At 32.4% G+C, this 115,343-nt stretch carries 116 protein-coding genes and 1 other RNA gene (2 of these 117 running past the window's edge); 68 read left to right on the top strand and 49 right to left on the bottom strand.

Translation table 11 applies throughout. The features are described from left to right. Window positions 1-136 carry the final stretch of a 3-oxoacyl-ACP synthase III family protein gene (locus Q0876_RS05725; protein ID WP_299225019.1) on the top strand. The gene continues 875 nt to the left of window position 1, outside the view, so 136 of the gene's 1,011 nt are visible here — the last part of the coding sequence; its start codon lies beyond the left edge, outside the window; the stop codon is at window positions 134-136. 629 nt (window positions 137-765) lie between these two features. Here the strand turns inward: Q0876_RS05725 and Q0876_RS05720 are convergent. Further along, complete coding sequence (locus Q0876_RS05720; protein ID WP_299225017.1) at window positions 766-3,252, bottom strand: outer membrane beta-barrel family protein; 2,487 nt, start codon at window positions 3,250-3,252, stop codon at window positions 766-768. Between the two features lie 183 nt (window positions 3,253-3,435). Between Q0876_RS05720 and Q0876_RS05715 the strand changes: the two genes are divergently transcribed. Continuing rightward, on the top strand, window positions 3,436-3,798 hold the full coding sequence (locus Q0876_RS05715) for a CoA-binding protein (RefSeq protein ID WP_299225015.1): 363 nt from the start codon (window positions 3,436-3,438) through the stop codon (window positions 3,796-3,798). Here the strand turns inward: Q0876_RS05715 and Q0876_RS05710 are convergent. Beyond that, window positions 3,785-5,257, bottom strand: coding sequence for a sodium:solute symporter (locus tag Q0876_RS05710; protein WP_299225013.1), 1,473 nt, complete (start codon window positions 5,255-5,257; stop codon window positions 3,785-3,787). The two genes, Q0876_RS05715 and Q0876_RS05710, sit on opposite strands and share 14 nt — an antisense overlap. 170 nt (window positions 5,258-5,427) lie before the next feature. Between Q0876_RS05710 and Q0876_RS05705 the strand changes: the two genes are divergently transcribed. The 14 genes from Q0876_RS05705 to Q0876_RS05640 all read left to right on the top strand — a co-directional run bounded on the left by Q0876_RS05705 (window position 5,428) and on the right by Q0876_RS05640 (window position 18,756). Beyond that, window positions 5,428-8,409: a T9SS type A sorting domain-containing protein gene (locus tag Q0876_RS05705; RefSeq protein ID WP_299225011.1), complete on the top strand. Its 2,982-nt coding sequence runs from the start codon at window positions 5,428-5,430 to the stop codon at window positions 8,407-8,409. 109 nt (window positions 8,410-8,518) lie between these two features. Next, a complete protein-coding gene (recR, locus tag Q0876_RS05700; protein WP_299225009.1) occupies window positions 8,519-9,136 on the top strand; it encodes a recombination mediator RecR in 618 nt (205 codons plus the stop codon). A 6-nt stretch (window positions 9,137-9,142) separates the two neighbouring features. Beyond that, on the top strand, window positions 9,143-10,243 hold the full coding sequence (locus Q0876_RS05695) for a glycosyltransferase family 2 protein (protein WP_299225007.1): 1,101 nt from the start codon (window positions 9,143-9,145) through the stop codon (window positions 10,241-10,243). Between the two features lie 90 nt (window positions 10,244-10,333). Further along, window positions 10,334-11,671 carry a dihydrolipoamide acetyltransferase family protein gene (locus Q0876_RS05690; RefSeq protein ID WP_299225006.1) on the top strand — a complete coding sequence of 446 codons (1,338 nt, stop codon included), beginning with the start codon at window positions 10,334-10,336 and terminating at the stop codon, window positions 11,669-11,671. Between the two features lie 229 nt (window positions 11,672-11,900). Beyond that, a complete protein-coding gene (locus Q0876_RS05685) occupies window positions 11,901-12,677 on the top strand; it encodes a 3'-5' exonuclease (RefSeq protein ID WP_299225004.1) in 777 nt (258 codons plus the stop codon). Between the two features lie 15 nt (window positions 12,678-12,692). Next, the gene (locus Q0876_RS05680; RefSeq protein WP_299225002.1) at window positions 12,693-13,304 is read left to right on the top strand and encodes a fumarylacetoacetate hydrolase family protein; all 612 of its coding nucleotides are present in this window, start codon (window positions 12,693-12,695) and stop codon (window positions 13,302-13,304) included. Beyond that, the gene (locus tag Q0876_RS05675) at window positions 13,305-13,646 is read left to right on the top strand and encodes an Hpt domain-containing protein (RefSeq protein WP_299225000.1); all 342 of its coding nucleotides are present in this window, start codon (window positions 13,305-13,307) and stop codon (window positions 13,644-13,646) included. Beyond that, the gene (locus tag Q0876_RS05670; protein ID WP_299224998.1) at window positions 13,646-14,893 is read left to right on the top strand and encodes a CinA family nicotinamide mononucleotide deamidase-related protein; all 1,248 of its coding nucleotides are present in this window, start codon (window positions 13,646-13,648) and stop codon (window positions 14,891-14,893) included. Before Q0876_RS05675 ends, Q0876_RS05670 begins: the two co-directional genes overlap by 1 nt. Before the next feature lie 80 nt (window positions 14,894-14,973). Next, window positions 14,974-15,210, top strand: a complete 237-nt coding sequence (gene rpmB, locus Q0876_RS05665) for a 50S ribosomal protein L28 (protein ID WP_299224996.1) — start codon at window positions 14,974-14,976, stop codon at window positions 15,208-15,210. 27 nt (window positions 15,211-15,237) lie between these two features. Further along, entirely contained in the window at window positions 15,238-15,420 is a 183-nt protein-coding gene (rpmG, locus tag Q0876_RS05660; RefSeq protein ID WP_031444791.1) for a 50S ribosomal protein L33, read from the top strand. A gap of 14 nt (window positions 15,421-15,434) precedes the next feature. Next, complete coding sequence (locus Q0876_RS05655; protein WP_008271041.1) at window positions 15,435-15,587, top strand: DUF4295 domain-containing protein; 153 nt, start codon at window positions 15,435-15,437, stop codon at window positions 15,585-15,587. A 146-nt stretch (window positions 15,588-15,733) separates the two neighbouring features. Then, window positions 15,734-16,708 (top strand): signal recognition particle-docking protein FtsY, encoded by a 975-nt coding sequence (gene ftsY / locus Q0876_RS05650; protein WP_299224993.1) that lies wholly within the window; start codon window positions 15,734-15,736, stop codon window positions 16,706-16,708. 110 nt (window positions 16,709-16,818) lie between these two features. Next, window positions 16,819-17,055, top strand: coding sequence for a hypothetical protein (locus tag Q0876_RS05645; protein ID WP_299224991.1), 237 nt, complete (start codon window positions 16,819-16,821; stop codon window positions 17,053-17,055). Window positions 17,056-17,115: 60 nt separating this feature from the next. Then, window positions 17,116-18,756, top strand: coding sequence for an amidase family protein (locus Q0876_RS05640; protein ID WP_299224989.1), 1,641 nt, complete (start codon window positions 17,116-17,118; stop codon window positions 18,754-18,756). Here the strand turns inward: Q0876_RS05640 and Q0876_RS05635 are convergent. Then, entirely contained in the window at window positions 18,753-19,883 is a 1,131-nt protein-coding gene (locus Q0876_RS05635) for a serine hydrolase (protein WP_299224987.1), read from the bottom strand. The genes Q0876_RS05640 and Q0876_RS05635 overlap by 4 nt on opposite strands. 74 nt (window positions 19,884-19,957) lie before the next feature. On the opposite strand from Q0876_RS05635, the gene rimO reads away from it, so the two are divergent. After that, on the top strand, window positions 19,958-21,262 hold the full coding sequence (rimO, locus tag Q0876_RS05630) for a 30S ribosomal protein S12 methylthiotransferase RimO (RefSeq protein WP_299224985.1): 1,305 nt from the start codon (window positions 19,958-19,960) through the stop codon (window positions 21,260-21,262). A 14-nt stretch (window positions 21,263-21,276) separates the two neighbouring features. Here the strand turns inward: rimO and Q0876_RS05625 are convergent, their stop codons facing one another. Continuing rightward, complete coding sequence (locus tag Q0876_RS05625) at window positions 21,277-24,051, bottom strand: putative LPS assembly protein LptD (RefSeq protein ID WP_299224984.1); 2,775 nt, start codon at window positions 24,049-24,051, stop codon at window positions 21,277-21,279. Between the two features lie 126 nt (window positions 24,052-24,177). Here Q0876_RS05625 and Q0876_RS05620 point away from each other — a divergent pair, with 126 nt between their 5' ends. From Q0876_RS05620 to bshA, 11 genes are all read left to right on the top strand, one after another. Beyond that, window positions 24,178-25,296 carry an N-acetylmuramoyl-L-alanine amidase gene (locus Q0876_RS05620; protein ID WP_299224981.1) on the top strand — a complete coding sequence of 373 codons (1,119 nt, stop codon included), beginning with the start codon at window positions 24,178-24,180 and terminating at the stop codon, window positions 25,294-25,296. A 54-nt stretch (window positions 25,297-25,350) separates the two neighbouring features. Beyond that, window positions 25,351-26,292: an MlaD family protein gene (locus tag Q0876_RS05615; RefSeq protein WP_299224979.1), complete on the top strand. Its 942-nt coding sequence runs from the start codon at window positions 25,351-25,353 to the stop codon at window positions 26,290-26,292. Between the two features lie 8 nt (window positions 26,293-26,300). Beyond that, window positions 26,301-27,608, top strand: a complete 1,308-nt coding sequence (locus Q0876_RS05610) for a 4Fe-4S dicluster domain-containing protein (protein WP_299224977.1) — start codon at window positions 26,301-26,303, stop codon at window positions 27,606-27,608. Window positions 27,609-27,638: 30 nt separating this feature from the next. Then, a complete protein-coding gene (locus Q0876_RS05605; protein WP_299224975.1) occupies window positions 27,639-28,430 on the top strand; it encodes a (Fe-S)-binding protein in 792 nt (263 codons plus the stop codon). Window positions 28,431-28,659: 229 nt separating this feature from the next. Then, window positions 28,660-28,854, top strand: a complete 195-nt coding sequence (locus tag Q0876_RS05600; protein WP_299224973.1) for a hypothetical protein — start codon at window positions 28,660-28,662, stop codon at window positions 28,852-28,854. Between the two features lie 37 nt (window positions 28,855-28,891). Further along, complete coding sequence (locus Q0876_RS05595; protein WP_299224971.1) at window positions 28,892-29,407, top strand: PH domain-containing protein; 516 nt, start codon at window positions 28,892-28,894, stop codon at window positions 29,405-29,407. Continuing rightward, window positions 29,394-30,866 (top strand): PH domain-containing protein, encoded by a 1,473-nt coding sequence (locus tag Q0876_RS05590; RefSeq protein WP_299224969.1) that lies wholly within the window; start codon window positions 29,394-29,396, stop codon window positions 30,864-30,866. The genes Q0876_RS05595 and Q0876_RS05590 overlap by 14 nt, the downstream gene beginning before the upstream one ends. Window positions 30,867-30,899: 33 nt before the next feature. Beyond that, a complete protein-coding gene (locus Q0876_RS05585) occupies window positions 30,900-31,385 on the top strand; it encodes an ABC transporter ATPase (protein WP_299224967.1) in 486 nt (161 codons plus the stop codon). Between the two features lie 16 nt (window positions 31,386-31,401). Next, on the top strand, window positions 31,402-32,625 hold the full coding sequence (serB, locus tag Q0876_RS05580; RefSeq protein WP_299224965.1) for a phosphoserine phosphatase SerB: 1,224 nt from the start codon (window positions 31,402-31,404) through the stop codon (window positions 32,623-32,625). 132 nt (window positions 32,626-32,757) lie between these two features. Beyond that, entirely contained in the window at window positions 32,758-35,679 is a 2,922-nt protein-coding gene (locus Q0876_RS05575; protein ID WP_299224963.1) for a glycoside hydrolase family 3 N-terminal domain-containing protein, read from the top strand. 15 nt (window positions 35,680-35,694) lie between these two features. Further along, complete coding sequence (gene bshA / locus Q0876_RS05570) at window positions 35,695-36,831, top strand: N-acetyl-alpha-D-glucosaminyl L-malate synthase BshA (RefSeq protein ID WP_299224961.1); 1,137 nt, start codon at window positions 35,695-35,697, stop codon at window positions 36,829-36,831. A 13-nt stretch (window positions 36,832-36,844) separates the two neighbouring features. Here the strand turns inward: bshA and Q0876_RS05565 are convergent, their stop codons facing one another. Both Q0876_RS05565 and Q0876_RS05560 read right to left on the bottom strand, forming a co-directional pair. Beyond that, window positions 36,845-37,360 carry a hypothetical protein gene (locus tag Q0876_RS05565; RefSeq protein ID WP_299224959.1) on the bottom strand — a complete coding sequence of 172 codons (516 nt, stop codon included), beginning with the start codon at window positions 37,358-37,360 and terminating at the stop codon, window positions 36,845-36,847. After that, on the bottom strand, window positions 37,357-38,202 hold the full coding sequence (locus Q0876_RS05560; protein WP_299224957.1) for a GNAT family N-acetyltransferase: 846 nt from the start codon (window positions 38,200-38,202) through the stop codon (window positions 37,357-37,359). Before Q0876_RS05560 ends, Q0876_RS05565 begins: the two co-directional genes overlap by 4 nt. A gap of 81 nt (window positions 38,203-38,283) precedes the next feature. Here Q0876_RS05560 and Q0876_RS05555 point away from each other — a divergent pair, with 81 nt between their 5' ends. The 4 genes from Q0876_RS05555 to Q0876_RS05540 all read left to right on the top strand — a co-directional run bounded on the left by Q0876_RS05555 (window position 38,284) and on the right by Q0876_RS05540 (window position 40,896). Continuing rightward, window positions 38,284-39,078: a tryptophan-rich sensory protein gene (locus Q0876_RS05555; RefSeq protein ID WP_299224955.1), complete on the top strand. Its 795-nt coding sequence runs from the start codon at window positions 38,284-38,286 to the stop codon at window positions 39,076-39,078. A 121-nt stretch (window positions 39,079-39,199) separates the two neighbouring features. After that, window positions 39,200-40,459, top strand: a complete 1,260-nt coding sequence (locus Q0876_RS05550; RefSeq protein WP_299224953.1) for a DEAD/DEAH box helicase — start codon at window positions 39,200-39,202, stop codon at window positions 40,457-40,459. Window positions 40,460-40,533: 74 nt separating this feature from the next. Further along, window positions 40,534-40,647 (top strand): DUF6500 family protein, encoded by a 114-nt coding sequence (locus Q0876_RS05545; RefSeq protein WP_299225177.1) that lies wholly within the window; start codon window positions 40,534-40,536, stop codon window positions 40,645-40,647. A 27-nt stretch (window positions 40,648-40,674) separates the two neighbouring features. Beyond that, window positions 40,675-40,896, top strand: a complete 222-nt coding sequence (locus Q0876_RS05540) for a VF530 family protein (protein ID WP_299224951.1) — start codon at window positions 40,675-40,677, stop codon at window positions 40,894-40,896. A 3-nt stretch (window positions 40,897-40,899) separates the two neighbouring features. Here Q0876_RS05540 and Q0876_RS05535 read toward each other — a convergent pair whose 3' ends face one another. The 12 genes from Q0876_RS05535 to Q0876_RS05480 all read right to left on the bottom strand — a co-directional run bounded on the left by Q0876_RS05535 (window position 40,900) and on the right by Q0876_RS05480 (window position 50,852). Then, the gene (locus Q0876_RS05535; RefSeq protein WP_299224949.1) at window positions 40,900-41,814 is read right to left on the bottom strand and encodes a YitT family protein; all 915 of its coding nucleotides are present in this window, start codon (window positions 41,812-41,814) and stop codon (window positions 40,900-40,902) included. A 7-nt stretch (window positions 41,815-41,821) separates the two neighbouring features. Beyond that, complete coding sequence (locus Q0876_RS05530; RefSeq protein WP_299224947.1) at window positions 41,822-42,700, bottom strand: alpha/beta hydrolase-fold protein; 879 nt, start codon at window positions 42,698-42,700, stop codon at window positions 41,822-41,824. A gap of 83 nt (window positions 42,701-42,783) precedes the next feature. Next, complete coding sequence (locus tag Q0876_RS05525) at window positions 42,784-43,236, bottom strand: tRNA (cytidine(34)-2'-O)-methyltransferase (RefSeq protein ID WP_299224945.1); 453 nt, start codon at window positions 43,234-43,236, stop codon at window positions 42,784-42,786. Next, window positions 43,236-44,000, bottom strand: coding sequence for a tryptophan synthase subunit alpha (gene trpA / locus Q0876_RS05520; protein ID WP_299224943.1), 765 nt, complete (start codon window positions 43,998-44,000; stop codon window positions 43,236-43,238). Before trpA ends, Q0876_RS05525 begins: the two co-directional genes overlap by 1 nt. 1 nt (window position 44,001) lies before the next feature. Then, the gene (gene trpB / locus Q0876_RS05515) at window positions 44,002-45,183 is read right to left on the bottom strand and encodes a tryptophan synthase subunit beta (RefSeq protein ID WP_299224941.1); all 1,182 of its coding nucleotides are present in this window, start codon (window positions 45,181-45,183) and stop codon (window positions 44,002-44,004) included. Beyond that, on the bottom strand, window positions 45,173-45,790 hold the full coding sequence (locus tag Q0876_RS05510) for a phosphoribosylanthranilate isomerase (RefSeq protein ID WP_299224939.1): 618 nt from the start codon (window positions 45,788-45,790) through the stop codon (window positions 45,173-45,175). The genes trpB and Q0876_RS05510 overlap by 11 nt, the downstream gene beginning before the upstream one ends. Continuing rightward, window positions 45,787-46,572 (bottom strand): indole-3-glycerol phosphate synthase TrpC, encoded by a 786-nt coding sequence (gene trpC, locus Q0876_RS05505; RefSeq protein WP_299224937.1) that lies wholly within the window; start codon window positions 46,570-46,572, stop codon window positions 45,787-45,789. Before trpC ends, Q0876_RS05510 begins: the two co-directional genes overlap by 4 nt. Then, window positions 46,572-47,564 carry an anthranilate phosphoribosyltransferase gene (gene trpD, locus Q0876_RS05500; protein ID WP_299224935.1) on the bottom strand — a complete coding sequence of 331 codons (993 nt, stop codon included), beginning with the start codon at window positions 47,562-47,564 and terminating at the stop codon, window positions 46,572-46,574. The genes trpC and trpD overlap by 1 nt, the downstream gene beginning before the upstream one ends. A gap of 1 nt (window position 47,565) precedes the next feature. Further along, the gene (locus Q0876_RS05495; protein WP_299224933.1) at window positions 47,566-48,129 is read right to left on the bottom strand and encodes an aminodeoxychorismate/anthranilate synthase component II; all 564 of its coding nucleotides are present in this window, start codon (window positions 48,127-48,129) and stop codon (window positions 47,566-47,568) included. Beyond that, entirely contained in the window at window positions 48,126-49,526 is a 1,401-nt protein-coding gene (locus tag Q0876_RS05490; protein ID WP_299224931.1) for an anthranilate synthase component I family protein, read from the bottom strand. The genes Q0876_RS05495 and Q0876_RS05490 overlap by 4 nt, the downstream gene beginning before the upstream one ends. A 265-nt stretch (window positions 49,527-49,791) precedes the next feature. After that, window positions 49,792-50,364 (bottom strand): YceI family protein, encoded by a 573-nt coding sequence (locus tag Q0876_RS05485; protein ID WP_299224929.1) that lies wholly within the window; start codon window positions 50,362-50,364, stop codon window positions 49,792-49,794. 29 nt (window positions 50,365-50,393) lie between these two features. Continuing rightward, window positions 50,394-50,852, bottom strand: coding sequence for a MarR family transcriptional regulator (locus Q0876_RS05480; protein ID WP_299224927.1), 459 nt, complete (start codon window positions 50,850-50,852; stop codon window positions 50,394-50,396). 102 nt (window positions 50,853-50,954) lie between these two features. On the opposite strand from Q0876_RS05480, the gene Q0876_RS05475 reads away from it, so the two are divergent. From Q0876_RS05475 to Q0876_RS05455, 5 genes are all read left to right on the top strand, one after another. Continuing rightward, window positions 50,955-51,488, top strand: a complete 534-nt coding sequence (locus Q0876_RS05475) for a TlpA disulfide reductase family protein (protein ID WP_299224925.1) — start codon at window positions 50,955-50,957, stop codon at window positions 51,486-51,488. A gap of 9 nt (window positions 51,489-51,497) precedes the next feature. Continuing rightward, entirely contained in the window at window positions 51,498-52,112 is a 615-nt protein-coding gene (locus Q0876_RS05470; RefSeq protein ID WP_299224923.1) for a thioredoxin family protein, read from the top strand. A gap of 123 nt (window positions 52,113-52,235) precedes the next feature. Continuing rightward, window positions 52,236-52,550 (top strand): rhodanese-like domain-containing protein, encoded by a 315-nt coding sequence (locus tag Q0876_RS05465; RefSeq protein ID WP_299224921.1) that lies wholly within the window; start codon window positions 52,236-52,238, stop codon window positions 52,548-52,550. Between the two features lie 12 nt (window positions 52,551-52,562). Beyond that, window positions 52,563-52,961, top strand: a complete 399-nt coding sequence (locus Q0876_RS05460) for a rhodanese-like domain-containing protein (protein ID WP_299224920.1) — start codon at window positions 52,563-52,565, stop codon at window positions 52,959-52,961. Window positions 52,962-53,087: 126 nt separating this feature from the next. Then, window positions 53,088-55,508, top strand: coding sequence for a protein-disulfide reductase DsbD (locus Q0876_RS05455; protein ID WP_299224918.1), 2,421 nt, complete (start codon window positions 53,088-53,090; stop codon window positions 55,506-55,508). Here Q0876_RS05455 and Q0876_RS05450 read toward each other — a convergent pair whose 3' ends face one another. Beyond that, entirely contained in the window at window positions 55,509-56,237 is a 729-nt protein-coding gene (locus Q0876_RS05450) for a nitroreductase family protein (RefSeq protein ID WP_299224916.1), read from the bottom strand. It lies immediately after the preceding gene. A gap of 24 nt (window positions 56,238-56,261) precedes the next feature. Further along, entirely contained in the window at window positions 56,262-56,504 is a 243-nt protein-coding gene (locus tag Q0876_RS05445) for a hypothetical protein (RefSeq protein WP_299224914.1), read from the bottom strand. Between the two features lie 115 nt (window positions 56,505-56,619). Between Q0876_RS05445 and Q0876_RS05440 the strand changes: the two genes are divergently transcribed. Together Q0876_RS05440 and Q0876_RS05435 are read left to right on the top strand one after the other, a co-directional pair. Continuing rightward, window positions 56,620-58,929 carry a transglycosylase domain-containing protein gene (locus tag Q0876_RS05440; protein ID WP_299224912.1) on the top strand — a complete coding sequence of 770 codons (2,310 nt, stop codon included), beginning with the start codon at window positions 56,620-56,622 and terminating at the stop codon, window positions 58,927-58,929. Between the two features lie 272 nt (window positions 58,930-59,201). After that, window positions 59,202-59,969, top strand: a complete 768-nt coding sequence (locus Q0876_RS05435) for a hypothetical protein (protein ID WP_299224910.1) — start codon at window positions 59,202-59,204, stop codon at window positions 59,967-59,969. 79 nt (window positions 59,970-60,048) lie between these two features. Here Q0876_RS05435 and Q0876_RS05430 read toward each other — a convergent pair whose 3' ends face one another. The 5 genes from Q0876_RS05430 to Q0876_RS05410 all read right to left on the bottom strand — a co-directional run bounded on the left by Q0876_RS05430 (window position 60,049) and on the right by Q0876_RS05410 (window position 67,371). Then, window positions 60,049-61,695, bottom strand: a complete 1,647-nt coding sequence (locus Q0876_RS05430) for a hypothetical protein (protein WP_299224908.1) — start codon at window positions 61,693-61,695, stop codon at window positions 60,049-60,051. Between the two features lie 72 nt (window positions 61,696-61,767). After that, complete coding sequence (locus tag Q0876_RS05425; RefSeq protein WP_299224906.1) at window positions 61,768-63,726, bottom strand: hypothetical protein; 1,959 nt, start codon at window positions 63,724-63,726, stop codon at window positions 61,768-61,770. Between the two features lie 11 nt (window positions 63,727-63,737). Then, on the bottom strand, window positions 63,738-65,237 hold the full coding sequence (locus Q0876_RS05420) for a hypothetical protein (protein WP_299224904.1): 1,500 nt from the start codon (window positions 65,235-65,237) through the stop codon (window positions 63,738-63,740). A gap of 320 nt (window positions 65,238-65,557) precedes the next feature. Further along, the gene (locus Q0876_RS05415) at window positions 65,558-66,325 is read right to left on the bottom strand and encodes a LytTR family DNA-binding domain-containing protein (RefSeq protein ID WP_299224902.1); all 768 of its coding nucleotides are present in this window, start codon (window positions 66,323-66,325) and stop codon (window positions 65,558-65,560) included. Window positions 66,326-66,327: 2 nt separating this feature from the next. Continuing rightward, a complete protein-coding gene (locus tag Q0876_RS05410; RefSeq protein ID WP_299224900.1) occupies window positions 66,328-67,371 on the bottom strand; it encodes a sensor histidine kinase in 1,044 nt (347 codons plus the stop codon). Window positions 67,372-67,526: 155 nt separating this feature from the next. Between Q0876_RS05410 and Q0876_RS05405 the strand changes: the two genes are divergently transcribed. From Q0876_RS05405 to Q0876_RS05370, 8 genes are all read left to right on the top strand, one after another. Continuing rightward, window positions 67,527-68,000, top strand: a complete 474-nt coding sequence (locus Q0876_RS05405) for a hypothetical protein (RefSeq protein WP_299224898.1) — start codon at window positions 67,527-67,529, stop codon at window positions 67,998-68,000. Window positions 68,001-68,221: 221 nt separating this feature from the next. Further along, window positions 68,222-69,067: a hypothetical protein gene (locus Q0876_RS05400; protein WP_299224896.1), complete on the top strand. Its 846-nt coding sequence runs from the start codon at window positions 68,222-68,224 to the stop codon at window positions 69,065-69,067. 6 nt (window positions 69,068-69,073) lie between these two features. Further along, window positions 69,074-69,973, top strand: coding sequence for a DUF5050 domain-containing protein (locus Q0876_RS05395; RefSeq protein WP_299224894.1), 900 nt, complete (start codon window positions 69,074-69,076; stop codon window positions 69,971-69,973). Window positions 69,974-70,171: 198 nt separating this feature from the next. Beyond that, complete coding sequence (locus tag Q0876_RS05390) at window positions 70,172-70,993, top strand: DUF5050 domain-containing protein (protein WP_299224892.1); 822 nt, start codon at window positions 70,172-70,174, stop codon at window positions 70,991-70,993. Between the two features lie 168 nt (window positions 70,994-71,161). Beyond that, window positions 71,162-71,317 carry a YqaE/Pmp3 family membrane protein gene (locus Q0876_RS05385; protein WP_299224890.1) on the top strand — a complete coding sequence of 52 codons (156 nt, stop codon included), beginning with the start codon at window positions 71,162-71,164 and terminating at the stop codon, window positions 71,315-71,317. A gap of 9 nt (window positions 71,318-71,326) precedes the next feature. Beyond that, the gene (locus Q0876_RS05380; RefSeq protein ID WP_299224888.1) at window positions 71,327-71,968 is read left to right on the top strand and encodes an SDR family oxidoreductase; all 642 of its coding nucleotides are present in this window, start codon (window positions 71,327-71,329) and stop codon (window positions 71,966-71,968) included. A gap of 66 nt (window positions 71,969-72,034) precedes the next feature. Beyond that, window positions 72,035-72,595, top strand: coding sequence for a type 1 glutamine amidotransferase domain-containing protein (locus Q0876_RS05375; protein WP_299224886.1), 561 nt, complete (start codon window positions 72,035-72,037; stop codon window positions 72,593-72,595). Window positions 72,596-72,945: 350 nt separating this feature from the next. After that, window positions 72,946-73,719, top strand: a complete 774-nt coding sequence (locus tag Q0876_RS05370) for a hypothetical protein (protein ID WP_299224884.1) — start codon at window positions 72,946-72,948, stop codon at window positions 73,717-73,719. 152 nt (window positions 73,720-73,871) lie between these two features. Here Q0876_RS05370 and Q0876_RS05365 read toward each other — a convergent pair whose 3' ends face one another. Both Q0876_RS05365 and Q0876_RS05360 read right to left on the bottom strand, forming a co-directional pair. Then, window positions 73,872-74,501 carry an NADPH-dependent F420 reductase gene (locus tag Q0876_RS05365; protein ID WP_299224882.1) on the bottom strand — a complete coding sequence of 210 codons (630 nt, stop codon included), beginning with the start codon at window positions 74,499-74,501 and terminating at the stop codon, window positions 73,872-73,874. Window positions 74,502-74,508: 7 nt separating this feature from the next. Further along, window positions 74,509-75,276 (bottom strand): type 1 glutamine amidotransferase domain-containing protein, encoded by a 768-nt coding sequence (locus tag Q0876_RS05360; RefSeq protein ID WP_299224880.1) that lies wholly within the window; start codon window positions 75,274-75,276, stop codon window positions 74,509-74,511. A 196-nt stretch (window positions 75,277-75,472) separates the two neighbouring features. Between Q0876_RS05360 and Q0876_RS05355 the strand changes: the two genes are divergently transcribed. Continuing rightward, on the top strand, window positions 75,473-75,847 hold the full coding sequence (locus tag Q0876_RS05355; RefSeq protein WP_299224878.1) for a helix-turn-helix domain-containing protein: 375 nt from the start codon (window positions 75,473-75,475) through the stop codon (window positions 75,845-75,847). Window positions 75,848-75,987: 140 nt separating this feature from the next. Then, on the top strand, window positions 75,988-76,356 hold the full coding sequence (locus tag Q0876_RS05350) for a hypothetical protein (protein ID WP_299224876.1): 369 nt from the start codon (window positions 75,988-75,990) through the stop codon (window positions 76,354-76,356). Between the two features lie 201 nt (window positions 76,357-76,557). Here the strand turns inward: Q0876_RS05350 and ssrA are convergent. Further along, window positions 76,558-76,953, bottom strand: a transfer-messenger RNA (tmRNA) gene (gene ssrA / locus Q0876_RS05345). A 284-nt stretch (window positions 76,954-77,237) separates the two neighbouring features. Between ssrA and Q0876_RS05340 the strand changes: the two genes are divergently transcribed. Continuing rightward, on the top strand, window positions 77,238-77,450 hold the full coding sequence (locus Q0876_RS05340) for a DUF2945 domain-containing protein (RefSeq protein ID WP_299224874.1): 213 nt from the start codon (window positions 77,238-77,240) through the stop codon (window positions 77,448-77,450). A 65-nt stretch (window positions 77,451-77,515) separates the two neighbouring features. Beyond that, window positions 77,516-78,727, top strand: coding sequence for an NAD(P)-dependent oxidoreductase (locus Q0876_RS05335; protein ID WP_299224872.1), 1,212 nt, complete (start codon window positions 77,516-77,518; stop codon window positions 78,725-78,727). Window positions 78,728-78,776: 49 nt separating this feature from the next. Here Q0876_RS05335 and Q0876_RS05330 read toward each other — a convergent pair whose 3' ends face one another. The 8 genes from Q0876_RS05330 to Q0876_RS05295 form a co-directional block, all read right to left on the bottom strand. Next, window positions 78,777-79,433 carry a DUF1361 domain-containing protein gene (locus Q0876_RS05330; RefSeq protein WP_299224870.1) on the bottom strand — a complete coding sequence of 219 codons (657 nt, stop codon included), beginning with the start codon at window positions 79,431-79,433 and terminating at the stop codon, window positions 78,777-78,779. Next, window positions 79,430-79,801, bottom strand: a complete 372-nt coding sequence (locus Q0876_RS05325; RefSeq protein WP_299224869.1) for a DUF2809 domain-containing protein — start codon at window positions 79,799-79,801, stop codon at window positions 79,430-79,432. Before Q0876_RS05325 ends, Q0876_RS05330 begins: the two co-directional genes overlap by 4 nt. Beyond that, window positions 79,798-80,427, bottom strand: a complete 630-nt coding sequence (locus Q0876_RS05320) for an ElyC/SanA/YdcF family protein (RefSeq protein ID WP_299224867.1) — start codon at window positions 80,425-80,427, stop codon at window positions 79,798-79,800. Before Q0876_RS05320 ends, Q0876_RS05325 begins: the two co-directional genes overlap by 4 nt. Then, window positions 80,424-80,918, bottom strand: a complete 495-nt coding sequence (locus Q0876_RS05315) for a Coq4 family protein (protein WP_299224865.1) — start codon at window positions 80,916-80,918, stop codon at window positions 80,424-80,426. Before Q0876_RS05315 ends, Q0876_RS05320 begins: the two co-directional genes overlap by 4 nt. Beyond that, window positions 80,915-81,289 carry a hypothetical protein gene (locus tag Q0876_RS05310; protein WP_299224863.1) on the bottom strand — a complete coding sequence of 125 codons (375 nt, stop codon included), beginning with the start codon at window positions 81,287-81,289 and terminating at the stop codon, window positions 80,915-80,917. The genes Q0876_RS05315 and Q0876_RS05310 overlap by 4 nt, the downstream gene beginning before the upstream one ends. A gap of 5 nt (window positions 81,290-81,294) precedes the next feature. Further along, window positions 81,295-82,680 (bottom strand): DUF4173 domain-containing protein, encoded by a 1,386-nt coding sequence (locus Q0876_RS05305; protein WP_299224861.1) that lies wholly within the window; start codon window positions 82,678-82,680, stop codon window positions 81,295-81,297. Window positions 82,681-82,734: 54 nt separating this feature from the next. Next, a complete protein-coding gene (locus Q0876_RS05300; RefSeq protein ID WP_299224859.1) occupies window positions 82,735-83,028 on the bottom strand; it encodes a transcriptional regulator in 294 nt (97 codons plus the stop codon). A gap of 61 nt (window positions 83,029-83,089) precedes the next feature. Beyond that, window positions 83,090-83,707: a hypothetical protein gene (locus Q0876_RS05295; RefSeq protein ID WP_299224857.1), complete on the bottom strand. Its 618-nt coding sequence runs from the start codon at window positions 83,705-83,707 to the stop codon at window positions 83,090-83,092. A gap of 260 nt (window positions 83,708-83,967) precedes the next feature. Between Q0876_RS05295 and Q0876_RS05290 the strand changes: the two genes are divergently transcribed. Beyond that, on the top strand, window positions 83,968-84,327 hold the full coding sequence (locus Q0876_RS05290) for a DUF1801 domain-containing protein (RefSeq protein WP_299224855.1): 360 nt from the start codon (window positions 83,968-83,970) through the stop codon (window positions 84,325-84,327). 3 nt (window positions 84,328-84,330) lie between these two features. Here Q0876_RS05290 and Q0876_RS05285 read toward each other — a convergent pair whose 3' ends face one another. From Q0876_RS05285 to Q0876_RS05275, 3 genes are all read right to left on the bottom strand, one after another. Next, on the bottom strand, window positions 84,331-84,804 hold the full coding sequence (locus Q0876_RS05285; RefSeq protein WP_299224853.1) for a GNAT family N-acetyltransferase: 474 nt from the start codon (window positions 84,802-84,804) through the stop codon (window positions 84,331-84,333). Between the two features lie 3 nt (window positions 84,805-84,807). Then, complete coding sequence (kdsA, locus tag Q0876_RS05280; protein ID WP_299224851.1) at window positions 84,808-85,626, bottom strand: 3-deoxy-8-phosphooctulonate synthase; 819 nt, start codon at window positions 85,624-85,626, stop codon at window positions 84,808-84,810. Window positions 85,627-85,719: 93 nt separating this feature from the next. After that, a complete protein-coding gene (locus Q0876_RS05275; protein WP_299224849.1) occupies window positions 85,720-86,079 on the bottom strand; it encodes a hypothetical protein in 360 nt (119 codons plus the stop codon). 371 nt (window positions 86,080-86,450) lie between these two features. Between Q0876_RS05275 and typA the strand changes: the two genes are divergently transcribed. Both typA and Q0876_RS05265 read left to right on the top strand, forming a co-directional pair. Continuing rightward, complete coding sequence (gene typA / locus Q0876_RS05270) at window positions 86,451-88,250, top strand: translational GTPase TypA (protein ID WP_299224847.1); 1,800 nt, start codon at window positions 86,451-86,453, stop codon at window positions 88,248-88,250. Window positions 88,251-88,335: 85 nt separating this feature from the next. Further along, complete coding sequence (locus tag Q0876_RS05265; RefSeq protein WP_299224846.1) at window positions 88,336-88,890, top strand: methyltransferase domain-containing protein; 555 nt, start codon at window positions 88,336-88,338, stop codon at window positions 88,888-88,890. Between the two features lie 8 nt (window positions 88,891-88,898). Here the strand turns inward: Q0876_RS05265 and Q0876_RS05260 are convergent, their stop codons facing one another. Further along, the gene (locus tag Q0876_RS05260; RefSeq protein WP_299224844.1) at window positions 88,899-90,065 is read right to left on the bottom strand and encodes a glycosyltransferase; all 1,167 of its coding nucleotides are present in this window, start codon (window positions 90,063-90,065) and stop codon (window positions 88,899-88,901) included. After that, entirely contained in the window at window positions 90,049-91,356 is a 1,308-nt protein-coding gene (locus Q0876_RS05255; RefSeq protein ID WP_299224842.1) for a hypothetical protein, read from the bottom strand. The genes Q0876_RS05260 and Q0876_RS05255 overlap by 17 nt, the downstream gene beginning before the upstream one ends. Window positions 91,357-91,475: 119 nt before the next feature. On the opposite strand from Q0876_RS05255, the gene Q0876_RS05250 reads away from it, so the two are divergent. From Q0876_RS05250 to Q0876_RS05240, 3 genes are read left to right on the top strand one after another with little or no spacing between them, the layout of a single operon-like run. Continuing rightward, window positions 91,476-92,456 (top strand): GNAT family N-acetyltransferase, encoded by a 981-nt coding sequence (locus Q0876_RS05250; RefSeq protein ID WP_299224840.1) that lies wholly within the window; start codon window positions 91,476-91,478, stop codon window positions 92,454-92,456. After that, entirely contained in the window at window positions 92,453-93,556 is a 1,104-nt protein-coding gene (locus Q0876_RS05245) for a DegT/DnrJ/EryC1/StrS aminotransferase family protein (protein WP_299224838.1), read from the top strand. The genes Q0876_RS05250 and Q0876_RS05245 overlap by 4 nt, the downstream gene beginning before the upstream one ends. Further along, a complete protein-coding gene (locus Q0876_RS05240; protein WP_299224836.1) occupies window positions 93,557-94,852 on the top strand; it encodes an O-antigen translocase in 1,296 nt (431 codons plus the stop codon). Between the two features lie 9 nt (window positions 94,853-94,861). On the opposite strand, the gene Q0876_RS05235 is transcribed toward Q0876_RS05240, so the two are convergent. Beyond that, window positions 94,862-96,112: an O-antigen translocase gene (locus tag Q0876_RS05235; RefSeq protein WP_299224834.1), complete on the bottom strand. Its 1,251-nt coding sequence runs from the start codon at window positions 96,110-96,112 to the stop codon at window positions 94,862-94,864. A gap of 5 nt (window positions 96,113-96,117) precedes the next feature. Continuing rightward, window positions 96,118-97,038, bottom strand: coding sequence for a sulfotransferase domain-containing protein (locus Q0876_RS05230; RefSeq protein WP_299224832.1), 921 nt, complete (start codon window positions 97,036-97,038; stop codon window positions 96,118-96,120). Between the two features lie 152 nt (window positions 97,039-97,190). Here Q0876_RS05230 and Q0876_RS05225 point away from each other — a divergent pair, with 152 nt between their 5' ends. Then, the gene (locus Q0876_RS05225; protein ID WP_299224831.1) at window positions 97,191-98,027 is read left to right on the top strand and encodes a phytanoyl-CoA dioxygenase family protein; all 837 of its coding nucleotides are present in this window, start codon (window positions 97,191-97,193) and stop codon (window positions 98,025-98,027) included. Here Q0876_RS05225 and Q0876_RS05220 read toward each other — a convergent pair. After that, window positions 98,024-99,163 (bottom strand): glycosyltransferase, encoded by a 1,140-nt coding sequence (locus Q0876_RS05220; protein WP_299224830.1) that lies wholly within the window; start codon window positions 99,161-99,163, stop codon window positions 98,024-98,026. The two genes, Q0876_RS05225 and Q0876_RS05220, sit on opposite strands and share 4 nt — an antisense overlap. A gap of 35 nt (window positions 99,164-99,198) precedes the next feature. Between Q0876_RS05220 and Q0876_RS05215 the strand changes: the two genes are divergently transcribed. Both Q0876_RS05215 and Q0876_RS05210 read left to right on the top strand, forming a co-directional pair. Next, window positions 99,199-100,029 (top strand): glycosyltransferase family 2 protein, encoded by an 831-nt coding sequence (locus tag Q0876_RS05215; RefSeq protein WP_299224828.1) that lies wholly within the window; start codon window positions 99,199-99,201, stop codon window positions 100,027-100,029. Next, window positions 100,029-100,439 (top strand): FdtA/QdtA family cupin domain-containing protein, encoded by a 411-nt coding sequence (locus Q0876_RS05210; RefSeq protein ID WP_299224826.1) that lies wholly within the window; start codon window positions 100,029-100,031, stop codon window positions 100,437-100,439. The genes Q0876_RS05215 and Q0876_RS05210 overlap by 1 nt, the downstream gene beginning before the upstream one ends. Here Q0876_RS05210 and Q0876_RS05205 read toward each other — a convergent pair. Both Q0876_RS05205 and Q0876_RS05200 read right to left on the bottom strand, forming a co-directional pair. Then, window positions 100,419-101,366 (bottom strand): glycosyltransferase, encoded by a 948-nt coding sequence (locus Q0876_RS05205; protein ID WP_299224824.1) that lies wholly within the window; start codon window positions 101,364-101,366, stop codon window positions 100,419-100,421. The two genes, Q0876_RS05210 and Q0876_RS05205, sit on opposite strands and share 21 nt — an antisense overlap. Then, window positions 101,363-102,256, bottom strand: a complete 894-nt coding sequence (locus Q0876_RS05200; protein WP_299224823.1) for a glycosyltransferase family 2 protein — start codon at window positions 102,254-102,256, stop codon at window positions 101,363-101,365. Before Q0876_RS05200 ends, Q0876_RS05205 begins: the two co-directional genes overlap by 4 nt. 102 nt (window positions 102,257-102,358) lie before the next feature. Here Q0876_RS05200 and Q0876_RS05195 point away from each other — a divergent pair, with 102 nt between their 5' ends. Beyond that, window positions 102,359-103,987: a right-handed parallel beta-helix repeat-containing protein gene (locus tag Q0876_RS05195; protein WP_299224821.1), complete on the top strand. Its 1,629-nt coding sequence runs from the start codon at window positions 102,359-102,361 to the stop codon at window positions 103,985-103,987. Here Q0876_RS05195 and Q0876_RS05190 read toward each other — a convergent pair. Beyond that, window positions 103,984-104,667, bottom strand: coding sequence for a cell division ATP-binding protein FtsE (locus tag Q0876_RS05190; RefSeq protein WP_299224819.1), 684 nt, complete (start codon window positions 104,665-104,667; stop codon window positions 103,984-103,986). The genes Q0876_RS05195 and Q0876_RS05190 overlap by 4 nt on opposite strands. 178 nt (window positions 104,668-104,845) lie before the next feature. Here Q0876_RS05190 and Q0876_RS05185 point away from each other — a divergent pair, with 178 nt between their 5' ends. From Q0876_RS05185 to Q0876_RS05175, 3 genes are all read left to right on the top strand, one after another. Further along, entirely contained in the window at window positions 104,846-107,869 is a 3,024-nt protein-coding gene (locus Q0876_RS05185; protein WP_299224817.1) for a tetratricopeptide repeat protein, read from the top strand. Between the two features lie 91 nt (window positions 107,870-107,960). Continuing rightward, window positions 107,961-109,673, top strand: a complete 1,713-nt coding sequence (locus tag Q0876_RS05180) for a TonB-dependent receptor (protein WP_299224815.1) — start codon at window positions 107,961-107,963, stop codon at window positions 109,671-109,673. Window positions 109,674-109,774: 101 nt separating this feature from the next. Then, entirely contained in the window at window positions 109,775-111,391 is a 1,617-nt protein-coding gene (locus tag Q0876_RS05175) for an amidohydrolase (protein WP_299224813.1), read from the top strand. Window positions 111,392-111,408: 17 nt separating this feature from the next. On the opposite strand, the gene Q0876_RS05170 is transcribed toward Q0876_RS05175, so the two are convergent. Next, on the bottom strand, window positions 111,409-112,104 hold the full coding sequence (locus Q0876_RS05170; RefSeq protein ID WP_299224811.1) for a bifunctional 2-polyprenyl-6-hydroxyphenol methylase/3-demethylubiquinol 3-O-methyltransferase UbiG: 696 nt from the start codon (window positions 112,102-112,104) through the stop codon (window positions 111,409-111,411). A 20-nt stretch (window positions 112,105-112,124) separates the two neighbouring features. Between Q0876_RS05170 and Q0876_RS05165 the strand changes: the two genes are divergently transcribed. The 4 genes from Q0876_RS05165 to Q0876_RS05150 all read left to right on the top strand — a co-directional run bounded on the left by Q0876_RS05165 (window position 112,125) and on the right by Q0876_RS05150 (window position 114,901). Next, complete coding sequence (locus Q0876_RS05165) at window positions 112,125-112,616, top strand: YkgJ family cysteine cluster protein (protein WP_299224809.1); 492 nt, start codon at window positions 112,125-112,127, stop codon at window positions 112,614-112,616. Window positions 112,617-112,625: 9 nt separating this feature from the next. Beyond that, a complete protein-coding gene (locus Q0876_RS05160) occupies window positions 112,626-113,525 on the top strand; it encodes a hypothetical protein (RefSeq protein WP_299224807.1) in 900 nt (299 codons plus the stop codon). 5 nt (window positions 113,526-113,530) lie between these two features. Then, complete coding sequence (locus Q0876_RS05155; protein ID WP_299224805.1) at window positions 113,531-114,370, top strand: sterol desaturase family protein; 840 nt, start codon at window positions 113,531-113,533, stop codon at window positions 114,368-114,370. 132 nt (window positions 114,371-114,502) lie between these two features. Then, window positions 114,503-114,901: a hypothetical protein gene (locus Q0876_RS05150; RefSeq protein ID WP_299224803.1), complete on the top strand. Its 399-nt coding sequence runs from the start codon at window positions 114,503-114,505 to the stop codon at window positions 114,899-114,901. 7 nt (window positions 114,902-114,908) lie between these two features. Here the strand turns inward: Q0876_RS05150 and Q0876_RS05145 are convergent, their stop codons facing one another. Further along, window positions 114,909-115,343, bottom strand: the 3' portion of a protein-coding gene (locus Q0876_RS05145; RefSeq protein ID WP_299224800.1) for a DUF1343 domain-containing protein. Its footprint extends 828 nt past the window's final position; the window shows 435 of its 1,263 coding nt (coding positions 829-1,263); its start codon lies beyond the right edge, outside the window; it ends in the stop codon at window positions 114,909-114,911.

The following is a 115,343-nucleotide window of genomic DNA, read 5'->3' as shown; positions in this document are numbered from 1 at the left end:
AAATACTACAGCAGCTTCAATACCTATCGCTTTAACTGAAGCATGGGAGCAAGGTCGAATCAACGAAGGAGATACAGTTGTATTAGCAGCTTTCGGGAGTGGCTTTACTTGGGGAAGTGTGATTATCAAATGGTAAAAAAAATCCGAAATTTTTCAATTTCGGATTTCCTAGCTATTAATCAATCATAAATAACACTAAAACTATAAAACAGTGATATGTTAACTGATTAATTTTAAAACTTATCACATTGTATAGACGTAAAAATTATTGTTTTATTATATGTCATTTTATTTTTAACTATCTATTAACACTAGTTATACTTATCTAAAAAAAAATCCGTAGTGTTCACCACGGATTTTTCTGCTATTAATCACTTAAAAACTTTGTATTACTTAAGGGGTCTAAATAATCAAATTATTAACTATTAAGTCGAAGTAATTACATAAAGATTACAGATCGTATTCAACTTTAACAAATTTTGGCAAACAAAAACCCTCAATAAATTGAGGGCTTTATATAATAAGAGTAATTTTACTTAAATCAGAGAATATTTTAAAGGCTAATTCAAATTAATTCAGTAAGATCAAGTAGTTATAGTTAAGACGAGTTCAAACACAATTCATTACAGTAATTATAAAACTTTAACATTTGTAAGCGTTAATAATAAAAAACCCGAAACCTTTCGGCTTCGGGCGTATCATTTAATAACCAAACTTAACACTAACCATCAACTATTATGTAGGCTATTAAATGCAAATAAATTTTTATATAAATCCACCACTACCAGATTTTTCTCTACTATCTCTTCGCTTACGTTGTAAAGCTCTATATTTTCCTCCACCAAATCGGTATGAAAGTCCAACATTCCATGTGTTGCTTTCCCAGTTGAATTCACCAACTTGTGGATAAGGTCTATCGCCTTCAAATTCAAACTTCATCGTATTGAAGATGTCACTGTAGTTGAAACTGAATGTAGCTCTATTATCTTCAAGGAAGCTATAGCGAATACCAGTATTTACCATAAACATTGGCTTTCTAGTAAATTGTAATCCCTTTTCTTCGCCTCTGTACATTGTGAAAACGGAGAGGTTCAAACGTTTTGTAGCTTTAAAGTTGTTAAATAGCCTAAAATTGTAAACAATATTATCTACTTCTATAGTAGTACGTACAATATTTTCAGGTGTTGCTATTGCTATAGGTGCATTTAAACTTTCAGCAATCCCTTTCTGTTCTCTTGCATAGAGATCAAAACTTGCATTGAAACTCCACCATTTGGTAGGTCTGTAGTTACTGCTTAGCTCTATACCATAGGCTGTAGTGTTTTCAAAATTATCAAACGTAAGAATGTTCTTGTTTAGATCGAGTGGGTCAATAAAAACAGCTCTGTTAATTTCGTCTTCAACGAGTCTAAAAAATACACCACCTGTAATCGAACCTTTCTTTAATTTTCTTGTATAGTTAAATTCTACTGAGTTAGTAAATTGTGGTTGTAAATTGGTGTTTCCAAAAGAGGAAATCAATGGTGTACTCCACTCTCTAATTGGATTTACTTGTTGTAAGCCAGGCCTGTCAACACGTCTGCTATAACTCATTTGATAAGAATTCTTTTCAGTTGGGTTGTAGGTTATAAATGCTGAAGGATAGACCTGAATATAATCATTTTCAAAAGGTGTGTTTTCTGAGGTGTTTTGTAATTGTCTTATTGCTGAAGCATCTTCAGTCACACTCTCAGCTCGCACACCAACTTGATAACTCCATTTTTCAAATGTTTTTCCGTAAGTTGCATAAAGGGAGTAGATGTCTCTTTTGTACGTAAAATCTGTACTTGGTGTTTGGATGAATTCATCGCCATTATTTGGAATATTGTCTTGAAGTTCGTTAATAGAAAGTCCTGTTGAATTGTAATCAATATTGGTCTCGAAAAGACGAATTTCACCACCAACTTCTAATTTTGTATTGTCAGTTAATGGATTTGTGTAGTCTAAGTTAATAACTGTTTGATCTCTTTCGGTATCAACAAAATCTACATAGTTAGGCGGAAATGAGATGTTTACAAAATCGAAATTTGCAATTTCATCTTGATTAAAAATGCTATAATCTACTTCTAGATCAAGTTTTTCACCTTCCTTTTTAAATTTATGATTAAATACACCATTATATTGAGAGACCGTATTATCTATATCATTATTAAAGATTTGTAATTGAAGCGGCTGGTTTACAAATTGAACACCTGTTGATCCATCACCTATACCGTTATAAAGGTTTTGGTTGGTAAAGAATGAAATGGTATTGTTGTCATTCATATAAAAATCTAGACCTACTTTATATAAATGCGATTTGTTATTATTTCCAAAATCGAATTCTTGAAGTGAATTATCATCTAAGCGCTCAATTTCTCCATAGTTAGCATTATTGCCAATATTATTGCCATAATTTCCATAGAGATTAAATTTCCCATTACGGTAATTCATATCTATCGAACTATTAAACTTTGCAAAGATCTCTTTTGTTATTCCAACATTTATATTACCATTGAAGCCTATATTTACATTCTTGTGTAGGATTATATTAATAATACCACTCATACCTTCTGGGTTGTATTTAGCGGAAGGGTTTGTGATTAGTTCTATTTGTTTGATTGAGGTAGAAGGTATTTGTCTTAGTAGTTGTGCAATAGGAACATTTGAAAGCTTACCATCTACCATAACGCGCACATTTTGATTACCTCGAAGACTAATATTTCCTGTTTGTTGATCGACATTTACAGATGGTATATTATTCATAATATCACTAGCCGTGGGTCCAGAGGTAGTAAGATCCTTACCAACATTAATAACTTTTCTATCAACTTTTTGTTGAATAGTAGTAACTTCAGCTACTACAGTAACTTCGTCTAAGCTCTCTATATCTTCTTCTAATAAAATATCACCTGTATTTATTTTATAATTACCATCACCAATAGTAATTGTTTTTATTGTAGTTTTAAAACCAATGTATTGTATACTTAAAGTTAGTTTTCCTTCAGGGACATTGTCTATAAAAAAAGTACCGTCATCTTTGGTGATTCCACCAGTGAGTGTTTTGTCGGCAGCATCTTTGATTACGATTGTAACATAAGGTAGTGGTTGGTTAAGCGACGCATCCATAACGCGACCAGATACAGAACCATTTCTGAACTTAACCTCTTTGGGTGGTTGTGCAATAGCAATTATTGAAAATAAAAGCATACACAACAGTGTAATTCTCTTCATTTTTTGATTGATTAGATTGATGAATTATTCCTCTCGGAATAGGTTGTACCTCATAGACGTGAGATTTGAATTTATGTTACCAATTTTAACACTACTTAACATGCCTTTAACATTTCAGGGTGTTTTGAAGCTAGCTTTATTAAATTTGATAAAAAATTAAAATAAATCCTTTTATTGAAATTTATGCATAAAAAAACTTTAGTTATTGGCGCCTCATTGAAACCTAATCGTTATTCGAATATAGCCATTAAAAGACTCGTAGATCACAATCAGCAAGTTGCTGCATTTGGTCTCAAAGAGGGCGAAGTAAGTGGTGTTACGATAGATACAAACTTGATGCCTTATAAAGATATTGATACTGTAACCTTATACTTAAACGCTGAACGGCAAAAACCATTTTACGATTACATTCTTTCTTTAAAACCGAGACGTGTAATTTTTAATCCTGGAACTGAGAATCCAGAATTTCAAAATGTTTTAAAACAAGAAGGCGTATATTTTGAGGAAGCATGTACACTAGTTTTATTAGCAACTAATCAATATTAGTAGTGGCTTTTTTTGAAATAAAGAATAAACCAAGCATAGTAATTAACCCATTTATAGGTAGTACTTCCCAATGAAACTTATAATCACCAATGACATTTTCTGGTAACGAAGTGATACCGTAAGTTACTAAAATGGCAGCTAAACCAATAATCCAAGTATATTGATCTTTGATTGTTCTTTTTGTAATAATTCCGAAAGCAAATAAGCCTAACAACGGACCATAGGTAAATGTTGCGAATTTAAATAAGTTACTCACAACACTACCTTCTAAACTATTAAAAATAATAACAACTATAATGAGTAGTATAGACACGCCAACATGCACTTTCTTTCGTAACGGTTTTTGTTGATCAACTTCTCTTTTCTCAATATTTAAAAAATCTACTGAAAATGATGTGGTTAGAGAAGTTAATGCAGAATCGGCACTTGAATATGCAGCTGCGATTAGCCCAATGATAAAGGTAATTGCGAGTCCTTTTCCTAAACCTTGATTCATTGCTATTTCAGGGAATAAAAGATCATTTCTGGTCCTTCCGTCCACTATTGGGATATCAATACCAAACTGTTCTGCATAAATAAATAATAAAGCGCCTAAACTTAAAAAAATGAAATTGACAACTACTAATAAAGCAGCCATGGAAAACATATTCTTTTGAGCATCTTTTTGATTTTTACAAGTTAAGTTTTTCTGCATCATATCTTGATCTAAACCTGTCATAGCAATAGTGATGAATATACCTCCAATGAAATATTTCCAAAAATAAATTTTAGAATTAGCATCTTCCAAAAAAATTATTTTGCTTTTAGATTTGAAATTAGTGTTATTTAAAATTTCAGAAGCAGACCATTCCAATTTATTAACGATTAGTGCTATAGCAACAATAACACAAGTAAGCATAGCAAGGGTTTGTAGTGTGTCAGTCCAAACAATAGTTTTTATTCCACCTCTATTGGTATATAACCATATTAATAAAATTGATATCACTACAGTCATCCAAAAAGGCACTCCTAGAGATTCAAAAACTATATACTGCATAGCCAAGGCAACCAAATAAAGCCTAAAGGATGCTCCAGTGACTCTTGAGAGTAAAAAGAAAAATGCACCAGTTTTGTAACTTACTTTTCCAAAACGATGCTCTAAATATTGATATATTGAAGTGACATTAAGTTTATAGTATAGAGGTAAGAGTATAAGTAACACTACTAAATATCCAATAAAAAAACCAAATACACCTTGCATGTAAGCAAACTGTTCCCCATTCACTAGGCCTGGTACAGAAATAAAGGTAACTCCTGATAATGAGGCACCAATCATTCCAAATGCAACGACATACCAAGGTGATTGCTTTTTTGCCTTAAAAAAAACTTCGTTAGTATCTTCTTTCCCAGTTATATAAGAGATTAAAATGAGTATTCCAAAGTAAGCCAGAATGAGAAAAATGATACCGTTTGTCGACATAATTAGGGGTTTGACAGCGTTTTATTTTAAAAATCTTATTTTTGGTAAAAAATTGTTAACAATATTAAGTAATTTCTAATTAAGATGCATGTTTTTACAGTTGCAGATTTTCAGAATATTTGAATATGTAATCTTTATTTAGATTCTACTTTTAACCCTAAAGTTTTAAAATGAAAAATTTTTACCTACTGCTTGGTTTTTTAATCACTCTATCAACATCGTCTTGGTCTCAAGAATATAAAAAAATGATTTCTGAAGGTACGCATACTGTGCAAGAAATTCAGCAATCAGCTGAAGCTCATTTTGCAATTGTCGGGACAGAAAGAGGAAAAGGATATAAACCATATAAACGTTGGGAGTATCAAGCGTTATTGAATATGGATGAGAACGGGATGCTTAAAACTCCTGAGTATTATTTTAACGAGCTAGAAAACTACAACAACTTTGTAAACCAAAATTCTGTAGAGTATAGAACCACAGTTGGAACGTGGGAACAATTAGGACCTTCTTATTGGAATCAAACCTCTGGTTGGAATCCTGGTGTTGGTCGTGTAACTTCTATAGCAGTTGAGCCTACAAACATCAATCATATTATTGTTGGAGCCAATACAGGAGGAGTTTGGAGAACTACTGACGGAGGTGCTACTTGGACAGTACTTACAGATAATCTTTCCACATTAACGGTTTATGCACTAGCTATAGACCCTAGTAATCCATCAACTTATTTTTGGGGCTCTTCAAGTGGTACCATATTCAAATCAACAGATTCTGGTGCAACTTGGAATATTTTAGCTGATACAGGAGTTGGTAACGTAAATAAAATTCTTATTGATCCAACTAACACAAATAAAATGTATTGTAGCGTCGATTTTGGAGGTATTTATAAGTCTTTAGATGCAGGTGTTACTTGGACACTCATCGATGGTAGAGCTACTAGCGGTTATGATATCGAATTTAAACCCGGAAATACTAATGTTGTTTATGCTTCTGGAAATGCATTTTTCAAATCTACAGATGGAGGTGCTACATTTACAACTCCAAATGGTCTTGATCTTTGGCAACAAGAATATATTTCAGGTAATAATGATTGGACTACAGGTGGAACTAATCAAAATAATACCGTCGGACCTAGAACAGGAAATGCAATGGCAATTTGTTATGTAGGTAATTTTACTTCACCTATAACTAACCTTGTGACTCCAGTTTTAGATCTTTCAGGAACAACAAATCCAGTATTGAACTTTTCATATACAAACGTAAATTGGGAAGGTGATATAGATACCATGCGCGTGTTGTATAAAACATCTGCTGCTGGTTCTTGGACAGAGTTGGCTTCATATACAAGTGAGTCCCCTTTTTGGACAGATATCACATTGAATCTTCCTAATGCATCATCAGCTTACTATATAGCGTTTGAAGGTACTGCAAACTTCGGTAGAGGTTTTACACTCGATGATGTGTTGGTTCAAGATGGTGTAAACGTAATTTTTGCTGATGGTTTTGAAGCCGCTAATAATGCATTCGAATCTGGCCCTAAAATGATAGGCGTTTCTAATGATGATCCTAATGTTGTATATGTTCTTGAGTCTTCTGGAGGAGTTTTTGGAGGGTTTCACAGGTCTGATGATAGCGGCGAAACGTTTAATAAACTTGATCATACTAATAAAAATTACTTTGGATATAGCTCAACAGCTTCAGATGATAGAGGTCAGGCACCAAGAGATATGGATGTAGTTGTTAACCCAAATGATGCAGATGATGTTCATATTGCAGGCATTCTGTCATGGAGGTCAATAGATGGAGGCGTTAATTTTAATGTAAGCTCACAATGGGTGCCTCAAACTGCTGCTGCAGAAAATATTGGCTATTGCCATGCAGATATTGATATTATGGAATATGTTGGTAATAGTACTCAAGGGTATAAATTATATGTAGGTAGTGATGGTGGTATATTTGTTGCCGATAATCCACTTGTTGTCAATAGTTCATACTATAGAGATTTAACTCCTGGATTAGGAATAAGGCAATTTTATAAAATAGGTGTAAGCCAAACTAATCCTGTAGTGGTTACAGGTGGTTCGCAAGATAATGGAAGTTCTGTTTTAGGTTCTGATGGTGTTTGGAGAGATTGGTTAGGTGCTGATGGAATGGAAGGTTTTGTTGATAAAACGAATAGTAACATTCTTTATGGGACCTCACAGTTTGGTACCTTATACAAATCATTTAATCAAGGTTCAAATTCTACGTTTATTCCTTCCCCGTTAAATAAATCTGGTAACTGGATCACACCATTTGAACAAGACCCATCGTTACAAGATGTAATTTATACTGGATATGATGAGGTATATAAATCTACAGATGCTGGTAATTCATGGTCATCTATTTCTCAAAATTTTGGAGGAAATTTGAATCACTTGAAAATAGCACCAAGTAATAACTTGATTATGTTGGCTGCAAGAGGTGGTGATCTCTATAAAACAACAACTGGAGGAATTGCTGGAAATTGGACTCAATTATCTGGGTTTAACGGAAATATAAATTCTATTGCAATTCACCCTTCAGATCCAAATAAAATTGCAATTGCAACTACAAGTTCTCAAAAGGTATATATATCAACTAATGGTGGTAATTCATGGACACCATATCGTTTAAGTTTGCCAGATTTTAGTGCTCGTGCTTTAGTGTGGGAAAATAATGGAAAAGACGGTCTATACTTGGGAATGAACTATGGTGTGTTTTATATTGATAATACATTTGCAGATTGGCAACCTTTTAGTAATAATTTACCAAATGTAATTATTAGTGAGCTTGAAATCAATACTGCAGATAATAAGCTCTATGCTGGAACTTATGGTCGAGGTTTATGGAGGTCAGATTTATTTGATCCACTTCTAAGCGTTGAAGAATTTGAACTCAATTCAATTAAAATGTTTCCTAATCCAGCGACTAATCAAGTAAGTTTAGTATGGAGTAAACCAGATCAAGTTTCAATTAAAATATTTAATTCTTTAGGAAAGTTAATGTATTTCACTAATGGACAAAGTTTAGTAGAATCTATCAAAATAGATGTTTCTAATTATGCATCAGGATTATATTTTGTAACCATTAACAATCTTAATGGCATAGTGACTAAGAAACTTATGGTTGAATAAGAATAATACCTATAAAAATTAATAGCCACTCTAAAATTGAAGTGGCTTTTTTTTACTATTGATCTAAAATATTTAGTGTAATTAAGCTCTATATCGTAAATTCGCCACTATGGAATTTTCTTCAAAACTTCTTGAAAATGCTGTCAATGAAATGTCACAATTACCAGGTGTTGGTAAGCGTACTGCATTGCGTTTAGTTCTACATTTATTACGCCAGCCCGAATCACAAACCTTAAGCCTTTCTGAAGCATTGAGTGCCATGCGTAGTACAATTAAATCTTGCAAAAGCTGTCACAACATAAGTGATACTGAACTATGTGAAATCTGTTCCAATCCACATAGAATAGATGATGTTATTTGTGTCGTTGAAGATATACGAGATGTGATGGCAATAGAAAATACTAGCTCTTTCCGTGGGTTATATCATGTTTTGGGTGGTAAAATTTCTCCAATGGATGGTATTGGTCCAAATGAACTTCACATCAAATCTTTGGTGGATAAAGTGAAAAAAGGACAAATAAAAGAGCTTATTTTTGCGTTAGGTTCTACCATGGAAGGTGATACAACAAATTTCTACATCTACAAGCAGATTCAAGATTTAGATGTTAAAACATCTACAATTGCTAGAGGCATTTCTGTAGGAAACGAATTAGAATATACAGATGAAGTTACTCTAGGACGAAGTATTATTAATAGAATTCCATTTGAGGCATCCTTAAAATCCTAATCCTATTTGAAACTTTCAGTTATCATACTAAATTATAATGTGCGTTACTTTTTAGAACTCTGTTTAAAAAGTGTTGAAGCAGCATTAAACGATTTAGATGCTGAAATCATTGTTGTTGATAATAACTCTTCAGATGACAGTTGTGAAATGATAAAAGCATTATTCCCAAAAGTCAAACTCATAGCCAATACAACTAATTTCGGATTTTCAAAAGGTAATAACATAGGTGTTGCTGAAGCTCAAGGTGAGTATATTTGCATTTTGAACCCAGACACTGTAGTCTCAGAAACAACGTTTAAAGACATCTTAAAATTTATTAAAAGCAAATCTGAAATTGGGATTTTGGGTTGTCGATTAATAGATGGTCAAGGCCAGTTTTTACCTGAAAGTAAACGCTACGTACCAACACCAAGTGTAGCTATAAAAAAAATATTCGGATTTACAGATTCATACTACGTAAAGCGCTTAGAGCAAATCGCTTCTGGTAGAGTTCCTGTTTTAGTTGGAGCATTTATGGTGATGAAAAAGCAAGTTTATAACGAAGTTGGTGGTTTTGATGAGGATTATTTCATGTATGGCGAAGATGTAGATTTATCATATAAAATTAAAAGCGCTAATTATCATAACATGTATTATGGCAAAGTTACTGTAATACACTACAAAGGTGAAAGTACATTAAAAGACAAGGTGTACGCCAAACGGTTTTATGGTGCAATGCAGATTTTTTACAATAAGCATTTTAAGTCTAACTTCTTTTTCAATACTTTTGTGTGGTTTGGGATACAATTAGCATCATTATTTAAGCGCTCTAATAATAGGAAAAGAAGAACCAAGATCATTCAATATGTACTTATTTCTACAAAAATGAATGAGGCACTAAATGCCTCTTTGAAACAAGACATAAAGCTACAGCATAATGTGGAAGTCTATGAGGATGATACAGAGTATATTTTAGATCATCATCATCTCAGCTTTAAAGCAATTATAGATATTATTTCCGGGACACCTAAAAATTGTACTGCTACATTCAAAATTCTTCCAAAAAATTCTAACTTTATCATTGGGAGTGACAGCTCTAAAAGTAGAGGTGAAGTTATTTCCTTTTGATAATAATTAATTGAAATAATCTCAATAATTGTATTGATTTTTCATTAATTTTGCAACCGTTAAACATATTATTGATGCTAGATTACAGATATGGCAAAATTTGAACTAAAACTCCCGAAAATGGGAGAGAGTGTTGCAGAGGCAACAATTACATCTTGGTTAAAAGAAATTGGTGATACTATTGAAGCTGACGAAGCAGTATTAGAAATTGCTACAGATAAAGTTGACAGTGAAGTACCGAGTGAAGTTGATGGCGTATTGGTTGAGAAACTCTTTGACGTTGACGATGTAGTACAAGTAGGACAAACCATAGCTGTTATAGAAATTGACGGTGATAATAATGGTTCAGGAGAGACACCAAAAGCTGAGCCAGCTATACACGAAACTATTAAAGAGCCAGTTGCTGTAAGTGAAGTTGTAAAAACAGTAACTGCAGCTCAAGAAGCGGCTGCTCCAGTAGTAAGTTCAGGAGAACGTTTTTATTCTCCGCTAGTAAAGAACATGGCAAAACAAGAAGGTATAGATCAAACAGAGCTGGATGCTATTCCTGGCACAGGGAAAGATGGTCGTGTTACCAAGAATGATATGGTTAGTTATATAGCGAATAGAGGTACAAAAGCTAAACCTGTTAAAACCGAACAAGAGTCTTCTAAAATAGTTTCTAATTCATCTGATGTTATTGAAAAGAAATCTGAGCCAGTGCCTGTAGTTGCTAATGGAGATGATGAAATCATAGAAATGACTAGAATGGGTAAGTTGATTGCACACCATATGGTCGAATCTGTACAAACTTCAGCTCACGTGCAAAGTTTTATTGAAGCTGATGTTACCAAAATATGGAATTGGCGAAATAAAGTTAAAAATGAATTCAAACAACGTGAAGGTGAAAACTTAACGTTTACGCCAATATTCATGGAAGCTGTTGCAAAGGCCTTAAGAGATTTTCCTATGATGAATATTTCTGTGCAAGGTGATTCTATTATAAAAAAGAAACATATCAATTTAGGTATGGCGGCTGCATTACCTGATGGTAATTTAATTGTGCCTGTAATAAAAGACGCAGATCAGTTAAATTTAGTTGGTATGACCAAAAAAGTAAACGATCTTGCTGGACGTGCTAGAGAAAACAAATTAAAACCAGACGATATCCAAGGTGGTACCTATACAGTTACCAATGTAGGTACTTTTGGAAGTATAATGGGAACACCAATAATAAATCAACCTCAAGTTGGTATTTTAGCCCTTGGCGCTATAAGAAAAGTTCCAGCAGTAGTTGAAACAGCCGAAGGTGACTTTATCGGTATTCGTTATAGAATGTTCATGTCTCATTCATACGATCATCGTGTTGTAAATGGAGCGCTTGGAGGCCAATTTGTAAAAGCAGTTAAAGATTATTTAGAAGCTTGGGATCCTAATAGAGAAATATAGGATAAACAAAGTAAAAAACTAAAAAGCATGAGCATGATCTTAAGATTGTGCTTTTTTATTTTTTCCACTAAAAAAGATTTATAAGCAACTACTGTTTGTCATTTGATTTTTTAAACCTAAATACAGTTCATGTTTTCTAACGTCATGTATAAAGATTGTTCAATTTATTCAATAAGCCCAAATCATCTTTTCCGCATATTCTACTTATCTTTGCCAAAAAATTAGCCTAATGCAATTAAATCTTACAAAACCTATCTGTTTTTTTGATCTTGAAACTACAGGAATCAATATCACTAATGACAGAATTGTTGAAATTTCCATATTAAAAGTTCATCCAAACGGTAAAGAAGAAACCTATACTAAGCGTGTAAACCCAACGATTCCTATTCCACCTGAGGTGACTAAAGTACATGGTATTTCTGATGCAGACGTGGTAAATGAACCAACGTTTAAAGAGATATCTAAAGACGTGTATAATATGATAAAAGACTCAGATTTGGCTGGATTTAATTCTAACCGATTTGATATTCCGTTATTGGCAGAAGAAATGCTTAGAGCAGAAGTTGATTTTGATATGAAAAATAGACAATCAATAGATGTACAAACTATTTTTCATAAAATGGAACAGCGTACTTTGAGTGCAGCTTATAAATTCTATTGTAATAAAAGTCTAGATGATGCTCATAGTGCTGAAGCCGATACACTTGCTACATACGAAGTATTGAAAGCACAATTAGATAAGTATGAGGAATTAGATAATAATGCTGATTTTTTGGCTGAATTTAGTTCGCGCAAGAAATTTGCTGATTTTGCCGGATTTATAGCCTACAATAAAAATGGAGAAGAATGTTTCGCTTTTGGTAAACATAAAGGTAAATTAGTAACAGAAGTATTAGAGAAAGAACCTGGTTACTTCGGTTGGCTGCTCAATGCCGATTTTCCACTGTATACTAAAAAAGTATTGACTGCCATTAAATTAAGGGCCTTTAATAATAAGTTGCTATAAACACAACAATTTAATATGAAACTCATATGTATTGGTCGCAATTATACAGACCACATCAAAGAATTAGAAAATGAAAAGCCTAAAAACCCTGTCGTGTTTTTAAAACCAGACACCTCCATATTATTGAAGAAACAGCCATTTTTTATTCCTGATTTTTCTGAAGAAATACACCATGAAGTTGAAATTCTAGTTAAGATCAATAAGGTAGGAAAACATATTGCTAAAAAATTTGCTCATAAGTACTATGACCACATAGGTCTTGGTATAGATTTCACTGCTCGTGATTTGCAAGCACAATTAAAATCAAAGGGATTGCCATGGGAAAAGGCTAAGGCTTTTGATGGAGCAGCTGTAGTAGGAGAGTGGATACCAAAACAAGAATTTCAAGATGTAAATAATATCAATTTTTCATTGCAAAAGAACGATACTCTAGTACAACAAGGTAATACGAGTTTGATGCTATATAAAATTGATGAAATTATCGAATATGTCTCAAAATATTTTACTTTAAAGATTGGAGATATTATATTTACAGGCACTCCAGCTGGAGTTGGCAAAGTTATTGCTAATGACAAACTAACCGGATTTATAGAAGACAAGCAATTGTTTTCAATAACAGTGAAATAAATGGAACAACATTATAAATTATTTAGAGTACGTGAATTAGCTGGTGATGATGATGATTTTGTGGCAGCATTGGCCGCTGCGTTTTTGGAGGAAGTACCAGTTGATGCCGAGCGTCTCAAAACAGCTGTAGCAGAGCATGACTATTACAATGCATACCAAGCTGCACACAAAATGAAACCTACAGTAGATTTATTCGAACTTGGCGTACTTCAAGACCTGATTGTCGTACAAGATTGGGGCAAATTTGAAAAAACAGGTGAAGATTGTTCTAAAGAGTTAGATGTAGTCTTGTCTGCTGTAGAAAATGCTACCCAAGAAATAAAAACTGATTTTAACTTATAATGTTAGCAGAGATTATTACCATTGGTGATGAGATTCTCATAGGTCAGATTGTAGATTCAAATTCTGCATTTATTGCTAAAGAACTGAATAAAATTGGTGTGTCAGTTTACCAAATCACTTCTGTTCAAGATGATCAAACACATATACTAAAAGCACTTTCTGAAGCTGAAGCCAATGCTGATATAGTCATTCTTACTGGAGGTTTAGGACCAACAAAAGACGATATCACTAAAAAAACTATTGCAGAATATTTTGACGATACTTTAATTGAAAACACTTCTGTACGAAAGAATATTGAACATATCTGGAACGTTTTTGTTAAAAAACCATTGAAGCAAGTCAATATAGATCAAGCTTTAGTGCCCTCAAAAGCAGATGTGTTGATGAATAAATACGGAAGCGCTCCAGGCATGTGGCTTGAAAAAGAAAATACTGTTTTTATATCCTTACCTGGTGTGCCTTATGAGATGAAAGCTTTAATGGAAGATGAAGTCATTCCGAAGTTAAGAACTCGGTTTAAATTTCCATATATAGCACATAAAACATTTCTTACCTACGGATTAGGCGAAAGTGTATTAGCTGAGCGTATTGAGACTTTTGAAAATGAATTGCCATATTTTATCAAACTAGCCTATTTACCAAGCTTAGGACGTGTTAGACTTCGTCTATCTGCCAAAGGAGAGGATAAGCATACAATTGAGACCGAAATGCGTAAACAAACAGATATCCTTTTACCACAAATTAGTGATGTGTTTGTTGGTTTTGAAGACGACCTATCTATAGAAGCAGTATTGGGTAAGCATCTAACACAACTAAACAAATCTGTAGCTACGGCTGAAAGTTGTACTGGTGGACTTATAGCCGAACGATTTACGGCTAATCCAGGGGCTTCAAAATATTTCAAAGGAAGTATTGTAAGCTATACTAAAGAAACAAAGGTTAACTTGCTTAAAGTTTCAGAAGAACTGATAGACGACCATTCTGTAGTGAGTGCTCAAGTTGCTGAAGCGATGGCATCAAATGCGCTAACGTTATTAAATGTAGATTATGCTATTGCAACCACAGGTAACGCAGGTCCAACTAAAGATGATACAGCGGAAGACCTTGGTGTGGTCTATATAGCTGTTGCCACAAAAGAAAAGGTATATTCTGAGCAATTCAGTTTTGGTAATCATCGCATAAAAGTGATCAATAAAGCAGCAAATAAAGCCTTTGAAATGCTACAAAAAGAAATTTTAAAAAAGTAATACTTTTAGTTTGCTGATATTACAAAGTTTTATTAAATTTGCACCCTGTTTTAAAGAAACATAATTAAAGTTAGAAAGAAATGTCAAGAGTTTGTGAACTTACAGGAAAGAAAGCGATGGTTGGAAACAACGTTTCTCACGCAATGAATAAAACTAAGCGTAAATTTAACGCTAATTTAATCAAGAAGCGTTTCTATATTCCTGAAGAAGATAAGTGGGTTACATTAAAGGTATCGACTTCAGCATTAAAGACTATCAATAAAATTGGTATTTCTGCTGCAATCAAAGAAGCAAAATCCAAAGGATTTTTAAAATAATAGCATAACGCGCTAAAGACATGTACAATGGCAAAGAAAGGAAATAGAATACAAGTTATATTAGAGTGCACAGAGCATAAAGAGTCTGGAATGCCAGGAACTTCTCGTTACATCACTACAAAAAATAAAAAGAATACGCCAGATAGAATGGAGATTAAGAAATTTAATCCAATCTTAAAGCGTATGACGGTTCACAAAGAGATTAAATAAAATAATATAGAGTCATGGCAAAGAAATCAGTAGCATCATTACAAACAGGATCTAAAAGACTTACTAAAGCGATCAAAATGGTTAAGTCACCAAAAACTGGCGCTTATATGTTTGTTGAGTCAGTAATGGCACCAGAGTTTGTCAATGATTTTTTAAACAAAAAATAAATTAGATATTTTAGTCTAATTACAAACTGCTTTCAAATTTGAAAGCAGTTTTTTTATGTCTATATTTGAACAGTTTTCTGCCATTATAGCAGTAAAATCTTTTCGGCGCGACATTTGACTAGAAGTTCTAAAATAGGAATTACACCATGAGTTTTTTTAAAAAAATATTTTCTTCAGAAAAAAAAGAAACACTTGATAAGGGGTTAGAGAAATCGAAAACCTCATTTTTCACAAAACTTAATAAAGCTGTTGCTGGTAAATCTAAAGTAGATGATGACGTTCTAGATAACCTTGAAGAAGTTTTAGTGACTAGTGATGTAGGTGTAAATACTACCTTAAAAGTTATTGAACGCATTGAAGAGCGCGTTTCGAAAGATAAATACTTAGGCACTTCAGAATTGAATAAAATTCTTAGAGAAGAAATTGCAGGTTTGTTATCTGAAACCAATTCAGGAGAAGATACAGATTATGTTATCCCTCAGTTGAATAAGCAAGAAAATGGCTCGAAAACACCATATGTACTTATGGTAGTTGGTGTCAATGGTGTTGGTAAAACAACAACTATAGGTAAATTGGCCTATCAATTTAAAAAGAAAGGTCTTAAAGTCGTACTTGGTGCTGCAGATACATTTAGAGCAGCAGCTATAGATCAGCTTCAAGTTTGGGCAGACCGCGTAGATGTACCAATGGTACGTCAAGAAATGGGAAGTGATCCTGCAAGTGTTGCTTTTGATGCTTTGCAATCTGGCGTTAATCAAGATGCAGACGTAATTATTATTGATACTGCTGGACGATTGCATAATAAAATTAACCTAATGAACGAGCTAAGTAAAGTAAAACGTGTTATGCAAAAAGTAGTAGGTAATGCACCTCATGATGTTTTATTAGTATTGGATGGATCAACTGGTCAAAATGCTTTTGAGCAAGCGAAACAATTTACGGCAGCAACCGAAGTAACTTCTCTAGCGGTAACCAAACTTGATGGAACAGCTAAAGGAGGAGTTGTAATTGGTATTAGTGATCAATTCAAAATTCCTGTTAAGTACATTGGTGTAGGTGAAGGGATTGAAGATTTACAAGTATTCAATAAATATGAGTTTGTAGATTCTTTCTTTAAATAAATATTTGGCATTGAATAATGAAAAGCTTCTAAAAACACTCTCTATTACTGTTTTTACAAACGCATTTATCTATATTTTATATTATTTGCAATATGTAGTATCTATTTATATTGAAAGCACTAAAAAATCCGCTGATTCCTGATTATCTATGGAAGTTTGATGTTTTTCAAAAAGCTATATTATTAGTGTTCTTTATAATGATTGGTATTTGCAGTTATAGAAATCTTAAAGCAAATACGCACGACACTTATGTTATATACGTACTCTTCATAGGATTGCTATTAATGATCTTTAATTCAGATTTTTTTTACGATTTTGTAAATAACTTTAATCCATACAGTTCTTAATTTATACTTCATAAAGACTAGTGAAAGTGTATTTTTCATTATTTTTAGAAAAAAATAACGATGAGATATTTACTTTATATTTTTGCCATATTTGCTATAGTTTCTTGTAAGAAAGATGATAAGAAAGTAGAAGAAAATATAGATGATAGTACAGATATGAGTGCTATAACGACTAAAGAATTTGCAGACTTTAGAGTGTTAGACTCCAAGCATATAAATACATCTGATATTTGGAGGTCTTTAGATGCACAATTAAATGATTTTTCAGAAGAAAAGTACAATGCCATTGCACCATTGATATTGGAGCAAGATATTCCTACGTTACAAAAACATATTTTAGATGGTAATTTAAGCTATGAGGTAATTGCTAAATTCTACTTATACCGCATTAAAAAATTTGATAGAGAGAATGATTTTTCATTGAATTCGATCATTTCGCTAAACCCGAGAGTAATTGAAGAAGCTATTCAAAAAGATAAAGAGTTACTCAATAAGAAGTTAAAGCATCCTATTTTTGGAATGCCAATTCTTTTAAAAGATAATATTAATACTTCAGAAATGCCTACAACTGCTGGAGCAATTGCATTAAGAAAGAATTTTACAGATGATGCTTATGTAAGTAAAATACTTAAAGCTCGTGGTGCTCTAATCTTAGGAAAGGCAAATTTGAGTGAATGGGCTTATTTTTTCTGCGGTAATTGCCCAAGTGGTTATAGTGCTATAGGTGGTCAAACACTAAACCCTTATGGACGAAAGGTCATAGATACAGGTGGTTCAAGTTCAGGTAGCGGCGTTGCTGTAGCTGCAAATTTCTGTGCTGCAGCTGTTGGAAGTGAGACAGCAGGTTCAATTTTATCTCCAGCTAGCCAAAACTCTACTGTAGGTTTGAAACCCACCGTTGGTTTATTAAGCAGAACAGGTATTGTGCCTATTTCGTCTACACTAGACACACCAGGACCAATAACTAGAACTGTAGCTGATAACGCTATTCTTTTATCTGCAATGTATGGTAATGACCCAAGAGACAAAAAATCTTTAAATCCAGAATGGGATGATTCCTATTTTTATCAAGACCTTAAAAATGCCAAGCTAAGCGATAAGCGTTTTGGAGCGTTTAAGCACCTGATGGAAGACAAACTTTATGCTAATGCTATCAATGTATTAAAAGAACAAGGTGCTCAGATAGTTGAAATAGATGAAGAAAAAGTAGACTTACCCAATTTTATTAGACTATTGAATCTTGATATGAAAAAAGATCTAGCCAATTACTTATCTAATTACGCAAATTCTAGTTTAGAATATGAATCTATTGAAGATATTATCACTTTCAATAAACAGGATAGTGTTAATTTTATGCCTTATGGACAAAAATTATTTCATGGTGTTTCTAATGACATTGCTACCGATGATGAGTTTAGTAAGATGAAATCAACTTTAAAATCTAATGGACAGTTATTTTTTAATAAACCTATGCAAGCATTAGATCTTGATGGTGTATTGTCTATAAATAACTATCATGCTGCAGAAGCTGCTGTGGCAGAGTATCCAGCCATTACAGTGCCAATGGGTTATACTGAAGCTGGAGTGCCTGAAGGGTTAACATTTATTACGGCACGTTTAAAAGAAAAAGAGCTATTACAATGGGCTTATAATTATGAACAAGCGTCGATGAAACGAGTTGCTCCAAAGAATTATAATTAATTCGTGAGTGCATTAATTTTTTCCCAAAGATCGTTGTCAAAAGATGATAGTGCAAAATTGACATTGTCTGCCGCATTACCCATTCTAATTACCACTAGATCCTGGCTAGGTACAACGTAAATTTTCTGATCATTCTTACCTAAAGCGCAATACATATCATCAGGTGCGTTTGGAATCAAGTTTCCTGAGAATTCCAATTGAGTTTGAGGCAAACGGTAAGAAGATTTCCCATTGAGCCACCACAAATAACCATAAGCTTCATTAAGATCTTGCGATGTATTGGTCGACTCATTTAAAAAACTTTTAGGTATGATTCGGTTGTCTCCCCATTTACCTTTAGCTAATATAAGCAAACCAAAACGTGCCATACTTCTAGTTGTACTCCAGTATACATTAAAGTCATTACTTTGGATCCATGCACCAGACATTCCAATTCTGTTTTTTAGACGAGTACTAAAATAATCTGACCAATTTTGATTGCTGGCACTGACGACAACATCTTGTAATTTCAGATATGCATTATGATATGCCCAGCGATTTCCGGCATCAGCAATATATTGTAAGTTTTCTACCGAAACATTATCTCCTAAGCTATCATCTAAGCCAGAATTCATTGACAAAAGATGTTTACACGTAATTAAATTTTCTTTGTCAAATGGACTACTCGTCCAACCTGTTCCTAAATAATCAGAAACTTTATCGTCAATATGCAGTAAACCCTCACCTTGCGCAATTCCAGTGATAGCCGTTGTTAATGTCTTGCCTGCGCTAGCCCAATACCAAGGTGTGGTCTCGCTATGACCATTCATATAATGCTCAACGACTATCTTTCCTTTATGCAGTATGATAAAGCTTTTAGAATTTTTATCTTCTAAAAACTCTAAAAGTGATTGTAACTCGTTCTCATTCCACCCTAGATCTGCAATTGATGTAGTTTCCCATGTTGTAGTAATTTCAATTGGTGGAAAATATAAAGAAGTTGTTTGTTCTTCTTGTCCTACTGCTTCTTGTTCGTTTGTTATTTCAGAAGTATCTGACGAACAATTCAGAAATAAAATAAAGCATAAAAAAAATGGAATAAGTTCTTTTGATAACATGCTAATAGTTTCACTTTTAGACAATTTCATTTGTGAAAGGTTTAATCTCTTATAAACAAATATATCAATAATCATTATGTATCTTTGCCCACTGAAATTTAACTATGAGAACAAAATCACTTAAGAAGAACAAAATCAATGTCGTTACATTAGGCTGTAGCAAAAATGTATACGATAGTGAAGTGTTAATGGGACAATTGAAAGCCAATGGCAAAGATGTCGTGCATGAAGAGGAAGGTAATGTTGTCGTGATTAATACCTGTGGTTTTATTAATAATGCTAAAGAAGAAAGTGTAAATACTATTTTAGAATTTATGCAAAAAAAAGAGACAGGTGAAGTTGATAAGGTATTTGTTACTGGGTGTTTGAGTGAGCGCTATAAGCCAGATTTACAAAAAGAAATTCCTAATGTAGATGAATATTTTGGGACAACAGAATTACCGCAATTATTAAAAGCATTAGGAGCAGATTATAAACATGAACTTATAGGAGAACGATTAACGACTACACCTAAAAATTATGCTTATCTTAAGATAGCAGAAGGCTGTGATAGGCCTTGTAGTTTTTGTGCTATTCCTCTAATGCGTGGAAAACATAAAAGCACACCTATTGAAGACCTAGTAACTGAAGCTGAAAAATTAGCTGCAAACGGAGTTAAAGAGTTGATACTAATTGCTCAGGATTTAACGTATTATGGGTTAGACTTATATAAGAAGCGTAATCTAGCCGAGTTATTAGAACATTTAGTAAAGGTAGATGGTATTGAGTGGATTCGTTTGCATTATGCTTTTCCAACAGGTTTCCCTATGGATGTATTAGATGTAATGAATCGTGAACCAAAAATTTGTAACTATCTAGATATTCCCTTACAACATATTTCTGATAATATTCTAAAGAGTATGCGTCGTGGTACTACTAAAGAAAAAACTACAAAATTACTCAAGTCTTTTAGAGAAGTAGTGCCTAATATGACCATAAGAACTACTTTAATCGTTGGGTATCCTGGAGAAACTGAAGAAGATTTTCAAACGCTTAAAAATTGGGTTAAAGAGATGCGTTTTGAGCGCTTGGGTTGTTTTACGTATTCACATGAAGAAAATACACATGCCTATAACTTAGAAGACGATGTTCCTGAAGCAGTGAAAATTGAACGTGCTAATCAAATCATGGCGATCCAATCTCAAATTTCTTGGGAATTGAATCAAGCAAAAATAGGTCAAGAATTTAAAGTGGTTATCGATAGAAAAGAGGGGAATTACTTTGTAGGTCGTACAGAGTTTGATTCACCAGATGTGGATAACGAAGTATTGATCGATGCTACCAGCACTTATTTAAAGACTGGAGAATATGCGCAAGTTAAGATTATTGAAGCTGAAGATTTTGATTTGTACGCTGAGGCACTAAATTAGTTGAGTTTATAACGTTACAACTGTTGATCACGTTGCCTGCGTTTATCATACTTAAGATCTTTAAGTAAACTGGATTTGATGCCAATAAAAAAGTTCCAAGAACTAAAATTACCAAAAGGCACCCAACTAAAGTTCATTCGCCAACTCAATAAGTCACGCTCAAATCTAAACTGGGTAAGCGTAAACCCTTTATTTTGAAAATCATAACCTGAAGAAGCACCAACAGTCCATCGAGGCGATAGTTCAATATCACCTGAAAACATCAAAGAATGCGAAGAGATTTCGTTCTGACGAGCCGTGTTTGTATAATTTACCGCATAAGCCAATCGTACACTCCATGGGATATTATAATTGTAAAGCTCGCTGGGTGTTTTGTCTTTCTCATCCCTGTCATCATCAGTAAGTCTTTGATCTGCAAAATCTTGAGGTTTTCCAAATAGGTCGTCAGCTCGACCACCACTTCTTAGCGATTCATTAATTGCAGCTTGGTCTTTTTCAGATTGACCATCAAAACTACTACTTGATAAGGTATAACTCATATTCACGTTAGCACTTGTGAGTCTAAATAGGCTTCCTCCATTATCGATGTTAAACCTATCTATTTTTCTGTTATTATTATCTAGAGCATATGGATCTAAAGTTGCTCCAAAGTTGATACTCATTTTGTTATCTAATATTTGAGTTCCTCCAGAAACGCGCAATGGACTCCACTTTAATGAATCGCCAGCAAAATTATATGAAGTAGAAAAATTTAAATTATTGAGTAGTATTATTTTCTTTGGTTCTGTAGCAGAACTGTCTTTATCTCTAACTTTTGCTTCAAAATTATTACCTAAAGATAAGCCTAATGAACTTGAAAACCTCCTATTTGGTGTACCAAATATTGAACCTTCAAAACGTGTGAATTCCTCACGTTCAATATCTCCTGTAGTTGTACCATCGGCATCAACAATTTCAAAAGTGTCATAATATTGGTCAAATGCTGGATTAATATTATAGCTTATCGATGGACGCATGACATGCCGAATGGCTTGTATCTTAGGGTCCTTTCCTTCTTTTCTAAAGTCAAATAATCCATAAATTGTAGTACCAATACTAGTACTAAAATTATAAGTAAAAAAGCGATCAAAACCCGTTAAATCTTCTGTAACAATGGTTTCATTTTCTTGATCATAAAACCTATTGATCGTGTTGTAGGTCCAGTTCTCTTCAAAATTTGCGCTGGCACTCATACTAAAATACTTTAGCACTTTAAAGTTAGTAGAAACGGGAATTGAATGAAGGGCTCCTATTTCAGCAGCATCAAACATTTCTTTTTTAAAGAATAGAGAGTCTGTAGTTTGTATGCGGTTTTCTGCACGCACGTTATACTGAAAGTTTATATTCTGAATAATTCCTTTTTTAGTGCCCACTTTGGGAGCAAAAGGAAACACTCGACTTACACTTCCTTGGAAGGTTGGTAAGGTCATATTTATAGTTTCAGTATTAGTATTCTGAGAGTGTGTAGCTGTTACACTGGCATTGACTTGAGGTTCGCCTTGAAATGTTTTAGAGTAAGATATTGAGGAAGCTAATGTGTTGTTTTGTGTATTTGATAGGTTTAATTGATTAATTGATTGCTGAAAATAACGACTACTACCTAAGTTAACAGATGCTGAAAATCGAGAGCTTGGATTAGCCTTTGCATCTTGATTGTGAGACCATCTTATATTATAAATCGTTGACTTTGCAAAATCAGGAAAGCCTCGTTCACTATTGATTAAATTTTCATACCGAATGCTTAAATTGCCTCTAAAGCGATAACGTAACGCATAGTTAGATTCTATACGCAGACCATAACTTCCGTTGGTGTAATAATCTCCAAGAGTAGCAAGGTCAAAATAATCACTAATTGCAAAATAATAACCGCCATTTTGTAAAAAATAACCTCTGTCATTACCAGTATCTTCACCAAAAGAAGGAAAGATCACACCAGATGTTTGTTTTTTGCTCATTGGAAAATAAGCAAATGGCAATCCTATTGGAGTTGGTACGTCATAAATAAACATATTGGTAAGTCCAGTAACTACCTTTTTACCCGGAACTACTTTAGCGTTACGCATTAAAAAATAGTACTCTGGGTCATCTAGATCTTCAGACGTAGTAAATTTTCCATTTTTAATAAAGTAAACAGAGTCGTTTTCTTTTTTGGTAAGTTCTGCAATAATGGTACCACCGCTTTGCTCGGTTCTAGAATTAAAAATCAAAGCTTTTTTACTTACCGTATTAAAAATGATTGAATCAGGCTCTACCACATTTTGTCCTTGGGTAAACACAGGAGCTTGGGTATATACTCCTGCAGAGTCCTTTAATCTACCAGCATACACAAGATTTTTATTGTGGTCTATAACTATAACACCAGCAGTAATATTCATATCACCATAGTTTACTTCGGCTTCGTTATATAAGGTGGTTTGCTGTAAGCGTTGATTCAATCTTACATAATCTTTTGCTTTATACTTAACAATATCTGTTAGAAACTCTTTTTTCTTTGGTAGTGTATCTGTAAGCGTGCTATCAATCTCTGTTATAGCAGGAGGTGTTGTTAGTAATGAATCAATGTTAACAATAGTGGTGTCATTTACAGTTTTTGGTTTAATAGGCTCATTAGTTTTTGGGAACTCTTGAGCTAAGCAAAACATGTTGATAAACACGGTAAAACTTAGGGTAAAAAGTATATGAAAGCTTTTTGTACGCAATGCTTTTAGATGTATTTTTGTAAAAGTATGGCTCGGTTTTTGAATTGCCAAAATTACATATATTTTTTATGATTAATTTATTTTTCAATTAATTTATCAAAAGTGCGCAATTACCATTATTGTTAGGATAGTGGCGATTTTTAAAATAAACCGAAAGTAATAACCGTTAACATAAATATGAAAACGACCTTACAATATGCAATCGTATGGATTGCACTAATATTTACAAGTTTTTTAACATCTGCTGAAGCATTTCAAAAAGGCAATGATAAGTTTGTTGTGGTGCTTGATGCTGGTCATGGAGGAAAAGATCCTGGAAGACCAACAAAGCATGGTTATAAAGAAAAGGATATTGCATTAAAAATGGTGCTTAAAGTTGGAGCAGAACTAGAAAAGCATTCAGATATTGAGGTCATTTATACTCGTAAAACAGATGTGTTTTTAGAACTGCATGAGCGTGCAAAAATTGCCAATAAGAAAGATGCAGACTTGTTTATCTCAATTCATTGTAATGCTCACAATTCTCAAGCCTATGGCACAGAAACATATGTACTTGCCACTAGAGCCAATAATAAGAATATAGAAATTGCAAAAAAAGAAAATGAAGTTATTTTCCTAGAGTCTAATTACGAACAACATTATGAGGGTTTTGATCCTAATTCGCCAGAGTCGTTAATTAGTTTAGGTATAATTCAAGAAGCATATATTGATCAAAGTATACAACTGGCAAGATATATTGAAGATAATTTTAGTCAAAAAATAAAGCGCAAAAGTAGAGGTGTGAAGCAAGCCGGCTTTTGGGTATTACACAACACATATATGCCTAGCGTATTGATTGAAACAGGATTTATTACTAATAAAAGAGAAGGAGATTATTTGAATTCAAAAAAAGGACAAAGAGAAGTTTCAAATTCTATTTACAAAGCCATAATGGGTTATAAACAACAATTAGATCTTAACGTTGGCGAGCATATTTATAATGAAGAAACCTCTACTAATGAAGTAGTGTCAGAAACTCCTTTGATATATAGTAATATAGTGTTTAAAGTACAAATTGCAGCTAGTTCAAGAGACTTAGAAACAAAGCCTTACAACTTTAAGGGGTTAAGTGATATATCCAGAGAAAAGAAAGGAAGTCTTTATAAATATTATTATGGATATACTTCAGATTATAATGAGATTAGACGTTTAGAAAATATAGCAAAAGAAAAAGGTTATAGCAGTAGTTTTGTAGTTGCATTCCAAGAAGGGAAACAAATCAAACTTTCAGATGCTCTAAAAACTACATCTAATTAGAAACATTCTTTATATATTTATCATTAATTTTGTTTTAACCAAATAATCAAAATTTTGAAAATCTCAAGAGAAGTAAAAACAGCAGTATTAGTCATTTCTGGTATTTTACTATTCATTTTCTTATTTAATTACTTAAAAGGAGAAAATTTATTCGACTCCCAAGATACATACTATACAGAGTTTGACTACAATGCACTTAGTAAGTCTTCTCCTGTGACTGTAAAGGGAAATACGGTTGGAAAAATCAAAAATATTATTTTCGATTATGAAACTGGAAAAACTAGAGTTTCATTTACCGTAGATGAGCAATTAAAATTTTCTAAAAACAGTAAGATCAGATTATATGAAACAGGCCTAATGGGTGGAAATGCACTTGCTATTATTATTAGTGAAGAAGGCGAGATAGCTCAATCAGGTGATTTTCTTAAATCTGAAGTTGAAGAAGGTCTTGTCACCAGCTTAACAAAAAACTTCTCAGGAGTGGGTAGTGAGTTAGGAACTACATTGAAGGCTGCTGATACACTTTTGGTTAATTTGAATGCACTTGTTACTGACAATTCTGACAATGGTATAAAAAATGCTATCGCTGAGCTTAATGCTACGATGAAATCGTTTAAAGCAGTATCGTATTCAATAAATACACTTGTTAATAAAAATGATGAAAAGCTCGCTTCTGTTCTTGCCAATGTCGATTCTATTACGAGAGACCTTTCGGTCATTACTGGAGATTTAAAACAAGTAAAACTATCTGAAACTGTTGCAGAACTTGATAAAACTTTGAGTTCAGTAAACATGCTTATCGAAAACATTCAATCAGGAAAAGGAACTATTGGTAAGCTTTTAAAAGACGAAGGTCTATACGATAATTTAGAAGCTGCGTCAAAAGAAATGGAAGAATTAATCAGAGATATTAAACTGCACCCAGCACGGTATAGACGTATTTTATCTAAAAAAGAAATACCCTATACACCACCAAAAGAAGATCAAAATAACTAGACTGCACTATGAGTTACTTACCACAAATATTATTTGCCATCGCTCTGATAGCTGGTATTGGCTATTTTACAAGAAATGTAAAAAAACTCATTAGAAATATAAAACTTGGTAAAGATATCGACGTGTCTGACAATACTTCACTACGTTGGAAGAATATGTCCATGATTGCTTTAGGGCAAAGTAAGATGGTAAAACGACCTATTGCAGGTATTCTGCATATAATTGTTTATCTAGGTTTTGTAATTATCAATATTGAAGTACTAGAAATTATTATTGACGGACTCACAGGTAAGCATCGTATTTTCTCTTCTCTTGGAAGCATATATGGATTTTTAATAGGCACTTTTGAAATTTTAGCAGTTCTAGTACTCATTACTGTAATTATATTTTGGCTAAGACGTAATGTGATTAAGCTTAAACGCTTTTTGAGTTCTGAAATGAAAGGTTGGCCTAAAAGTGATGGTAATATCATTCTTTATTTTGAAGTGGTGTTGATGTGTCTGTTCTTAACGATGAATGCTACCGACCTTAAGTTTCAAGCTATGGATTCAGGTAATATTATTAGTCAATTTATTGCACCTTGGTTTAGTAATTTGCCTGAAAGTACACTTCACTTAATTGAAAGAACGACTTGGTGGTTGCACATATTAGGCATTTTAGTATTTTTAAATTATTTATACTTCTCTAAACATTTACATATTCTTCTAGCATTTCCTAATACATACTACGGAAAGTTAACACCAAAAGGGCAATTCAATAATCTAGAAGCTGTAACGAAGGAAGTTAAAATGATGATGGATCCTAATATTGATCCTTTTGCAGCAGCACCTGAAGGTGCAGAAGATGCTGTTCCTGAAAAGTTTGGAGCTAGCGATGTGCAAGATTTAAGCTGGGTTAACTTATTAAATGCATATACCTGTACAGAATGTGGTCGTTGTACAAGTGAATGTCCAGCAAATCAAACTGGAAAAAAATTATCACCTCGTAAAATTATGATGGATACACGAGATCGTTTGGAAGAGGTTGGTAAAAATATAGATGCTAATAACGGAGAGTTCAAAGATGATGGGAAACAATTATTAGGAGATTACATTACCAATGAAGAACTTTGGGCTTGTACAAGTTGCAATGCCTGTGTTGAAGCTTGCCCTGTTAGTATTGATCCTTTGAATATCATAATGCAAATGCGCCAATATTTAGTTATGGAGCAAAGTGCTGCACCTACTGAACTCAATAATATGATGACTAACATTGAGAATAATGGAGCGCCTTGGCCATATAACCAAATGGATAGACTCAATTGGAAAAACGAGTAATAATTAGTTAAGCAACTAAAAGAATAAATTATGAGCGAACAACTCAACGTGCCAACTATGGCAGAATATATGACTCAAGGTAAACAACCAGAAGTATTATTTTGGGTAGGTTGTGCCGGTAGCTTTGATGATAGAGCAAAAAAAATTACTAAAGCATTTGTGCGACTATTAAATAAAGCAAATGTAGAATTTGCCGTTTTAGGTACTGAAGAAAGTTGTACTGGAGATCCTGCTAAACGTTCGGGAAATGAATTTTTATTTCAAATGCAAGCCGTCACAAATATTGAGGTATTAAATGCTTATGAGATTAAAACTATTGTTACTGCTTGTCCGCATTGTTTCAATACGATTAAGAATGAATATCCAGGATTGGGAGGTAATTACAATGTAATGCACCACACACAGTTTTTAAAAAATTTATTGAATGATGGTCGATTAACGGTTGAAGGCGGTCAGTTTAAAGGAAAACGAATTACATTTCATGACCCTTGTTATTTGGGTAGAGCTAATGATGTCTATGAAGCGCCAAGAGATCTGATAAGGAAGTTAGACGCTGAATTAGTAGAAATGAAATCTTGTAAATCTAGAGGACTTTGCTGTGGAGCTGGAGGAGCTCAAATGTTCAAAGAACCAGAAAAAGGAAATAAAGATGTTAATGTAGAGCGTACTGAGCAAGCACTTGAGACGAAACCAGAAATTATAGCTGCTGGTTGTCCGTTTTGCAACACCATGATGACAGATGGTGTGAAAGCAAAAGAGCGAGAAAGCGATATTGAGGTTATGGATATTGCAGAACTAATTGCTAATGCGCAAGACTTATAAAATGATTAGAGAGAAGCTTCCCGTAAAAACTATAATTAAAAATGGTATATATAACGGATTGTTTTTCGCGCTATCAATGGCAGTAGTTAATTATTTTTACGACGTGCCATTCTCAATTTTAAAATTTTTATTTCACTTCTTATGTTTTGGGCTTTTTATGGCTCTGGCATTTAGATACAAATACACCAAAGACGAGCATTAAAAAGGTCATAATTAAAAATTAATTAAGATGTCTAAAGTAGATAAAAAACAAGTTGTAACTGCAGCTTTGGTAGGTGGTATTATTTTCTGTCTAATTGTTATAGGAATAGATTATTTACTTGGAAGAGATTTTTCATGGAGTCGACTAACCTTCTATTTCATTTTTGCTACGATCATGTATGGTTATTTAACTTACCGAAACTTTAAAAAACATAAAAAATAAAGCCTTAATACAAATAGGCTAAAAGAATTTAAATGATATGTTTACAAACCATCAAATACAAATTCAAAGCCTTCCCAAGGTTGATGATATTAATTTTACAAACGTAGAGAAGTCTTATTTCAGCATTATACTTTTTAATCTAATTATTACCTACGGATTAATTGCTTCAGTATTTACCGTTTTTAAGGTTTTTTCTAATAGAGAAGGTTTTCAAGAATTGTATTGGTGGTTAATTGTTGTATTGGTCTTTCTTTTCCTTATTCAAGTAATTGTGTACAAAGTTGGCTTCAGTAAACGTAAATACGCAATGCGTGAAAAAGATATTTCATATTCTGAGGGATTGATTACAACCTCAACAACCACATTGCCTTTTAATAGAATTCAACATATAGAGATTCAACGTTCTTTTTTATCAAGAAAATTAAATCTCTCTACGCTAAAGATCTATTCGGCCGGTGAATCTGGTGGAGATCTTTCTATAAAGGGACTACCAAAAGAAACAGCAGAAAACATGAATGCTTTTTTAACCAATATCATTAATGAACGACTTTAGTTTTGATTCGCCATCTAGACAATCTTCAAAAGGGATTATAGTCATATTTGGCGTTAGTCTCTATAAGTTTATCAAACGTGTTGCGATATTTTTCTTAATATTCTTTGTGCGTTTTGTAGATGTTTATGCCACAAAAGTGATCCTTGGGGCTTGTATTGGTGTTTTGTTTTTTATAGCGTATTCATTGTTAAAATATGTAAATTTTAAGTTTTATGTAACCGAAGATTATTTCATTTTACATCAAGGAATACTTAACAAAGAGGAAACCTCAATAGCCAAAACTAAGATTCAAAACGTTTACATCAAACAAAACTTTATTCAGCAACTCATAAATGTTGTTTCGCTATCTATTGAAACTGCTGGAGATAATAAAACCGAAATTGAAATTCAGGCATTAACAGTTGCAAAAGCAAATGCACTTAAACGCGTATTGCTTGAAAACAGAGCTCAAGAGCAGTATGAAACCACTAAAAATGATGGGTCATTATATTACAAAGTTTCAATTAAAAAGTTACTTTTAGAGGGCGTTTCAGAAAATCATTTTAGAAGCTTTATTTTTATTCTATTCTTTATCATTGGTCTTTATAACGATTTTAAAGATTTTCTTGAATCACTAAATATAAAAACCAGATTTGATGGTTATTTTGCATTTTCTGATACAGAGATATTAAGCCTTCTTATTTTTAATTTCGCACTGGTTTTCGTGTTATTATTTATAGCCTTTCTTTTCTCGTTGATAAAAACTTTTTTAGAGAATTTTAATTTGAAAGTTACCAGTACAAACAAAGGCTTAGAAATATCAAAAGGTCTATTCAATAAAGTCAGTTTAGTTCTCGAACCCAATCGTATTCAGAATACAATTGTAAAAACAAATAGGCTTAAACAATGGTTAGGGTTGTATAAACTTAATTTCACCCAGGCCATGGTAAATAAGAAACAGCAAAAACACTTCACTATCATTGGTCTAAACAAATTTAAAGTAGATGAATTGATTCAAAAATTTTATCCAAACATCTTTTCATCTGTTGTGAAATTGAAACCCGAAAAGTATTTCATTTACAGAAGCACTTTATCTTATATCATAGTTTTGGCTCTGTTGAATTTGATCTTTAGTTTCATATCAGTTGAACTATTCTTAATTAATATTCCTTTTGTCATTTTTGCGTCCTTATCTATAATTTACAGTTATAAAAAAGCATATTATAGTATAGATGAGAACTATTTGATTGTTGGGTCAGGTAAATTAGTAGATATCAATACTAATTTTTTAGAACTTCATAAGGTGCAAGGTGTAGCACTAAAGCAAACCATTTTTCAAAAGAGAAGAACTTTAGCTTCAGTTATGGTTTACTCATCTACAAATGCAGTTACAATTCCTCATATAAAAGAAGAGAATGCAAAAAGTATTATAGATTTTTTACTATTTAAAATAGAATCTAGTAAAAAAGATTGGATGTAAAATTTGTATTTTTGCGACAGAAAAAGAAAAATTATGCTAGTTGATTTTAGTACATTACCTGAAGAATCAAGAGTTTGGATATATCAAGCCAATCGCTCATTTACCGATAATGAAATTAAAGAAATAGAAGAAAGACTAAACATTTTCATTTCTAATTGGACAGCCCATGGAAGCGATTTGCAATCGGCATATACCATTAAATATAAACGTTTCATTGTTATTGCATTAAATCAAAACCTTAATAAAGCTACAGGTTGTAGTATTGATGCCTCAGTTCATTTCATTCAGCAATTGGAAAAAGATTATAATGTAGATCTTATGGACAAGATGAATGTATCATACAAGCAAGGCGAGTACATTGCTTACAAACCGTTGTTAGATTTTAAAAAAATGGCAAAAGATAAAGCGGTTTCAAAAAACACCATAGTTTTCAATAATATGGTTACTAATATTGCTGAGTTCAACGAAAATTGGGAAGTACCAGCTAGTGAGAGCTGGCATAGCAGATTTTTAAAATAATCGAGTTACATTAGGTATGAGCAAAGACATTTTTTTACTCAATATATCTGGGCAAGACAAACCAGGTTTAACATCTGGTTTAATGGGTGTTTTGTCACATTATGGTGCCAAAGTGTTAGATATAGGACAAGCTAATATACACGACACACTATCTTTAGGTTTCATGTTTGAAATTGACGCAGGAAATAATTCTGCTTCAGTACTCAAAGACCTTCTTTTTAAAGCTTATGAGCTAGGTGTAACTGCTAAATTCTCACCCATTTCACTACAGGATTACGAAAGCTGGGTACAATTGCAAGGTAAAGATCGTTACATCATTACCATACTAGGCGAGAAACTATCTGCCGAGCAAATATCTAAAGTTACTGAAGTGATTTCTGAAAAAAACTTGAATATAGATGCTATCAAGCGTCTAACAGGAAGAACGTCTTTAGTGAAAACTGAAGAATATTCACGCGCGTCAATTCAACTGTCAATTAGAGGGAAAATAGATTGCAAAGCAGATTTTACTGAAAAATTTATGCAAATCTCAAGAGAATTAGACGTTGATATTGCATTTCAAGAAGATAACATTTTTAGAAGAAATAGACGACTGGTATGTTTTGATATGGACTCTACACTTATACAGGCCGAAGTAATTGATAAACTAGCTGATTTAGCAGGTGTTGGTGAAGAAGTAAAAGCTATTACTGAATCTGCAATGCAAGGTGAAATAGATTTCAATGAAAGTTTTAAACAGCGAATGAAACTTTTAAAAGGTCTTAAAGAAGAAGTACTTCATGATGTTGCTGTAAACTTACCCATAACCAAAGGCGCTAAACGATTAATTGATACGCTAAGGAGTTACGGGTTTAAGACTGCAATCCTATCTGGCGGATTCACCTATTTTGGGGAATACTTGAAAAAGGAGTTAGGCATGGATTATGTCTATGCCAATCAATTAGAAATAAAAGATGGCGTTTTAACAGGAGGTTATATAGGTGATATTGTAGATGGTAACAAAAAAGCTGAGTATCTGCAAGAAATTGCAAAAAAGGAAGGAATAGACATTAGTCAAACCATAGCAGTAGGTGATGGTGCAAACGATTTACCTATGCTTAATTTAGCTGGATTAGGTATCGCTTTTCATGCCAAGCCAAAAGTAAAGAATAATGCGCAAAGCTCAATATCAAGCATTGGTCTTGATGGTGTGCTTTATCTTTTAGGATACCACGATAGACATATAGATTTAATTGAATAACAACTCGTAAAATTTGTTTACAACCTTCTTTATAAATCTATCTTAAAGTCTTTATACTTCCTCTTAAAAATACTATTTTGGCATAGTTTTTAGTTCTAATTTAAGAACAACACCTTAAAGACCAAATGTTTTATGCGATATATAGTGTCCCTCATTGCAATGTTACTTTTCTCTTTTTCTTCAATATCTGCACAAGATGTTCAACACCCTTTGCTAGATGATAATGTTGAGGCGCAACAAAAATGGGTTGATAGCCTATACAATACAATGAATTTAGAAGAAAAGGTTGGTCAACTGTTTATGGTTAGAGCCTTTTCAAACCAACCTAAAGCTCATGAAAATACTATTGCAAAGCTTATCAATGAACATCATATTGGAGGTTTAATTTTCTCAAGTGGAGGACCAGTTAGGCAAGCCAAACTAAATAATTTATATCAAGCCATTTCAAAAACACCTCTATTAATTGGGATGGATGCAGAATGGGGTTTGAGTATGCGTTTAGACTCTACATATGCATTTCCATGGAATATGACCTTAGGTGCAATCAAAGAGAATAAATTAATAGAAAAAACTGGTTATCAAATAGGTGAGCATTGCAAGCGTATAGGCGTTCATTTTAATTTTGCTCCTGTAGTAGACATAAATACAAATCCTAAGAACCCAATTATTGGTAATCGCTCGTTTGGAGAAGATCGCGATAATGTTACTATTAAGGCTTCTGCATTCATGAAAGGAATGCAAGATGCTGGTGTTTTGGCAAATGCAAAACATTTTCCTGGCCATGGTGATACAGAAACAGATTCTCACAAAACATTACCAACCATAAGTTTTAGTGAAAAGCGAATCGATTCTGTTGAATTATATCCATACCGAAGATTAATTAAAGAAGGCTTGTCTAGTGTTATGGTTGCGCATTTGAATGTGCCAAGTCTAGAAGCCAGAGACGGATTTCCTTCGTCTTTATCAAAACATATCGTAACCGATATTTTAAAAGATTCGTTAGGGTTTAAAGGTTTAATCTTTACAGATGCATTAGAGATGAAAGGCGTTTCAAATTTTAGTGCACCTGGTGATATTGATTTAGCCGCATTTAAAGCAGGAAATGACGTTCTGTTAATTTCAGAAGATGTGCCTAAGGCCATTGAGAAAATTATTGATGCATACAATAAAAAAGAAATATCTGAAGTGCGTTTGGCACATTCAGTAAAAAAAATATTGATGGCTAAATATAAAGTAGGATTGAATAATTATAGCCCAATAGGTACAGTAACATTAGTCGAAGACCTCAATCGCATAAAAGACGATTTGCTTTACGAAGAGTTACTTGAAAGTGCAATAACAGTTGTTAGGAACAAATCAGAACTATTGCCTTTAAGGAATTTACAAACTAAAAAAATTGCATACGTTCAATTTGGAGATGATGATGGGTCTACCTTTTATAAAGAACTTAAAAAGTATACTAAAGTACATGAGATAAAGGCTGAAAAGTTAGATGAAATGATCACCAAACTTCAAAATTACAATACTGTAATCATTGGTTTGCATCGCTCAAATGCTAATCCTTGGGAAAAATTCGAATTCACCGATAAAGAGTTGGTTTGGTTGTACGAAATAGCTCGGACTAATACCGTAGTTTTAGATATTTTCACAAGACCTTATGCGCTTATCGATTTACTTTCTATAGAGAATATAGAAGGTATAGTAATGAGTTATCAAAATAGTGAAATTGCTCAACAAAAATCGGCTCAAGCTATTTTTGGGGCCATTCCAGTTGTGGGTCAGTTACCTGTATCGGCTGGCGAATATTTTAAACTTGGTGCTGGATTCACCTATAATGCTTTACAAAGCCTGAGTTATGGTTTGCCAGAACGTGTTGGAATGAGTTCAGAAATGCTCAAACGTGTTGATTCTATTGCCAACTATGCAGTAGATAATAAAATGACACCAGGAATACAATTATTAATTGCAAGAAAAGGAAAAGTCATTTATAATAAGAATTTTGGAAAACACACCTACGATGGAAAGCAAAAAGTGAAATTTGAAGATGTATACGACGTGGCATCGCTTACAAAGATTTTGGCTACTTTACCTTTGATAATGGAGTTGGACGAAAAGGGAGTTATTTCATTAAATACGAAACTGTCAAAACTGCTTCCAGAATATGCCACTTCAAATAAAAAAGATGTAACAATCAAGCAGATGCTTTCTCATTATGCGAGACTAAAACCTTGGATTCCATTTTATGTTGCTACATTAGACTCAGTGACCAAAAAACCAGACCTTAAGTATTATAGAAAAGCATCTAGTTCTAAGTTTAGTATTAAAGTTGCTGAAGACATGTATCTGCGAAAAGACTATCCAGATTCAATTCAGAAAATAATTAAAGAAAGTGATCTGTTATCTAGATTGCGCTATCGATATAGTGATATGCCTTATTACATCTTAAAAAAATATATTGAGAAGTATTACGACAAAACATTAGATGAGCTAGTTCAAGACCATTTTTATCAGTCTTTAGGCGCTAATTATACAACTTATAATCCCTCAGTGAAATTTAGTGATTTAAATATTATTCCAACCGAGATTGATGACTACTTTAGACATCAAAAAATACAAGGCTATGTACACGATATGGGAGCTGCAATGCAGAATGGTGTAGGCGGACATGCTGGTGTTTTTAGTAATGCTAATGATGTTGCTAAGATTATGCAACTCTATTTACAAAAGGGATATTATGGAGGGAAACGCTATTTTAAAACACAAACATTAGATAAGTTCAATAAATGTTACTATTGTGATAGTAATAACAGACGAGGAATTGGGTTTGATAAACCGCAATTAGGAGATGAAGGTCCAACTTGTGGATGCCTATCAATGACAAGTTTTGGTCATTCAGGATTTACAGGAACTTATGCTTGGGCAGATCCTGAAGAAGAAATCGTATATATTTTTCTAGCGAACAGAACCTATCCAAAAGCAGGAAAGAATTTACTACTAAGAGAAAATATAAGAACAAATATTCAAGAGGCCATCTATGATGCTATTATTGAATAAACCATATCATAAATCATGAAAATAGGAATTGTATGTTATCCAACATTTGGAGGAAGTGGAGTTGTAGCTACCGAATTAGGTTTAGAATTGTCTAAACGCGGACATGAGATTCACTTTATTACTTACAGTCAGCCTGTGCGCTTAGAGTTATTAAGCAATAATGTACATTACCACGAGGTCAATGTTCCAGAATATCCATTGTTTTTATATCAACCTTATGAGCTTGCATTGTCAAGTAAATTAGTTGATATGGTAAAATTACATCACATAGAAATTTTGCATGTTCATTATGCTATTCCTCATGCATATGCAGCTTACATGGCGAAAAAAATGTTACAAGAAGACGGTATTTATGTTCCAATTGTAACCACACTTCATGGAACAGATATTACGCTTGTTGGAAGTCATCCTTTTTATAAACCAGCTGTGACCTTTAGTATCAATAAATCAGATGCAGTAACTTCAGTATCTCAAAGTTTAAAGGATGATACATTACGACTCTTTAATATTAAAAATGATATTGAGGTTGTACCAAATTTTATCGATTTAAGCAAGCATGAAAATAATTTTACAGATTGCCAGCGTGATATGATGGCTACAGAAGATGAAAAGATCATCACGCATATCAGTAACTTTAGAGAAGTAAAACAAATACCTGATGTGATCAAGGTGTTTTATAACATTCAGAAAGAAATGCCTGCAAAGCTAATGATGGTTGGTGAAGGACCAGAACGAGAACCTGCTGAGCGTTTATGTGCCAAATTAGGCATCAGTGATAAGGTTATTTTCTTTGGAAACAGTAATGAGATCGATAAGATCCTATGTTTTAGCGATTTATTCTTATTGCCATCATTAACAGAAAGTTTTGGTTTAGCTGCATTAGAAGCTATGGCTTCGGGAGTTCCAGTTATCTCTAGTAATACAGGAGGTATACCAGAAGTAAATATTAGTGGTGTTTCGGGTTATTTGAGTGCTGTAAACGATATTGATAGCATGTCTAAGAACGCCATTCATATTTTAAGTGATGCTAAGCGCTTAGCAACGTTTAAACGGAATGCTAAAGAGGCATCAAAAAAGTTTGGAATCCATCAAGTGGTTCCTCAATATGAAAAGATTTATGAAGACACATTGCGTAAGTGTATGGTGCTTTAGAGTTATGGTAAAACTAATTTTTTTGTAAGTATTTTTCTGGAATTTTATAGTCTTCAGATTCAAAGGTCCATACCATATTAGCGATCCACCATCTGCCTTTATGATTGATCAAATGATAGCTATTAATTCCTCGTTCTTCTGTGCCTTCAGAATCTTTACCATAAAAACTTTGAAATACACTAGCCAATCCATTATACTCTTCAACTACCTTACCTAATTCGTATTCCTCAAACCCTCTATCGTAATACACATCTTTCATCGACTCAATGAAGTCCTCAAGATTTGCTGTCTGTATTGGGATGTCATAGTTTTTATCATTTGAGAATACCGTAAATGTAGCAGTAGGAAGAAATAAATTCTTAAAAGCTTCCCAGTCTCTCTTTTTTCCTTCTTCACCAGAAATAATATTTAGCATTTCTGTTAGAATACCATCAATACTATTTACAGCCAAAGTATCTGAAACTGGTTTGTTTTGAGCGTTTGAATTAATTGCTAAGTAAAAAAATAGTAGAAAAATAAGAGGTTTCATGATTTTAATTTTAATTTCATTTCTAATTGAGTAATAAAAGGCTTGAGTCCAATACCAGTTAAAAAATTAATTGCCGATTTTGAGGTTTCATCAACGTTTATAATTGAAAGGTTTTTGTCATAATTTTCACTTAAATAGGTAACTAGAGCTTTAGCAACATCTTTATTTCTATATTCTTTGCAAACAGCTAGTTGTTGCATGCGTTTAGTTTTTGGGTGGTAAATCAGATATCCTATAAGTTCATTGTTAGAGTAAGCACCTATAAGTTTATGCTGTATTTTTAACTGCTCGATGCTTTGTCTAGAATTTTGCCAAGAGGGTAATACATCCCAAAACGATTGCATTACCGACCAGTTATAGTCGGAAATTTCTCGAATATTAAAAATTGTCTCGATTGGTGCAATTGAAAGTTCTCCTTTGAAACAGATTAACCTTCTTTCTGAATAATAGCCTACATTTTCATAGGATTTTATAGCAGGATGATTTTCGGAAATGACCTCCAAGAGTAGATGATCAAAGCTTTTAGCTCTCAGTATTGGTAGGATGAAGTCATACATGCGCTGAGTGAGTTTACGCCCTCTTTTTTCAGGTATGACACCTGTAGCTCCATTGTAAATTACAGATTTACAATTCAACTTGGCTTTTCCATGTAAAATAAAACCAATAAGTTTTTCGTTTTCGAATGCGCCAACAGATAGGTCTAGCTTTGTTTGATCTGCCTTTAACTTAGATTGAAACTGATCTAGTGTTAATTGCAATGGTATAAAATAATCTGAGAATGCTAAATTGAAGACTTCTAAAAGTTCTGTATCACTAACACCATTAAGAGTCTTTATATTCATTTTGAGATATTAATACAATTGATATGACTAAGTTAGTAAAAAAGAAATATTATCTTTTAGAAATAAAATCAATAGAGAATAATGAAAAAAAGCTTACAAATTGGGAATGGAATTGCATTGGGTTCAACGATAACTATTAATTATTTATCAAATACTGGTGTGATGAATAACACAACAATAGGTGAAGTATCTGGAGGTTTAAAGACGTTATTTACACCTGCCAGTTATGCTTTTGCAATTTGGGGATTAATCTATTTGTTATTATTAGGTTTTATAATCTATCAAGGAAGAAGTTTATTTGTAAAGGTAAGAGATGATGATTTTGTTTTAAAGATTGGATGGTGGTTCATTTTATCTTGTGTAGCTAATAGTTTATGGGTTTTTAGTTGGATTTATGGGTACACAGGTTGGTCATGTATATTTATTTTTATGGTTTTGGTCTCATTACTTAAGATCGTTTGGAACAATCGCATGGAATTATGGCATGCGCCAATATCGGTTACTTTATTTTTATGGTGGCCATTTGTTATATATAGTGGTTGGATAGCTGTTGCTAGTATAGCTAATGTTTCTGCTTATTTAGTGAAAATAGATTGGAATGGGTTTGGTTTGTCACCAGTAATTTGGACAGTACTAATGATTTGCGTTGCTACATTCGTTAATCTTGCCATCACTTGGAAGCGAAACATGCGTGAATTTGCACTCGTTGGCGCTTGGGCTCTAGTAGCCATTGGCATTGCTAACCATGAAACTGAAACTGTTGTGGCTGCAAGTGCTTTTGCCACAGCAGGAGTATTAGTTTTGAGCAGTTGTATTCACGGATTAAAGAACTTGAAAACAAATCCTTTTATAAAACTAATGACTAAAAAGAAATGATTCATAAAAAACGATCATACTTTTTCTAGCAAAGATAGACTGTCGAATAAATTAACTGTACCTTTGCAATCAATAAAAGAATGGTACTATAAGTTAGACGATCATTCGCCAACTAATTTATATGTCATTTCAATCTTTAGGCTTATCTGATGCCTTACTAAAAGCAATTAGTAAAAAAGGATATACAGAACCAAGTCCAATTCAAGAAAAAGCCATTCCTCCAGTTTTAGAAGGTCGCGATGTTCTTGCATCTGCACAAACTGGAACAGGGAAAACCGCAGGTTTCACCTTACCTTTACTGCATTATTTATCAGAAAATCCTAAGCAAAAATTTAGACCCATTCGTGCACTTATTTTAACGCCAACAAGAGAGTTAGCAGCTCAAGTGTATGAAAGTGTGAAGGATTACAGCGAGTTTTTAAATATTAGTAGTACCGTCATTTTTGGAGGTGTTAATCAGAAACCTCAGGTAGCAACATTACGAAGAGGTATTGACGTGTTAATTGCTACTCCTGGACGTTTACTCGACTTACATAATCAAAATTTATTGTCTATAAAACGCGTAGAGGTATTTGTACTAGATGAAGCCGATCGTATGCTAGATATGGGGTTTTTAAGAGACATTGAACGCATTATGAAACTAATGCCAGATAAGCGACAAAATTTGATGTTCTCGGCAACCTTTTCTAAAGATATAAGAAAATTAGCTAATGGAATCCTCAACCAACCAGTACAAGTTGAAGCCACGCCAGAGAATTCTACTGTTGATGCCATTTCTCAAAAAGTATATCGTGTTGCTAAGAATAAAAAAACGGGCTTAATTATTAAATTAATCTCTGAAGGAAATTGGAAACAAGTTTTAGTATTTACTAGAACAAAACATGGCGCTAATAAACTAACAAAAAAAATGCTTTCTGCAGGTATAAGTGCTGCTGCTATTCATGGTAATAAAAGCCAAGGTGCAAGAACCAAAGCTTTGGCTGGTTTTAAAAGCGGAAAAGTACGTGTTTTAGTTGCAACAGATATAGCAGCTAGGGGATTAGACATACCATTGTTACCACATGTAGTAAATTTTGAATTGCCTAATATTTCTGAAGATTATGTACACAGAATTGGTAGAACAGGTAGAGCTGGAGCCAACGGACAAGCATTATCTTTGGTTAGTGCTGATGAAACAAGCTATTTAAGGTCTATAGAAAAACTAATTGGTGAAAAAATTGAGATAGAGATCATTGAAGGTTTTGAACCAGATCCAAATGCTTCAACTGAACCTGTTAAACCTGGTCAGAATAGACAACGACAGCATTCAAAATCTAATCGATCTGGTAAGAATCAGAATAAACGAAATAATACAAGACGTCGTGGTGATAGACGCAACTAAATGACCATTGGTTTAAAATATAAAATACTAGAGGTTTGTGATAAAAAAATTGCTCAAAAAGCAGACCAGTAAATATTTCTTTTTATGCCTTTTTTAAAAACAATAATGATGATCCAGAGGAGCTAATTGAAGTTGCGACTTGGTGGATTGAAACTCATCAATTGAGTCATTTTGAAAAAAGCAGTTAAGATTAGGAAAATGATTCAACAGCTGTAATGGAAACTCAAAAGAATAACCCGCTTCATGGTATTAAGTTAGAACAAATCATTACTGATTTGCAAGCTCATTACGGTTGGGAGTATATGGCATACCAAATTAATATTAGATGTTTTACTCATGATCCATCTGTGAAATCAAGTTTAAAATTTTTAAGACGAACACCTTGGGCAAGAACAAAGGTTGAAGCGTTGTATTTAAATATGCTTAAAAACAGATGAATATCACAGATTTTGTTCAGCGATAATTTTAGCTAATTTTTTGTCTTTTTTTCTATTTAAATAGCGTCGTAAAACACCACCTTTAACACTGTTAACGTCAAACTCAACAATAAAGGCTTCATCATCAATACGAGAGACTATTCTGTAGATTTTTTTAATATCAATACGATTTATAATGGTGTGAATAATATCAAAATCTTGCATTTCGCCTTTACTACCAAATCCTTTTTTACCTTTATAAATGGTCATTCCTGCACCAAGGTCTTTTATGATAGCAAGTTTAATTGTCTCATATTCTTTTGAAACAATAGTAACACCTATAAAATCTTCAAACCCTTCAATAACCAAGTCAGTTACTTTTGCTGTAACGATATAAGTAAGTATCGAGTATAAAGCAACTTCAACAGAAATTAAAAATGCTGTAATAGTAAATAGAATTACATTAAACAAGAGTATAACTTTGCCTATACTAATACCAAATCTATCATTGACGAACACACCTAAAATTTCTGAACCATCAAGAACAGAGCCATTCCGAATAGAAATACCAATTCCTGAGCCTAGAAATAAACCACCAAAAATTGAAATTAATAGTTTGTCATCTGTAATGGTTTCAAAATTTTCAAAATGAATAAATAAAGCCAGTCCCAAAATACTAATAATAGATTTAACAATAATGCGCTTTGAAACTGTGTAATAACCCAAAATCAAAAAAGGAATACTGAAAATAATCAATAAATAAGAAATATTGACATCTACAAAAGTTTTGATTAATAGTGAAACGCCTGTAACGCCTCCATCTAAAAAACCATTAGGTAGTAAGAAGGCTTTTAAGCCAATACTTGCCAAAACAATTCCTAAAAAAACTTGAAAATATTCAGAAATTAATTTGTAGTACTTGGTTCGTTTTGTAATCATAGCTATATCAATTATTAAGCATAGTATTGCTTATGAATATGAGTCCATTATGCAAAGAATCTTTCCAAAATTCCCAAGTATGCTTACCGTCTCTCACACGATATTCATGAGGGATTTCCTTTTTTGTTAGATCAATATGTAATTGCGCATTACCTACGGTTAAAAAATCATCGTCACCACAATCAAAGTATATTTTTACTGTCTTTAAAAGTTTAGCAGCTTTAGTATTCACTAAGTGAAGCACATCATAGTCTTTATAGGTTTCAGTAATTCTATCTTTGCCTTTAGAGCCAATGATAGATGGTGAAAGTCGTCCAAAATATGAGTCGAAGCTATCTGATGACTCAGACATAATTTCTTCTTCAGTTGAGATACCAGCACTAAATCCAGCGCATACTCCAAATAGCTCATGATATTTCAATGCTAGTCTTAAACTACCTGCACCTCCCATTGATAATCCAGCTATTCCTCTATACTTCTTATGGTCTTTAACACGATACTTGTTTTCTATGAAAGGAAGAAACTCAGTTATAAGCATATCTTCATATGGATAGGTGTTGTCATCTTTGTTCATATACAAACGATCATCACCATCTGGCATAACGATAACCATTGGTAGGACTTTTCCATTTTCAATAAGTTGGTCTGCCACAGTTTGTAGTTCTCCATGTTTGACCCAATCGGTTTCATCACCAGTAAATCCATTAAGAAGGTATACAATAGGATAGGTGTTTTTTGAGTCGTCAAAACCATTAGGCAAATACACCGAATAATTTATTTCAGTATTCAGTAGTTTACTTGTCATTGAAAGACTTTCTAAAACTTTACTTTGCGCATTGATATTTAATAACGATATAAGCGTAAACGTAAATATTAGTCTTTTCATCAATGAAAATAGTATTTTAAGTCCTATCAAAGATATTAAATAATAGAAGATTAAACCTATACATTACAATTTAAAAACGAAAATCATGTCAATTGTCTTAAGCCTTCATAAACCACTATGCTTACAGCATTGGAGAGATTTAAACTTCTAATATGTTCGTTATGCAAAGGTATTTTATAAAGTTGCTCTTTATAGGTTTTAATCAAATGCTTTGGAAGACCAACAGATTCTTTTCCGAAGATCAAGAACATATCATTTTTAAATGGGATTTTCCAATATAGTTTATGACCATGACTAGAAAAGAAAGCAAATTTCTTATCGTAATGATGATCAAAAAAAGCATCGATTGAGTCGTATATAGTGACGTCTAAATGTTGCCAATAATCTAAACCTGCGCGTTTTAATCTGCTATCATTCAATTCGAAGCCAAAAGGTTTGACTAGATGTAATTTAGATCCAGAGGCCAATGCCAATCTGCCAATATTACCAGTGTTATTTGGAATTTCGGGTTCAAATAAAACGATATTAAGAGCCATTAATTAAGAATAGAGTTAGTGAAGTTTGATATTGAATTTATGCCTTCTTTAGTCAGATGTTTTATGAATGCACTGCCTATAATAGCACCTTTTGTATATGCAGTTGCTTGTGTGAAAGTTTCATTATTAGAAATACCAAAACCTACAATTTGGGGATTTTTCAATTTCATGTCTGCGATACGTTTAAAATAAGTAGTTTGTTTTTCTCGAAACCCAGAACTGCTTCCTGTGACACCTGCAGAGCTTACCATATAAATAAATCCATTTGAAATAGAATCAATAAACTGTATGCGCTTAATAGAAGTTTGTGGTGTAATCAAAAATATATTTATTAACCCATAGGCTTCAAATATTGATCTATACTGCTCGTTGTATACATCAATTGGTAAATCTGGAATAATAAGACCATCAATTCCAATTACTTTACATGTTTTACAAAATTTTTCAACTCCATATTGAAGGATTGGATTGAAATAACCCATAATAATTAGAGGTATAGTCACATTTTGACGAATACCTTTTAATTGGTCAAACAGTATTTCGGTTGTCATTCCGTTGCTTAGTGCTTTTGTAGAACTTTCTTGTATGGTAGGACCATCTGCTAGAGGATCACTAAAAGGTAAGCCTATTTCAATCATATCAACACCGTTTTTTTCAAGGTCTTGAATAATGCTTACCGTGTCGTTTAAATTTGGATAACCAGCAGAAAAATATATTGATAGAAGCTTCTTGTCTTCTTGTAATTTTTGGTTTATTCTATTCATTTTATATTTTGAAATAGTCAATATAGTTTTGTAAATCTTTATCACCTCTACCTGATAGATTGATCACAATAATATCATCTGTTTTAAATTGTTTATGATTAAAAATGGCCAATGAATGTGAGGTTTCTATAGCAGGAATAATACCTTCAAGCTGACTCAATTCTAAACCAGCAGTCATCGCTTCATCATCTGTAATAGATATAAATTCGGCACGTCCAGACGTATATAAATGTGCATGCATCGGGCCTACGCCAGGATAGTCTAAGCCAGCTGAAATAGAATAAGGTTCAGTAATTTGGCCATCATTTGTTTGCATTAATAGCGTTTTGCTTCCATGAATAATGCCTTCTCGCCCTAGAACAGATGTGGCCGCACTTTTACCAGAGTTGATACCTTTACCAGCTGCTTCAACAGCAATTAAATTAACATTTATATCTTCTAAATAATGATAAAAAGCTCCTGCAGCATTACTGCCACCACCAACACAAGCAATAACATAGTTTGGTTTTGTAGTACCTTCTTTATTTTTGAGTTGCCATTGAATTTCTTCTGAAATAACAGCTTGAAAACGGGCTACCATATCTGGATAAGGATGAGGACCAACAACACTCCCAATAATATAATGGGTATCTACAGGATTATTAATCCAATCACGAATGGCTTCGTTGGTAGCGTCTTTTAAAGTTCGACTACCTGAGAGAGCTGGCCTTACTTCAGCGCCTAACATTTTCATACGTGCAACATTAGGTGCCTGACGAGCAATATCTATTTCTCCCATGTATATGATGCATTTCATATTCATTAAAGCACAAACGGTTGCTGTAGCTACACCATGTTGTCCTGCACCAGTTTCTGCTATGATTCTAGTTTTACCTAAGCGTTGTGCCATTAATATTTGACCGATTGTATTGTTTATTTTATGTGCGCCAGTGTGATTTAAATCTTCACGTTTGAGGTAAATTTTAGTATTGTATTTTTTGCTTAAGCGTTTAGCAAAGTAGAGTGGAGAAGGACGTCCAACATAGTCTTTTAAGAGTTGATCAAATTCAGCTTTGAATGATGGTTCAGCCATAATTTGAAGATAATTCAGCTGTAACTCTTCTATATTTGGATATAGCATTTCTGGGATGTAAGCGCCTCCAAATTCTCCGTAATACCCTTTTTCGTTAATATTATAACCCATGTTGTCTAAGCTTTTCTAGTTCATTTGTATTTTTATAGCCAGGCTTTATTTCAAATTGACTGTTAACATCAATGGCGTAACAGTATTTTGAAGCTTCATTTTTTTTGAAATCCTTTAATTTTTTAATCTCATTAAGCCCAATTCCGCCACTTAAAAAAAAGGGTTTAGAGGATGGGTAGTTATTTAAAATATCCCAATTGAAAGTGTATCCGTTACCTCCTGGTAATTCTCCTTTGGTATCAAATAAAAAGTAATCACAAACATCCTCATAAGGCTTTAAAACTGAAAAGTTGAAATTATTGTTTATACTGAATACTTTGATAACTCCAATGCCATTTTCTTGTAGATACTTGCATAACTTTGGAGTTTCTTGGCCATGAAGTTGGATTGTATTCAAGCTGTGTTTGTTAATCATTGCTATAATATGATCAATTTCAGCGTTTACAAATACACCTACTTTTTTTATTGATTTAGGTAGTTGTGGAATTTGACTCTCAAAATACCGTTTTGATTTCTCATAAAATATAAAGCCCAAATAATCTGGTTGTAATTGAGCAACTTCATTAATATTGTCTTTATATTTCATACCACAAACTTTCAGTTTCATTTTGTCAAGCTATTTATAAATTGTGCTGCACTTTTACCTGCATTATCGGTTTTCATAAAATTTTCACCAATCAAAAATCCTTGATAACCATAAGCTTGTAATGCTTTAATTGCTTGTATATTGCTGATACCACTTTCAGAAACTTTCACAAAATCGTTTGGTATGAACTCACTTAATTGTTTGCTTATTTCTAAACTTACTTCAAAAGTTTTCAAGTTTCTATTGTTTACGCCCAACATATCAATAGAAGGCATGATTGATTCTTTGAGCTCTTGCGCATTATGTACTTCAAGTAAAACGTCTAAGTGTAATTGCTTAGCAAGTAATGAGAATTGTTCAATGGCTTTAGTAGATAATATAGCAGCAATTAGTAAGATTGCATCTGCACCAAAAGCTTTAGCTTCTAGTATTTGATATTCATCAATAATGAATTCTTTTCTTAGTATTGGTAAGCTGCAATTTGAACGTGCTAACAGAAGATCATCTAAGCTTCCGCCGAAATATTTCCCATTGGTAAGTACAGACATTCCGCAAACACCAGCATCTTCATAACCTTTGGCAACATCAAAAACATTTAGGTTATGATTAATGACTTGTTTTGAAGGTGAGCGACGTTTGTGTTCTGCAATAATACCAGTAGTGCTAGATCTCAATCGCATTGATAATGATGTAGTATCTCGTGAAAATAATACAGACCTTTCCAGCTGCTTTATAGGAATAAGCTGTTTACGAAGATTTACTTCTACACGTTTATCGGTTACTATTTTAGTTAGTATATCCATTAATTGTTCAATGCGATTAACTTCTCTAAACTTGCTTTAGCCTTACCGCTTTTTAAACTTTCTTTAGCGAGATTGAATCCTTCTAGATGTGTTATTTGATTTGCAGTAGCTATTGCTAAACCTGCATTGGCACACACCACATTGTTTTGTGCTTTTGAACCTTCGCCATTAATGATTTTTTTGAAAATCTTAGCGGCTTCCTTAACAGTTGCACCACCAAAAATTTCAGATTCTTCTACGGTGTTTAAGCCTAAATCTGAAGGGCTCAACATGGTTTCTGAGGAATTAGAAATAATTTTCGTGTTTCCGGTCAAAGAAATTTCATCATAGCCATCTAAAGCATGAACGATGCTGTAATTCTTATTCGTATTTTGATATAAATACCCGTATATGCGTTGAAGTTCTAAGTTAAATACGCCTACCATTTGATTTTTAGGGAAAGCCGGATTAACCATTGGGCCCAACATATTAAAAAATGTTTTAACACCAAGTGCTCTTCTTATTGGTGCTACATTTTTCATTGCTGGATGAAATAAAGGCGCATGCATGATACATATTCCAGCTTGGTCTATTGTGTGTTTTAATTGCGCTTCGCTATTGGTGAATTTTACACCTAAAGTTTCCATTACATTAGATGATCCAGATGCTGAAGACACACCGTAATTACCGTGTTTTGCGACTTTAATACCAGCTCCAGCAGTAACAAATGATGCTAGTGTAGAAATATTAAACGTGTCTTTTCCATCCCCTCCAGTTCCGCATAGGTCTATCGCATTGAAATCGGATAAGTCAACAGGAATACATAATTCTAACAGTGCGTCTCGAAAGCCTTGTAATTCTTCAAGCGTAATGCTACGCATCATGTAAATGGTTAAAAAAGACGCTATCTGACTTTGATTGTATTTGCCTTCAGAAATATGAACTAAGACATTTTTAGCTTCTTCACTTGAGATGCTCTCATGGTTAATTAATCTATTTAGTACATCTTTCATATTAACTATTGATCCAATTTTCTAAAATTTGTTTTCCATTTGGAGTTAATACCGACTCAGGGTGATATTGAACGGCTCTAACATCATAAATTCTATGTCTCAACGACATAACTTGCCCGTTATCATCAAAGGAAGTAGCTTCAAGTTGTTCAGGAAGCTTTGCATCTACAACCCATGAATGATAGCGTCCAACTTCTATCTCTTTATCCATGTTTTTGAATAGGGCTTCATCATCCACACTAATTTTCACTTTTGTGGCAACACCATGATAGACTTTATCTAAATTTACAAGTGTGCCTCCAAAAACTTCTCCAATGGCTTGCTGTCCTAAACAAACTCCTAAAATACTTTTGGTAGCTGCGTAGGTCTTTATAATGGACTTAAGAAGACCGGCTTCATCTGGAATACCTGGGCCTGGCGAAAGTACGATCTTTTCAAAGTGCTTTACGTCTTCAAGGGTTAGCTTGTCATTGCGTTTTACAGTGACATTACAGTCTAGATCTTCTAAATAATGAACCAAATTGTATGTAAAACTATCGTAGTTATCTATTACTAATACATTCATATGTCTTCGGCTAGTTTGATCGCTTTGGTTAAAGCACCTAGTTTATTATATACTTCTTGTAATTCGTTCTCAGGATTTGACTTTGAAACCAATCCAGCACCTGCTTGCCAGTGCAGTGTATGATTTTTACTTAAGAAGGTTCTAATCATGATCGCATGGTTATAGTTACCTTGAAAGTCCATGAAGCCAATGGCACCACCATAAAATGCTCTGTTTGTTTTTTCATACGCTTCTATAAGTTGCATGGCTTTGTGTTTCGGTGCGCCACTCAAAGTTCCGGCAGGAAATGTATCTGCTACTACTTGAATGGTTGGTGTTTTGCAATGTACTTTTCCGGTTACTTTACTTACTAAATGAATCACATGTGAGAAAAATTGAGCTTCTCTATAGGTTTCCACTTTTACTTCGCTTCCATGTCTACTTAAGTCGTTTCTTGCAAGATCAACTAACATAACATGTTCAGAATTTTCTTTGTCATCTTCAGCTAGTTTTTTAGCCAGTTTTTGATCGGCTTCATCGTTACCTGTTCTTCTGAAGGTTCCTGCAATAGGATGAATTTCGGCTTGACCTTTATTAACTACCAATTGCGCTTCAGGAGAGCTTCCAAAGATTTTAAAATTACCATAATCAAAATAAAATAGGTAAGGAGAAGGGTTTATACTTCGTAAAGCTCTATAGACATTAAACTCGTCACCTTTAAAATTTTGAGAGAATTTTTTTGACAAAACCAATTGAAACACATCTCCTCTGGCACAATGTTTTTTAGCTATTTCTACTTGATTTTTATAATCATCATCAGAGAGATTTGAAGAAATTTCAGAATTGGTTTTGAAATTATAAGATGCAAAATTTTTCGAATTGATGAGTTGTAATACTTCATCGATATTATTTTCAGTTTCAAAACAGTGTGCAAAAATATAGGCTTCATTTTTGAAGTGATTGATGGCAATTATATTCTGGTATACTGCATAGTAGATGTCTGGAATTTCAATTGAATTGGGTTTTTTGTTTATCTGTACATCTTCAAAATATTTTACAGCATCATAAGCTGTGTAGCCAAAAATACCGTTGTTAATAAATTTAAAGTTCTCATCTGAATTAACCTTAAATCGCTTTGTGAACTTATGAATTTCGTCGGTTACCGACACTTTTTTTGTATAGTTCTTTTTTGAGCTTCCGTCAGGATAACCTTGCTCTATAATATTCTCGTCTACTTGAATTGAAGCTATAGGATTAAAGCAGATATATGAGAAGCTATTATCGTTAGTGTGATAATCGCTACTCTCTAACAGAATGCTATTTGGGTATTTATCTCTAATTTTTAAGTAAATACTCACTGGTGTGATGGTATCTGCTAATATCTTTTTGTAATGTGTATATAGACTGAATGTTTTCATTTGTTGTTATTAAAAAAGGCTTGTCGTGAATGACAAGCCTTTTTTATATTTTATTTTAAATATACTATAGCGTTAGTTCACGAAGTTTGAGTTTCGAGATATCCACCACCAAGTATGATTTAAATTTGTGTTCATTGTTATTATAAAGTTCAAATATAAAGATGAAATTTTAAGTTTTCAAATTTATTCAACTAAAATAAAAAAGATTCCCAAATTAATGGGAATCTCCTTGTCTAAATGTTGCTATTAATCAACTTCTGTAACTTTAAAAAGTTAAATTAACATTTAGATCAAATTCATCATAGATGGCTTTGTCTTTTAAATTGTCGAAAAAACTTGCTGATCCATATCTTATATCAAATTTTGTTCTATCAACTTTAAACTTTGCTGAAGCCGTATTTTCGTCTATTACCATGTCTAGAACTACAGGATTTGTTTTTCCTTTTATAGTTAAGTCGCCAGAAACTTTATAAGCGCTATTTTCTCCTTTTACATTAGTGATATGGAAGGTTGCTTTCTTATGGTTATTAACGCCAAAGAAATCATCAGATTTTAAATGACCTTCTAATTTTTCTTTTCCGCTACCAGCTTCTAGATCAGTAACGTTGATCGTTGTCATATCTATGGTGAAATGACCTCCAGCTAGTTGATCGCCTTCAAATATTAAAACCCCTTCACTAAGGTTAATAGTTCCTTCGTGTGAACCAGTAACCTTATGACCTTTCCAGGTAATATTACTTTCTTTAACTTTTACTTTCTTTTCTGAAATTGTAGAAAATGACGCAATAGAGGTTGCTAATACTAAAATAAGTCCAGTTTTTAAAATGTTGTTTTTCATTGTTCTTTATTTAATGTTTGTGTTTTGGGTTATTGTTTTTCTAGTTTATTTAATAAAATGTTTAATTGTTCTAATTCTTTTTTTGATAAATTCGAGGTGATATAAGTTTCAGTATCATTAACAATTTGATCTATTTCTGTTAGTTTATCTAATCCGGTTTCTGTGATGTAAATTTCTATCTTACGTCTGTTGAGTTTACATTCTGTACGTTTAACAAAGTCTTTCTTAATCAATTTATCAATCAACCTTGTGGTATTACTCATTTTATTAACCATGCGTTCTTGAATGTCTTGAAGGTTAAGAGGATTTCCTTTTTGGCCTCTCAGTATTCGCATGACATTAAATTGTTCAATAGACAAATCGTGAGGTTTTAAAACACTTAATAATTCACTTTTTATCCAATTATTGGTCAAAAACAAATTAATTACCGTTTGTCTTGATAACGGCAACTTTGCTTTGGTTTTTAATTTTAAATTTAATTCTTTCATATACAATAATTGTATATACAAATGTAAATTAAATTAATTACCGTTTGTCTAAAACTTTGTTAAAGTTTTATAATGGATGATTAGGTTTAATAACTTTATAACATGAAATATGTGTATATCATATGTGTACTACTTTTAGTGTCTTGCAATAATAACGGCACAACAAAAGAACAAGATCAACAAGTTGCTGAGGTTGAAAAAGAATTGATTGTAGACTCTCCTCTTGAAGTTTATGACTTTGATGGACTTCAAAAATTCTTAACAACTACAGGTGATAAAATCTATGTTGTTAATTTTTGGGCTACCTGGTGCGCACCTTGTATAAAAGAACTTCCTTATTTTGAACAACTCAATAAAAACTACAAGAATAAGAATGTTGAAGTGCTTTTAGTTAGCTTAGATTTTCCAAGTAAGTATGAATCTAAGCTTAAACCTTACATAAGAGAAAAAGGGCTAAAATCTAAAGTTGTAGCTTTAGATGATGTAGATTCTAACTCATGGATTCCGAAAGTAAATCAAAATTGGACTGGAGCGATTCCAGCAACTCTAATATTTAATAAAAACAAACGAAAATTTTACGAACGCTCATTCGATTATGAGCAATTAGAACGAGAAGTTAAACCATTCCTTAAATAATATGAACTTATGAAAAAAGCATTAAACACATTTTTTGCAATAATTACTATAGTTGCATTATCTTCTTTTACAAACTTTGGAGGAGGTCATGGCTATCATATTGGTGATATTGCTACAGATTTTGAATTAGAAAATATAGACGGTAAAACGGTGTCTTTGTCTGACTATAAAACAGCTAAGGGCTTTATAATAGTATTTACGTGCAATACTTGTCCTTACGCTGTAGCTTATGAAGATAGAGTAGAAGCTTTAAATAAAAAGTATGCAGACAAAGGGTATCCTGTAATTGCGATTATGCCAAACAATACAGATGTTAAACCAGGAGATAATATGGAAGCCATGCAAGCACGTGCTAAAGCTAAAGGGTTTACATTTCCTTATTTGATGGATGAAGGTCAAAAAATATATCCTCAGTATGGCGCTACCAAAACACCACATGTTTATGTACTAGAGCGTACTAAAAAAGGGAATCAAGTAAAATACATTGGTGCAATTGATGATAATTATAAAGATGCCAAAGCAGTAAATATTAAATATGTTGAAGATGCCGTTGATGCATTACTTGCTGGTAAGGAAGTAAAAGAACCAAAAACTAGAGCTATAGGTTGTTCGATTAAGGTGTAAATCGACAAATAACTATAAATTTTAACAGTCCGGAGTGTTACACTTCGGACTTTTTTTCGTCTTTAACATAAGAAAATGCTAAATTAGCATGGTTTTTGATGTATATATTTTTTAAAGATAATTATGGCAGATTTATCACAAAATGAATGGGCTTCAAAATTGAATGCAGATAAAAATGCAGCAATTTTAGATGTTAGAACACTTAGTGAGATTGAAGAAGGTATTATTCCAAATGCAATTCATATTGACATTTACAAAGGTCAAGGGTTTGTTGATGAAATAAAGCAATTAAACAAATCTAAAACTTATTATGTGTATTGCAAAGCTGGAGGAAGAAGTTCGCAAGCATGTGCTGTAATGAATCAACTCGGATTTGAAAAAACATACAACCTATTAGGAGGCTTTAGCGAATGGCAAGGTGAAGTCTCTTATCCATAAAATCAATCAAACATGAAAAAAATCAGTATTGCCTTAAGTATTGTTTTTGTAATCTTATTTGCAAGTTGCAAAAATGATCCTCAAACCGAAATTATAGTAGTCACTCCTGAAGAGATGAAATCTCTTTTAGAACTTGAAGATGTACAAATTGTTGACGTAAGGACACCTGAAGAGTATGAGCATGGTTTTATTAATAATTCTCAAAACATTGATTTCAATTCTCCTACTTTTGATGAAGACATCACTAGACTTGACAAGACAAAGCCAGTTATTCTGTATTGTAAATCTGGAGGGCGTAGCGCAAAATGTTCAAAAAAACTTCAAGCAGCTGGATTTGTTAAGATTTATGACCTAGAAGGCGGCATTACACAATGGAAATTTGAAGGCTTAGAGTTGAAAACTTTCGATTAATGTCTTTTACTGATCTGTCACAGCTTACAACTTGATCTTATCTATTTTAGGAAATTTTTATAGGTATAATTGAATTGCAAATCATAAATTTGACAATTCATGACTTAAATGACCTAACATCAACTTATGAAACATTTAGTTTTAAGCTTTTTTTGTGCATTGTTTTTTATATCATTTTTAAGCGCTCAAGTTTTTGAGCCTGTAATGTGGACAACTTCAGTTGAAAAAATATCAGATAGTGAGTACATACTAATTTCAAATGCAACTATTGATAGCGGTTGGCATTTGTATGCACAAAATGTTCCTGAAGATGGACCAATTCCAACAACGTTTGCTTATACTTCAAATACTGATTTCGAAATATTAGGTAAAACTATTGAAGAAGAAGGGCACGTAGTTGATGATCCAGTTTTTCAAATGAAGATTAAGTTTTTTGAAGACAAAGCAGAATTTAGACAACGTGTAAAAATCCTTAACGAAGAACTATCTCTCATTGAAGGTGAGGTAGAGTTTATGGTATGTGATGATAGCAAATGTTTACCTCCTGATACCGTTAATTTGACTTTTACTATCAAGCCATCAAATAAGAAAGACAGTAACGTTGAAAATATCTTTGGAGCTGAACCTAGTGAAAAAACACAGTTTTTACAGCCTGTGACTTGGAAGGCTTCAGTTAAAAAAATCTCAGAAACCGAATACGATATCATATACGATGCCACTATAGATAAAGGGTGGCATTTATATTCACAAGAAGCCTATGAAGGTTTAGGACCAATCCCAACACAGTTTTCTTATACCAATGTATCTAATACCTACGATTTGTTAGGTAAAACCTCTGAACCAAATGCAGAACCTATTTTCGATAAGGTTTTTGAATTAGATATCAAATATTTTAATGATAAAGCTCAGTTTGTTCAACGAATCAAACTTAATGATTCTACCATTACACGTATTAATTCTGATGTATTGTATATGGTGTGCAACGACGAGAAATGTGTCAATGGCGAGGAGCAATTTGATATTGCTTTAGATGGAAGTCAAAATAACGTTAAAGATGCTGTTATTGATGATAAAAATAAAGCAAAATCTGAAGCGTTAGATTTAAACGTTACAGGTCAAGATCAATATGAAGAAGAGAAGGTCGAAGAAAAAAGTAATTTAACAATCTTTCTATTAGGGTTTTTAGGAGGTCTTATAGCCTTGTTAACTCCTTGTGTATTTCCAATGATACCATTAACGGTGTCCTTTTTTACTAAGAGTGCAGGTAATAATCAAAAAGGAATTGCTAACTCTGTAATGTATGGTTTCTTCATCTTCTTAATTTATTTCTTACTTAGTTTACCATTTCATTTACTAGACTCGTTAGACCCTGAGATTTTAAACAATGTATCTACAAACGTCACATTAAATATTATTTTCTTCATCATATTTATTGCATTTGCATTCTCGTTTTTTGGGTATTATGAATTAACGTTGCCGTCTTCTTGGAGTAATGCTCTAGATAGTAAAGCTAATAAGATAGGAGGTCTAATAGGTGTTTTTTTTATGGCGCTTACTTTGGCTATTGTCTCCTTTTCTTGTACAGGACCTATTTTAGGAACTTTATTAGGAAGCTCTCTAACTTCCGATGGAGGAGCAACACAGTTAACCTTAGGGATGAGTGGGTTTGGTTTAGCTCTAGCTTTACCATTTACATTATTTGCAATGTTTCCTAAATGGCTAAACTCACTACCAAAATCTGGTGGATGGTTAAATACTGTAAAAGTAGTACTTGGATTTATAGAATTGGCTTTGGCATTAAAATTCTTATCGAATGCTGACTTGGTAGAACACTGGGGAATTTTAAAGCGTGAGATATTCATTGGCCTTTGGATTATTATTGGTATTGGTTTAGTATTGTATCTATTTGGGAAAATCAAGTTTCCTCACGATGGTCCTTTACAAAAATTAAGTAAAGGAAGAATAGCAATAGGTTTACTCACTGTAGTATTTGTAATTTATTTAATACCAGGCCTTACAAACACCAAGTATGCTAACCTTAAATTATTGAGTGGCTTTCCACCGCCTTTATTTTATAGTATTTATGAAAAAAATACCGAGTGTCCTTTAGGCTTAAATTGTTATAAAGATTTAGATGAAGGAATTGCTGCTGCTAAAACAGAAAACAAACCAATTATGTTAGATTTCACAGGTTGGGCTTGTGTTAATTGTAGAAAGATGGAAGAACAAGTTTGGAGTAAATCTAAGGTGTTTGATATGCTCAATGATAATTACGTGATCATCTCATTATATGTTGATGACCGAAAAGAACTATCCGAAGATCAAAAGTTTGAATACTTAAAACCTTCAGGAAACGTTAAGAAGATTAAAACTATTGGAGATAAATGGGCAACCTTGCAAACCATTAACTTTAAAAACAACTCTCAACCGTTTTATGTGTTGTTAGACCATGATATGAAAATGCTGAATCACACCACAGCATACACACCTAATGATGATGAGTATCTTGAATGGCTGAAAGTTGGATTGCAAAATTTTAAAAACTAATCAAACCTTATAATAAACATTTTCAAAAGGGACTCTAAAACGTGGGCCATAAATACCGTTATCATCTCTAATACCACAGCCTATAATCATATTGATCTCTGCGCCTCTAGGTAAGCCTAAAATCTGTTTCACTCGTAAAGTGTCACTGCCTTCCATCGGACAAGTATCATAGCCTATAGCTGCCATACTTACCATAAAATTTTCTGCGGCTAGACCAGCACTTTTATGAGCTACAATGCGCATATCACTTAAGCGGGTTTGTCTGTAAATCGGGCGAAATAAACCTACAATTTGAAAGCACCAATATTTGATAAGACCAAGAATTCCGAATACATCAAAATAAATTGTAGGAATCAATTTTTTGTAATAATCTGTAGCTTGTTTTTTGCGTTTTTCTAATCGAGGTTCTAAATCAGGTTTATCAAATACTTTATTTAAAAATTCAATATTAGCATTAGCGCGTTGACGCCATAAATCTTTACGAGTGACTACAACGACTAATTGTTGGGCCGTTTTTGCTGCATTTTGATTGAAACAAGCACTAGCTATTTTACTTAAAACCTCTTTAGAGGTAATGTGATAAAATTCCCATAACTGCAAATTGCTACTGGTTGGTGCTAATGATGCATTGTATAGGCACTGTTTTACTTTTTCCGGATCTATGGCTTCGTCTTTGTAAATACGTGTAGATCGCCTGTAAGCTATAGCTTGAGAAACTGTTTTTTCCATGAATGTAAATTAAGTAAATAAATTCTAGGAGAAAAACCAATCATAGCATTTACTTCCAACCCAATAACCACAACCTAGAATAAGCGGATAACCAAGAAAAAGCCAGATATAATCTAAAACCGAAAGTTGACTTAATGAAGAAGAACCATTTTGGGATAATAATTCTATAAAATCATACCACGATTTAAGTCCGATTTTTATCACAACAGCATTAGCAATTATAGCTGTAATGAGAATAGAAATTCCAATGATGTAAAGTTTCAGCATGATTATTTGGTTGACGATTTGAAATAATGAAAAAAATAATAAATATTATGTATTGTAAAACATCAATTTTGTTTTTACGTTCGTATATAAAATGTGTTTAACACTTTTTAAATTTATGAAATTAACCTTTAAAAATAGTTGGTTAAAGCGATTTATAAAAATTGTTGTATCTGTTTTTGTTTTAACCCTTTTATTTTGTGTGTCGGTATATTCAGGTTTATGGGGAAAGTTACCCTCAAAACAAGAATTGCAAAATATTAAACAAGCTGAAGCAAGTGTACTATTGGATGCTGATGAAACATTGATAGGAAAATATTTCATTTTTGATCGACAAATCGTACAATATGAGCAACTTCCTAAGCATTTAATTGATGGTTTAGTTGCAACAGAAGATGTTAGATTTTATGAGCATTCAGGGGTAGATTACAAAAGTTTGTTTCGTGTGTTCTTCAAATCATTATTATTACAAGATACTTCTTCTGGAGGCGGAAGTACCATAAGTCAGCAGTTAGTTAAAAACCTTTACGGTCGTGAGTCTCATGGCTGGTTCACAATGCCAGTGAATAAAGTTAAAGAAATGATCTTGGCTTCACGAATTGAAAGTATATATTCTAAGGAAGATATTATTACGTTATACTTGAATACAGTTCCGTTCAGCGAAAACACTTTTGGAATAGAAAGTGCATCACAACGTTTTTTTAGTGTATCTGCTAGCCAATTGAATCTTTCGCAATCTGCTACATTAATTGGTACACTTAAAGCTTCTCATAGTTTTAATCCTAGGTTGTTTCCAGAGCGAAGCGAACTAAGACGTGATGTTGTATTGCAGCAAATGGAAAAGTATAATTATATCACTTCAGAAACACGTACAGCAACCAGTTCAATGCCATTAAAAGTGTCGTATCAAAAGTTTACGCATACAGAAGGAATTGCACCTTATTTCAGAGAGAAAGTACGAATGGATGTTAAAACGATTTTAGATAGTTTGGCAAAGGCAAATCACCAAACCTATAATCTTTATAAAGATGGTTTAAAAATTTATACCACATTAGATATAGATATGCAGCGTTATGCAGAGAGTGCCATGGAGCAACACATGAAGTCGTTGCAATCTCAATTAGAAAAAGATTATGGTAAAAATGCACCTTGGATTGTAAACCATGACCTAATCAATCAACGAATTAAAGCATTACCACTTTATAAAAGATTAAAGAAAAAGAAATGGAGTGACACAAAAATTTTTGATTCATTGAATACAAAAGTGAATACCCAACTATTTTCTTGGAAAGGGTCTGTCACTAAAGAAGTTTCAGTAATCGATAGTCTTACGCACATAATGAAGTTTTTGAGTTCTGGTTTCATAGCCGTTAATCCAAAATCTGGTGCAGTAAAAGCATACGTGGGTGGAATAGATTTTGAGAACTTTAAATTTGACCATGTATCAGCATCAAAGCGTCAAGTAGGCTCTACCTTTAAGCCAATTGTATATACAGCAGCACTTGAAAATGGTATAGATGCTTGTGCATACTATCCTGTAAAAGAGGTGACGTATACTAACCAAAAAGATTGGACACCTACTAATGGAGGAAAAGAGGAGGTAGATAGGCATCTTAATTATTCTATTGAGAAAGCTATAAGTGAATCTGTTAATACTGTTGCAGTTAAAGTGCTTGAAGATGTTGGTATTGAAGCTGTCATTATACAAGCTAGGAAAATGGGTATTCAAAGTAAATTACCAAAAGTACCATCACTTGCATTAGGAACAGCAGAATTATCAATGCTAGAATTAATTGGAGCTTACACAAGTTTTTCCAATCAAGGATATGTTTCAAAACCTTTTTATATTACGAAAATCACTAATAAAGTAGGTGAGGTCATTTATGAAAGACAAACTCAAAAACAAACATCAGTAGCTTTTTCTGAAGACACTAGACAACTAATGGTAGAAATGATGAAGTCTACGATCAATTCAGGTACTGCCAAACGCATGAGAAGTACTTATGGACTTAAAAATGATTTGGCTGGTAAAACAGGAACAACTCAAAACAATAAAGACGGTTGGTTTGTAGGTTTAAGCCCTAATTTAGTGATGCTGTCGTGGGTTGGTAATGATGATCACCGCTTAGGTTTCAGTTCAACTTCAATTGGTCAGGGTGCAAATTCGGCACTGCCTATAGCAGCTTTATTTTTAAAGCAAATGAATTCAGACCCTAAGTTCAATGCCATAACTAAAGCAAGTTTTGAAGCACCCACTGAAGCTACTATATCTGCTTTAGATTGTGATGCTGAAAAACGAGATGGGTTTCTAAAACGCCTATTTACTAAAGATAAAAAAGAGCGTGAATTTGATACGGATTCTGAGAAAAGAAAAAAGAAAAAAGGTATTTTTTCTTTTTTGAAAAAGGATAATAAAAAAGAGAAGTGAGAATTTTTTATTTAAGCGTTAACTTTTTTTTTGCTTAAGACTTTCGATAAATTAAAAGTAGCATTGGTACAATAATTAAAGCTCTTCGTCCAAAACCACTTGTTTTGCATAACATTGGTTTCCTACATTTAGACCAACTCCAAGTTTGATCCTTTATCTTAAATGAAAAGTGAAACTTCATTTATTATACGCTTTATCAAATTAAAATTTCAATCAATAGCATGTGTAAAAATTGCATAATGCTTAGCTAACCAACAAAAAACCGATTAATTATGTTGAAAAAATTAGTTGCATCATCGATGATGCTAGCAATGGTGTTTACCATGAGTTTAAATGTATATGCTCAAGATTCTGAAGATTATACCATGTGGGAAACCCTCATGTTTACTCCAGATTACACTAAGTTAAAAACACTACAAGAAAATATGCGCAAGCATAACCAGACGTATCATAAGGACGCACCTTATACTGCAAATGTTTATAATATTACTTCAGGGCCAAATGCTGGACGAATGATCTGGCAAATGGGACCAATGATGTTCAAGCATAACGATTCAAGACCAGGAGAAGGTGGTCATGATGCAGATTGGAGAGATAATGTAATGCCTTATGTTAAGGAAATACAAACCATAGAGTATTGGTCTCAGGACGATGAATTATCAAATACAAGTATGCTTACTGGACCTGAGGTAAAGTATCCTATCTTGTATGTAAGATTTTTTGAAGTTGATAATGATCATGGCTACTCTTTAAGGCACATTTTTAAGCAAGTTAGCGCTACGGTAAAATCGCTTGAAGGCGAAAACCCTTGGGGTTTATACTATAACAATTTTTTACAAGGAAATTTAGGTAGACATATTGCTACGGTAGGGTTTTCAAAAAATTGGGCAGACTTTGATAGAGATATGAAGTTTAAAGAAGCCTTTGTTAAGATTCATGGTGAAAACTCGTGGGATACTTTTTTAGATACACTAGACGGGACTTTTACAAATCGCTGGGACGAAATTTGGGCTTATAACAAAAACTTAAGCGGAAGGTAATAATTATTGTTAACTATAACATTAATAACCCTTGAGTACCACTCAAGGGTTATTATTTTTCGAAATAGTATGTAGAGTATTAATCAGGACACTTTTTCTTGTCCCTTTTTTTCTTTCTGAGTTTAGCTTTAAACTTATTTTTGTCTTTATTATTTGGAATTACTTTTAAATTAATTGGTCTTATTTTAGTAGTATCAGTAACACCACCTGTATTTAAATTATCGGGATCTACAGTGTAGGTTGTTGTTACAGACCAGCTAAAGGCAGCTAGAACTTTCTCTGGTGTTGGGTCAATACAAATCAACTCTGTTATAAAAAATGATTTTCTAATAATCACATCTCCTTTATTTAAGACAACTCGTTTCCCTCCAACCCAAATCGTATCATTATGTACAATATGTGGACCATCTGTTAAAACAAGATTGCCGTCTTTTTCCTGCTGTGCTTGATAACAATACCAATCACTACCTTTTTCAAGCGTTTCATTATCTATGTGATAGCCTTTAGAGTCATATAAAGGTTTACGATCTCCAGCTTTAGTAATAGTTGTAGATACATATTGCACCCAACACGCTTTTGTGCATTCCATTTCAGCAACACTTGTAAGCGGCACACTAATTCGAGTTAGTGCACCTGAACCTTTGTGAGGCTTTGGCTTATCCCAATCTGCATTGTCTCTAGGAAGAGTGCCTACAATAATATCTTTTGGGAATGGCATTGACTTTGTTTCGCAAGGGTCTTGAATTTTAAAATCAACAATTTCAAAAATGTCCTGTGGCCTTACTTGTGTTGTACCATCAGTAGCTGGAGTGAAATTTTCCTTGTAGACTTTCTTTTCGATGTTGTTACAATTAAAATTATAGGTTTCAAAAGGAACATTATCTTTATAAATAATGACAGTGATATTTTTAGCTTTAGACCTAAGTCTAGCGTTTTTACCAGGTTTTAGTTTTAGACCACTACCTTCAGCTTCGGCTCCGCTATCATTGTATGCAGCGATGCGTATGTCTGGCATAATGCCTTTAAATGTAATATGCGTGATACAACAACTGCTTTTACTTAGCTCCAGTTTTTCTTTTGGAATTTCAGGAATTTCTTGATACATGATCTTTTCGGAGATTTCTGAAAAGGCCATATTGCCAGCAGTCATGCCAAATCTGTATACAGGAACGGCTAGCGTATTTATATGGTTTGATTGCACACTTACTAAAGCGCCTTCCTCAGAAATTTCAGGTAACCGTTCAAAGTAAACATATAAACTATCTACTTCAGATCTATTGGTGATTACTTTTGAAGGTGTTATGATTTGGTCTAAGAACTTAACCTTAGTATCAGCATTGAAATTAGTGCCAGCAATTATAAGCTCAGCAGGTTCTCCTGTTTCAATATCGTCCTCAATGAAATCAGCATATAAAAGAGATGATCTTTTACCATTTAATATCTCTTCTAAATATATGATATCGTTAGTATTTATAAGATGGTCTCGATTAATATCTAGCTCAGCAAAAGGCATGATGGTGTTGTCGAATGCAGCGTGTAAAATTTTCATATCAATGTCTGATACTTTACCATCATCATTCAAATCACCACCAAATCCAAACTCATAAGTTTCTATTGGAGGCATATCTTCTAGAGTGATGTCTTGATCTGTTACTTGAGTGATTGTCTTCTTGCATGAAATAAATACTAATGCAAAGCAAATTGTAGTAATAATTGATTGTTTCATGAGCAAAAGAATTTAAAGTGATAATATTAAGTTTCAGATTTAAGACTCATAGTATTTCCTGTTTTTTAATAATCAAAAGTTGTTTTTATTCTTCTTAGAATACAAATGCAACAATGGTATATCAACTGTAAGCGACAAACCTAATCTAAATGCTCTAGATTCAATTGTGGGAGTGCCTATACCTTCATTGGCCTCAACGCTTCTTAATTCGGGACCGTATTGGCCACCTATACTTAATGCTAGAGGTGTATTTTGAATTCCAATTACAAGATAAAGACCTGGAGAAAATACATTTTGCCATTCAACACCTTCAATAGGGTCTTCATCGTTAGTGAGTCTATATGTTGTGATGGCACCAACATCAAGAAGCGATGCATATATGGATATACTTCCAATTATTTTTTTGTTTTCTTTTGCAATAAGACCATTTTCTATTTTTCGTGTATTGAAACCAAAATTAAATGCAACTCCTACTGGAGCTGTAAAGCCAATAACACCTGAAGTTTCATTTTTAGCGTCATCATTCAATAGGTATTCGTTGGCCACAAAAATACCGGCGAAACTATTTACTGAGATACTGAATGAATTGTTTCTTTTAAGCCTGTAGCTTTGTACTGGTAGTATGCCACTTTCAATGGCTGCAGTCATCTCTTCAGAAGTTTCAGCACCTGCTAAATTAACTGCAAAGCTAGAATACTTAGCAAATTCTTTAAGCGCAGCACTTGATTCTAATTTATCTTCTGGTATATTTTCTGAAATGAAAGCTAAAGCACTTACTACAATTTTTGAATACTCTTTGTTGTCAATACTTTTGTATATGCTGTTTATAAACTTTGATGAGGTTTCTATGGTGCTAATTATACTTGAAAGATTATCGATATTTAGACCAATACTTTCAATAACTGTATCGTCAAGAACTAGTTTTAAACTTTTTAGGCTTTGATCAATTAAGGGTAAAAAGTCTGAAAAAACAAGCTGTTCGCCTTTTAGAGCTTTATCTTCCTTTAAGAGTTGTAAATTATTTACAGCTTCAGATAAGGCTTCTACCTCATCAACTACAATACTTATGTAAGCTCTTACAGGACTAATTACCGTTGCATGAGTATTGTTTAAAAATGAATACAGATTGGTATCTGCAACTCCATTTTTAAACTTCACAAGCCTGAGTTTATCTTTATACTTTTCTATAGTAAGCCCAATAAATATTCTTGCAACTTCGGGATTTTTAAGTCTGCTTATAGCCTCATCATTTGCCCAATTATCATATGTAGCATTTCCCATTTCTTTGATAAGCACATTCATTAGTACTAAGCTTGATGATAATTTTTTATTCTGAAATTCGATTTGACTTAAATTTTCTAATAAAGTAGATGATGCCAAAAAGGAATGTTCTGGCTTTTCAAATAGCTGTCTTACAGGTGTATAACCAGCTAATAATATTTCTATAAGACGCTTTTGATCGGAGGTCAAATCAACGACTCTTAACTTTATTTCTTCTAAAAGACTAGGTATGTTATTAGGTAGTGCTCTTAAATCTTCATCTAAAGCACCTCTAAATGAACTCAACCAAACTTTGTGGTTAAAAGGGTCGTCATATAACAGAATCAATTTTGCATTTGGAAATAGCTCGCCTAAGTAAGGTTGCGTTTTAAGTTTTTCTTTAAAGTTTTCAAGAAATGCAAGTGTTAATTCTTCTTTGAATCGTTTAGCAATTACTGTTCCTAGAGCATCAATCAAAGGCGTGCCTAGAGGGTTACCGTTCGTTCCACTTTGAGAAGATATCACTTCTAAAGGCATAATATTGCTTGGTCCATTGAAATTTAAACCTGAAGCGTCTATAAATTTATTTTGATCTAACGCATTCGAGTTATCAAAATATGCCTTTAGTACCTTAACTTTTTCAATGGAATCTTGGGTGAAGTAGTGTATGGCATCACTTAAAGGGTATCTGTCCTTTTTTTGAGCGTTGAGTTTTGAAGCGTTAAATCCAAAAAGAAATACGATAATTACAAACAAGACATAATGTTTCATAAAAGGTGTTTTTAAGGTTGGTATATTTTGGTGTTAGTTTTGTCTAGAATTTCTTTAATAGGAATCGCATAGGTAAACGAATTTCCATTAGAGTTCGGATTGTTTCCGCCAGCTATAATTAAGCCGAAAGGTCTGTAGTTAGAATCAAAAAGTATAGATCCTGAATCGCCTTTAACACTAATAGAACTCCATGTATCTCCAAAATTATCTCCAACAACTATGACGTTGAAGAAAGACTTTATTTCTGTATCTCTATACCTAACGAGTACTTTGCTTTTGGAACGTTTTTTATGAATTTTACCTTTGATAAGTCGCTTTTTTTTAGAACTGTAAAATGCAACATCATTACCATTTTCAATAGCTGCTATAGATATTGCAGATTTTAAAATATTACCATCAGGTAGAATATTACTCCAATTGAATTTTGAATCATCATCAAGCTTCACAATGGCAGTATCGTTGTTTTCATCTAACTTTGCATAGATAAGATGACCTGAAGCTCTTCCTTTCTTTCCAAGAATTTGAATGTCTTCATCAAAATGATGACCTGCACTAAAACCGCCTTTATCTTTACTGCTTCCACTAAGTGCAACATGGGAGCAAGTGAGAAAGTATTTAGTATCATCTATCGCATTACTTAATAAAACACCACCAAAGGCACCAGTTATTGTGATTTTTTTACGATTTCTAACTCTACACTCTAGGCCATATTGGGCATCAGCAATAAAATTTATTATGGTTTCAATCTCTACTCTAGCAGATTTCCCACTCTCTAGTTTGATTGTCAAATATTTTGGAAAGTCTGTAGGTGGATTATCATTAACATTGGCAATAATTCCTATTTGATCGTTAACAGTATTGCCAATTTCTAAGCTTGTAATTAGACTTGGATACTTTTCTTTCAATTCTTTACCGTTTTCAGCTAAAGCTTTTTTAGCTAGATCATGTGAATCTGCTTTGATGAAATCTGAAACATCAGAAGCATTCTCCTGTTCATAAAGTTGTTTATTAAGAATTTTTCTTTTGTATTCTTTGGTCTGGTAGAGCATGTCTAACAAATCATGAAAAAATTTAGATCCAAAGCTTAAGAAGAACCCTGTAAATAATACGCCTAAAATAAACTTAGGAATATCGAACCATGTTTTATATTCTATTACTAAACCATCAGGCCAAAATAATTTGTCTTGTGGGTTGCTAGATAGCATGTCAAATAAACTGGCTTTAGAAAAAAGTGCCACAATGATACCAACCAATATGGCTAGTGAACTTATTTCTTTCTTCTTTTGATATTTTAATTCTAAGTTTTCTTCAGTTATGCCATATGTAGTTTTTGCATTGATATTTCTATATAGATTAAGAGGATTGTATTTTGGTTTTACAGAAACATATTTTCTTATGAAATCTACAATCTTTTCATTGATAAGGCTTAGTACTAAAAGGATAATTGCAGCTCCAATGAGTGAATCGAGATAACTGGTTTTGGCCGCTGTATCTATAAGTAATAGTTTCATAATGTTTAATTATTTAGGATTCTTAAAATTTAGAATTACTTCTGTGATACGATTTCTTGTCATTATTTTTAATGTTGTAGCGTTTCTATCATCAATGAATTCATGCACAATAAAATAAAGCTTTGTTCAAAAGTTATTCGTTACCAAAAAATATAGATACTAAATACAAATGTCTAATACAGGTTTTAAAACACCTATATCTAAACAGTGTTCGTGCAAGGGAGATATTATAAAGATAAAAAAAATAGTTGATTGTGTAATGAAGACCTGTAATAGAATACAAATCAATGCTTGTTTTATTTTGTAAGTAAGGATGAAATTTAAAAGAGGTTAGTTGATAAATATACCGCAATTTGAGAGCTAAAAGATCTAGAAGATAGTATTTCAATACCATTTTTTAATTCAAATCTATACACATTGTTATTAGTATAAATGCAGCGTCTGATATGGAATTTATTTAGTATTATTGCTCTGTGAATTCTTAAAAATTGATTTGGGTCTAACTTAGTTTGTAGATTGTTTAAGGTCATTCTGTATAAATGAGATTTTTCATTGGTAATCAGTTTGATATAATTTCCGTCACTCTTAAAATATATAATATCATCTACAGGTATAAGAATGTTTCTTCCCCTTTGAGATAGCGTTATTTGAGTTATGAAACTGCTTGATACTTGTGTTGTGTTTTTGATAAGTTGTTTTATTTTTTCTTCTAATTGTGATGCCCTGTTTGTTCTTTGAATACGTAATATACGATCAATGGCAATAGAGAGGCGTTCTTCATCAAATGGTTTTAATAGATAATCTACAGCATTAATTTTAAAGGCATTTATAGCATAAGTATCATAAGCAGTAGTGAAAATAACATACGGCTTTTTTTGAAGCTTACTATAAAGAGTAAAACCATCTATATCTGGCATTTGGATATCTAAAAAGATTAAATCTGGCTCTTTAATGTTTATTTTTTCTATGGCTTCCTCACCATTTTTGCATTCACCAATGACCCATATATTTTCAAATGACTTCAATAAATTAAGCAAACGTTGTCTTGCTAAAAATTCGTCATCTATGATTAAGCATCTTAATTTCATAGTTATTTTATAATTGGTAAAACCATTTTAGCAGCGTATAATTCTTGAGTTTGAAAACCTACATCAAACAAAAATCTATTATCATAGAATTGTTTAAGCCGCTTTTTAACATTCAATAAGCCAGTTCCTGTACCATCAGGTTTTATATAATTTTTATGTTTATTAAATGTATTTGAAATTTGAAGTATTAGTGCCTTTTCCTTCATAAAATTATTTTGCTCCAGCCAAATATTTATATTAATCTCGCCATTACTAATAGTTGGGATTATACCATACTTAACCGCATTTTCTACTAAGGGCTGAAATATCATATTTGGTATTTTTAAAGGCATAGACTCTTCAGTTATATTGTAATTTATCGTAACACGATCTTTATAACGAACTTGTTCTAAATCTAAATAATCTTTTATAAAACTGAGTTCATCTTTAACTGTAACCAATTGATTGTCATTATATTCTAAAATACGTCTTAGTAAAGCACCTAGTTTACTTAACATTTTTTGAGCATTCTTTTTGTCTATGTCAATCATAGCTGCTATAGAATGTAAAGTGTTGAATAGGAAATGAGGTTGTAATTGCATACGCAAGGCAGTTAATTGTGATGCAATTAATGCTTTTTGATTTGTTAGAAATTTCTCTTGATAATCAAAAGCAAGGAAAACAGCAATGATTACTAGAAGTTCAATAAAACTTGAAAAACTTCCAATAATAAGTGTAACCATATTGTTATGACCAAAAAATGATTTTAAGTAACCACTATTTGTAAAGTTTATAAAATCGTCTAATCTTGAGACAATTAGTTGATGAAAAACAGCTAGAACTATACAACCAAATATAAATTGAAAGAATTTGTTCAATTTAAAAAGACTCAAAACCTGAACTATTTTTGTTAAAGAATACACTAAAGGTGTTAAAATAACCCAAAGTAAATATGTAATACTTATTTTTAAAGAAGTTAGTATCCAACTAAAAGGATAATTATAATCATTAATTAAATGATTTGTATAGGCCTTTAAAATAAAAAATAAACTAATTAAAAGACTCATCAACAACAACTTATTAGTTGTTATTGGTAGGATTGAATAATATGAAGAAATCTTTTTTAGCATGAAATCATAATTCTATTAAAGATATTATATGTTCTATTTTTAACTTTAACATTTGGTATCTTTATTTTCTATTTTAATTTAAATATTCATTTATGAAATCAAATAATCTATACATACTTTTATTTATTACATTTTTATTATCGAGCTGTAAGATTGATAAAGAAAGTTCAAATACACCTAATTCAAATATAATGGATACGAATTTAAAAGATATAAGTGAACTCACATTTATAGAAATATATCGTACTCTTTATAAGGATGGTAATGGAGGTTTTGATGCTCATGGTGATTTATATGGTCAAGATGCTGTTTCATATCTATCTTTCTTTAAAGAACCTAGTTCTTGTGGAAATCTTATTTACGTGTCTAATAGGTCTCAAGACAGTATAATATTAGCTTTAAAATCTAGTTTTAATTTTCCTGGCAATCCAAACAAAGAAATGCTAAGGGCATATAAAGTGCCACCAAACGAAAAAACTCCAGTAGGCAACTCTAAGTTTTGTTATAACGGTAATACGTATGACATAAAAAAAGAAATTACTTCAGCAGGTTTTAGCAGAAATTAAATTTACCAAATTTAAAAAGGTCAATTCCATTCATAAAGTGATATGTGTTGTTTCGTTTACTTTGTGACAAATGGTTAATTCATAAAATTGATTTGCCTTTTTGAAAGCTGTTTTTAACAATAGTCCAACCATTTATCACAAAATTAACTAATTAACACAATTTGATTTTAATTAAGGATAGTCACATCTAATTTTGTTTCAATATTTAAATCAATTATGAGATGAAAAGATTATCATTAATTATTCTAATTCTAATAAGTAACATAATAATTGCTCAAAGCGATTTCTCGCCACAATATTCTAATGACGGCAACCAAATTCTATTTTATTCATATAGAATTGAAAAAGAACCAGAAATTTTTATTATTAATAAGGATGGGTCAGATCTAAAGCAAATCACTAAAACTGATGGCAATTGGTCAATTGAACCAAGATGGGGAACGAGTGATGATTTTATAGCTTATTCTAATGGGCCTAATATGGGACAACTACGAGTCACAGTATTTAATTTAATCTCTAATAGTGTTATGACTTCAATTGACGAGCTAGAAATGGGTACACAATTTATAATTGCTTGGAACAAAAATGGTATTCAATGGGCAAATAAAACTAATAAGGAGTTTAATTTTTACTTGAGTACTACAAATAAAAACACACCTCTTAAATATGAGCAGTTTAAAAGCTATTTCTTAAAGTCGAGTAAAGATGGATTGTATACAGCAATAATGGTTAATGATGAAAACAACAAGGGGTTATGGATAGCTTATGGCTTAGATAAACCAAAAAAGTTAACCGATAAGCTTGGAAGTAATATATCTTTTTCTTCAAATAATGATTTTATAGCGTTTGAATATAAAGATAAAGACGTTTCAAATATCTATACTATAAATATTGATGGAAGTAATTTGAAACAGATTACATCTGAAGAAGCAAATGATTTAATGCCAACAATTAGTCCAGATGGAAAGAATATTACATTTTCATCTAGTCTGTCAGGTCAGTTCTGCTTGCATACGATTAACTTAGAATCTAATAAAGTAACTCAGATTACTGGACTGAAAAAATAATATTTCATGCGCTCAAAAGCACCTATGAAGAACAATAAAATCTTATACTTGTTACTAATTTTGCTGAGCATTTCAGTTGGTGAATTGTTTTCGCAAAACTACGAGGTACTCTTTACAAAGCAAATCAATGGTACAGATCAATTATTTGTAACAAATTCTAAAGGAGACTTGAAGCAAATTACAACCCATAGAAGTAAAGATAGTAGTCCAGTGATTTCTCCAGATGGTAATTATATTGTATTCGCTTCAGAAAGATTAGGATGGTGGAAGATTTGGTTAATGGATTTAAGAACGAAAGTATTTACACAACTAACTAATTCAAGTAATGCAGAATATGCGCCATCTTGGTCTCCAGATGGCAAACACATCGTTTTTATTTCTACTAGAGATGGTAATAGCGAAATATATACTATTGATAAAAATGGTAATAATCTTAATCGACTAACAAATAACACTGTAACAGATACCACACCATATTGGGGAAAAAACGAATACATATATTACTCTTCAAATGTTAGTGGTATCTATCAAATTGTTAGAATGTTACCAGATGGTTCTAAACGGGAAGTTCTTACTAGTAGTGACGGTAATAAACTAATGCCACAAATTTCTAATGACGCAAATAAGATTTTATATTATGGTGATGAGCATGGTAATTTAGAAATCTACATATTATACATTCTTGAAAATGAAACTAAGCGTATCACTAATCATAAGCTTATGGATATAAGGCCAAGATGGTCTTCAGATAATAAAAAAATTGTCTTTGAAAGAGGAAATAAAGATAATAATCAGCACATATATATCATGAATATAGATGGTAGTAATATAAAAAAGGTTACTAAAAAAGATTATAATTACGCGCCATCCTTTGTTCCCAATGGTATAAGACTCATAACAGAATAATTTTCAGTATAACCTCTTATTATATACACTTTACTTTTTACTAGACAAAAAAACTGAAAGAGAAGTGCTTTTAGAATAAAAACGAACACTATTAAAATGAAGACTTTAATCATAACTATAATATCAATTTTTATTTTTATATTAATACTTTTTCTAAGCAGTAAAAATAAAACCAATATATTTTCAAAACTTGCTTATGTGTCTAATACCGAAGGGAATTGGGATATATGGATATGCAATGTCGATGGCAGTAATAAGAAAAGAATCACAACATATAAAGGTCCTGATTATAACCCGTCTTGGTCTCCTGATGGAAAAAAAATTGCGTTTACGACCTATCGTTGGGGAGGGCATCGTATCGGAATTATGAATAGTGATGGCACAAATGTAAAGCGACTTTTAGAAATTTCTAATGGCTATAATCTAGATCCAGAATGGTCTCCAGATGGAAAGCATATAGCTTACTTTGCAGAACACAAAGGGTATTGGCAAATTTTCAAAGTTAACATAAATACTGGTAAGACAGTCCGTTTATCAAATATAGAGAATACCTCAGATAGAAGTCCATCTTGGTCACCTGATGGAAAAAAAATTGCTTTTCAATCTGTTAGAGATGGAAATTGGGAGATCTATATTATGAACAATGATGGAAGCAATCTCACTCGTTTAACTAAAAATGATTATGATGATTTCATGCCTTCGTGGTCTTCAAGTGGAAAAGAGATTGTATATGGAGCCGATCGTAATAGGCAATTAGATGTTTGTATCATGAAGTCTAATGGTAGCGAACAACAAAATATAACTAAAGGACGACCAGAATCTCTTAGAAGCAATTCTGAATCTCATAAAGATGATATCACTCCAGTTTTTACCTCTAATGGAGAAAAGATCATTTGGTCTTCTGGTACTTCAAGTAGCACAAAAAAGATTTACATTATGAATAAGGATGGAAGTGACCTTAGACCATTGTTGAATTCAGGCTTTAATGAGCAATTCCCATCAGTTACTTTAAATAACTAGTAGAAGTTTGAACTCATTTGATAAAGATTTACAATACAATGCTTTGACGAAATTTATTTGTAAAAAATCAACACTGCATAACCATATGCGTTAACATTGAAATCTTCTAAGCTAAAATAGGCCTTGATCGTGTCATACATTTGTATTGAACAAATAAAACACGAAACAATGTCAATATTAACAATCATATTAAACATATTTTTACCACCATTAGCAGTGGTATTAAAACATGGTCTTGGAACCGAATTTTTAATTAGCTTATTACTAACACTAATAGGATGGTTGCCTGGAGTTATTTATGCATTCTATGTAAATAGTAAATAAGAAAGACACATGGAACATATATTAGTGGCAGGTGCCAATGGAAATACAGGAAAGAAAGTAGTTCATCTTTTAAAATCATCACAATACTTCAACCCTATAGCGATGGTAAGAAAAGAGGAGCAACGCAAAAAATTTGAAGCAGATGGTGTTGATACTATTGTGGCAGATCTAACCAGAGACCTTACAACCGCAGTAAAAAGTGTAGATAAAGTTCTTTTTGCAGCTGGTTCTGGAGGTGAAAACGTAGTTGAAGTAGATCAAGAAGGCGCTAAACGTTTAATTGGAGTTTCAAAAATGGTCAACGTAAAAAAGTTTGTAATGTTGAGTTCGATGGGAGCAGACCAACCCGAAAAAGCAAAAGACTTAAAAGCTTATTTACAAGCCAAACACAATGCAGATGAGCATTTAAAGGAAAGCGGACTCAGATACACCATTGTAAGGCCAGGAGCTTTAAATAATGATGAAGGCACAGGAAAAATAGAACTGAAAGAAAAACTAGATAAAGAAGGCGAAATTAGTAGAGCAGATGTAGCGCAAACGTTAGTAAAAGCTTTACATGATGATGCTCCTTATAACGTAACGTTTGAAATTTTAGAAGGCAATACCTTAATAGGTAAAGCGTTGAGTGAACTAAATACTAATGTTAGTTAGGGCAACCTATAGTTTAAAAAAAAGACGAGCATTAAATTTAATACAATACTAAAAATAAACATAAAAATGGAAAATTTAAATAAAAAAACAGTAGCCATATTAGCTACAAACGGATTTGAAGAAAGTGAATTAAGAGAACCAAAAAAAGCATTAGAAGCTGCAGGAGCAGATGTACACATCGTATCCTTAGAATCTGGTGAAATTAAAGGTTGGGCAGATGGAAATTGGAGTAATGCATACCAGGTTGATAAAACCATTGATGAGGTTGATCAAAGTGATTACAATGCGTTAATGTTACCTGGCGGACAGATTAATCCAGATCTGTTAAGAAAGAACAAAGATGCAGTAGCATTTGTAAGATCATTTTTTGAAAACCATAAACCGGTCGGAGCCATTTGCCATGCACCATGGTTACTTGCAGAAGCAGATGTTTTAAAAGACAGAAAGATTACATCATACGATTCAATTAAAGTAGACATGCTCAATGCAGGGGCCAATTGGGTAGATGAAGAAGTAGTTGTAGATGCAGGCTTGGTGACCAGTAGATGCCCTGATGATCTACCAGCTTTTAACGCAAAACTTGTTGAAGAGGTCTACGAGGGTAAACATGAAGAACAAATGGCATAGTACAATATATAAATGCTATGAAAAGAAAAAAGAGATGTCACTGGCATCTCTTTTTTTATCACAACTTTAATTATAAAGTTGTTTGCGTGATCTATAGCTCGTCCTGCCGAAACTCTAAAGCAAATATAGCGCCTTGTTTTTTATAGCATTACGGTAAACCGCTTTTTGACCTATTAACTCCAATCTATTTTAGTAAAATATACGTAGAACTACGTATAAAAAAGTGTCAATATAATTGTAACTTTAAGGTTGCAAAACAACCATAGAAGCAGGCTTATCCAGATACTGGAACTGAAAAGCATACCATTTTTCATTATATAACGAGTTGTACACAATTTAAAGACTAGCCTATGAAATCAAATGTTAAAGGATTTGCAGATTCAGCAAAAGGATTTACGAAAAGCCCTTTAGGTATAATTGCATTGTTCATTGTACTAGTCTATGGGTTTGCATCATTAGTTGTGAGTTTTGGACAGAATATTGGCGAAAATGCTATACCATTGATTTACTTCTTAGTACTATTCCCAGTGATAGTATTTTTCGGTTTTTTATGGTTGGTGGCAAATCACCATAGGAAGCTTTATGGTCCCTCAGATTTTAAGGATGAAGATAATTTTGTAAAAGTTCAAATGTCCACAGCAATGTCTCTTGCAGCAGCTTCTGCTAAACAACCAAATGCTGAACTTAATCCCGAATTATCTGAAAAGTATCAAGAAAAAATATTAGAACTTGTTAATCGAACAAGTCAAAGGGAAAAAATCAAGACATCAAAAAACCGAATTATTTGGGTTGACGATAGACCCGAAAATAATATTTATGAAAGAAAAGCTTTTGAGGCCCAAGGCATTGAATTCAGTTTAGCATTAAACACAAATGAAGCCTTAGAATTAATAAAAAATAATGACTACGTTGCTATTATATCTGATATGGGGCGAAAAGAAGGACCAAAAGAAGGATACAAATTATTAAATGCTGTTAGAGAAAGTGGAAACAAAACACCGTTCTTTATATATGCAGGTTCAAGGTCTGAGGAACATAACCGAATGACGAAAGAAAGAGGCGGACAGGGAACTACAAATAGAGCGGATGAATTATATGAAATGGTTATGAACTCAATACAATAAAAACTGTGTACAACAATGGCTATAAGTAATTGCTTGTTCTCGCCTGCTTCTGAAAATCCTCTCGGATTTTCAGCTTGGTGTGTACTTGCAAAGTTAAGTGCTAAACCACGCAACTGAACCATACACGAACACGTTGGGAGCCATTTGAGAAATCAACGTTCCAACATAGCCCAAGTAAAATTTGGATGATGTCCATCTCTTCTTACCATTTTAACCCAGAGTAAAGTCATATGTTCAAGGTGTAATGCTTGATTTAAATTTCCTGTATCAAGTGTTTCAAAACCTAAATCTGCATTCAATTTTGCAACATTTTTTTTAGACTCTAAATGGTTACCAGCAATCATCATCACAGGTTTTATTTTATGATTAGGAAAACTAGAATCAATTAAGTTTTCAAAACCATAAATTGTAAAAGCCTTTACTACTTTTGCATCTTTAGACCAATCTTGTATTTTTTCTGCTCCAGATATTTTGCTGCCTAATCCGTGTGATAAGCCCTTAGCTATTGGATTTGTACAATCAATAAGTGTTTTACCATAAAATTTTAAAGGCTTCAAAATATCTTCATTTAAAAAAAATGGAGTTGCAAGAAATATCATATCTGAAACTTCAATAGCTTCTTGTATTTTACTAATAGTAAAATTACTGTTCTTTACTATTGCTTTTTTTACGGTTTCGTTATTTATATCATCGTGAGCTATAATAATGTTATGTCCTTTTTTTTGCAAGTTATTTGCTAGTGCAAAACCTACATTTCCTATACCTATAAATGCTAATATCATATTCAAATCATTTTGATAACTGAGCTACTAACAACTTTGCAGCCGCATATCCAGAATTTTGTTGTTGTCCAGTAATCAGATTTCCATCCGCAATTGCATATGAAGTAAAAGGTGAAGTCACTTTAAAAGTAGTGTTTGGTATTTTTCTTGCCTCATCTTCAATTCGATATGGCTGAATTTTCATACCAACCGCATTATCAGCAAAATCTTCTTCAGTATTAGCAAATCCTGTCCACATTTTATCTGTTATAAGCAATTCGCCACTAGATTTTTTTGCTTCCAACAATAATGTTGTTGAATGACAAACTGCTGCACTTGGTTTATTTGCTTCATAAAAATTGACAAATAGCTTTTGCAAGTCTTTATTTCCTTTAAATGTGTACATTGGACCTTGACCACCTATCAAAAAGATAGCATCATAATTATTTGGATCTACTTCAGTTAATTTTTTTGTGTTTTGTAACATTTCATTAAACCAATCTTGTTGCATATAACCTAATGATACAACATCATGGGCTGAATAACCACTTTTATCTGTTGGATTAGAATAACTATCCATAACAATCTTACCTCCTTCAGTAGATACTAAATCTACTTCATAACCAGCTTCTTGAAATACATGAAGAGGATGTGTTAATTCTGCTGCCCAAAAACCTATTGACCAACCTGTTTGTTCAGAAATGGTTGGACTACTTGCAACCATTAAAACTTTTCCTTTGTATTCTGCGCCATGAAAATGCACGTAATTTTCAATTTCTTTTATCTGAGTTTTCATTTTTTCTTTTTTTTATTTCAATTAGGTTTTTATCTGTTTATGATCTTGAATTACAAATTGTTATAAATGTTATAAAACAGTATATAGTCAATGTTACTTTTCTTATTATTACTAGTTTTATTAACACAAAGATATTTTGAATACTATGTTGTTCGACAAATTGCTATATTTGTTAGTAACTAACACATATGTGAGTATGCCTGAATTTTTAAGTGATAATAAAAAGTATTACACACCTGTTGAATACGTATTTGCAAAAATTGGCGGAACGTATAAAATGCCGATTTTATGGAGAGTAAAAGATAAATCATGGAGATACTCTGAATTAAAGAAAAACATATCTAATATTTCGGACAGGATGTTGAGTAAAAACTTAAAAGAGTTATGTTCAGATGGATTTTTAAAAAAAACTATTATTCCTGAAGTTCCAGTAAAAGTAGAATACTCAATGACAGAAAAAGGGAAAAATACTATCCCAATAATTTCATTTTTAAGAGATTATGGTTTTAGTTTGATGAAAGAAGATGGAATTATAGAAGATAAAAAAAAAGACTCTCAAAAACGTGTATAGTTAATAGCTCAGTTTCTACATACTGGAAAATCCGTAGGATTTTCCTATGGTTCGTTTTCTTTTGCTAACTTAGTCTTAAAGCAACAACATAGTATACAAACACCATTCTACATCATTTTTCAAAACTGTGAAAATCGATTATGAAGCCTAAATTCATCAGAATACTAATAACTATTATAACTCTGAGCTCTTGTGATAACCAAGTTGTCGCTAATTTTGAAATTATAAATAAAACTGGTTTTAAAATCGATGCTCTAAAAATAGAACCAATGGTGATTACTGACGGGAAATATATTTCTCTGAATCCGAATGATAAGGTCAAATATAAAGCTGATATGACAGGAATTGCAAAAATTGATGGTTCGTATAGGCTTTCATATAAACAGAACGGAGAATTCATTATAAAGGATTTTGGGTATTACACTAATGGATATCCAACTGAAAAACTAACTCGAATTGAAATTGGAAAAGACACGCTGAAATTCGATATAGAGTTTGAAAATTATTAATAAAAAATAAAAGGCTCTCTTTCGTATGAAGTTTTAGAAAACGAAGGAAGCGTTGAAGAGATTAACCTTGTTGTGCTCAATCACTCACATCCTGTAAATGTATCTTATAGAGTTGATTTTTTACATCTTTAAACAACAAAGCGCAATCAAATAAACTTGTTGCGCTTTTTATGCGTAAAGCTGTTATTAAGCTACACTTATTTGTGGAGTCGGAGAGAATCGAACTCTCGTCCAAACAAGCTATTAAAGAGCTTTCTACACGCTTATTCTATTATTGGGTTTTCGATGGTGAGCTGGCAAAAGACAACCTACTCAGCACTTAGCTTCTTAATCTCGACCATACATCAAAGCGCTATATGACCTTAGTTAATATTTACGATGCCTCTATTTAGAACGCCATTAACCAAGGCTTTCTGGAGACATTTAGCTTTCCTACCTAGTAGGACATGGCTTAATCTTACTATAATTCAGATTAGGCAGCTAAAGCGTAGTTATTCTCGCCGTTTAAAAAGTTGACCTAGCCTTTTACGTGTATCATAGTCGTTACACGACGTGCTTACCGTTTAATGAGTCTCGCTGTCAAAACCAGTCGACCCCATTTCTTAGTATTTCTATTTTAGCGTTCCCTTTCAGGTCAGGCTTTCCGCTATATCTTTTTACAAGTTCTCGATAAAATGCTGCCTTTCAGTAGCATTACTCAAACTGACGTAAAAAGGATGTCGCTTCAATCCTTAACGCATTTCCATAAAACTGTTAAAACAGTCATAAGGAGTGCGAAATTACTAAAAATATTAACTCAAAAGCTATACCAATCTTGATTTATCATTCTGTTAAGAAAAAATGTCAGTATTTATTTCTAATTTATAGAAAAAATTAAAATTATGATAAAAGAAGGAACACAAGTGACATGGAAATGGGGAAACGGAAAAGCAATTGGTAAAGTTCAAGAAACATATACCGAAAAAGTAACCAAAACCATCAAAGGTACTGAGGTGACCAGAAATGGAGAAGCAGGAAATAAAGTCTTATATATTAAGCAAGATGATGGCGATTACGTTTTAAAAAATGAAAGTGAGGTCGAACACAACGATTAATTTTAAATTAAAATCCTGCTTGTGAAAGCCATAAAATCAGCTTATTTTCGTGGAAAATTTTCCATATGAAATTCGCCATCATCAAAGAACGTAAAAACCCACCAGACCGTCGTGTGGTATTTTCACCAGAAAAACTTGCCGAAGCTAGAGCACAATTTCCTCAAGCTGAATTTGTTGTAGAGTCTTCAGACATTCGTGTGTTTTCAGATGATGCGTATCTTAAAGAAGGATTTGCGGTAACCCATGATGTGTCAGATTGTGATGTCATGCTAGGTGTAAAAGAAGTGCCTTTAGAACATTTAATTCCTAACAAAAAGTATTTCTATTTTTCGCATACCATAAAGAAACAACCCTACAACCGAAAACTATTGGTTGAAATGCTTAACAAAGGCATTGAAATGTACGATCATGAAACCATTGTCAAACAAAGTGGTGCACGATTAATTGGTTTTGGTCGTTATGCAGGATTAGTAGGTGCTTATAATGGGTTTAGAGCTTTAGGATTACGAGATAAACTATTCAATTTGCCTAAAGTAGAAACACTAGCCGATTTAGATGAGGTAAAAGCAGAACTCAATAAGATCACATTGCCTAACATCAAGATCGTTCTATCAGGAACAGGTAAAGTTGCTATGGGAGCCAAAGAAATCTTAGATCATTTAAAGATCAAAGAAGTAAGTGATGCGTTATATCTCACGTCACAATTTACAGAGCCAGTCTATTGTATGGTTGATGTGATGGAATACAGCAAGCGCATTGATGGTAAAGTAGGTAATAAGTATGAGTTCTATAAAGATCCTAGTGGCTATGAGAGTAACTTTATGCCGTATGCTAAACAAACCGATTTTTTTATAGCTGGTCATTTTTATGGTGATGGCGCACCTTTTATTTTTACTAGAGCAGATGCCAAACATCCTGATTTCAGAATCAATTTGGTTGCAGATATCTCATGTGATATTGATGGTCCAGTAGCTAGTACAATTAGGCCATCTACGATAGCAGATCCTTTTTACGGCTACGATCCTCATACCGAAAGCGAAGTACCTTTTGATGCAGATGAAGCCATCACAGTTATGGCTGTAGATAATTTGCCTTGTGAGTTACCAAAAGACGCGAGTGAAGGTTTTGGAGAGATGTTTTTAGAACACGTGATCCCAGCATTTTTTAATAATGATGAACGTGGTATTTTAAAGCGTGCTAAAATCACAACAGCAAATGGTCAATTGACCGAGCGTTATAAATACCTACAAGACTATGTTGACGGTAATACGTTTTAATTAGATGGGCAAGCTAAATTTTATGTTATCTTTTTCTAAGTACAATAGCTTAGACTTTAGAATTAGAAAATGCTTTTAGTAGCCAATACGATACGGCAAGAAAACTACCAAAAGTAAACGTAAATACATATGCTTCAAGATTGGGTTCAAATATAAGTTTTAGAACATCTAAGATCAATTCTATTGGATTGTTTATAATCTCCCAAGAATTGTATCTTAAGAAGCGCCCGAGATAAATACCCAAAGCAGTGAGTGCAAAAATCATTAGCATTACCGGAAATATAAACTTCGTCTTAAGGTGTTGCTTTAATAGTTTTTCCATATCAGAAAGTGATAAGAAAAACAAGATCATTCCATTAAAAGCAAAAGATACAATGACCAACACATCTAACCACATCAAATGATTTTCAGAGCGTTTCAGGTGAAATAGATCTGTGATAATGTAAGGCGCATTAGGTAAAAATAGTAGCCATACACCAAACCAAATGAGTAACATGAATTTCTGGGTTTTGACTTTACTTATCAAGCTTGTTGTGATCGCATAAGGAATTAGCGCTAAGAATAAGTTCCAAACTAAGAACAGTAAGTAAAACGAGTGATGAATTTTAATTCTAATCATCAACAATATAATGCTTAAAGCTATCGACACTGTAAGTAACGATAATACTTTGAATCGGTTAAGAATAAGTGATCTTATGGTTTTCATACTGTTGTTTTTAAGTCTATAATTGTTGTTATAATAACGCCTAATGTATAGGCAACTAGGTCTGTTATGCGAAATGTGCTACCAAGAATAATGATAGCCCATTTGTTGTTTCTAAGATTAAGGAGATCTAATAGATTGAATAATTGTAAAAATTCAATTAGAAAAGCAATGCCTAGTACCAAAATGGCGATATAAATTGGTTTTGTTCGTATAAAACTTCTTAATAAACAATATATTAAAATGACCACCAAAAAGTCGCCAAACGTATGGCGTATAAAACCTTCAGATAGATATACAGCAATGTATATTTCAACTAAAAGCAGTATGAGACTTGTTGCAAAAAAGGATAAGTTGAATTTGATGGTCATTTAATCTCTATTTTCGTTCCTAAAAATTTTGGTTCTGTGTTAAATAATACATCAATTGATGCCTTGGCTCTTGCAAAATATTCGCGTATTTGAACTTTAATTCCGTATCGACCTCGTATAGCTTTTGCATTGTAAGCAATGGCTTTTACGTTGTTATGTTTAGCAAGATAAATAGCACGCTCGTTATGGAATTTTTGTGATATTATGGTAATAGATTCTTGACCAAAAACTGCTTTAGCTCTTATTACAGAATCCAATGTTCTAAACCCAGCATAATCTAAAAAAATCCGATCTTCAGGAATTCCTTTTGAAATTAGATCTGCTTTAAATGTTGTAGGCTCATCGTAATTTTTTGTTCCGTTATCTCCACTAATTAAAATAAAATCAATTTTTTTAGCTTTATAAAGTTCTACAGCGGCATCGATACGATACCTGTAATACAGATTCACATTTCCATTCGATAGGTATTTGATTGTACCTAATACTAAACCAACCTTGTTTTTAGGAATCTCGGTTACAGAATTGTAAACTTTATTTCTTGCTTGAAAACTAATAATGTTATCAGTTACGATTAAAGCAGTCATGACGAAAACGCCTATTAGAATTAAGATCTTTAGTTTTTTCATAGGTTAAAAGTTAAGTTCTCACGTAGTGGTTTTGAAAAAATAGCATGTCTGAAGTCGTTTATATTTACATGCAATAAATGTTTGTAATCAAAATGATGAAAAGGATTAGCGCTTTTACCAATCTGGTAGGATTTGTAATAGTAATTGAAATAATCTGGCAATATCATAATGCCCAAAATTAGTGCGCCATAGAGGTATAAACTTCGTTTTCCATTACCATAGCAAAGACATTGTAGTGCAATTTCATCTTCTACTTTTGTGCCATAGCCAGTTAAAGTGTGATACGCATCATGGCGCTCTACTTTAGCTATGAGTTCAAAATTGTTTTTCTGTAAAAACAAACCCAAATGTTTACCAAAAGATTGTTCTGGATAGGTAAGAAGTTCGTTTCTATAAATTCCCCAAGGCTTATGGTTTTTAAACATATTGGTATATATACGTTGCGAATGCTCAAAAAGCCACTCTATTACTTGTTTTCTTAAGTTTTTCATTTATGCTTTTCTTTTGTAAACCAAACCCAAGATTGGTTTGTAGTGATATATGCGGAAGTAAAAAATGCGATCATGTAGATATCAAAATTTGAAATGATGATCCCAAATAGGCATATAGTAAATGTTAGTATAGTGTAGTAAGGGAAATATGTTTTGAAGATTTGTTTATTGTTGAAAGTTGTGCTGCTTGCAATCCAAAAAATAGGACAGATGGTTCCTAAAATAACGATCATCACGCAAACGAATATTGGAATTAATGACAAAAAGATAAAAGGAATCATATCGCTTTCAAAGTCGTCTGAACCTATGATCAGCCAAAAGATCAACGCAGCAAGCAGACATGATTTTGATAAATTTTCAGGGATATTCATATGGTCTATTTTTTAATTTTCATAGTGTACAGTTCATAATAAAATTCTTGCCAATCCAGTTGCATTAAATTGTTTACGTAGTTAGTGTATTTGGTTTCAATTCTATTCTTTTCTGTTTGAGAAATTCTAATAGTATTCTTCTTTTCGTGAAGTATAACCGCATTTCTATCTGAAAGATCAATGAGGTAGTCTATATCAAAGCTTCGCGCTTGTTCTAGATTGTATGTTGTTATTGTGCTGTCCCAATTGATAACACTTAATGTTATAAGTACAATAAATGCAACTTGTGCGTTTATTCTAAAAAGAAAAGTAAGGTTTTTAATATGCAGTACTTTCAGGTAAGTGGTTAAGAGCCCAAATAGTGTTAAGATGATAAACACATGAACACCTATTCGTTTGTAGGTTAAACCAAAAGATGTTATATAATTGTGATTCTTTAAAACAATTAAAACAACCAATACAATGTTTAGAATTATCCATAGATAGGTTAAGTTTTTCAACGTTCTGTTCTTTGAATAGAAATTAAGATGACCTCTAAAAAAGTAAAGGATGATTATTATAGCTATAATAATTGAAGCGATGAGCGTGTTTATTCCACTATGAACTTGATTGGATAGGTCTGGAGCACTAACCGTATTTGTAGATGTAATGTAGATGACATCTGTAATGATGTATAAGACTATTAGTACATTTAAAAGCGCTAAAAGAGTGGTGCCTAATTGTTTTTCTTTTTTTAGTTTTTCTTCTGAAATTTTTTCAGATTTTAATAATGTGTTTGTTGTTTTTAGATCTAATGAGGTAGCTGGTTCTACTTGAACAGGTTTGGTGATGTTATTGAATAAATAATAGCCTAACGCACTAAATAGTAGCCATTGCAGATTAATGAAGTTTAGATGTATCTTAGAAACTAGATCATTAAATAATGGATTGCCATTTTTATAGAGTAATACAAAAGTTATGATGAATATTAAAGGAATGCCAATGAGTTTTGCCCAATGCATTACGTCAATATCTTTTTTCCAGTTTACTTTCTCATGATTATCAACTTGAAAATTACGATGAAAAAAACTAGCGATGGTTGTATAAGTTCCGTTAAGCCATCTTATATATACTGAAGTATTACTTTTAGATACTGAACCTACCAATGATAAAAAAGCAGCACAATTGGTAAGAATTGATAGTACAGAGTGGTTCACAAACACAACTACTGCTGTAATGAGATATGCCAATGCATGTAGTAAAGTGATTCTCGATTTAAATGTACTTGGATTATATATAGCAAGTAATATTATAGTAAGTACAGTAAAGATTGATAAGTTAAGTCCGATACTTTTTTCAAAAAAAAGGATACTGAATGTAAGTGAAGCAATAAGGGTTGAAATTTGTTTCATAATTCTAATTTAAAAGTACTTTGTATTTCAAAGTGAATATATAAAAAAAAGGATTTATTGTTTTTTAATTAATTTTTCTAAAGCGGTAATATGTTTTTTAAATTCTGCTTTTCCAAGTTTTGTAGTTGCGTAGCGAGTGTTAGGTTTTCGTCCAATAAATTGTTTTTCTACAACAATATATTCTGCTTTTTCTAGAGCTTTCGTATGGCTAGCTAAATTGCCATCTGTAGCACCTAACAATTCTTTAAGCAAATTAAAATCGGCATATTCGTTAACCATTAATACAGACATGATTCCTAAACGAATTCTGTGATCAAAGACTTTGTTTATATTATTTATAATGCTCAAACTAATAGTTTATTAATTGAAAATTAACAGATGTAAAGTTAGCAAAACTGATGCTTCAAAATTATGATGGTGCTCTATCGTACTTAAAATGCATCCAAGTGCCATAAACAATATGCATTATACCAAAACCAAGTACCCAAAGCCAAAATCCATAACCAGGATAATAGCTGGCTATCAATCCTAATATAACTTCTATGTATCCTAAATACCTTATATCGCCTAGACTATATTTTGATGCGCTAACCAAGGCCAAACCATAAAAAATCAGCATCAATCCGCCAGTTTGTCCATATCTGCCCTGACTTAAAATTATAAGACAATAAATTCCACCTACAACAAGTGGAACCAGAAAGTTCAGTAACAATCTTCTTGATGAACTGTCCCAAATACTTTCATTATTCTTTTTTGCTTTTTTTGTAGTGAGAATAACACCAGTGATCGCACTAAAAAAAGCCACTAATAATAGCACAGATATGGATGTCCAAAATACCCAACCGTGAAATATGTACAATACACCATCACTGTATGTCGTAACTAACCAATAGGTCGTTGCTGCTCCAATTAAAGCATATATTCCTGCTAGAATACCAGATAAACCGCTAAGCGATATAAAACGAGACGATTTACTCATCATCGTTTTAATTTCACTAATATCTTTTAAATAATCTTGTTCGCTCATAATTAAAAGTACTTTGAATTACAAAGTAAAAGCTTTTATTTTATTAAAGCAAATTATTGGGATAGATTTTAAGTGTCGAACAAAACTTTATTTAAAACGCTTCGTAATATCTCGTGTAAACTTCATTTTTCAGGATGATTTTAACGATCTCATCTGCAACAGCATAATTTTACGCAATAACCAGTTGTAAGCCGAAAAGAAAAACAAGGACTGTGAAAAGTTGTTTCATATCACTAATTTAGTCAAAAATTATTCCGAATTTGAAACCTGCAGAAGCATATATATTAAGTCAGCCAGAACCCTATAAATCTATACTGTTGCATTTGCAAATGTTAATAGAATTCACACTTCCTGAAGCAGAGTTAAAATATAAATGGCGTGTGCCATTTTATTATATTGGAAAGCGACCAATATGTTATCTCAATCATACAAAAGATTATGTTGATGTTGGTTTTTGGCATTCGGCTCATCTAACAAAGTACACCGAATATTTAAAAGCAGATAATAGAAAAGTAGTACGATCACTTCGTTATAGAACATTAGAAACTATTGATGATAAGGTATTTATTTTTATACTCAAAGAAGCTGAAAAGCATAAAGACAAAACGTTTTGGAAATAGAGCTTATAGATTCTTATAAACGATATAATTCTCAAATACCATCCCTTTATGGGATTTTTTTTGTTTTTTTTCAACTTCATAAAAGTGAGAATCAAAAAATTCTAAGGCAGTAATACTTACATCAGATTTAATCGTATCAAAACCATTTATAGATACTCTAGATTCCATAATGCGTAAGAGTTTTGATGCAATGGTTTGACGCTGAAAATCTTTGTGAACAAATAAGCCATCTAGATAATAGCCTTTAGTTAGGTATGAAAAGCCAACAATTGTATCTCCAATTTCGGCAACAATAAAATAAAGTTTTTTTATCCGTTCTTCCCATTTGTCTATGTCATCTGCACCAGAGGACCAAACCGCTATCTGTTTTTCATTATAATCTCTACTGTTTACAGCGCGTATAGTATCTCTAAATATGGTAGTGATTTCTGGAATATCTTCTAATGTAGCCGCTCTTATATTTAAATCATCTAGCATGACTTATAAACTATTGATGGTTTTTCTAATGGCAGTTAAATTAGCAAGCAAGCGTTCTAGATTGTCTAAATGTAGCATATTTGCACCATCACTTTTAGCATTTGCTGGGTCGAAATGTGTTTCAATAAACAAACCATCAACATGATTTACGACACCTGCTCTAGCAATAGTTTCAATCATATCTGGTCTACCACCAGTTACACCTATACTTTGATTTGGTTGCTGTAATGAATGGGTAACGTCTAATACAGTTGGCGCATAATGTCTCATGGTAGGAATACCTCTAAAATCTACAATCATATCTTGATAACCAAACATCGTTCCGCGATCCGTGATCCATGCTTTGTCATTGCCTGAGTCTTTTACTTTTTGAACTGCATGTTTCATGGCTTCTGGACTCATAAACTGTCCTTTTTTAAGATTAACCACCTTATTGGTCTTTGCAGCTGCAACAACCAAATCGGTCTGACGTACTAAAAATGCTGGTATTTGAAGCACATCAACATATTGAGCCGCCAATACAGCATCAGAAACTTCGTGTATGTCGGTTACAGTTGGAATATCAAAAGTTTCTGATACCTTTTTAAGTATTTGTAAAGCGTTTTCATTACCAATACCAGTAAAACTATCAATTCTACTTCTATTGGCCTTTTTAAAACTTCCTTTAAAAATATATGGGATTTTTAAGCGGTCTGTAATCTTGACTACTTTTTCTGCAATGCGAAGTGCCATATCTTCGCCTTCTATAGCACAAGGGCCACAAAGTAAAAAGAAATTATCAGAATCGGTATGTTTTAATTTCGGAACATCTGTAAGATTCATATGCTTAACGTTTGAGATTTAAGGCACAAAGTTACGAAATTATAAGTCTAAATAATGCAATTCAACAGAGTGAATACATATATAATTTACACTTTAAAATGAACGTTTGATACTATTGCGAATCATCCATAATGCCATAATAAAGTTTGCGGCAACAAATAAACCACCATATATAATGAACTGTTTGGTAGCACTTGTTAAAGTAATAATGTTGAACAAATCAGAGAGGTATGCCAAAATAAGGTACGATGAGATACAAACAAAAGTAATACCAAGTGTAAAATTTAATTTTTTACTTGGCTTTATGAGTTGCCATATAAAAGGAATTCCAAATAGAAGTATAGGATATGCAGTAATTCCAGAACTTTTATTTACATCAGTAAACCAATAAACAATAACAGCAATAAAGTATAGATATGGAACAAATTTCGAATATTTACTAATCATTTTCATCTGCATAAATTGATTTAAGAGGTAAGTTTAAAACAGTTTAAACGTTACACCTATTTGTTATTTTAATATTGTCAGATGTAAATTGCCCAAATAAAATGGCTGGTTGAAGTGGCTATTTACTATTAATCAACTATCTAAACGTAAGATACAAACAGAAATTATATGTTTTTATAATTATAACATATAATTAACTATAAGTTGTATTAGATATTTTAGCTTATTTTTTAAGCGAACAGTAGTGAAATTCAATGGTTTATTGATTTGTTTGATAATCCAGTACATTAAAATGACAACTGTTAAATATTCTCACCATATTGAGAATTACACATTAATTTAATGTACCTTTGCACGCTTAAAATAAGAGCATCATTATGGCTAATATTAAAAACATTGCAATTATTGCACACGTAGATCATGGTAAAACAACTTTGGTAGATAAAATTATGTACCATTGTCAGTTATTTCGTGAGAATGAGAATACTGGAGATTTAATTCTTGATAATAACGATCTCGAACGAGAGAGAGGAATTACTATTACATCTAAAAATGTTTCAGTAATCTACAAAGACACAAAAATTAATATTATTGATACTCCAGGCCACGCCGATTTTGGAGGAGAAGTAGAGCGTGTTTTAAACATGGCTGATGGTGTTTTGTTGTTGGTTGATGCTTTTGAAGGACCAATGCCTCAAACCCGTTTTGTGTTACAGAAGGCTATCGATCTTGGATTGAAACCATGTGTTGTTATAAATAAGGTAGATAAGGAAAACTGTACACCTGATGAAGTACATGAAAAGGTATTTGATCTTATGTTTGAACTTGGAGCTGAAGAATGGCAGTTAGATTTCCCAACGGTTTATGGTTCGGCCAAACACAACTGGATGAGTGATGATTGGCAGAATAAGACAGAAAACATTGAACCGCTATTAGATATGGTTATCGACCATATTCCTGAGCCGAAAATTGAAGACGGTACAACACAAATGTTAATTACGTCTTTAGATTTTTCATCCTTTACAGGACGAATCGCTATTGGACGTCTAACTCGTGGTGAATTAAAATCGGGACAGAATATTTCTTTAGTAAAACGTGATGGAAGTATTGTGAAATCTAAAATCAAAGAAGTGCACGTCTTTGAGGGTTTAGGACGTAAGAAAGTTGATGAAGTTCAAACTGGAGATATCTGTGCATTGGTTGGTTTAGAAGGTTTTGAAATTGGAGATACTGTTGCAGATTTTGAAAGCCCTCAAGGGCTTAAAACCATAGCTATAGATGAACCAACGATGAGTATGTTGTTTACAATTAACGACTCGCCTTTCTTTGGTAAAGATGGAAAATACGTCACGTCACGTCATATCAAAGAGCGCTTAACAAAAGAATTAGAAAAAAATTTAGCACTTAGAGTAGAAGAAACCGATAGTGCAGATAAATTTATGGTGTTTGGTCGTGGTGTATTACACTTATCAGTTTTAATTGAAACTATGCGTCGTGAAGGTTATGAACTACAAATCGGTCAACCACAAGTAATTATCAAAGAAATTGATGGTGTAAAATGCGAACCTGTTGAAGAAATGACAATTGATTTACCGGAAACTGTTTCTGGGAAAGCAATTGAAATGGTAACAATGCGTAAAGGTGAAATGCTAAGCATGGAAGCTAAAGGTGAGCGTATGGTATGTGAGTTTATTGTTCCTTCTAGAGGAATTATCGGTTTACGTAACCAATTATTAACTGCTACAGCTGGTGAGGCTATAATGGCGCATCGTTTTAAAGAATACCAACCGTTAAAAGGTGGAATTCCAGAACGTCAAAACGGATCTCTAGTGTCTATGGAAAAAGGGCAAGCTATTCCTTATTCTATTGATAAATTACAAGATAGAGGAAAGTTTTTTGTTGATCCAGGAGAAGATATTTATGAAGGTCAAGTGATTGGAGAAAACTCTCGTGGTGATGATATGGCTGTTAATGTCACTAAAACAAAAAAGTTGAGTAACGTACGTAGTTCTGGAGCAGATGATAAAGCGAAAATTGTTCCTGCAATTAAATTCTCTTTAGAAGAAGCATTAGAATACATCCAAAAAGATGAATATGTTGAGGTTACTCCTAATCATTTAAGATTACGTAAAATTTACCTTACAGAAGTAGAGCGTAAACGTAATAAAAGTATATAGTTTTATAAAACATTTAATATTAAAGGAATCCAATTTTGGGTTCCTTTTTTTTATTATAAATTCGTACACAGATTGTAAGTATAGAATGAAGTATCTAGATAAGTTTTTAAGAGATTGGAGAATTAAAGTTGCCACTCAATATGTGAGAACTAACGATAAATTACTTGATATTGGTTGTTTTGATGGGCATCTTTTTAAATTGCTAAAGATAAAAAACATTCAACCTAGTATTGGTTTAGATCCATTGTTAGAAGAAACAAAACAACGTGATGGGCATCATCTTGTTTCTGGGACTTTTCCTAGTGCTATTTCAAGAGATGAAAGCTTTGATTGTATAATTATGCTTGCTGTACTAGAGCATATTCCTAGAAGTGAACAACAATCTTTTAATTCTGAATTTTACCCTTTTTTAAATCCAGAAGGTCGAATCATTATCACAGTACCTTCACCATTTGTCGATCAAATTTTATGGGTTTTAAAAAAAATGAATTTAGTTGAAGGCATGTCTTTAGAAGAACATTACGGTTTTAAAACTAAAGAAGTTTTTACATTATTTGACAAAAAGAAATACCGTTTGATAAAGCATAAAAAGTTTCAACTTGGGCTCAATAACTTATTTGTTTTTGAAAAAATAGGATAACATGTTGCTTAGGATTTAGTTTGACTTTTTAAGCTTAAAATACTAAAAAAGAGACTAAATAAAATTATTTGGATGCCTAGCAATATTGTGAAAACTGCAGGTATTACAATTCTTAGAGTGTCTGAGGGATTTGTCAATGTTCCAAAACCAACAGCTTCCCAAAAAAATAATCCTTTAATACTTAAAACGATTCCAATCACAAACAACACTAATCCTAGGGTGAGGCCTTTTTCTAAATTAAGATATTTAAATAAATTGGTATATCTGCTGCTTTTGGGAAGCAATCCATTTTCTACTGCAAATATTTTTGTTAATGCATAAAAAATAAAAAACTGGAATCCTATTAAGGTGATACTTGATGTATATAAAAGCGTATGTATGTCAAATGTAATATGGTTAAATGCAATTGGCCTAAAAATTAGAAATACTGAAGTTGTAATACCAAATAATAGCATAATAATACTTGGATATAAAAATAACCACTTAGGACTATAAAGTATTAAAAAACGTAAATGTCTCCAACCGTCACTCCAGGTGTTTAAATGTGGCGTTCTAGTTCTGCCATCTTTTGATAGTTTTGTTGGTACTTCGGTAATTTTTAATTTGTTTAGCTTGGCTTTTACTATCATTTCAGAGGCAAATTCCATTCCCGTTGTTCTCAGGTCTAATTTGGCATAGGCTTCATTTAAAAAACCTCTTAGGCCACAGTGAAAATCACCTATTTTGATGTTAAAAAATAAACGTCCAATAAAAGATAAAACAGGGTTGCCTAAATATTGATGCAGAAAAGGCATGGCATTTTTTTCTATACCACCTTTAAAACGATTTCCCATGACCAAATCATAACCATTTCTTAATTCTTTTAAAAAAGGCATTAAATGGCTAAAGTCATAACTGTCATCAGCATCAGCCATAATCGTGTAGGTGGCGTTTGAAGCATTAATTCCAGCTCTTAAAGCACTTCCGTAGCCTTTTTGTTTCACATGTACTAATCTTGCATTATGAGATTTCGCGATGTCAATCGACCCATCAGTACTTCCGTTATCTGCAATTATAATTTCACCTGAAACTTGATTTGAAGTTAGGAAAGTTTGGGCTTTAGTGATGCAGGTTGCTAGGGTTTCAGCCTCATTCAAACATGGCATTACTATAGAAAGTTCAATCTTTGATTCCATGTCTGAAAATTTTAAAAATTATGAGTAATGATAGTAAAATTAAGGCGTAATTATAAAAAACATATCGCATTATTGAATGGCTAAAAATAGCAATTAATATGGCGTTAGATAAGCTTAATGCAGTACATATAAAAAGTAGTGCATGCCATTTGTGATACACTGTAATAACTTTAAATGTACTGTAAATAAAAAGAATTACCATTATGACAAAGCCTATAGAGTTATAAAAGCTATACGACAGATTGGCAACATATAATTGAATCCATTTTTTATAATTCTTTTTAAGGAGTATGAGTGTAATTTCTTTGTTGGCTTTTTCTGCGTTATAGAATGATTGAGCAATGGTGAATTTGCTTTCTTCGGAAGATTTTTTGGTTTTATTTATAAAATGTGTTCTAGCGATTTTGTAGGTGGTATGATTGCAGATTTGAGGAATATGGTTGTGAAAAAAAGCGTAATTTTCTTTGTAGTTTGAGGTCGATTGTGATGACATTAATAGTTTTTTTCGCTTGAGTTCATTATAACTTTTTTTAAAGATGCTCTTATACTCTGGATTACTTATAAGCTTAGCGTCATCTTCTTCAGAGATATAATAAGCAGCAGAAGACATGTTAGTGAATCCAAAAGGTGTCGTCATAAAAATCCCATCCTTTAATTTGTGGTAACTCATTTCTCCAATGATAACGATTCCAGGTATAAATATTAATATTAAAAGGTTGATTACGTGAGTTTTGTTTTTTAAATGAGAACGATATTTTAAGATGTATATAAAAGCAAATATGAAGTATGTAAACATAAATTGGCCTCTAGTAAATACAAGCATAATAAAGGTTATGATTGCAAACTTAAACGCCCTAGAATTCTCATTAAATATGAAATCTAAATTAAAGGCTACAAATAAAAGATATAAAGCATAGCTGATGCCTTCAGGACATAAATTATTAGCGGCATATATAGGGTAGAAAAGGGGGAACAATAAAACCAATAAAACGGCACTTTTAAAAAGGATATGGAGTTTTAGTAATTGAGATACCTTACTATAAAAGAAATGAATACTTACTAACGAAAAAAGGATTTGGAAAACTTTTACAGCAAATTCAAATGCATCAGAAAATAGAAAGGCGAATATCTTTAAAAAAATCACATAGCCTAAATGCCTGTTGGGCATCGCTTTTAAATAACCAAATGTGTCTGGAGAATAAATAGCTTTTTGAAATATTAGGAATAAGAAAACAAAAGCATATATAGTAATTAATACATTGTTTTCTTTAAATATTTGTTTTGATTTCAAAAGCGTATTTTTGAGTGACCCAAATATAAAAAATTGAATCTAAAACAATCTTTAACATTTAAAATTATTGTAATTTGTACGTTTTAAATGCTACCATTTTCTTTAATAGAATTTAAATTTTGCAGAAATATTCAGTTCAAAAATATCAACCCAAATTAAAAAAACAATGGGACGAATTTATAGCTAATTCTAAAAATGCTACATTTTTATTTCAAAGAGATTTTATGGATTATCATCAAGATCGATTTGATGATTATTCATTAATGGTTTATAATAATCATTCTCTTTTTGCAGTTTTGCCTGCCAATAGAAATGATAATCAAATATATTCACATCAAGGCTTGAGTTATGGTGGTTTTCTTTTAAAAACAGATAGTAAGTTTCAAGATGTTTTAAATGCATTTAAGACTTGCTTAATGTACTTGAGTGAACATCAAATTGAAAACTTTGAACTGAAGTTATTACCAAAAATCTATTGCAAACTACCTAGTGATGAAATAGATTATTTACTTTTTAAAACCCAAGCTCAAATTAGTAGAAGAGACATATCTGCTGTTATAGATTTAAAAAATCCATTAAAAATCAACTCATCAAATCGGAAACGTAATTTGAAAAAGGCTAAGTCAAATCATATTGAAGTTAAAGAAGTTGATACTTTTAAAGCATTTTTTGATGCTATACTAATTCCTAATTTAAAGGAACGATATGAGACTTTACCAACACATTCTATAGAAGAGATTACATTACTAAAGGAAAAATTCCCAAAGCAAATAAGGCAGTTTAATGCTTATTATAATGCAGAGGTCATTGCTGGTGTTACCATTTTCGAAACTAAAAATGTTGCCCACGCACAATACATTTCAACAATGAACTCAAAAAAGGATCTGGCTGGTCTTGATGCTATATTTGATAAGTTGATTAATACCGTTTTTAATAATAAGCATTATTTTAGTTTTGGCATTTCTAATGAAAATAAAGGACAGCAAATCAATCAAGGGTTGTTAAAGTGGAAAGAGAGTTTTGGCGCAAGAGCTGTAGTTCACGATTTTTATAAGATCAATACCAAAAATTATAATTTTTTAAACGATGTGATGATATGATTTCATTCTTAGATCTAAATAAGGTTAATGCAAGGTTTGAAGATGAATATGTATCGCAATTTAAATCATTTTTGAATTCTGGATATTATATTCTAGGAGATCAAGTGCGCACGTTTGAAACAAATTTTGCTAGTTATTGTGGTTCAAAATATTGTGTTGGAGTTGCTAATGGCTTAGATGCACTTACCTTGATTTTTAAAGCCTATATCGAACTTGGCAGGTTAAAACCTGACGATGAAGTTATTGTTCCAGCAAATACATACATCGCTAGTATTTTGGCTGTAATCAATGCTGGGTTGAAGCCTATTTTTGTTGAACCTAACGAAGCCACATTTAATATTTCGCCATTAGAGATAAAGAAGCATTTAAGCCCAAATGTAAAAGCCATACTTGCTGTGCATCTCTATGGTCAATTAGCAAATATGAATGCTATTAATGCAATTGCAGAAACTCATGATTTACTTGTTGTTGAAGATGCAGCCCAAGCACATGGCGCTATTTTAAATGATGACGATAAAAAAGCAGGGAATTTATCAAATGCTGCTGGATTTAGTTTTTATCCTACAAAAAATTTGGGTGCTTTAGGTGATGCAGGTGCGGTAACCACCAATGATTTGGATTTAGCAAATACCGTACAATTATTACGTAATTATGGTAGCTCAACAAAGTACGTTAATCAAACTTTAGGAATAAATAGTCGTTTAGACGAAATTCAGGCAGCATTCCTAAACGTTAAACTGAAGTATTTAGATGCAGATAATCAAAGACGTCAAGATATAGCTAGCTTATACCGATCTGGTATTAATAATAAAAAGATTGAGCTTCCTTATTACAATGATTCATTAAATCATGTATTTCATGTGTTTGTAGTTCGAGTAATAGATAGAGCAGCTTTTGTATCTTTTTTAAATGATAAAGGTATTGGTCATCTTATTCATTATCCAATACCACCACACAAACAACAAGCTTTATTGAGTTATAAAACACTATATTTGCCTATTACTGAAGCTATTCATAGCTCTGTAGTAAGTTTGCCAATAAGTCCAATAATGACTAATGATGAGGTACAAACTGTTATTAATGCCCTAAACCAATACTAATTGAAAAAACTTATTAAGTACATTAATACCAATGTGCTGTTTAAGGTTGCACATTTGAATTCGGCAACAATAGCTACTAAGATTATTGCTGGAATTTTAACTTCTAAAGCTATAGCAATATTTATTGGAGTAGAAGGAATGGCACTTATAGGTAATCTGAGAAATTTTTTAAGTGCAATACAGTCGTTTGCAATTCTAGGATTTTATAATGGTTTCGTAAAAACTATAGCAAAGTTTAAAAACGATACTATTGAGTTGAGTAAAACAGTTTCTACTACGTATTATTTAGGTTTTTTCTCTACTATTTTAATGTCGTTTTTATGCTATTATAATGCAGATTATATAAACGACTTTCTTTTCTTAAACTATTCATTTACCTATGTTATCAAAGTACTTGCTTTAGCATTACCCTTTTACTCATTAAATATGTTCTGTTTTGGGATTATGAATGGGTTTTCTAATTTTAAAATGTTGTTGGTTATCAATATCATTGGTCAGATTCTTGGACTATTAGTAACTGTGTATCTCATATATATTGAACATATTAATGGCGCTTTAGTTGCTGCTGTAATTGCCCCTTCGTTATTATTTTTAATCACTTTGGTTGGAATTATTAATAGAAGAAATTTAATGACACAAGTTAAAATTTCTAATGTAAGTTTAAGTGTATTAAAAACTTTTGCGCCTTATGCCACCATGGCTTTAGTAACTGCAATTGCTTTACCATTTACCTCAATTTTAATTCGAAATTTCATCATTGAAGAGCTTGGGATCAAACAGGCTGGTTATTGGGAAGCGATGAATAGAGTTTCTGATTACTACCTTATGTTTATCACCTCTATAATGACACTTTACATCATTCCTAGATTTAGTGAAATTGATAATAAGAAAGAATTTAGGAAAGAAGTGTTTGGTTTTTACAGATCTGTGATGCCAATTTTTGGTTTAGGGCTAGTGCTCATTTATTTTTTAAGGCCTTTAGTTGTACAAATAATATTTTCTGAAGAATTTCAACCTGTAGAAGATCTGTTTTTATGGCAATTATTGGGTGATTTTATTAAAGTGTTATCTATAGTTATCGCTTATCAATTCTTAGCTAAAAAAATGTTTGCTCAGTTTATAATTATTGAGATTTTCTTAGTGGTAATCCTATACCTTACAAGTGTGTGTTTAATAGAACTTTATGGTATTCAAGGTGCAGTTATGGGGCATTTCTTTAGCTATTTAATGCATTATCTAATTGTGCTACTGGTGTTTAGTAGTTCACTTTTTGGGGTAATTACTGAGGAGAATTAATAGGTCATTTTAGCGATTTACCCAAAGTAGCTTTCTAAAGTAAATGTTCATTGCTGCAAAATGTAATACGTAAGTAGAGAAGTAAGCTATGGACACACCAATAAAACCATATAGTCGAGTAAAAACGACAGCTAGTGTACAAAAAATAAATGTCCATCCAATTTGAAATATAATAAACACTTTTGTATTTGCTTTTGCAATTAAAATATTTCCTAATACCCAAGAGTTTATTTTTACTGCATCACCTAAAAGATGAAATAAAATAATAGTATTGATCAATATAAATTCTTCAGAAAATAACAATGGTATAAAAAAATCTTTTAAGAGGTAGACCATTAATGTTATAACTATAATTGTTGGAAAACTCAATGTCCATACCTTGAATACTTCCTTTTTTAAAGATTTACCTGAAATTTCAGAAAATGTAGGTAATAAGTAAAACTGAAAAGTGGTAGTTAAAAACATGATGTAAATTCCAGAAATACGCCACATACCTTCCCAAGACCCAGCATATTCACTGCCAAGTTCATTGTTTAAAAAAAACCGTATGAATAATGTTGCGCCAACCATACAAAGTGGTGCAACAATTGCCATATATGAGAACTTTGTTAAATTTTTAAAATGAGATACATCTATTTTGAATGAAAAATTTTTCAACGATAAATATCCAATTTTTCTAATAAAAAATATTGAGATTGTAAACCCAAGAATTTGGTTGATTACTAATGCATAGAAAGCTCCAATAGTATTAAATTTCAGAACTAAAAACACCATTATTAGTGCTGAAATTATTGAAGCAATAATATTAATAGTCACATAGATTTTGATGTGTTTCAAGCCATTAAAAATAGCCATAAAGAAGCTATGTAACGACAGTGCGATGAAGGAAAATGAAAGTAAAGCCACAACACTTGAAAACTTAAGATCATTAAATAAATAATCTGAGAGTTGATCTTTGAAAAAATAGGTCAACAAACCTAATAAAACAGAGAAATAAACATGCAATTTCAAGCCAGTTGTTAGAAAAGAAGTCAGTTTAGTTTTGTCATCTTTGTATGAAGCAACATATTTTACAATACCATTATTTGAACCGAAATTACTTCCAATTTTTCCAAGATTGATAAAATCTTTTAATTGTCCTAATAAAAACATGCCGTTAGTGCCTAAATAAACAGCAACAATTTTATTCGTAATTAACCTACAAATCAATGAAACTGTAGTACTAATTCCTGAATAGATTGTTGTTTTTAATAATCCCATTTGTTTTAGTTGAAATCTTCCCAAAGTTTAAAATCTAATTGTGTCACTTCTTTTAACAATTCAAAATCTTCAGTGTATAGATTTTTTATCCAATTCCTTTCTTCTAAAGTTAGACTAGGATACTTATCAATTGTTTTCGTTTTTTCTACGATTATATTAGAAACATCTTTTTTTAAAAATACTTTTATTTTCCTTGGAACAAACTTATTTAAGGGTTTAATAAGTTTTAATCTTCCCTTGGTAAGATCTTGATAACCGCTATAAAGCTTAGGGTATTTAAGAACTATTGTTTCGTTATTATGCAAGTTAGGTATGTAATCAAGACTATTTAGCTTTAAAAAATTAAAACAAGAATTTAGAACTCCTAATGGGTCATTTTTAAAGTCTTCAAAAACTATAATTTTGATTTGATCCTTTTTAAAGGCATTAAAAAAATTTGATAACCATTTCCCGTATAATCCATATTGATAATAGTGCTTGTACTTACCATTCTTATGATGAGATGCAATATTTGGTTCAATATCTTTATCATTTAAAACAGCATCTTTAAGATCTAATTGTTCATCACCTATACCTTTTATGTACCAATAGTGAGAATATAATCTGTCAACAGGATTTCTGAGCACGAAAATAAATTTTAATTCATTTGGATTGTATGTCTTTATGCGCTCAATGAAATTTGGAAATAGCATATACGAAGTGCTAGATTCTCCTTTATAAGTGACATTTGTTGTACTATCGAATAGTGATAGATAGTCTTGCTTGGCTAATTTCGAATTGACGTCAAAATCATCTCTTACCCAATAAAAAGGCTCTTTATCTGACGACATACATATTTCAGGATGTTTATCTAGTAACTCATGAAAAGTACTAGTTCCAGATTTTGCTGCTCCAGGAATAAATAAGTTTGGATATTCTAACGACATTAAAAAATTACGGATTTAAAATATAAATCTAATAATAGTTCTATTTAACAACAAAATACGAGAAAAATTATTGAAGTATATCTTAATAAAAATTATTTTCAATTTTTAAACGTTTTGTATATTCCTTAATATTGCATTATAACAATGAGTAAATGAATGAGTCTTGTAGTGTTCTTATAGATAACCAACCATACGATTTTGAGGTTGATGGAGATTTTTTTTGGGGAAACGAAGTGCTATTATACGATGAAGCGTCTAGTCCTATATCAAAAATGGATTGGAAAAATGAAGGTTATGGGATTATTCAAGCATTTTCTGATTCTGATTTTTTCAAGCTTAAATCCTCAATTGAATACAATGTAATTAAAGCTATAAAGTTGCATGTTTCAGATTTTGATGAGACGGCATTCACTTTAGATAATTATCATCAAATTGTTAGTAATAATGAGCTTCATAATGATATCATTGATATTACTAGAAATCTTCAAAACTCAGATTTTAATTTTGATATCGAAGCTCTAGTTGAACATTTTAGTGAAGTACTTGGTTTCAAACTCACATCATACATAGAAGAGCTGGATAAAACACATATTCAAATTAGAATAAGTCGGCCTAATTCCTTAGATATAAACCCGCCTCATAGAGATGGATATTTGTCGTATTATCAAGATATCGTTAATGTGTGGATCCCTATTCATGGCTGCAATGAACTCTCGTCGTTGCCTGTATTGCCAGGAAGTCATTTAATTCCAGAGAATGAAATTCTAAGAACGCAAAGTAAAGGTGCTAAAATCAATGGGAATACTTATTATGTGCCGTGTATCCTAAAAACTAAAAATGGTAATATATGTATGATAAGACCAAACCCAAAGCAAGGTGAAGCTCTAGTTTTTACTCCTTATTTAATTCATGGTTCAGCGGTGAATAAAAATGAAAATATTACTCGAGTATCTTTAGAGTTAAGGTTTCCAAAACTAAAAGGCAGTTAGGTATCATTCCAGACACTCAAAAACTGTTCAGAACATTTAATGTAGTGATGCTTGTCTTCAACAAATTGACGCGCATTTTTTGATATTCTTTTGATTTCGTTTGGATTTTTAATTAGCCATTCTAGTTTATCAGCAATAGATGTTACATTTGGCAGCGCGTTTATAGCTACAGTATCTTCTTCTATACCATAATAATCTAACCATTCTTGTTCTGCACCTGTAAACACCACTTTGCCTTTTGCCATAGCTTCTAAAGCATTGTAACCTTGATCATACGAGTAGACTTGATCTAAAACGATGTGAGCGTTATCAAATGCAGCAATATAATCATGATAAGGAACACTTTCTAATGTTATGATTTCTATCTTATCGGCATACTTACTTAAAACAATTTTTAATGCTTCTTCAAAAAAATCGTTGCCTTTCTTATGATAGTTCTGTCTATTGATTCCATGAAATATGACAATTTTATTATCAAAATTTAATGGCAAAAACTTGATCGCATCTATATTTATTGGGTGGGGAATAAGCCCTAAATGTTTAGGGTGGTCTTCTAATGGAATGGTATAATCTAAATCACAAGAAATAACACCACTTATTGATTTATACATGTGATGATGCAATGCTGAAAATTCATCATTTATATATTTGAACATGTATCTGAACTTTTTTTTAGTTACTCTATTCTCAAAGTATGGCGTAAGAATAGAGTACTTGAACTTTTTTTGATAAGCATAGAGTACGCTTGGATAATCACATCCTGTTGATAACAAAAATGATTTCTTATTCCAATGATGTAATAAATCAAATATTTTTAGTTCGGTTTCTGCAGTACAAGAGAAAGAAGATTCATTTATAAACTGAACAATATCATAACCAGAAAGTTGCTTTTCAAGCTTTTTAATTTGTTTTTTTACAGATAGAGAATGTAGATCAATATTAAATAGTTTAAAACAAATTAAATGCAATTTTCTTAAAAGCTTTGATTCATAATGGTGTTTAATTACGATATCGGTATCTACTTTTTTAAAACCATCTTGAAGGCTAACTACAGTTGCAGAATGCTGTAATGCTTCCAAACCTTGTTTTAAAAATTTATGAGACCGGTTAAATTCACCAACTAATAAAATCTTCATTTATATTATATACATTTGCTCCAAAGATATATATATTGATTATAGAACACAATTCATATCATACATTAGAAGTTTTAATTGCCACTCAAAACAGAACAACTCTTGATTTTTTATCGCGAATGTTCCCATGTCACGATTTGGATTCGTTTAAGATCCTTATCGTCAATCAAACCTCTAAGCGCAATATTTTAAATTCTGAGAATGCTAATATTAGAGTTATAAATTCATTTGAAAAAGGGCTATCTAAAAGTAGGAATCTAGCCTTAAAAAATGCAACATGTGATATTGTGGTTATAGCCGATGATGATTTAGTATATGAAAAAGAATTTGTTAATGTAATAGGTGATGCTTTCAATAAAATGCCACAAGCTGAGCTTATTACATTCAAAGCAATGTCTTTTAATGGAAAACCCTACAGGGATTATAAAACTGAAAATTTCAAGCATTCAGTTAAATCGATTAAAGGGGTTATATCATGGGAAATAGCTTTGAATATTAATAAAATAAACAACTTAAATATAACATTTGATGAACATTTTGGATTGGGTGGTCAGTTTGAAACAGCCGAAGAATATCTTTTTGCCAGAGAGGTCGTGGATAAGGGATCACACAGTTACTTTAATAACAATTTTATTGTGGCACATCCAGAACTCAATTCAGGAATGGATTTAGGTAGCAATCGAATTGTTTATGCACGAGCCGCTTTAAATTATAAACTGCACAATTTTTTGGTGTATTTTTGGTTACCAAATTATATGCTTTTCCTGTTGAGAAATAAGTATATAAAATTCTCAGAGCTAATAAGCAAAATAAAAATAGGTCTAAAAGGCATTAAAGATTTCAAACATTTATACAACAATAGGTAATGACAACAAATAAGGATATAAAGATTATTACACTAGGAAAAATTAAGGATGAGAGAGGTACACTTTCGGTTATAGAGAAAGATGTCTTGCCATTTACCATGAAACGTGTTTATTATTTATATGATGTGCCTAGTGATGCTTACAGAGGTGGTCATGCACATATTGAACAATTAGAGTTTTTAGTCGCCCTAAGTGGTAGTTTTGAAGTTGTTTTAGATGATGGTAATTCTAAGAAAAGCATAGTGCTCAATAAACCTAATAAAGGACTGTTAATCCCTAAAGGCATTTGGCGAGAGTTAGAGAATTTTTCAGCAGGATCTGTATGTCTTGTAATTGCTTCTGGTGAGTTTTCTGAGAGTGATTATATACGTGATTATACTGAATTTAAATCATCTAAAACTACTCAATAATATACCTTGCTGTTTTAAAATCTGCTTCAGTCTAAAGAACAGCCTTAAAACAAAAGGGCTTTGAGATAGTAAAAAACGTTGCTTGTTATTCAATAACCTTTTATCAATTTTTTTAATGTATTGTGTAGCCTTATTTGAGTTTTTTGCAAGCTTGTATTGGATGGCTATTGAGTACCTATTAGCATCAAGGTATTTTTTTAGAGACATGTTTGTTTCGGCTTCATAATTGTAACGATCTAGGTCAATAAATTGCCTCACATTAGTATTGGAGTTACTTATTCTATTCTCTGAATGTAAGATGTGTATTGCAGAAACCTTGCTACTAAACGCTACTGGGTAATTTAATGCAATTCGTATCCATAAGTCAGTATCTTCACCAGCTCCTAGAGTGATATTCGTATCAAAACCACCAGTCTTTTCCAATGTAGATTTTGGAACCATTACCGCAGAAGTCCAAGCAATACTATTAAACAAACTCGAATCAAAATAGTCAGTCACGATGCCTTTCCATGGTATGTGACTTGAGATGTTTTTATATTTTGACTTGATGATAATATTTCCGTCTTTTTTATTGTAAGCTTTGCAGTACATCCCACAATCAGGAAATTGCTTATACAAATGTATCAAATCTTCTAAATGATGTTCTAACCATATATCATCGGCATCTAAAAAAGCTATGAGTTCAGCTTTAGCTTTAGTAATACCATAGTTTCTAGCATGTGATACGCCTTTGTTTTTAGTTGTAAAGACTCGTAGTCGTTTATCATTGCAATGACTTAATTGTTCAAGGCTATTATCTGTAGAACCATCATTAATCACAATCACTTCATAGTTAGAAAAGCTCTGAGACCAAACACTATATAATGTGTCTAGTACATGTTTTTCCTTGTTGTATAACGGAATTACTATCGATACTTGAGGATTCATACTTTTCTTAAATCTTTATAACACATGTAGCTAATTTTATAAAGTTGTAATAGCTTTATTTTAGGTTGTTTACTCAATAGATTAGTAGTTATAGTGCCTTTGAATTGTTTATATACAGACGAAAATAAATAATGAAGTTTGTATTGCTTTAATACTATAAATAGATTCAATAAACTGTTTTGATGCGTTTTTATTCTGTTAGCTTTGTGAAGTGATAGTAAAGTGTCTACCGCTTTTTCTGTCTTTTGTAAATAAGTGCTACTAGTTTCTATACCTAAATGGTATACTTCATTATCAATATGTAATACTTTAATACTATTGGCTTTAAGTAAGGCTCCAAAAAAATTGTCAAAACCATATCCCTTTTGTTCTATTTGAGAATTTATATTCAAAAAAACAGACTTCTTGATCATAAAATTAGCCGAAATAATAACTTTATAAGGCTTTTTATTTCTATGTTTCGCCAATATCTGTTCATATCTTTTTCCATAAGACCATCGCAATTTGTGTTCTAATTTTGGTGGTTTTTTTTCATAAGCAAAACCACCATATATTGCTTCATAACCATGATCTATGTGTTGTAGGTAATTATGAATATATAATTCTGATTTTGGCATTACATCAGCATCTACAAATAATAACCAAGAGTAGGTGGCTTTTTTAGCTAAAAGTTGTCTAGCAGATGCTCTACCATGATTTTCTTTGCTTATAATATAATTTGCGAAATCTAAATTTGAAATATTTAAGTTTGTATTGACTATTTCTGTTGTTGAACCATCATCAAAACAAATAATTTCAAAAACAATGTTATTTAATTGTAATTGTGTATGAATATGTGTTACCAGCGCAACAATATTATAGTTGTATACAGGGACGAGTACTGAAAGCATTAAAACTAATGTTGTAGTTCAAAAATACACTTTTTATGATAGTCTATGATGTTATTGGTTTCACAAACGATAAATTGGTATAGTAATTGCCTAATTAGTGTTATGAAACAGAGTTTTGCGTTCGTTTTTATTTTTTTTGTTGGCATTACCATCTTTGCTCAACAAGAGTTTCATGTGTTTCCAAAAGCACATACAACTACACCAGGAAGAGCAAGTGGAGATGGTTCGCTTGAAAACCCATGGGATCTCGAAACTGCATTAAATCAAAAGCCAGAAGTGGTTAATGGACATGATATAATTTGGTTGCATGAAGGGGTATATAATGGAAGATATAGAAGTACTGTTCAAAGTACTATTCCTAATGCTTATGTCACAGTTTCTGCATATGAAGAAGATAAAGTTACACTCAATGGTAATGTGAAATCAAAAAGAGAAGCAGTACTCGAAGTAAATGGTAAACAAGTCATCTATAAAAATTTTGAGATAACTTGGTTGGGAGATTTTTCTAGATTTGAAGCTGATGAGAATTTTAAAATAGGAAGAGGACTTAGGCATTTGAAAGGCGCTAATTGTAAATTTTACAATTTGAGAATTCATGACGTTCCAGGTTTAGGTTTTGGGTTTTGGAAACATGGAGCTGGATCAATCATTGAAGATTGTATCATTTATAATAATGGTTATGTTGCTAAAAATGGTAGAGGTAGAGGTGAAGGGATTTATGTGCAAAATTCAAGTGACAGCACACGATTAATCAAGAATTCTATCATCTTCAATAATTACTATAAGGGTATAGAGGTTTGGTCTGCTGGAAGACGTGCTAATTTTGAATATGTGAAACATATTAAACTAGAAAACAACATCCTTTTTAACAACGGACTACCATCTGGCAGACATTTAGATAACATTATAGTTGCATCAGATGATAGAAATGGAATTAATGTAGCAAAACATATTTCAGTTATAAATAATGTGTTGTATCACAATTCTAATTTTACTAAAGATGAAATACGTGGTGATGCACCTTCATTAACTTTAGGCTTTAATAAACATGCGCCTATTGAAGATGTGATTGTTAAAGATAACATTATTATTGGCCGCTCTAATGGTTTAAGAATTCTTCAGGCAAAATCACTAACGTTTACTAATAATATTATTCATACAGGATTTGTGCAGTTTAGCTGGTCTGCCAAAGACAATGCAAATCATTGGAATTTTAAAAACAATACGTATTACTCAAGAACAAACAGACCAGCGTTTAGAATTGTGAAGTATAAAGATTTCAAGTTTGATGAGTGGCAAACAACATTCAATATTGATCATAAAAGCACTTCAAGAGTAGTTGATGATTTCGACTTGCATCCTGTATTGGCTTTTAATCGTTATCAGTTGAATCTAAATACTTATAACGTAGCATTATTTGATAAAAAAGGTAATGATGTTGTTGTAGATGTCTCTAAATATGGAATAGAAAAAGGAAAACACTACAAAATATATGACGCTGAAAATCCAGAGAACGTTTTAAGCTCTGGCAAGGTGTTAGAAAATAGGCAAATTGTATTTCCAATGAATAACAATGAGTTTCTAATGCCATTACACAATACTAAAGCGCAAAAAACACCATCTAATTTTGGGGTTTTTATTATAGATTTTGTGGATAGTCCTAAGCAGGTATCTAAGGTAGCAAACCCAGAAAATGCATTTCAACATTTCCTAAAATGGTTAGGGTTCTAGCTTTTTCGTTGTACGACTTCAAAGACCTTATTTTCATCACACTTTAATGTTTTACTTGGATATTTTAAAAGTAAAGCATAATCGTGGGTAGCCATCAAGATGGTATTACCATTCTTATTAATATCGCGTAATACCTCCATAACTTCAATACTGGTTTGAGGATCGAGATTTCCTGTAGGCTCATCTGCTAATATTAATTCTGGTTCATTAAGTAATGCTCTAGCAATAGCAATACGTTGCTGTTCTCCACCAGACAATTCATGAGGAAATTTAAAGCCTTTGGTTTTCATAGCTACTTTATCTAAAACCGTTTCAATGCGTTCAGCAATTTTTGTTTTGTCTTTCCAGCCAGTGGCTTTAAGTACAAATTCTAAATTTCCATTAATGGTTCGGTCTGGTAAAAGTTTAAAATCTTGAAACACAATACCAAGCTTTCGTCTCAAAAACGGGATATCATTTTCTTTAAGTGTTCTTAAGTCATAATCTACAATATGACCTTCACCTTCGGTCAATTGCAAATCACCATACAATGTTTTCATAAAACTACTTTTACCACTTCCAGTTTTACCTATGAGATAAACAAAATCGCCTTTTTTCATTTCAAAGTTAACATCAGACAATACCATACTTTCACCTTGGTATATTGCAGCGTTTTTGAGTTGTAAAATAGTTTCAGACATCTTAAGTGTTCAATTTTAATAGAAGTGTAAATGTATCATAAATAACTCAAAACCCAAACTTCAAATTATAACTTTGGATGTATTTAGGCTTTTAATAACACTGTGTATAATTATAGTTTGATTCTTGCGTTATAGATACGAGATAAATTATCTTTGGCATCAATTAAAATCGAACACAATGACTTTCAGAAGAATAAGTTTTTTGCTAAGCTTTTTGCTGTTTTCAGCCTATTTTCAAGCACAGCAAACCGCAGCTTACACTAGTGACTTAGTAGAGTATCAAAAGGCATTCACATTGTATAATAATAGACAATATCAAGCTGCACAATCTTTATTTGAAGCCATTAAAAACGAAGCGCCTAACGAAACTTTAGAGTCAGATTGCGCCTATTACATCGCTAATTGTGCAGTACGCTTGAATCAACAAAATGCTGATGATCTAATTCAAGATTTTGTAGAAAATTACCCAACAAGCACAAAACGAAATACAGCATTTTTAGATGTAGCTGATTATTACTTCGCTAATGCAAAATATGCCTATGCCAGAAAGTGGTACGATAAAGTTGATGAAAATAGTGTACCACGTTCTGAGCGAGATCATTTTAACTTCAATTATGGTTACGCTTTGTATTCAACAGGAGATGAAACAGGAGCAAATAAGTACTTGAATCGAGTCGTAAATTCAAAAGATTATGGCTCACAAGCCAAATACTATATTGGTTATATGGCTTATGAAGGTGATGATTATGACAAAGCAAATGAATATTTCGAACAAGTAATTGATCAAGAAAAGTACAAAGAGAAATTATCATACTATCAAGCCGATTTAAACTTCAAGCTTGGTAAGTTTGAAAAAGCAATAGAACTTGCTAAAGGGCAATTAGGTAAAAGTAGTCCGCAAGAAACCTCCGAGCTTTCTAAGATCATTGGAGAGAGTTATTTTAACTTAGAGCAATACGCTGATGCTATTTCATATTTAAAGGCTTATAAAGGAAAGCGAGGCAGATGGAATAATACAGATTATTATCAGTTAGGTTATGCCTACTATAAACAAGATAATTTTGAAAACGCTATAGCTGAGTTTAATAAAATCATAGATGGAAACAACTCAGTAGCCCAAAATGCTTATTATCATTTGGGAGAAAGTTACATCAACTTAGATAAAAAGCAAGAAGCGTTGAATGCATTTCGTAATGCGTCTCAAATGGACTACGATTTAAAAATTCAAGAAGATGCCTGGCTTAACTATGCAAAGATTAGTTATGAAATTGGTAACCCTTATCAATCGGTTCCTCAGGTGTTAACGGGTTATTTGAATAAATATCCAAATACAAACTATAAAGAAGAAGTTGAAACCTTGTTGATTGATTCATATATCACATCTAAAAACTATAAAGAAGCGATAAAGCTTTTAGAAAACAAAAAGAGTTTTGAAAACCGGGTAGCCTATCAAAAGGTAGCTTTTTATAGAGGAATAGAAGTCTACAACGAAGGTAATTACAATGAAGCTAGAGACTTGTTCAATACATCTATAAAAGAGGCAAAAGAACAAACATTTACTGCTAGAGCTACATTCTGGAAAGCGGAGACCGATTATCATCTCAGCAGTTTTGACGATGCCTTAATTGGGTTCAAGCAATTTGCCCAACAAAATGAAGCTTCTCAAGTTGAAGAATATAATAATTTAGATTACAATATTGCATACACTTATTTCAAACTAAAAAATTACGATCAAGCAACAGCTAGCTTCCAAAAGTTCATTAACAATCATAGTAATGATAAATTACGTTTAAATGATGCCTACCTAAGATTAGGTGATGGTTTTTTTGTCTCTAGTAATTATAATAAGGCGATTGCTGCATATGAGCAAGCCATTTCAATTAATGAGATTGAAGCAGATTACGCTACGTTTCAAAAGACAATGAGTTATGGTTATATAGGGCAAGGTTCAAAAAAGATCAAGGATTTAAAGTCGTTTATAGAGACCTTTCAGAAGTCATCTTTGCGTGATGATGCGATGTATGAACTTGCAAACTCTTATGTAAAAGCAAATCAAATAGATGATGCTATGCAGATGTATGACAGACTCAATTCTGAGTATCGAAATAGCGTATTTATTCCAAAAGCACTACTAAGACAAGGATTGTCCTATTACAATACTAACGATAATGAACGAGCGCTGAATAAATTGAGACGAGTTGCTAATCAATACCCATCAACCGAAGAGGCTAGTCAAGCAGTAGCAACCGCAAGGTTAATTTACATAGATATAGGTAGAGTTGATGAGTATGCTGCTTGGGTAAAGACCTTAGATTATGTTGATGTTACAGATGCAGAGTTAGATAACACTGCATATTTGGCTGCCGAAAAGCAATATCTTAACGATAATACAGATGCTGCCATTCGCCAATTTAATAAGTATTTAAATGAGTTTCCAAATGGAATTCATGCGCTTCAGTCTCATTTTTACATTGCCGAATTATACGCTAAAAAACAATTGCCTGAAAATGCTCGTCCGCATTATGAATATGTGATAGGTAAACAAAAAGGAGAGTTCACAGAGCAAGCTATAGTAAAGCTATCAGAAATATATCTCAATGATTCCAACTGGAATAGTGCCATTCCATTATTGAAACGCTTAGAAGATGAAGCAGATTATCCACAAAACATTACTTATGCTCAGTCTAACCTAATGAACGCATACTATCAGCAACAGAATTATGCTGAAGCTGTGACTTATGCAGAGAAGACACTTCAAATCTCTAAGATTGATGCTAAAGTTAAAAGTGATGCTCAAATCATTATTGCGAGATCTGCTATTAAAACAGGAGATGAAGAAAAAGCAAAAACAGCTTACGCAAAAGTTGAAAAAATAGCATCTGGAGCTTTGGTGGCCGAAGCGTTGTATTACAATGCTTATTTTAAAAATAAAGAAGGCAAATACGAATCATCCAATGGGATTATTCAAAAATTGGCTAGAGATTACAGTAGCTATAAATATTATAGTGCTAAAGGCTTAGTGGTTATGGCTAATAATTTCTACGCCTTGAAAGATGCTTTTCAAGCCACATATATTTTAGACAATGTAATTTCTAATTTTCCAGAGTTTGATGATGTCGTTACAGAAGCAAAAACCGAATTAGATAAAATAAAAACAGAAGAAGCAAAAACCAATTCATCTGTTGAATCTGAGCAAAATTAATTTTATGAGCTATAAACTAAAATACGTTGATGGCTTTGATTCTGTTATAGCTAACCCTCCAAACTAATACTGTTTTATCAAAACGAGAACTATGTTTAAAAAATTGTTAATCATTTTAATATTACTTGGCAACTTCTTTGTGATGCAATCTCAAGAGCGTAATAAAGATACTATTGATACAGATGTGGTAAAAGTTGTCAAACCTTACACACCTACAATATCTGATGCGTTTAAAATTAAAGAAGCACCTTCTTTGAACGATTCAACAACCACCAAGAAAAAGGAGATCAAGTATAATATATTTTCTATCCCAGTAGCTTCAACATTTACTCCAGCCAAAGGTAAAGCAGCTAATGTAGATAAAGAAAAACCAGTTAAGCTTTATGATAATTATGCCTCTCTAGGTGTAGGTACTTATACTACTATTTTGGGAGAAATATACCTTAATCATGCTTTGAGTAATACCGAACGTGTTGGAGGTTATTTTAGCCATCACTCATCACAAGGCAATATTGAGGATGTAAATTTTGATAATAATTTTTCTGAAACAAGCTTAAATGCACATTACAGTCAGAAATTAAGAGATTACTCTTGGAAGGTAGAAGGTGGTTTTCAATTGCAAGCCTTTAATTGGTATGGAGTTCCTGATCAAACTATTGATAGATTTGATGTTGACCATTCATTTTATACTGCTAATTTTGGCGGGCAAATTAATTTTGAAAATGCAATAGTCAATAGTGGAGATGTATTGTATAGACGTTTTGGAGATGATCAAGATTCTGGTGAAAACCGATTTGTTTTAAAATCAGAATTTGATGTTCCAATCAAAGATGAACTTATAAACGCTGAGCTAACTCTTGATTATTTGGGAGGAACATTTGACAGAAACTATTTCATACAGGAAGAGCTTAAATATGGTAATTTCAATGTTGGTATAGCACCAAGTTACCAAATGATACAAGATGATCTAACAGTTAATTTAGGCGTGAATTTGGTGTATTTAAATGATACAGAAGCCAGTGATAATAAACTTTTTATTTATCCAAATATTACAGCAAGTTATCGTTTGGTCAATGAATTGTTGATTGCTTATGGTGGTATTAAAGGTGGTCTTATTCAAAATTCATACTATGATTTTGCTCAAGAAAATCCATTTGTTTCTCCAACATTATTCATTGTTCCTACAGACCAAGCATACAATGCATCAATTGGGTTAAAAGGAAAACTTTCAAATTCAGTGAGCTATGATATAAGTGGTCACTATGTTGCAGATAATGGTAAGGCTTTGTACAAGGCCAATAGTTTTTTAGGTACAGCTGAAGAAAATTATCAATTTGGAAACTCATTTGGAATTGTATATGACGACGTTACTACGTTTTCTGTAGCAGGAGCATTGAATATTGATGTAAATCGAAATTTCAAATTAGCGCTCAAGGCAGAATATTTTACCTATGATACCGATATTGAAGCTGAAGCATGGAATTTACCTGATATTGAAGCATCTGTATTTTTAGACTATCAGATTGATGAACATTGGTTTGCTGGTGCAAATCTCTTTTTTGTTGGTGAACGAAAAGATGAGTTTGCAATAGAAGAGAGTTTCTTTCCTGTAGATCCACCAATGACAGTAACTTTAGATAGCTTTTTTGATGCCAATGCACACATCGGTTATAAAATAAACAATCAACTTTCGGCCTATGTAAAAGCCAATAACATTGCTAACCAAGATTACCAACGTTGGTTGAACTATCCAGTTCAAGGCATTCAGTTTTTAGCAGGAGCAACCTATCAGTTTGATTTTTGATTCAATAGGGTAGAATTTATAGTCCTATGTGTCACATTACATCAAAAGCATTCATTTGAATGAATGCTTTTTGTATTTTTATAGTTCAAAAATTGAAACCAATGAAACAACTAATCATTCTCTTATTCACAATTATTATATACTCATGTACTAAAGAAAAACAGAATGTTGATGCTATTGTAGTTAATGGTAATATATATACTGTAGATGATAACTTTAATAAAGCACAGGCTTTCGCTATAAAAAATGGAAAATTTATTGAGGTTGGCACTTCCCAAGCTATAAAGACTGCTTACAGCTCTGAACGTTTAATAGATGCAAAAGGCCAAACTATTGTTCCAGGATTTATTGATGCGCATTGCCATTTTTTAGCTTTAGGGTTTGGAGAGCAAACCGTAGATTTAGTTGGTACAAAAAGTTTTGAAGAGGTAGTAAAGCGTGTTCTCGATTTTCAAAATGATAAAAAGATGCCTTTTGTTATGGGTAGAGGATGGGATCAAAATGATTGGGAAGAAAAAGCATTTCCCAATAAAAAACTTCTAGATAAATTATTTCCTAAAACACCTATTGCATTGACACGTGTTGATGGTCATGCTATTTTATGTAATCAAGCAGCTTTAGATCTTGGAAAAGTTACAATTGATAGTAAGGTTGAAGGTGGAGAAGTTATAGTAGAAAATGGAGAGCTTACAGGAGTCTTGGTCGACAATGCCGAAAGTTTAGTATTAGAGTATTGGCCTAAACCAACTAAAAATGATAAAATAAACGCGCTATTGGCAGCACAAAAAATGTGTTTCGATTTAGGGTTGACTACAGTAGATGATGCAGGTCTTGATCGAGAATCTATAGAACTCATTGATAGTTTACAGCAATCTGGAGATTTAAAGATGCGAGTCTACGCTATGGTCTCATTTTCTGAAGAGAATGTTGATTATTATCTCAAAAAAGGAACAATTAAAACAGATAAGTTGAATGTACGTTCATTTAAATTCTATGCCGATGGTGCCTTAGGCTCTAGAGGTGCTATGCTTAGAGCTCCTTATACTGATAAGCCAGAACATATGGGTTTGTTAGTTACCGATTTAAACACCTTTAACGCTAATGCTGAGCGTATTGCTGATTCAGACTATCAAATGAATACTCACGCTATAGGTGACTCTGCTAATCATGTCGTTTTGCAAACCTACAACAAAGTGTTGAATGGAAAATCAGATAGACGCTGGCGTGTCGAACATGCTCAAGTCGTTTCTCAAGAAGATTTTGAATTTTATGAAAATGTATTTCCATCTATACAACCTACGCATGCAACAAGTGATATGTACTGGGCTGAAGATAGACTTGGTAGTGAGCGTATCAAAGGTGCTTATGCGTATAAGCAGTTATTAAATGCTTATGGAAAAGTAGCATTAGGAACCGATTTTCCTGTCGAGCAAGTGAGTCCGTTTTTAACATTTTATGCAGCAGTAGTAAGACAAGATCTAGAGCATTATCCAGAAGGCGGTTTTCAGAAAGAAAATGGGCTAACACGTGAAGAAGCTTTAAAAGGAATGACGATTTGGGCAGCATATTCAAATTTTGAGGAGAACGAAAAAGGGAGTATTGAAGCTGGTAAATTTGCTGATTTTATCATTTTAGATAAAGACATCATGACGGTAAATCAAAATGAAATTCCTAATATAAAGGTTGAGCAAACGTTTGTTGGTGGAGAGCAACAGTAATTTTTTAATACTTGATACTAGCTTAACCTTGCTAGATAATCGAAATGCTCACCATCTAAAACTATTTCACATTGTAACCTAACAGATTGACTGGCCAATTGCAAACGTTCAAAGTCAAGATACAACCATTTCATTGGTTCTTCATCTTCGCCTTTATAGCTCAAGAAATAGTCTAATTCACCATAATAATTAGCATTGGTGTCTATCCATAATCCACCATCGTCATCTTCATACATGTATTTGATATCAGAAGAGTCTATTAAGATTTGACCATTTGTATTAAGTAAAGTTTTTAAGTGTTTAAGATGTGCAGTTACCAAATCTAATTTTTGAAAAACTCCTGTGCCATTCATAAGTAAAAGAATGGTGTCAAAAGTGTCAGACTCTTTCATTATGTTTTTCAGTTCAACATGTTTAACACCTCTTTCCTTTGCTACTTTTACTGCACCTAATGAGATATCAATTGCTTTCACATCGAGACCTTTGTTTTGTAGATATAGACTATGGCTTCCAGAGCCGCAACCTACATCAAGAACCTTACCTTGAGATCGTTTTAAGGCTTCTTGCTCTAACTTAGGCATTTCAGAAAAGTCTCTAAACAAATACGGTAAAGGTAATACATCATCAACAGATATATTAGTTGAAGTAATTAGGTCTTCGGTATAATTATTGTGCTGATAATCTAGTAAGGCTTTTCCAAAAAGGTCTTTCATAAAAGTAGTATTTTTGTAGTATGCAAGACGTAATAGACCATCTTCCAAAGCTCGCCAAAGATAAGTATAAGGAAAATAAAATCTTCTTTTCTAAGCTTAAAAAAAAGCCGCCAAAGCAATTGGATTATTTGATGCAAGAACTTCATGAGGATGAGTTTGAGCGAACCGATTGTTTAGCATGTGCCAATTGTTGTAAAACCACAGGGCCATTATTTACAACTAAAGACATAGAGCGTATAGCTAAGCATTTTAAAATGAAACAAAAACAATTTATAGATACTTACCTAAAGCTAGATGAAGATAATGATTATGTATTACAGTCTGTACCATGCGTTTTTTTAGGTGTAGACAATTATTGTTCTATTTATGAAGTTAGACCGAAGGCTTGTCGAGAATTTCCTCATACAAACAGGAAAAAATTTCAACAAATATCTAGCTTGACACTTAAAAACGTTGCGATATGTCCGGCTGCATACAATATTGTTGAAGCCATGAAACAGAGAATTAAATAGTAATGCCTTATGAAGAAAACCATTTTATTTTTTTTATTACTGTTTTCAATATCAAATTTATGTAGCGCTCAAGAATGGATGGCATCATTAGATATTGCAAAGCGACTGGCTTTAGTTCAAGATAAGCTGGTTTTAATGTTATGGGAAAACGCTACAGTTGAGCCTTATCCTGTTTTGGTGAAAAGTAAAAACGGAATACCAGTTATTCAAGATTTGCTTGGTAATGAGGGTTTTAATGAAATCATCTGGGAACATTTTGTTCCAGTGATAGTTAATGAAAATAAATATCCTGAATTATATAAACAGATTAAAGGAAAACGAACTCAGTCTTATATTGATAAATTTAATGATGACACTATCAAAGTTATGGATATCAATGGTAATATTATTAATGTTACTCTCCAGTATGATATGGGTTATTTAGATTTAGCAAATTTTATAAAAACATATGCAATAGATACGTCTTATTTAAAAGCTGAATTGACCAATTATCGCGAGAAAGCCAATTTTAACACAGCCTATCGCTTATCTACTAAATATTTAGATTACGCTGCACTTGTAAATGATAAATTAAGACCAGAAATTGTGATCTTATCAAATATCTACTTAAAGGAAGCTAGTACATATTTATTAAATGAACGTCAAGAAAATATTGAAGCTCTAGAGCAAAAAGTAGAACTGCTGAAGCTAAAACAGTTTTTATTACTTAATAAACCTAAAAAGGTTTTACGTCAGCTAAAACGAATTGAACCTTCAGAAGTTGATGAATCCAATGCGTCATTATTTGCATTTTTACATTTCACTTCATATGGACTTTTAAAAGATGAAACTAACGCTAGTGTATGGAGAAGTAAAGTTTCTTTAGTAAATTTGAAAAAAGCGAGTTTAATTATTAATAGTAATTTTTAGAGCTATTGGAAGCTATCATCGAATATTTTAAAACCATTCCTTCAGCGCATAGAAGTTTCATCTTGGTTGGTGGTCTTACACTATTTTGGTTACTTGAAGGGACTTTGCCCTTATACAATTTTACATACAAAAAATGGAAGCATGCTATTCCAAATCTATTCTTTACAGTAACAACGATCGTAATTAATTTTGGTTTGGCGTTTTTGTTAGTTGGAACTGCAAAGTGGGTTGAAACATCTCAATTTGGGATCATCAATTGGATTCCTAATTTGCCGCTTTGGGCTTATGTATTATTAGGTGTATTACTCCTCGATTTTATTGGTGCTTATTTGGCACATTACGTAGAACATAAAGTTAAGCCACTTTGGATGGTGCATTTGGTACATCACACCGATCATAATGTAGACACCACTACAGCAAACAGACATCATCCTTTAGAGAGTATAATTAGATTTGCGTTTACGCTTGTTGGCGTTTTTATTGTAGGCGCTCCAATAGCTATTGTTTTTTTATATCAATCACTATCTCTTATTGCTACACAATTCAATCATGCCAACATCAAATTACCTAAAAAAGTAGATGAGGTGTTGAGTTATATCATTGTTTCACCTGATATGCATAAAGTGCATCATCATTACATGTTGCCGTACACAGATAGTAATTATGGTAATATCTTCTCTATTTGGGATCGTATTTTTGGCACATTTATGAAATTAGATCGTGATGCCATAGTCTATGGTGTTGACACATTTCCAGATGAAGGAGCCAATGGAAAAATAGGGGCCTTACTAAAGCAACCATTTCATAAATATAGGAAACCTACTACGGTAAAATCAGAAATTTAATGATTTGGTCTGTTTTTTATGCAGTTCATAGGTTTTTTTGTTGACTTAGCCTCAATCAAATGTAGTTTTAAAGTTCGGGATTATAATAAAAAGCTATTAATTCATTAACGTTGACGTTAACAGCGTGTATACATGAAAACAGTTTTTTTTGTAATCTTTTTTGTTTTTTTAACAATTCCATGGAGCCAAATTCAAGCTCAAAACAATTTTGCCATCCTTGAAAAAAATGTCAATGTAAGAGCAAAAGGTCTTACTCAAGAACTCAATACAACCAAGGATACACTTATACTTAAAAGTGAAAAGCGGATCAATAAAGTGTATGCGGTTAATATGAACTACAAACGTGAAGTAGATATAGAAGTTAAAACCAATTCTGTAAAGATTCCTTTAACCAATTTAAGTAAAGGTAAACATGTGTTTGTGGCAGTCCAATCACCTATTCGATATGTTTTTGTAATAAAAATATTGAGAGACGACACTATTCTTTTAGCGATGGAAGACGATCAAGTGGCTTCTAAGAATGACGAATAGTTTTCAATTATTCATAAATCAAGTAAAGCCGTCTCATGGTTTTAAAAGCTGAAAGTTCATCTTGCCATGACGCTTTGATGTCTGCTTCAGATAGCCCATTTTCTATTTGTTTTTGAAGTAATTCCGTTCCAGCCAATTTGATAAAAAAATCATTGAAAAATAGTTTTTTATCAATTGAGTTATGATACCCATTTATCAAATAACTTAAATCTAATGTATTTAATTGCTCACGTTCACTTAGGTCTTCACCATAACATAATTTGCCTTCATGTTTTGGAAACTTAGCACCTTGATTGGGTGATGGTAAATATTTGAACGTATATACGTCTTTATCTAAATAAGGGCTGCCATAAATTTGAAATTGTTTTGAGGTGCCTCTGCCAGCATTTACATTTGTGCCTTCAAAAAAACATAAGCTTGGGTACAAGTTAATAGCTTGATC

Origin of the sequence: uncultured Psychroserpens sp., assembly GCF_947503375.1 — a bacterium.
GTDB lineage: Bacteria > Bacteroidota > Bacteroidia > Flavobacteriales > Flavobacteriaceae > Psychroserpens.
The sequence above is the reverse complement of the archived record's forward strand: the minus strand, read 5'-3'. Positions and strand labels throughout refer to the sequence as shown.

Excerpts from the sequence above, each read along its gene's own strand:
- Q0876_RS05375 (WP_299224886.1), top strand. The coding sequence starts at position 72,035 with ATGGAAAATTTAAATAAAAAAACAGTAGCCATATTAGCTACAAACGGA.
- Q0876_RS05190 (WP_299224819.1), bottom strand. The coding sequence starts at position 104,667 with ATGTCTGAAACTATTTTACAACTCAAAAACGCTGCAATATACCAAGGT.
- Q0876_RS05365 (WP_299224882.1), bottom strand. The coding sequence starts at position 74,501 with ATGATATTAGCATTTATAGGTATAGGAAATGTAGGTTTTGCACTAGCA.
- trpC (WP_299224937.1), bottom strand. The coding sequence starts at position 46,572 with ATGGATATACTAACTAAAATAGTAACCGATAAACGTGTAGAAGTAAAT.
- rpmG (WP_031444791.1), top strand. The coding sequence starts at position 15,238 with ATGGCAAAGAAAGGAAATAGAATACAAGTTATATTAGAGTGCACAGAG.
- Q0876_RS05330 (WP_299224870.1), bottom strand. The coding sequence starts at position 79,433 with ATGAAAACCATAAGATCACTTATTCTTAACCGATTCAAAGTATTATCG.
- Q0876_RS05185 (WP_299224817.1), top strand. The coding sequence starts at position 104,846 with ATGACTTTCAGAAGAATAAGTTTTTTGCTAAGCTTTTTGCTGTTTTCA.
- bshA (WP_299224961.1), top strand. The coding sequence starts at position 35,695 with ATGAAAATAGGAATTGTATGTTATCCAACATTTGGAGGAAGTGGAGTT.
- Q0876_RS05335 (WP_299224872.1), top strand. The coding sequence starts at position 77,516 with ATGAAATTCGCCATCATCAAAGAACGTAAAAACCCACCAGACCGTCGT.
- Q0876_RS05420 (WP_299224904.1), bottom strand. The coding sequence starts at position 65,237 with ATGAAACTATTACTTATAGATACAGCGGCCAAAACCAGTTATCTCGAT.
- Q0876_RS05710 (WP_299225013.1), bottom strand. The coding sequence starts at position 5,257 with ATGTCGACAAACGGTATCATTTTTCTCATTCTGGCTTACTTTGGAATA.
- Q0876_RS05585 (WP_299224967.1), top strand. The coding sequence starts at position 30,900 with ATGCTAGTTGATTTTAGTACATTACCTGAAGAATCAAGAGTTTGGATA.
- trpD (WP_299224935.1), bottom strand. The coding sequence starts at position 47,564 with ATGAAAGATGTACTAAATAGATTAATTAACCATGAGAGCATCTCAAGT.
- Q0876_RS05445 (WP_299224914.1), bottom strand. The coding sequence starts at position 56,504 with ATGCTGAAACTTTACATCATTGGAATTTCTATTCTCATTACAGCTATA.
- Q0876_RS05220 (WP_299224830.1), bottom strand. The coding sequence starts at position 99,163 with ATGAAGATTTTATTAGTTGGTGAATTTAACCGGTCTCATAAATTTTTA.
- Q0876_RS05470 (WP_299224923.1), top strand. The coding sequence starts at position 51,498 with ATGAAAAAAGCATTAAACACATTTTTTGCAATAATTACTATAGTTGCA.
- Q0876_RS05320 (WP_299224867.1), bottom strand. The coding sequence starts at position 80,427 with ATGAAAAAACTAAAGATCTTAATTCTAATAGGCGTTTTCGTCATGACT.
- Q0876_RS05180 (WP_299224815.1), top strand. The coding sequence starts at position 107,961 with ATGTTTAAAAAATTGTTAATCATTTTAATATTACTTGGCAACTTCTTT.
- Q0876_RS05380 (WP_299224888.1), top strand. The coding sequence starts at position 71,327 with ATGGAACATATATTAGTGGCAGGTGCCAATGGAAATACAGGAAAGAAA.
- rpmB (WP_299224996.1), top strand. The coding sequence starts at position 14,974 with ATGTCAAGAGTTTGTGAACTTACAGGAAAGAAAGCGATGGTTGGAAAC.
- Q0876_RS05575 (WP_299224963.1), top strand. The coding sequence starts at position 32,758 with ATGCGATATATAGTGTCCCTCATTGCAATGTTACTTTTCTCTTTTTCT.
- Q0876_RS05690 (WP_299225006.1), top strand. The coding sequence starts at position 10,334 with ATGGCAAAATTTGAACTAAAACTCCCGAAAATGGGAGAGAGTGTTGCA.
- Q0876_RS05565 (WP_299224959.1), bottom strand. The coding sequence starts at position 37,360 with ATGAAACCTCTTATTTTTCTACTATTTTTTTACTTAGCAATTAATTCA.
- Q0876_RS05195 (WP_299224821.1), top strand. The coding sequence starts at position 102,359 with ATGAAACAGAGTTTTGCGTTCGTTTTTATTTTTTTTGTTGGCATTACC.
- Q0876_RS05685 (WP_299225004.1), top strand. The coding sequence starts at position 11,901 with ATGCAATTAAATCTTACAAAACCTATCTGTTTTTTTGATCTTGAAACT.
- Q0876_RS05655 (WP_008271041.1), top strand. The coding sequence starts at position 15,435 with ATGGCAAAGAAATCAGTAGCATCATTACAAACAGGATCTAAAAGACTT.
- Q0876_RS05495 (WP_299224933.1), bottom strand. The coding sequence starts at position 48,129 with ATGAATGTATTAGTAATAGATAACTACGATAGTTTTACATACAATTTG.
- Q0876_RS05510 (WP_299224939.1), bottom strand. The coding sequence starts at position 45,790 with ATGAAACTGAAAGTTTGTGGTATGAAATATAAAGACAATATTAATGAA.
- Q0876_RS05475 (WP_299224925.1), top strand. The coding sequence starts at position 50,955 with ATGAAATATGTGTATATCATATGTGTACTACTTTTAGTGTCTTGCAAT.
- Q0876_RS05360 (WP_299224880.1), bottom strand. The coding sequence starts at position 75,276 with ATGAAAACTCAGATAAAAGAAATTGAAAATTACGTGCATTTTCATGGC.
- Q0876_RS05720 (WP_299225017.1), bottom strand. The coding sequence starts at position 3,252 with ATGAAGAGAATTACACTGTTGTGTATGCTTTTATTTTCAATAATTGCT.
- Q0876_RS05175 (WP_299224813.1), top strand. The coding sequence starts at position 109,775 with ATGAAACAACTAATCATTCTCTTATTCACAATTATTATATACTCATGT.
- Q0876_RS05170 (WP_299224811.1), bottom strand. The coding sequence starts at position 112,104 with ATGAAAGACCTTTTTGGAAAAGCCTTACTAGATTATCAGCACAATAAT.
- Q0876_RS05590 (WP_299224969.1), top strand. The coding sequence starts at position 29,394 with ATGAACGACTTTAGTTTTGATTCGCCATCTAGACAATCTTCAAAAGGG.
- Q0876_RS05610 (WP_299224977.1), top strand. The coding sequence starts at position 26,301 with ATGAGTTACTTACCACAAATATTATTTGCCATCGCTCTGATAGCTGGT.
- ftsY (WP_299224993.1), top strand. The coding sequence starts at position 15,734 with ATGAGTTTTTTTAAAAAAATATTTTCTTCAGAAAAAAAAGAAACACTT.
- Q0876_RS05415 (WP_299224902.1), bottom strand. The coding sequence starts at position 66,325 with ATGAAATTAAGATGCTTAATCATAGATGACGAATTTTTAGCAAGACAA.
- Q0876_RS05370 (WP_299224884.1), top strand. The coding sequence starts at position 72,946 with ATGAAATCAAATGTTAAAGGATTTGCAGATTCAGCAAAAGGATTTACG.
- Q0876_RS05230 (WP_299224832.1), bottom strand. The coding sequence starts at position 97,038 with ATGTCGTTAGAATATCCAAACTTATTTATTCCTGGAGCAGCAAAATCT.
- Q0876_RS05350 (WP_299224876.1), top strand. The coding sequence starts at position 75,988 with ATGAAGCCTAAATTCATCAGAATACTAATAACTATTATAACTCTGAGC.
- typA (WP_299224847.1), top strand. The coding sequence starts at position 86,451 with ATGGCTAATATTAAAAACATTGCAATTATTGCACACGTAGATCATGGT.
- Q0876_RS05225 (WP_299224831.1), top strand. The coding sequence starts at position 97,191 with ATGAATGAGTCTTGTAGTGTTCTTATAGATAACCAACCATACGATTTT.
- Q0876_RS05705 (WP_299225011.1), top strand. The coding sequence starts at position 5,428 with ATGAAAAATTTTTACCTACTGCTTGGTTTTTTAATCACTCTATCAACA.
- recR (WP_299225009.1), top strand. The coding sequence starts at position 8,519 with ATGGAATTTTCTTCAAAACTTCTTGAAAATGCTGTCAATGAAATGTCA.
- Q0876_RS05680 (WP_299225002.1), top strand. The coding sequence starts at position 12,693 with ATGAAACTCATATGTATTGGTCGCAATTATACAGACCACATCAAAGAA.
- Q0876_RS05440 (WP_299224912.1), top strand. The coding sequence starts at position 56,620 with ATGAAATTAACCTTTAAAAATAGTTGGTTAAAGCGATTTATAAAAATT.
- Q0876_RS05355 (WP_299224878.1), top strand. The coding sequence starts at position 75,473 with ATGCCTGAATTTTTAAGTGATAATAAAAAGTATTACACACCTGTTGAA.
- Q0876_RS05205 (WP_299224824.1), bottom strand. The coding sequence starts at position 101,366 with ATGAATCCTCAAGTATCGATAGTAATTCCGTTATACAACAAGGAAAAA.
- Q0876_RS05315 (WP_299224865.1), bottom strand. The coding sequence starts at position 80,918 with ATGAAAAACTTAAGAAAACAAGTAATAGAGTGGCTTTTTGAGCATTCG.
- Q0876_RS05425 (WP_299224906.1), bottom strand. The coding sequence starts at position 63,726 with ATGAAACATTATGTCTTGTTTGTAATTATCGTATTTCTTTTTGGATTT.
- Q0876_RS05555 (WP_299224955.1), top strand. The coding sequence starts at position 38,284 with ATGAAAAAAAGCTTACAAATTGGGAATGGAATTGCATTGGGTTCAACG.
- trpA (WP_299224943.1), bottom strand. The coding sequence starts at position 44,000 with ATGAATAGAATAAACCAAAAATTACAAGAAGACAAGAAGCTTCTATCA.
- Q0876_RS05480 (WP_299224927.1), bottom strand. The coding sequence starts at position 50,852 with ATGAAAGAATTAAATTTAAAATTAAAAACCAAAGCAAAGTTGCCGTTA.
- Q0876_RS05150 (WP_299224803.1), top strand. The coding sequence starts at position 114,503 with ATGAAAACAGTTTTTTTTGTAATCTTTTTTGTTTTTTTAACAATTCCA.
- Q0876_RS05385 (WP_299224890.1), top strand. The coding sequence starts at position 71,162 with ATGTCAATATTAACAATCATATTAAACATATTTTTACCACCATTAGCA.
- Q0876_RS05635 (WP_299224987.1), bottom strand. The coding sequence starts at position 19,883 with ATGAAATTGTCTAAAAGTGAAACTATTAGCATGTTATCAAAAGAACTT.
- Q0876_RS05400 (WP_299224896.1), top strand. The coding sequence starts at position 68,222 with ATGAAAAGATTATCATTAATTATTCTAATTCTAATAAGTAACATAATA.
- Q0876_RS05560 (WP_299224957.1), bottom strand. The coding sequence starts at position 38,202 with ATGAATATAAAGACTCTTAATGGTGTTAGTGATACAGAACTTTTAGAA.
- Q0876_RS05455 (WP_299224918.1), top strand. The coding sequence starts at position 53,088 with ATGAAACATTTAGTTTTAAGCTTTTTTTGTGCATTGTTTTTTATATCA.
- kdsA (WP_299224851.1), bottom strand. The coding sequence starts at position 85,626 with ATGAATCTTACAGATGTTCCGAAATTAAAACATACCGATTCTGATAAT.
- Q0876_RS05530 (WP_299224947.1), bottom strand. The coding sequence starts at position 42,700 with ATGAAAAGACTAATATTTACGTTTACGCTTATATCGTTATTAAATATC.
- Q0876_RS05430 (WP_299224908.1), bottom strand. The coding sequence starts at position 61,695 with ATGAAACAATCAATTATTACTACAATTTGCTTTGCATTAGTATTTATT.
- Q0876_RS05675 (WP_299225000.1), top strand. The coding sequence starts at position 13,305 with ATGGAACAACATTATAAATTATTTAGAGTACGTGAATTAGCTGGTGAT.
- Q0876_RS05210 (WP_299224826.1), top strand. The coding sequence starts at position 100,029 with ATGACAACAAATAAGGATATAAAGATTATTACACTAGGAAAAATTAAG.
- Q0876_RS05265 (WP_299224846.1), top strand. The coding sequence starts at position 88,336 with ATGAAGTATCTAGATAAGTTTTTAAGAGATTGGAGAATTAAAGTTGCC.
- Q0876_RS05340 (WP_299224874.1), top strand. The coding sequence starts at position 77,238 with ATGATAAAAGAAGGAACACAAGTGACATGGAAATGGGGAAACGGAAAA.
- Q0876_RS05620 (WP_299224981.1), top strand. The coding sequence starts at position 24,178 with ATGAAAACGACCTTACAATATGCAATCGTATGGATTGCACTAATATTT.
- Q0876_RS05275 (WP_299224849.1), bottom strand. The coding sequence starts at position 86,079 with ATGAAAATGATTAGTAAATATTCGAAATTTGTTCCATATCTATACTTT.
- Q0876_RS05540 (WP_299224951.1), top strand. The coding sequence starts at position 40,675 with ATGGAAACTCAAAAGAATAACCCGCTTCATGGTATTAAGTTAGAACAA.
- serB (WP_299224965.1), top strand. The coding sequence starts at position 31,402 with ATGAGCAAAGACATTTTTTTACTCAATATATCTGGGCAAGACAAACCA.
- Q0876_RS05165 (WP_299224809.1), top strand. The coding sequence starts at position 112,125 with ATGCAAGACGTAATAGACCATCTTCCAAAGCTCGCCAAAGATAAGTAT.
- Q0876_RS05435 (WP_299224910.1), top strand. The coding sequence starts at position 59,202 with ATGTTGAAAAAATTAGTTGCATCATCGATGATGCTAGCAATGGTGTTT.
- Q0876_RS05485 (WP_299224929.1), bottom strand. The coding sequence starts at position 50,364 with ATGAAAAACAACATTTTAAAAACTGGACTTATTTTAGTATTAGCAACC.
- Q0876_RS05465 (WP_299224921.1), top strand. The coding sequence starts at position 52,236 with ATGGCAGATTTATCACAAAATGAATGGGCTTCAAAATTGAATGCAGAT.
- Q0876_RS05405 (WP_299224898.1), top strand. The coding sequence starts at position 67,527 with ATGAAATCAAATAATCTATACATACTTTTATTTATTACATTTTTATTA.
- Q0876_RS05310 (WP_299224863.1), bottom strand. The coding sequence starts at position 81,289 with ATGAATATCCCTGAAAATTTATCAAAATCATGTCTGCTTGCTGCGTTG.
- rimO (WP_299224985.1), top strand. The coding sequence starts at position 19,958 with ATGAGAACAAAATCACTTAAGAAGAACAAAATCAATGTCGTTACATTA.
- Q0876_RS05640 (WP_299224989.1), top strand. The coding sequence starts at position 17,116 with ATGAGATATTTACTTTATATTTTTGCCATATTTGCTATAGTTTCTTGT.
- Q0876_RS05595 (WP_299224971.1), top strand. The coding sequence starts at position 28,892 with ATGTTTACAAACCATCAAATACAAATTCAAAGCCTTCCCAAGGTTGAT.
- Q0876_RS05450 (WP_299224916.1), bottom strand. The coding sequence starts at position 56,237 with ATGGAAAAAACAGTTTCTCAAGCTATAGCTTACAGGCGATCTACACGT.
- Q0876_RS05670 (WP_299224998.1), top strand. The coding sequence starts at position 13,646 with ATGTTAGCAGAGATTATTACCATTGGTGATGAGATTCTCATAGGTCAG.
- Q0876_RS05395 (WP_299224894.1), top strand. The coding sequence starts at position 69,074 with ATGCGCTCAAAAGCACCTATGAAGAACAATAAAATCTTATACTTGTTA.
- Q0876_RS05490 (WP_299224931.1), bottom strand. The coding sequence starts at position 49,526 with ATGAAAACATTCAGTCTATATACACATTACAAAAAGATATTAGCAGAT.
- Q0876_RS05295 (WP_299224857.1), bottom strand. The coding sequence starts at position 83,707 with ATGAGCGAACAAGATTATTTAAAAGATATTAGTGAAATTAAAACGATG.
- Q0876_RS05410 (WP_299224900.1), bottom strand. The coding sequence starts at position 67,371 with ATGAGTCTTTTAATTAGTTTATTTTTTATTTTAAAGGCCTATACAAAT.
- Q0876_RS05160 (WP_299224807.1), top strand. The coding sequence starts at position 112,626 with ATGAAGAAAACCATTTTATTTTTTTTATTACTGTTTTCAATATCAAAT.
- trpB (WP_299224941.1), bottom strand. The coding sequence starts at position 45,183 with ATGGGTTATAATATTAACGAAAAAGGGTATTACGGAGAATTTGGAGGC.
- Q0876_RS05245 (WP_299224838.1), top strand. The coding sequence starts at position 92,453 with ATGATTTCATTCTTAGATCTAAATAAGGTTAATGCAAGGTTTGAAGAT.
- Q0876_RS05605 (WP_299224975.1), top strand. The coding sequence starts at position 27,639 with ATGAGCGAACAACTCAACGTGCCAACTATGGCAGAATATATGACTCAA.
- Q0876_RS05550 (WP_299224953.1), top strand. The coding sequence starts at position 39,200 with ATGTCATTTCAATCTTTAGGCTTATCTGATGCCTTACTAAAAGCAATT.
- Q0876_RS05600 (WP_299224973.1), top strand. The coding sequence starts at position 28,660 with ATGTCTAAAGTAGATAAAAAACAAGTTGTAACTGCAGCTTTGGTAGGT.
- Q0876_RS05715 (WP_299225015.1), top strand. The coding sequence starts at position 3,436 with ATGCATAAAAAAACTTTAGTTATTGGCGCCTCATTGAAACCTAATCGT.
- Q0876_RS05200 (WP_299224823.1), bottom strand. The coding sequence starts at position 102,256 with ATGCTTTCAGTACTCGTCCCTGTATACAACTATAATATTGTTGCGCTG.
- Q0876_RS05525 (WP_299224945.1), bottom strand. The coding sequence starts at position 43,236 with ATGGCTCTTAATATCGTTTTATTTGAACCCGAAATTCCAAATAACACT.
- Q0876_RS05235 (WP_299224834.1), bottom strand. The coding sequence starts at position 96,112 with ATGGGATTATTAAAAACAACAATCTATTCAGGAATTAGTACTACAGTT.
- Q0876_RS05325 (WP_299224869.1), bottom strand. The coding sequence starts at position 79,801 with ATGACCATCAAATTCAACTTATCCTTTTTTGCAACAAGTCTCATACTG.
- Q0876_RS05285 (WP_299224853.1), bottom strand. The coding sequence starts at position 84,804 with ATGCTAGATGATTTAAATATAAGAGCGGCTACATTAGAAGATATTCCA.
- Q0876_RS05260 (WP_299224844.1), bottom strand. The coding sequence starts at position 90,065 with ATGGAATCAAAGATTGAACTTTCTATAGTAATGCCATGTTTGAATGAG.
- Q0876_RS05460 (WP_299224920.1), top strand. The coding sequence starts at position 52,563 with ATGAAAAAAATCAGTATTGCCTTAAGTATTGTTTTTGTAATCTTATTT.
- Q0876_RS05535 (WP_299224949.1), bottom strand. The coding sequence starts at position 41,814 with ATGATTACAAAACGAACCAAGTACTACAAATTAATTTCTGAATATTTT.
- Q0876_RS05305 (WP_299224861.1), bottom strand. The coding sequence starts at position 82,680 with ATGAAACAAATTTCAACCCTTATTGCTTCACTTACATTCAGTATCCTT.